This window comes from Ensifer sp. 1H6 (assembly GCF_001976035.1).
GTDB lineage: Bacteria > Pseudomonadota > Alphaproteobacteria > Rhizobiales > Rhizobiaceae > Ensifer > Ensifer canadensis.
This window is the reverse complement of the sequence record NZ_MOAI01000021.1, coordinates 1-115,343: the sequence shown is the minus strand read 5'-3', so window position 1 is coordinate 115,343 and position 115,343 is coordinate 1. Positions and strand designations below refer to the sequence as shown.

Genomic DNA, 115,343 nt, shown 5'->3' with positions numbered 1-115,343 from the left:
ACGCGCGAGTTCAACGGTGAATTGACCTCCGATGAGGCGGTCAAGGAACTCGTCGCCGCCGTCGCGGCTGCGAAGTAACGGGCGAGGCCCGGTCCGGGACGCGAGCAAGCGTCCCGGACACTCATTCTGACATGCAAGCGTCTTCGAAGCGTCGCGTCCATCGCGGACGCAGGGGAGCGGTTTGATACAAAGAACCTGCGCGGATGCCGATACCAGGGAGTTTCCCGACGGCAGAGCGCCAGAAGTGGTGAACGTTCATGGATAACCGCAGTCGACTGCAGGACCTGATACCGAAGCTGGTCCTTGCCCCGAGCTTCGTTATCGTCCTGATCTTTGTTTATGGCTTCATCGCCTATACCGGCTTCCTGTCGATGACGGACAGCAAGATGCTGCCGTCCTACAATTTCGTCGGTTTCAGCAATTATCAGAAGCTCTGGGCCCTGCCGCACTGGTGGCGGGCGGTGAGCAATCTGGCGATCTTCGCTTCGCTCTATATCGCCATCTGCTCGGTGCTGGGGCTTGGACTTGCGATCCTGCTCGACCAGAAGATCCGGGCGGAAGGCTTCCTACGGCCGATCTACCTCTATCCGATGGCGCTGTCGTTCATCGTGACCGGCACGGCCTGGAAGTGGTTCCTCGATCCCGGCATCGGGCTTGAAAACACCATGCACCTCTGGGGCTGGGAGAGCTTTTCGTTCAACTGGATCAAGGACCGCAACTACGCGATCTATTGCGTGGTGATCGCCGCCGTCTGGCAATCGACCGGCTTCATCATGGCGATGTTCCTTGCCGGTCTGCGCGGCGTCGACAACGAGATCATCAAGGCGGCGCAGATCGATGGCGCACCGACATCGACGATCTACCGGCGGATCATCATTCCCTTGATGCGGCCGGTCTTCCTCTCCGCCTTCGTCGTTCTCGCCCATCTGGCGATCAAGGCCTACGACCTGATCATCGCGCTCACCGGCGGCGGGCCGGGCCAGGCGACCGAATTGCCGGCGACTTTCATGTATTCCTACACCTTCACCCGCAACCAGATGGGCATCGGCGCCTCGTCGGCCATCATCATGCTGGTGATGATCTTCTCGATCATCGTTCCCTATCTCTACTCCGAAATCCGCGGAGGAAAACGCCCATGAGCGCCCCCAGCCCAGACAATGTCATCTCGCACAACCGCCTGACGCGTGCCCTGATCTACACGGTACTCATCGTCTTTGCGCTCTATTCGCTGCTGCCGCTCTATGTCATGCTGGTCAACTCGCTGAAACCGCTCGACGAGATCCGCCAGGGCGGCATGCTCAACCTACCGCAGACCCTGACACTGGAACCCTGGCTTTCGGCCTGGTCGACGGCGCAGATCGGAGTTCAGCCGACAGGCCTGAAGCCGTTCTTCATCAACTCGATCCTGATGGTGGTGCCGGCCGTCGCGATCTCGACGATGATCGGCGCGCTCAATGGCTACGTCCTGACCAAGTGGCGCTTTCCCGGTGCCAACATCTTCTTCGGCATGCTGCTCCTGTCGTGCTTCATCCCGTTCCAGATCGTGCTGATCCCGATGGCGCGCGTGCTTGGCATCATCGGCCTTGCCGGATCGATCTGGGGCCTGATCTTCGTCCACGTGATCTACGGCCTCGGCTTCACCACGCTCTATTTCCGCAACTACTACGAAGCCTTCCCGACGGAACTCGTGCGTGCGGCGCAGATCGATGGCGCCAGCTTCTTCCAGATCTTCTGGCGGATCCTGCTGCCGTCGTCCGGTCCGATCATCGTCGTCTCGGTCATCTGGCAGTTCACCAATATCTGGAACGACTTCCTGTTCGGGGCATCCTTCTCCGGCGCCTCTTCGACGCCGATGACGGTGGCGCTCAACAACCTCGTCAGCTCGTCGACCGGGGTCAAGGAATACAACGTTCATTTCGCGGGCGCGATCCTCGCCGCCCTGCCAACGCTCATCGTCTACATCGTGTCCGGCCGCTACTTCGTGCGCGGGCTGATGTCCGGCGCCGTGAAAGGATAAGCTCATGTCGTTCCTCAAAATCAGCAACCTGCGCAAATCCTACGGCTCGCTCGAGATCCTGAAGGACATCAATCTGGAGATCGACGAAGGCGGCTTCCTCGTGCTCGTCGGCCCGTCCGGCTGCGGCAAGTCCACCCTGCTCAACACCATTGCCGGGCTGGAGCCAATCACCTCGGGCGAGATCGCCATCAACGGCCGGTCGGTCGCCGATCTGCACCCGTCCAAGCGCGACATCGCCATGGTGTTCCAGTCCTACGCGCTCTATCCGAACATGACGGTTGCGGGCAACATCGCCTTCGGCATGGAAATCCGCGGCGTGCCGAAGGACGAACGCGAGAAGGCGATCAAGCAGGTCGCCGACATGCTGCAGATCGGCCATCTGCTCGATCGCAAGCCGAGCCAGCTTTCCGGCGGCCAGCGCCAGCGTGTCGCCATGGGCCGCGCCCTTGTGCGCAAGCCGCAGGTCTTTCTCTTCGACGAACCGCTGTCGAACCTGGACGCCAAGCTGCGCGTCGACATGCGCACCGAGATCAAGCGTCTCCACCACCGGATGAAGACAACCATCGTCTACGTCACCCACGACCAGATCGAGGCGATGACGCTGGCGACCAAGATCGCGGTATTGAAGGATGGCGTGCTGCAGCAATTCGGGACGCCGGCCGAAATCTACAACAATCCGGCCAACATGTTCGTCGCCGACTTCATGGGTTCGCCGGCCATGAACCTGCTGACGGCCCGGATCGAAAGGAACGGCGCCGATGTTGCCGTCACGCTCGCGCGCCCGAACGCCGAGCCGATGAAGCTCACCGTTCCGCATGCCAGCGGCGCACTCTCTACCTATGCCGGCAAGGACGTCGTCTTCGGCATCCGCCCGGAAGCACTGACCGACCCTGACGGTGCCGACCGCAATGCCAAGGCGATCGTCGAAGGCGAATGCCTGATCGAGGTGGTCGAGCCCGCCGGTTCGGACACCTTTGCGGTGACCCGCCTTGGCGGCAAGGAGGTCGTCGCCCGCCTGCGTGCCGATGCGCGCATCGCACCCGGCCAGACGTCGCAGCTCGCCTTCAATCTCGACAAGGCGGTGTTCTTCGATCCTCAGACGCAGCAACGGATCGCGTAACGGCCGATGGAGCAGCAGCCGGATATCGTCATCATCGGGTCGGGCATCGGCGGCTCCACCGTTGCGGCGGGGCTCGCCGGCTCCGGGGCGCGCATAGCCATACTCGAGCGCGGCGAGCGCCTGCCCGACACACCGGAAGCGCGCAGCTATAGTTCGATCTTCGTCAAGGGCCATTTCCGGCCCAAGGAGATGTGGCGCGAAGCCGACGGCACGGAGTTCAATCCGGGCAATTTCTATTTCGTTGGCGGCAATTCCAAACTCTTCGGTGCGGTGCTCTTGCGCTACCGTGCAGAGGATTTCACCGAGATGCAGCATCTTGGCGGCGTTTCGCCGGCATGGCCCTTTCTCTATGAAGAGCTGGAGCCGTGGTACGGCAAAGCCGAGCAACTGTTCGAGGTGCGTGGCGAATTGGGTCAGGACCCTACGGAGCCGTTCCACGCCTCGCCCTACCCTTATGGCCCGGTACCGGACGAGCCGGCAATTGCTCGCGCGCGCGCCGAGTTGAAGGCGCAGGGGCTCAATCCGGCGACGCTGCCGCTTGGCGTCGACATCGAGACGTGGCTGGCAGGCGGGCGCACGCCATGGGACGGGTTTCCCAACACCGGCAAGGGCAAGAAGGATGCCGAGACCGCATCGCTCGCCTCCGCGCTGAATGACCCCAACATCGAGCTGATCACCTCCGCGCATGTCGACACGCTGGAGAAAGGTCGGGGCGGCCGGATCGAGGCGGTCCATTACACCCATAGGGGCGAGAAGAAGCGCCTGTCGCCCAAGTTGGTGATCCTGTCGGCGGGCGCGATCAACTCGGCCGCCATCTTGCTGCGCTCCGGCGATGGCAAGGGGCTCGCCAACGCCTCCGGCCAGGTCGGCCGCAACTTCATGAACCACAATTGCAGCGCCATGCTGGCGATCAATCCGTTCAGGCGCAATGACAGCATCTACCAGAAGACGCTGATGCTGAACGATTATTACCTGACCGGCGGCAGGGACGGTTTGCCACTCGGCAATGTCCAGCTGCTCGGCAAGATCAACGGTGACATCCTCAAGGCCAATGCGCCGGTCTGGGCGCCGCGCTTCGCATTGGATTTCATGGCCGGTCATGCGGTCGACTGGTACATGATGACGGAGGACCTGCCGAACCCGGAAAGCCGCATCATGGTCGACGGCAAGGGCATCATCATGCAGTGGCGGCGCTCGAACATGGAGGCGCTTTCCGGGCTCGAAGCGAAGATGCGCGCCCACTTCAAAGCTGCAGGCTATCCGATCGTGCTCTCCCAGGCCTTCGACAAGCGCACGCCGTCGCACCAGTGCGGCACGATCCGGATGGGCACCGATCCCGGTCAGGCGCCGCTCGACGTTTATTGCCGCGCCTTCGATCATCCGAACCTCTTTGTCGTCGATGCCGGCTTCCTGCCAACGTCCGCTGCGGTCAACCCGGCGCTGACGGTGGCGGCACAGGCGCTGCGCGTTGCCGACCATATCGTTGCGAAGGAGCTGAGAGCATGACGACATCGACGCGTCCCGTGGCTGTTGTCACCGGTGGCCGGCGCGGAATCGGACTCGGCGTGGCCCGGGCACTGGCGCGCGACGGCTTCGACATAGCGCTGACGGGGCTCGGTGCGGCGGATCAAGCGACGCAAGCCACGCTCTCCGAGCTATCGGCGCAAGGCGGTCGCGCCATCTACCTCGAGGCCAATCTCGCCGATATCGGCGCGCATGCCGCCACCGTCGCCTGCATCCGCCAGGAACTGGGCCCGATCCGCTGCCTCGTCAACAACGCCGGCATCGCCTCCGTCGTGCGCGGCGACTTTCTCGACCTTCTGCCGGAGAATTTCGACACGATCGTCGCCACCAACTTGCGCGGCACAGTGTTCTTCACCCAGGCCGTGTTGCTCTCGATGCTCACCGAGCCGCCAGGTGCGGCGCCACGTTCAATCATCAACATCACATCGGTTTCCGCGACCATGAGTTCGCCCGAGCGGCTCGACTATTGCATGACCAAGGCCGGCCTTGCCGCCTTCAGCCAGGGGCTCGCCTTGCGGCTGGCCGACACAGGCATCTCCGTCTTCGAAATCCGGCCCGGGGTCATCCGGTCTGACATGACCGCTGGCGTCTCGGCGAAATACGACGCCCTGATCGACGGCGGACTGGTGCCGATGAAACGCTGGGGCGAGCCAGAAGACATCGGCAACATCGCCGCAGGGCTTGCCAGCGGCAAATTCGGCTTTGCGACCGGCTCAGTCATCCAGGCCGATGGCGGCCTGTCGATCGGTCGACTCTAGAAAATAGTGCAGGGCAGTCCGGGGCTCGCAACGGCGAGCAGGTTTCGAGTTTAACACGTCGGAAATTTGGAACGTTCCAAATGCCGTGCCGTGGAGGAAGACAGGCAATGACATACGACTATATCATCACCGGTGCCGGCCCTGCCGGCTGCGTTCTCGCCAACCGTCTCTCTGAGGATCCGTCGGTCCGCGTCCTGTTGCTGGAGGCGGGTGGCGGCGACTGGAACCCGCTGTTTCACATGCCGGCCGGTTTTGCCAAGATGACCAAGGGAGTTGCAAGTTGGGGCTGGGAGACCGTGCCACAGAAACACATGAAGGGCAGGGTGCTGCGCTACACCCAGGCCAAGGTCATCGGCGGCGGTTCGTCGATCAATGCCCAGCTCTACACCCGCGGCAATGCGGCCGACTATGACCTCTGGGCGTCCGAGGACGGCTGTGCCGGCTGGGACTATCGCAGCGTTCTTCCCTATTTCAAGCGCGCCGAAGACAACCAGCGCTTCGCCGACGACTATCATGCCTATGGCGGTCCGCTCGGCGTCTCGATGCCGGTTTCTACCTTGCCGATCTGCGATGCCTACATCCGCGCCGGCCAGGAACTCGGCATTCCCTACAATCACGATTTCAACGGCCGTCAGCAGGCCGGCGTCGGCTTCTACCAACTGACGCAGCGCAATCGCCGGCGTTCGAGCGCGTCGCTTGCCTATCTCTCACCGATCAAGGACCGCCGGAACCTTACCGTTCGCACCGGAACGCGCGTCGCCCGGATCGTGCTCGAGGGTACGCGCGCCGTCGGCGTCGAGGTGGTGACGGCGAAGGGAAGCGAGACGATCCGGGCGGAGCGGGAAGTTCTGGTCACGTCGGGCGCCATCGGTTCGCCGAAGCTGCTCCTTCAATCCGGTATCGGCCCGGCGGATCACCTGAAGTCGGTGGGCGTGCCGGTAAAGCACGACCTACCCGGCGTCGGTGGCAATCTGCAGGACCACCTCGATCTGTTCGTCATTTCCGAATGCACCGGCGATCACACCTACGACAACGTCGCGAAGCTGCACCGGACGCTCTGGGCCGGCCTGCAATACGTGCTTTTCCGCTCCGGCCCGGTGGCATCGAGCCTGTTTGAGACCGGCGGCTTCTGGTACGCCGACCCGGATGCCCGCTCGCCGGATATCCAGTTCCATCTCGGCCTCGGCTCCGGCATCGAGGCTGGCGTCGCGCGACTGAAGAACGCCGGCGTGACGCTCAATTCCGCCTATCTGCATCCGCGCTCACGCGGCACCGTCAGGCTTTCCGACGCTGATCCGGCCGCAGCGCCGCTGATCGATCCGAATTACTGGGAAGATCCGCACGACCGCAAGATGTCGATCGAGGGGCTGAAGATAGCCCGCGAGATCATGCAGCAGGCCGCCCTCAAGCCTTTCGTGCTGGCGGAACGTTTGCCGGGCAACACTGTCGTCTCCGACGAGCAGTTCTTCGACTATGGCTGCGCCAATGCCAAGACCGACCACCACCCGGTCGGCACCTGCAAGATGGGCACCGACGCCATGGCCGTGGTCGGACTCGATCTGAAAGTGCGTGGGCTGGAGGGCCTTCGCGTCTGCGACAGTTCGGTCATGCCGCGCGTTCCCTCTTGCAACACCAACGGGCCGACGATCATGATGGGCGAAAAGGGCGCCGACATCATTCGCGAGCGCCAGCCCTTGCCGCCGGAGATCTTCGCCCATGAACGAAACGATGCCCGGCCACGTGCCCGCGCCGATATCCGTTGAGGAAAACCATGATCCGCCACTGTGTCTTCATTCGCTTTCGTCCAGACGTTTCGGCGGATGAGAAAGCGTCGATCTTCGCCGAGATCGCGGCGCTAAAAAGCCGGCTTCCCGGCCTTCTCGCGACCTATGCCGGCGCCAATGTCAGCCCGGAAGTGGGCATGGACAAAGGGTATGCCGAGGGTTTCATCGTCGATTTCTCCGACGCAGCCGCGCGTGACGCCTATCTCGACGATCCGGAGCATCGGCAGACCGGTGCAAAGATCGTCGCGGCGGCGCAAGGCGGCATCGACGGCATTTTCGTCTACGATCTCGAAATCGCGGGCTGAAGACGATGGCGGCCTTCGAAGCGCGTCCCTTTCTCACCGCCCTTTTCGACGCGGCCGTCCGCGCCGCCGATCCCTATGAGGCGATCCGCGCGCATCTGCCGGAAAAGCCGAAGGGACGAACGATCGTTGTCGGCGCGGGCAAGGCCGCAAGCCAGATGGCCGCAGCTTTCGAAAAGCTGTGGGATCACCCGCTGACCGGCGCCGTCGTTGCGCGCCACGGGCCGATTGAACGCTGCGAGCGCATTCGCGTGTTGCAATCCGCCCATCCGGTGCCGGATGAGGCTGGCCTTCGGGCGTCGGAAGAGCTGCTGAAGCTGGTGGAAGGCCTGACCGCTGACGATCTGGTTGTCGCTCTGATTTCGGGTGGTGGATCGTCCTTGCTGCCGGCGCCGCCGGAGGGTTTGATGCTTGCCGACGAGATCGCCGTCAACCGGGCGCTGCTTGCCTCCGGCGCACCGATTTCCGCGATGAACGTCGTGCGCAAACATGTGTCGCGCATCAAGGGAGGCCGTCTTGCGGCGGCCGCTGGGCCGGCGCGTGTCGTCAGCCTCGTCGTTTCCGACGTTCCCGGCGACAACCCCGCTTTCGTTGCCTCGGGCCCGACAGTGCCTGACGGGTCGACGGTGGAGGAGGCGCTGGAGATCGTCGGCCGCTATCGCATGGCTCTTCCCGATGGCGTGGTGGCCCACTTGCGATCCGGTGCCGCGCGGGCACCTGATCCGTCCGAACCGGTTTTCCGTCGGCACGAATGCCACGTGATTGCGTCGGCGCGTGTCTCGCTGGAGGCTGCAGCAAGGACGGCGCAGGAATTGGGTGTAGAGGCGCGCATTCTTTCTGATGCGATTGAAGGCGAGGCGCGCGATATCGGCCGCATGCATGCGGCGCTGGCGCGTGAAGTCGCCCAGCGCAATCAACCTTTCGAAAAGCCGGTCGTGCTGCTTTCCGGCGGCGAAACGACTGTGACGATATCGGGCAAGGATTACGGCAAAGGCGGCCGCAACAGCGAGCTGTTGCTGTCGCTGGCGCTCGACATCGAGGGGCTCGACGGGATCGATGCCCTGGCGGCGGATACGGACGGCATCGACGGGTCTGAGGACAATGCCGGCGCCTTTGCCGATGGCGGCAGCGTCAGTCGCATGCGTACTGCCGGTGCTGATCCGCGGGCGCATCTGGCGCGCCACGATGCCTGGTCGCATTCTCAGTGAGTGGCGATCTTTTCGCGCCCGGTCCGACTGGAACCAATGTCAATGACTTCAGGGCGATGCTAATCCGTTAGCCGGATTCTCCGGCTCAAGGCAGAACAGAAAATCTGCGTGTCATGGTCGCGCCAAACGTTTCGGCGGCGACCATGATCTCTTGTTTTTACTTGGCGCGCTTCAAGGCATCGCCGAGGATCGAGACGATTTCGCCGAAGTGATTTTCGTCGGCGATCAGCGGCGGCGAGAAGGCGATGATGTCGCCGGTCACGCGGATCAGCAGCCCCTTTTCGAAGCAATCGACGAAGACCTCATAGGCGCGGGCGCCGACAGCACCCTCGCGTGACTGCAGCTCGATGCCGGCGATGAGGCCGATGGTGCGGATGTCGATGACATGCGGCAGGCCGTTCAGCGAATGCATGGCATCATGCCAGGCGTCCTGCAGCTCGGTGGCGCGGGTCATCAGGCCCTCATCGCGATAGATGTCGAGCGTGGCGATACCCGCGGCGCAGGCGGCCGGGTGGCCGGAATAGGTGTAGCCGTGGAAGAGCTCGATCTGGTTTTCCGGGCCGTGCATCAATGCGTCGTGCACCTTGCGGCTGGCAAAGACCGCGCCCATTGGGATGGCGCCGTTGGTGAGCCCCTTCGCCGCCGTCACCAGGTCCGGGGTGACGCCGAAGAAGTCGGTGGCGAACGCAGCGCCAAGGCGACCGAAGCCGGTGATGACTTCGTCGAAGATCAACAGGATGCCGTGTTTGTCGCAGATCGCGCGCAGCCGCTCGAGATAGCCCTTCGGCGGGATGAGCACGCCCGTCGAACCGGCAACCGGCTCGACGATGCAGGCGGCGATGGTTTCGGCGCCGTGTAGCGCCACCAGCCGTTCGAGATCGTCGGCAAGTTCGGCGCCGTGCTCGGGCTGGCCCTTGACGAAGGCATTCTTGGCAAGGTCGTGGGTGTGGCGCAGATGGTCGGAACCGGGAAGCTGCGGGAAGACGCGGCGGTTGTTGAGGATGCCGCCCACCGAAATGCCGCCGAAGCCGACGCCGTGGTAGCCGCGCTCGCGCCCGATCAGCCGCGTGCGAGTGCCCTGGCCGATCGCGCGCTGATAGGCGATGGCCATCTTCAGCGCCGTGTCAACCGATTCCGAGCCCGAGCCGGTGAAGAACACGCGGTCGAGCTTCTGGCCTTCCGGCCCCGGCGCGATTTCGGCAAGGCGTTCGGCAAAATCGAAGGCGATCGGGTGGCCCATCTGGAAGGAGGGGGCGAAATCCATCGTCGACAGCTGGCGTTCGACGGCTGACGCGATCTGGCGGCGGCCGTGGCCGGCGTTGACGCACCAGAGACCGGCGGTGCCGTCGAGGATCGTGCGGCCATCGGTGCTGGTGTAGTGCATGCCCTCGGCGGAGGCGAGCAAGCGCGGTGCCGCCTTGAACTGCCGGTTGGCGGTAAAGGGCATCCAGTAGCTGTCGAGTACGGGGGCGTTGGGTTTGGTGTGCTGGTTCATGGCATCCTCCTGAAGATCAGGGGATTGACGCCATGATTTGAATTGCCAAACAAGTCCTTTTCTGTTGTCATTCAAGCCATTGAATTTTATACAACGAGGTTTGCGAAATTGCGATATTTCGAACAACCTGAACACCGAGATGGACACCCATGAGCGTCGACATTGGAAACCGGCTTCGCCACCTCCGGCTGATGCACAATCTTTCGCAGCGCGAACTTGCCAAGCGAGCGGGCGTGACCAACTCGACGATCTCGCTGATCGAGTCGAATGCGTCCAATCCGTCGGTCGGCGCACTGAAGCGCATCCTCGACGGCATACCGATCGGACTTGCGGAGTTCTTTTCGTTCGAGCCTGAACGGCCGCGCAAGGCATTCTACGCCGCAGAGGAACTGGTCGAGATCGGCAAAGGGCCGATCTCCTATCGCCAGATCGGCGACAATCTCTTTGGCCGCAGCCTGCAGATCCTGAAGGAATGTTATCAGCCGGGCGCGGACACTGGAAAAGTGCCGCTGGTGCATGAAGGCGAGGAGGGCGGCATCGTGCTGTCGGGGCGCATTGAGGTCACCGTCGACGACGAGCGGCGGATTCTCGGGCCTGGGGATGCGTACTATTTCGAAAGCCGGCGACTGCACCGATTTCGTTGCGTCGGGCCGGTACCTTGCGAGGTGATCAGCGCCTGCACGCCGCCGACGTTTTGAAGGAAGGGAGCGGGCGCCCCTCATCCCGCTGCCGCGACCTTCTCCCCGCCTGCGGGGAGAAGGGATATGCCGCCAGCGCCTCATACTCTCTTTGCGAACAGGAGTAGAGAGGCAGCTGTTTGCGCGACCGTCCCCTCTCCCGCAAGCGGGGAGAGGGCTAGGGTGAGGGGCTACTTCCGAGTTACGAAAGCCGAGCGCAGGCGTCGGCGATGCGCATGAGCGCTTCCTTCAGTTCCGCTTCCGACGTCGCATAGGAGATGCGGAAGAACGGCGACAGGCCGAAGGCCGAGCCGGGGACAACGGCGACATGGGCGTCGTCGAGCAGGTAGGCGCAGAAGTCCGTGTCCGTCTCGATCGTCTTGCCCGAAGGCGTCACCTTGCCGAGCATGCCGGCGCAGCCGGAGAAGGTGTAGAAGGCGCCTTCCGGAACGCGGCAGTCGAGACCGTCGATGGCGTTGAGGCCGTTGACGACGAGATTGCGGCGGTGCTGGAAGCTGGCCGTGCGTTCCTTCAGGAAATCCTGCGGGCCGGTCAGGGCTGCCACCGAAGCGGCCTGGCTGACCGAAGACGGGCAGGAGGTCGCCTGGCTCTGGACGACAGCCATCGCCTTGATCAGCTCGCGCGGACCACCGGCATAGCCGATGCGCCAGCCGGTCATGGCATAGGCCTTGGAGACACCGTTGACCGTCAGGGTGCGGTCCTTGAGCCGAGGCTCCAGTTGGGCCGGGGTGACGAAGCGGAAGCCGTCATAGACGATGTGCTCGTACATGTCGTCGACCAGCAGCCACACATGCGGATGCCTCAAGAGCACGTCGAGCAGCGGCCGGTAGTCGTCAGCGCTGTAGGCGGCACCCGAAGGGTTGGAGGGTGAGTTGAGAAGCACCCAGCGCGTCTTCGGCGTGATCGCCGCTTCGAGCTTGTCGGCGGTGAGCCGGAAACCGGAGGCCGCGTCGCAGGGGATCAGCACCGGCTTGCCTTCGCAGATCTGGACGATATCCGAATAGGAGGTCCAGTACGGCGTCGGAATGACAACTTCGTCGCCGGCGTCGATCGTCGCCATCATGGCGTTGAACAGGATCTGCTTGGCGCCGGTGGCAATGGTGATCTCGTCCTGTTCGTAGGCGAGGCCGTTCTCGCGCTGGAACTTTTCACGGATCGCCTTCTTCAGTTCCGGCGTGCCGTCGAGTGCGGTGTATTTGGTTTCGCCGCGCTGGATCGCCTCGCAGGCGGCCTGCTTGACGTAGTCAGGCGTGTCGAAATCCGGCTCGCCTGCGCCGAGAATAATGACCGGCTTGCCCTCGCGCTTCATCGCTTGCGCGCGCGCGCCGATCTTGAGGATTTCGGATACTCCGATCGAAGAGATCCGCGAGGCGGGCTTGAAGCCCGCCTCCTTGACCGTTGCGTTGATGGTCATCGCTTGGTCCTACTCGATATCGAAGGAGACGCCCTGTGCCAGTGGCAGGGCCTTCGAGTAGTTCACCGTGTTGGTGGCGCGACGCATGTAGGCCTTCCACGAATCGGAGCCCGATTCGCGGCCGCCGCCGGTTTCCTTTTCACCGCCGAAGGCGCCGCCGATTTCCGCACCTGAGGTGCCGATGTTGACGTTGGCGATGCCGCAATCCGAGCCGTCGACGGCCAGGAACCGTTCGGATTCCTGCATGTCGCGGGTGAAGATCGACGAGGACAGGCCGGCTGCAACCGCATTGTGGTCGGCAACGACTGCGTCGAAGTCGCTGTACTTCATGACGTAGAGGATCGGCGCGAAGGTTTCTTCGAGGACCGGGCCTGCCTGCTCAGGCATTTCGACCAGGGCGGGCTTGGCGTAGTAGCCGTTGGCATAACCGAGCTCGACGCGTTCGCCGCCGGTGACGGCGCCGCCATGGGCCTTGGCTTCGTCGATTGCCTTCTGCATGCCGTCGAAAGCGGCCTTGTCGACCAGCGGGCCGACGAGTGCGGTGGTTTCCAGCGGATTGCCGACCGAGACCGAGCCATAGGCCTTCTTCAGGCGGGGAACGAGCTGGTCGTAGACGCTTTCATGCACGAACAGGCGGCGCATGGTCGTGCAGCGCTGGCCGGCGGTGCCCATGGCGCCGAAGGCGATGGCGCGCAGCGCCATGTCGAGATCGGCCGATGGGCAGACGATACCGGCATTGTTGCCGCCGAGTTCGAGGATGGCGCGGGCGAAGCGCTTGGCAAGACGCGGGCCGACGTCGCGGCCCATGCGGGTCGAGCCGGTGGCCGAGACCAACGGAACCTTCGGGTTGTCGACGAGGACTTCACCGACGGCGCGGTCGCCGATCAGAACCTGCGACAGGCCTTCCGGGGCGTCGCCGAAGCGGGCAAGCGCGCGTTCGAAGATAGCCTGCGATGCAAGCGCCGTGAGCGGGGTCTTTTCCGACGGCTTCCAGACGACGGAGTTGCCGCAGACGAGCGCCAGCGCCGTGTTCCACGACCAGACGGCGACCGGGAAGTTGAAGGCGGAGATGACGCCGACGACGCCGAGCGGATGCCAGGTTTCCATCATGCGGTGGCCGGGACGCTCCGTGGCGATCGTCAGACCGTAGAGCTGGCGGGAAAGGCCGACTGCGAAATCGCAGATGTCGATCATTTCCTGAACTTCGCCGAGGCCCTCGGAGGTGATCTTGCCGGCTTCGATCGAAACGAGGCGGCCGAGGTCGGCCTTGAAGGCGCGTAGCTCTTCGCCGAGCAGGCGGATCAATTCGCCGCGCTTCGGTGCCGGAACGAGGCGCCAGGCCTTGAAGGCTTCATGCGCCTTGTCGATCTTGGCGGCAGCCTCCGTGGCCGAAACCGTCTTCAGGCTGGCGATCTGTTCGCCCGTGACCGGGCTGAACGACGGCATGTCGCCGCCGGTGTAGAGTTCCTTGGCGACGCCCATCTTCTCGAGGAGGGCTGCTGCCTCCTTGGTGACGTCGATCTTCTTCGTTGCAATGTTCATCTGGTCTGACTCCCGTTTTCCTGCCCTGGCCTATCCGAAGCGCACGCTGCCGAGTTTCCCCGGCGAGGTGAGCGTCTTCAGGCCCGCGGCCATGTCCTTGAGTTTGTCGGTTGTATAAACGTCGTAGTAGGCCTGGTTGCGGCGGCCTATCGCATGTTCCGCGCTGAAACTGCCGTGATACTCCTCGACCGCCACGGCGAAAACCCATTCTCTCAAACGCTGCTCGAATGTCGGATCGCTGAGCAGCGCGCTGTCCTTCGGCACCACGAGATTGAAGTGTACACCACCATCGCCGATATGGCCGAAGTCGCAGACGGTGACATCAGGAAACCTCGTCGGCATTTCGGCCTTCATATGGTCGCAGAAGGCCATGATGTCACCCCTGCGGAAGGAGACGTCGAAGGCGATCAGCTTGCCCAGGTGTTTCACACCTTCCGAAAGTGCGTGGCGCAGCGCCCAGACCTCATGCGGCGGGCCGACGAACGCGTCGGCGAGCGGTGCCGTCTCCATCTCCCAGATCTCGGCCAGCACCGTTTCAAGCACGGCGTCGAGCGATTGCTCGCCTTCGCGTGGGGCCCAGGTGCGGCTGATTTCCGCGAGAATGACGTATTCAGGGACGTGTCCGCCCTGGAACGGGTTCTTCAGCGAAGGCACATGCGCGAACGCCGCCTTGACGGCGTTGCTCGACATGCCCTCGAAGGCCGAGAGGTAGGCGCCGAGCCGCTCTTCCATGGCGCGCAGCAGCGGCAGCACATGGGCGCCGCTTGCCGGCACCAGCAATGCGGTCGCCGTCTGCTGCGGCAGGCGCTCCAGATTGAGCACGCATTCCGTGATGATGCCGAAGGCGCCCGACGTGCCGACGAAGACCTGCTTCCAGTCGACGCCGGTGTTGTTCTTGCGCAGGTCGCATTGAAGATCGAGCACGGTGCCGTCTTCATCGGCGAGAACCACGGTGAGGCCCAGCGTGTTGCGGCGCACGTCGCCGTATTTCAGGAAACGCGAGCCGCCGGTGTTGGTGGCGATCATGCCGCCGATGCGCGGATCGGCGCCGAGATCGATCGGGAAAAACAGGCCATGTTCTTCCAGCCGGCGGTTGAGATCGGAAAGCCTGAACCCGGCATCGACGCGCACCGAACGATTGTCGAGATCGAGTTCGAACGCTTTGGTGAGGCGGTCGAGGCTGAGGATCGCTTCGTTGCCGGAACTATCAGGGGTCGAGCCCGAGACCAGTCCGGTATTGCCCGATTGCGGGATCAGGGCGATGCCATGACGCACGCAATAGGCAACGGTTGCCGAGGTTTCCACTGTTGTCGCCGGCCGCAGAACGACCGAAGCCCGGCCACGATCGTAGCGCGCGCCGGTCTCGTAGGCTTCCATGTCTTCAGCACGCGTGACCACACCCTTGTCGCCAAGGATGCCGGTCAGCGCGTCTATGTGTACCTGTTCAATCATCGTGAACGCATCATTCCGCAGCCATGGCTGCGGTCAAGGCCCGCAGGCAGCTTTCGATCGATGCCTCTTCGATGCCGGCATAGTGATCGAACTCGTTGAGCACTGTGGCGCCGAGGTCAATCTCGAAGCGCTTCTGGTTCGGGCTTGCGACAAAAGCCTGCTGCGCGCCGTCGCCGAGATTGGACTGGAAGATGCCTGCGGCGCTGACCGGCAGGAAGTCTTCGTAGACGATGGCGTCGAACTGCACGAGGCCGTCGGCGATCAGCGTGTTGATATCGCGGCGGTCGGAAATCCGGGTCTTCAAGCCCTTCTCGGTCAGTGAATAGCTGAAATAGCCAAGGCCGGCTTCGCGAATGCCTGCCCAGGTGTCGGGGAAGCTTTCGAAGGCTTTGGCAAGCGCGGCTTCATAGTCGCGGGCGTTGGAGCCGTCGGCTGCCGGGCGCACGATCTTGCGCGAGGCTTCCAGAAGCTCGTCGTAGAGCGCACGGCCCTTGGGAGTGAGCGCAATGCCGCGCTGCTCGATCTCGCCGAAGCGGGCGGTGTGCGAGCCGGCTTTCCAGTCGCCGCCGCCATCACGGAAGGAAACGGCCTCTTCCAGCGCCTTGAACGAGGTCTGGCGAAGCAGGATTGGGCATTTGCGGGTCGGCGGACCTTCGACGACGGCCTTCGGCGCGATGCCGAATTCGGGCATCAGCGCCTGGACCTGGTCGATATCCAGCGTGCGCGGCGTCAGGTGATTGATATGCGGGCCCTTGAACGACACGACGTCGGCGATCAGCCGGTGGGCGTCATGCAGGCGCTTGTACATGTCGGCGCTGACATTGGCCCTGTCGTGCCAGCGGAAGGTCTCCAGCACTTCGGAGACGAAACGCTCGGCGTCGGCCTTGTCGAGGCCGCCATCACGCTCGGCCTTTTCGGCGAGTTCGATGGCAACAGGCGTAAAGATCCGACGCTCGGCCAGGATCGCCTCGGATGCGGCGCGCAGACTCTCGTCCGCAATCAGGTCAAGGCGAAGAAGCGAGGTGAAGACACGGAAGGGATTGCGCTTCAGAGCGGTTTCGCCAACCGGGCGGAAGGCGGTCGAGTGCACCGGTACGCCGGCGGTCGAAAGATCGTAGTAGCCGACCGGGTACATGCCCATGACAGCAAAGACGCGACGCATCATCGAGAGTTCAGCAGGCGTGCCGAGACGGATTGCGCCGTGGCGCTCCTCGGAAATGCGATCAAGCGAATCCGTTGCATCGAGGCGCTCTTTCAGCGCCGGGTCGGCATTGAGCGTATCGTCGTTGACCTTGGCAACCAGTTCCATCAGCGTGCCGTAAGCAGGCACTTCCTCGCGGTACATGACCGACATGGCTGCGGAAAAGGCCGAACGGATATCATCGGCGGATACGAAACTATTCTCTTTCACTGGGGCTCGCCTCGCGCTATGGGTGAAGGACAAGGTCATTCTCATTTCGGATCATATCCAAAGGAAGCGGCCATTGATCGCGCTGCTTGTGACTATGTTGATGCGAGGCTGGAATGAAGTTAAGCCGCAGACTGGTTCCTGATGTTACGACGCTGCAGGCTTTCGAATGCGCGGCACGGCACGGCAGCTTCACGCAGGCAGCCGCCGAACTCAATCTGACCCAGAGTGCCGTCAGCCGTCAGATCAAGGATCTGGAGAACCAGCTCGGCGTTCTCCTGTTTGAGCGGGTGCGCCAGCGCGTCATTCTCTCCGAGGCCGGGCAGAAGTTCCTGCCCGAGGTTCGCCGCCTGCTCAACCAGACCGAAGAGCTGATGGTGCGGGCAATGGCCTCGGCGCGCGCGACTCGACATTGTCGATCGCGTCGCTGCCGACCTTCGGCAGCCGTTGGCTGGTGCCGCGCCTGCCGGATTTTCTTCGCCAGCACCCCGATACCGTGGTCAATATCGCGTCGCGGTCGGCACCCTTCGATTTCGACGAGCAGAACTTCGACATCGCCATCCACTACGGCCAGCCGGTTTGGGCGCATGCCACCTGCAGCTATCTCTGCAGCGAGATCATCGTGCCGGCGGCAAGCCCGACCCTGCTTGCGGCCAATCCGGTGGCGACGCTGGAGGATATCGTCGGCGGTCCGCTGCTGCACCTGGCGACGCGACCCAAACTCTGGGCGCAATGGTTCGAGGCCAACGGCATGGATGGAAGGGGTGCCTATCGCGGTAACCGCTTCGATCAGTTCTCGATGGTGATCGAGGCGGCCACGGCCGGTCTCGGTTTCGCCTTGCTGCCCCGCTATCTGATCGAACAGGAGCTGGCAGCGGGAACATTGCGCATCGTTCTCGACCGGCCGATGCAGACGGAGAACAGTTATTATCTCGCGGTTCCGGAAGGCAAACTCGAAAACCCGATCAGTCTCGCCTTCCGCGAATGGATCACTGAACAGGTCGGGTAGGTTTCCCATCCTCGAACATGTTTCGACCGATGGCCGGAACCTTCCTGACGCCGTCGGCGTTTCGCGACGGACTGCTACCCAGAGATGCGCCGGGAAGGGGCAAAATTGATACATAGATTTGAGGTTGCCATAGGCGAGCGCGGACTATTGCGTTTTCGCCCGATGAGAGTGTGCGCAATTCGTCCAAACTTGCGCCGCCGATCCTTGCAAGCTGTTGGCACCACGGCTAAAAAATGCCACTTTCATGCATCACGCGGCCTTGAAAACCAATGCGCCGCCGGCTTTGCTTTCTCTGATGCCCAGTTCAAGGGCGGCGCCAGTTTCCGCCAGTTTCCGGTTTGCCGGAAAATGACGGCGGATGGGAGGACACATGACCGTGTCTAGCAACGCGCCGGCCAAGCCTGGAACTTCAGGACCGCAGCCAACCCGGCAGAACAACGAGAGCCGGGCCGATCAACCCCGGTTGGATTCAGAACCAGCACCCATGCCCCTTCACAACACGCCGACCTCCTCTTCTCGCGAACCGGAAGCGAAACAGATCGATTACAACGATTCGATCCGCTCGACCTTTTTCTCGATGGAGGATCTGCGGCAAAGCGGCGAGACCCTTGCGCTCAAGGGCGCACCGTCCCTGCCGGGCTTCTTCCCGTTCGAATTCCGCCCGCGCCACCGCGAGAATGAAAACGAAATCCTGAGGGTGTATCGGGCAACAGCGGCTGATGTCGAAGCGGGGGCGTCGATCACGCCGGCCGCCGAATGGCTGCTCGACAACCACCACGTGGTCGAGGAAGCGATCCAGGAAGTCCGCCGCGACTTCCCGCGCAAGTTCTATCGCCAGCTGCCCACGCTGTCCGTCTCCGGAACAGTCATTCCGCGCACGATGGCGCTCGCCTGGCTCTATGTCGCCCATACGCACAGCACGGTCTCGCGGGAAAGCATTACCGCGATGGTCGAGGGCTTCCAGAAGCACGACACGTTCAAGATCGGCGAATTGTGGGCCTTGCCCTCGATCCTGCGCTTCGTTCTCATCGAGAACCTGCGGCGCATCGCCATCCGCGTCGAGCGTTCGCGCGGCATGCGGCGCAAGGCCAACGACATCGCCGACCAGATCATCCGTCACAACGACCCGGAAAAGTTGCGAGCGCTGCTGGCCGAATCCGAGGCGCTTGCGGCGGACAATACCTTCGTCGCCCAGCTGCTCTACCGCATGCGCGATGGCTCGCAGACCTCCGGCTCGGTGATCGCCTGGATCGAGGAACAGCTCGAGAAGCGCGGCAGCGACGTCGAGGACGCGCTGGTCGCCGAGCAGAACCGCCTGTCGTCAGGCAATGCGACGATGAGCAACATCATCCGCAGCCTGCGCGAGATCGACGATACCGACTGGGCCGTCTGGTTCGAAAGCGTCAGCAAGATCGATGCGGCGCTGCGCGATGGTTCCGATTACGCCGCGCTCGAATTCGGCTCGCGCAACAAATACCGCGATACGATCGAAAAGCTGGCGCGCCGCTCCGGCCACAGCGAATACGAAGTCACCCAGATCGCCATCGAGATGGTGAAGGAAGCGGAAGCGGTGGCTGCAGTCGAGCCGCAGCTTCATGAGCCGAACGTTGGCTCCTTCCTTGTCGGCAAGCAGCGCAAGGCGCTCGAGCAGAAGATCGGCTACCGGCCGTCGGTGCTGCAGAGCATCATTCGCCTCAGCCGCAAGCTCGACTGGTTTGCGATCGCCGGACCGAACATTCTCCTGACGATCCTGGCGATGGTCGCCGTCTATGCCTTCGTCAGCCCGATGGATATTCCGAACGGCGCGAAGCTGATCATGCTTCTGCTGTTTGCGCTGCCGGCGTCCGAAGGTGCGATGGGTCTGTTCAACACGCTCGTCACGCTGTTCGTCAAACCGTCGCGCCTGGTCGGCTATGAGTTCCTCGATGGCGTTCCGGAATATGCCCGCACGCTCGTCGTCGTGCCCTGCCTGATCTCCAAGCGCGACCATGTCGACGAACTCGTGCGCAATCTCGAGGTTCACTACCTCGCCAATCCGCGCGGCGAGATCTCTTTCGCGCTGCTCAGCGACTGGATCGACAGCAAGTTCGAGGAAACCCCGGCCGATACCGATGTTCTCGACTATGCCCGGCGCGAGGTTGCCGAGCTTTCGGCGCGTTATGCCTATGACGGCAGGACGCGTTTCTTCCTGCTGCACCGCCGCCGCCTCTTCAACGAGGCGGAAGGCGTATGGATGGGTTGGGAGCGCAAGCGCGGCAAGCTGCATGAGCTGAACATGCTGCTGCGCGGCGATCGCGACACCTCGTTCCTCCAGGGCGCCAATACCGTGCCGGAGAACGTTCAATATGTCATGACGCTCGACGCCGATACGCGCCTGATGCGCGACGCGGTGACGAAGCTCGTCGGCAAGATGTACCACCCGATCAACCGCCCGATCGTCGACCCGGAAACACAGAAGGTGATTGCCGGCTACAGCCTGCTACAGCCGCGCGTGACGCCGTCGCTGACGACTGGAAGCGAAGCCTCGGCCTTCCAGCGCATCTTCTCGGCCAATCGTGGCATCGACCCCTATGTCTTCACCGTTTCCGACGTCTACCAGGACATCGCTGGCGAAGGCAGCTTCACCGGCAAGGGCCTCTATCACGTCGATGCTTTCGAGGCCGCGCTCAAGGGGCGGATCGAGGAAAATGCCGTTCTCAGCCACGACCTGCTCGAAGGCTCGTTTGTGCGCTGCGCGCTGGTGACGGACGTCGAACTCGTCGAGGATTTCCCGACCCGCTACGAGGTAGAGATGTCGCGCCAGCATCGCTGGGCCCGCGGCGACTGGCAGCTGCTGCCCTATATCTTCAACCCGTCGAACGGCCTGTCGATGCTCGGCCGGTGGAAGATGTACGACAATTTGCGCCGTTCGCTGATCCCCTGCGCCTGGCTCGTCGCCTCTGTCATGGGCTGGTACTACATGCAGCCGACCGAGGCGCTGATCTGGCAGATCGTGCTGATCTTCAGCTTGTTCGTCGCCCCGACGCTGTCGCTGATCAATGGCCTCCTGCCGCGCCGCAACGACATCGTCGCCCGTGCCCACCTCCATGCTGTGCTGACCGAAGTTCGTGCCGCCAATGCCCAGGTCGCCCTTCGCATCGTCTTCATCGCCCATGGCGCGGCGATGATGGGCGACGCGATCGTGCGTTCGCTCTACCGCACCTTCGTCAGCCGCAAGCTGATGCTGGAATGGCGCACCGCTGCCCAGGTGCAAAGTGCCGGGCATGGAAGCATCGGTGATTATTACAAGGCGATGTGGATCGCACCGGCGCTGTCGGTTCTGTCGCTGGCGCTTGCGGCGATTTCCGATACCGGCCTGCCCTTCATCGGCATTCCCTTTGCCCTGCTCTGGGCGCTTTCTCCCGCTGTCGCGTGGTTCGTCAGCCAATCGGCCGAAACCGAGGACCAGCTGGTCGTTTCCGACGAGGCGATCGAGGAAATGCGCCTGATCGCGCGGCGCACCTGGCGCTATTTCGAGACCTTCGTGACCGCCGAGCAGAATTTTCTGCCGCCGGACAACTTCCAGGAAACGCCGCAGCCGGTGCTGGCCGAGCGCACCTCGCCGACCAATATCGGCGTCTACCTACTCTCGGTCATGTCGGCACGCGACTTCGGCTGGATCGGCTTCGAAGAAACGATCAACCGCCTGGAGCAGACGATTGCGACCATCGACCGGATGCCGAAATATCGCGGCCACCTGTTCAACTGGTACCGCACCAACACGCTCGAAACGATGGAGCCGCGCTACATCTCGTCGGTCGACAGCGGCAATCTTGCCGGCCACCTGATCGCCGTGTCGTCCATGTGTCGGGAATGGGCGGAAGCGCCGTCGGCGCATGTCCAGGGCAGCCTTGACGGCATTGGCGACGTCGTCGCCATTCTTGCCGAGGTGCTGAACGACCTGCCTGACGACCGCAAGACCGTTCGCCCGCTGCGCCGCCTGATCGAGGAGCGCATCGTCGGCTTCCAGAATGCTCTGGCTGCCGTCAAGCGCGAGCATGAATTCGCATCGATCCGCGTGATCAATCTCGCCGTTCTGGCGCGCGACATGCACAAGCTGACCGTCAACCTCGACCATGAGGTTCGCACGGCCCAGAGCAGCGAAGTGACGAAGTGGGCGAACGCGCTGGTCACCACCTGCGAAGCGCATATTGCCGACGGCGTGTTCGATCTTGGCGCCATCGAAGCGCTGCGCCAGCGCTTGGCGGTTTTAAAGGATCGTGCTCGCGACATCGCCTTCTCGATGGATTTCGGCTTCCTGTTCCGGCCCGAGCGTCGCCTGCTGTCAATCGGCTTCCGCGTCAACGCCAATGAGCTCGACGAGGCCTGCTACGATCTTCTGGCGTCCGAGGCCCGTCTGACCAGCCTGTTCGCGATCGCCAAGGGCGACCTGCCGACCGAGCACTGGTACAAGCTCGGCCGTCCGATCGTGCCGATCGGCGCGCGTGGCGCGCTGATCTCCTGGTCCGGTTCGATGTTCGAATATCTGATGCCGCCGCTGGTGATGCAGGAGCGGCAGGGCGGTATCCTCAACCAGACCAACAATCTGGTGGTCAAGGAGCAGATCAATCACGGCCGCCGTCTCGGCACGCCGTGGGGCATCTCCGAAGCGGCCTTCAATGCGCGCGACCACGAGCTGACCTACCAGTACACCAACTTCGGTGTGCCGACGCTTGGCCTCAAGCGTGGCCTCGGGCAGAACGCCGTCATCGCGCCCTACGCCTCCATTCTCGCCTGCATGTACGATCCGAAGGCGGCGCTCGCCAATCTCGGTCGACTGCGCGAAGTCGGGGCGCTCGGCGTTTACGGCTTCCACGATGCCGTCGACTTCACGCCGACGCGCGTGCCCGAGGGGCAGAAATGCGCCGTCGTGCGCAACTACTATGCCCACCACCATGGCATGTCGATCGCCGCTGTCGCCAACGTCGTATTCACCGGCAGGCTGCGCGAATGGTTCCACGCCGATCCGGTAATCGAGGCGGCCGAACTGCTGCTGCAGGAAAAGGCGCCGCGCGATATTCCGATCATGAACGCCAAGCGCGAGCCGGAATCGCTCGGCAAGGGCCAGGACGATCTGTTGCGTCCGGAGGTTCGGGTCATCGAAAACCCGCTCGCCCAGGACCGCGAAACCGTGTTCCTGTCCAACGGCCACTACGCCGTCATGCTGACGGCAACCGGTGCCGGTTATGCCCGCTGGAACGGCCAGTCGGTCACCCGCTGGAAGCCGGACCCGGTCGAGGACCGCACGGGCACCTTCATTTTCCTGCGCGACACGACGACGGGCGACTGGTGGTCGGCCACCGCCGAGCCCCGGCGCGCCGTCGGCGAAAAGCTCCTGACGCGGTTCGGTGACGACAAGGCCGAATTCGTCAAGACCGTCGGCGACCTCACCAGCGAAGTCGAGTGCATCGTTGCCACCGAGCACGATGCCGAAGGCCGCCGCGTCATCCTGCTCAACACCGGAACGCAGGACCGCTTCATCGAGGTGACGTCCTATGCCGAACCGGTGCTGTCGACCGACGAGGCCGACAGCGCGCATCCCGCCTTCTCCAAGATGTTCCTGCGCACGGAGATCAGCCGGCGCGGCGACGTCATCCATGTCAGCCGCAACAAGCGCAGCTCAGGCGATCCGGATATGGAAGTGGCGCATCTCGTCACCGATAATGCCGGCAGCGACCGTCCGACCGAGGCGGAGACCGACCGTCGCCGCTTCATCGGCCAGGGGCGCACCCTTGCCGAGGCCGCCGCCTTCGACACCGACGCGGTGCTTTCGGGAACCGATGGCTTTACGCTCGACCCGATCATGTCGCTTCGACGTGTCGTTCGGGTTCCGGCCGGCAAGAAGGTCAGCGTCGTCTTCTGGACGATCGCGGCCCCGAACCGCGAGGCCGTCGACCGCGCCATCGATCGCTACAGGCACACGGAAACCTTCAATCACGAGCTGATCCATGCCTGGACGCGCAGTCAGGTGCAGATGCGCCATGTCGGCGTCACCTCGCAGGAGGCCGCAAGCTTCCAGATGCTCGGACGCTACCTCGTCTACCCCGACATGCACCTGCGCGCCGATACCGCAACGGTTCAGGCGGGGCTCGCGTCGCAGTCAACGCTCTGGCCGCTGGCAATCTCGGGCGACTTCCCGATCTTCTGCCTGCGCATCAACGATGACGGTGACCTCGGCATCGCTCGTGAGGCCCTCAGGGCACAGGAATATCTGCGCGCGCGCGGCATTACCGCCGATCTGGTGATCATCAACGAGCGGGCCTCGTCCTATGCCCAGGACATGCAGCACGCGCTCGATTCGATGTGCGAGAACCTGAGGCTTCGCGGCCTCTCCGACGGTCCGCGCCAGCACATCTTCTCGGTGCGCCGCGACCTGATGGAGGCGGAGACCTGGTCGACGCTCTTGTCGGCTTCCCGCGCCGTCTTCCATGCCCGCAACGGCACGATCTCCGACCAGATCGCCCGCGCCAATTCGCTCTATTCGACGCCACCGGTGAAGGGCAGCGAAAGCAACTTCGCTCTGCTCGCCGCCCCGCAGCAGCCGGCCGACGCCGTCGATGCGGAGATTGTCGGCGACGGTCTCGATTTCTGGAACGGCTACGGCGGCTTTGCCGAAGGTGGGCGCGAATATGTCGTGCGCCTGCGCGGCGGCGAGGCGACACCGCAGCCGTGGATCAACGTCATCTCCAACGAGCAGTTCGGCTTCCACGTTTCGGCCGAAGGGGCCGCCTTCACCTGGAGCCGCAACTCGCGCGACTACCAGCTGACGCCGTGGGCCAACGATGTGGTCGTCAACCGGCCGGGCGAAGCGGTCTTCATCCGCGACATGGCGAGCGGCGCAGTGCTGACGCCATACGCTGCCCTGTCGCGCAGCCGGTCGGTCGTCTTCGAGACGCGCCACGGACTTGGCTATTCGACATTCCGCAGCACACAGGACGATCTCGATATCGAGGCAGCCCACACGGTGCACCGGACCTTGCCGGCCAAGCTGGTCCGCATCTCGATCCGCAACCGCTCCACGGCTGCCCGCCAGCTGAAGGTCTACGGCTTTGCCGAATGGGTGCTCGGCAACAACCGGGCCCGCATGGCGCCCTTCGTTCTGTCGACCTGGGACGAAGCCTCCGATGCGCTGGTTGCAACCAACCCCTACAGCATCGACTATGCCGGTCGTTCGGCCTTCTTTGCTGTCGATGGCGGTGAAGGTGTGAGCCATACGGCAAGCCGTCGCGAGTTCCTCGGGCGGGTCGGCGGCATTCTGGTGCCGCAGGCCGTTTTCGCTGGCGCCGAGCTTTCCGGCTCGATCGATGTGGATGGCGACGCCTGTGCGGCGTTGGCGACCGATCTGGTGATCGAGCCCGGTGCCGAAAAGCAGCTCACCTTCATCCTCGGCGACGCCGACAACGACGAGCAGATGCGCTCGGTTCTCGGCGAGTTGCGCCAGACTGCGTTCGACACCGTCATGGACGCCGCCAAGTCCTTCTGGACCGAGTTCACCGACATCGTGAAGGTGGAAACGCCGGATGCGGCCTTCAACACCATGATCAACAACTGGCTGCCCTATCAGAGCCTTGGTTGCCGGATCATGGCACGCTCGGCCTTCTACCAGGCGAGCGGCGCCTTCGGCTTCCGCGACCAGCTGCAGGATACGCTGGCGTTCCTGATCCATCGGCCGGAACTGGCACGGGCACAGATCCTCAACGCGGCCGCGCGGCAGTTCGTCGAGGGTGACGTGCAGCATTGGTGGCTGCCGGGCACCGGCGCCGGCGTGCGAACAATGATCTCGGACGATGTCGTCTGGCTTGCCCATGCCGTCACGCACTACTGCGAAGTGACGGGGAACGCCGACATTCTCGGTGAGAAGATCGCCTTCATCACCGGACCGGCGCTCGAGGAAGGGCAGCACGACAGCTTCTACAAGCCGGAGATCTCGGACGAGATCGCCGACGTCTACGAGCATTGCGCCCGCGCACTCGATCTCGCGATCAAGCGCAGCGGCGAAAATGGCCTGCCGCTCATTCTCGGCGGCGACTGGAACGACGGCATGAACCGCGTCGGCATTGCCGGCCGCGGCACCAGCGTCTGGCTCGGCTGGTTCCTGGCGGGCACGCTGCGCGGCTTCCTGCCCTTTGCCCGCGAGCGCAAGGACAAGGCGCGTGTCAGCCATTGGGAAGCGCATCTCGCCACCTTGAAAAAGGTGCTCGACGAAGCCGGCTGGGATGGTGACTACTATCGTCGCGGCTACTACGACGATGGCGCGCCGCTCGGATCGAGCGAAAGCGACGAATGCCGGATCGATTCGATCGGCCAGTCTTGGAGCGTGCTTTCAGGCGAGGGTGACGAGCAGCGATCGCAGAATGCGATGGATGCGGTCATGGCCGAACTCGTCGATCCGGATCGCCGCATTGTCCGGCTGTTCACGCCGCCGCTTGAAAGAACCAGGCAGGACCCGGGCTATATCAAGGCCTATCCGCCTGGCGTACGGGAGAACGGCGGCCAATATACCCATGCGGCGACCTGGGTGGCGCTGGCCTTTGCCGAGCAGGGAAGGGCCGAGGAAGCCTGGCGTGTCTTCCAGATGCTGAACCCTGTCTCGCATGCCCTCAGCCGCGAAGACGCGGACCACTATCGGGTCGAGCCCTATGTGGTCGCCGCCGATATCTATGGCGAAGGCGCGCTCGCCGGACGCGGCGGCTGGACCTGGTATACCGGGTCGGCCGGCTGGCTCTACCGCGCCGGCGTCGAGGGTATTCTCGGCATCCGCCGACATGGCGACAAGCTGGTCATCCGACCGGTGTTGCCGGAGGCCTGGGACGGCTACTCGGCGGAAGTGACGCTGAACGGCACGAAGCACAAGATTTCGGTCAAGCGCGATGCAAAAAGTCGCGAGCCGATCGTCAGCATCAATAATAGTGTCACAAAAAACGCGCATGAAGGCATTTTGCTGTAACTGCCGGTATTGAATGAACGTTGGAACCGGCTTTGCACCCGAACGGGCAAGGCCGGTTTTTTCTTGCTGATTTGCCGGCGGCACGAACCCTGACGGGCTCGTGCATCGATCGACGGCATCGAACGTGCGCTTGCCCCTGGGGCTAAGCGCATGTCCGGTGCCCGTTTCAACAGGGGTGGGGCAGGGGCGCCAGATCCCGGATACTAGACCGCATGCTGCAAAACACATTTGGGGGCGGCTCGAACCCGACGATATCCGCCCGCATGGTTCCCAAGGAGCGCGACACGCGCCTCGACGTGTTGAGGGCGCTCTGCCTTCTGACGATCTTCGTCAACCACGTGCCCGGGCAATATCTCGAATATCTGACCCACAAGAACTTCGGCTTCTCGGATTCGGCCGAGGCCTTCGTGCTCATCTCTGGCCTCTCCGTCGGGCTTGCCTATGGCGGCAAGTTCGTGTCCGGCGCATGCCTGGCGCTGACGCTCAAGATCTGGCGGCGGGCGCTGGCGCTCTACGTCGCCCATATCATGACCAGTATCGTCACACTGGCGATCTTTGCCGGCGGCGCCCTCTATTTCGGCCGGCAGGACCTGATCAGCGAGATAAACATCCGACCCTTCGTCGAGCAGACCGAGCAAGGCATCGTCGCGATGGTCCTGCTCGGGCACCAACTCGGCTATAACAACATCCTGTCGATGTATGCGGTGCTGTTCCTGATGCTGCCCGGCATCCTCTGGCTGAACGGCATCAGCAGCCGGCTGCTCCTCGTGTTTTCCGCGCTGCTCTGGCTTGTGGCCGGGGTGTTCAAGCTGGTGCCCTCCAACTTCCTCGACGAGGGCTACTGGTTTCTCAATCCGTGGTCCTGGCAGTTCCTCTTCGTCATCGGCATCGTCTCGATGACCGCGATCCGCCAGGGCGCAGTCCTGCCGCGCAGGCCGCTGCTGATCGCGTTCGCCGCGATCTATCTCGTCGTTTCGGCGCTGTGGGTTCTCTTCTCCTGGTGGAACATCGACCTGTCCTTCGGTCTTCCGGCGGTGCTGACCGGTTTCGACAAGACCTTCCTGTCACTGACGCGGCTAAGCCATGTTCTCGCGATCGCCTATCTCGTCGCCGTCATTCCCGCCGTCAATCGCCTCGCCCGGCTCGATGCCGACCACCCGCTGGCGATGGTCGGCCGCCATTCCCTGCCGATCTTCATTTTCGGCACTATCCTGGCGATGGTCGGTCAGGTGCTGTTGTTCGTGACCGGCCGGAACCCGATCGCCGGCACGCTCTTCGTGATCGTCGGCATCGGCCTGCACTTCGTTTACGGCTACTATCTGGAATGGTTGCGGGGCGTCGTCAGCGCGAAACCGATGCGAGCGACATGATGAAACGATAAGGACGACCAAGGGTTTGCATCAAGGCTCGGCCGCCGGTTCAAATGTGTAGGCAGCCGGCCGCGGAACTTGGGGGCCCCTACCCTCGAGTTCGATCGTCTTGCCATTGGCGCGCAGGACAGTAATTCCGCCTGCTTCGCAGGGCCCAGAGATACACGCGGTACCGATCATCGCCATCTACTGCATGTTTCCTTTAATCTTATTCGATTGAAGGACAAAAACTGCAGCCATTCAAAGGGCTACAGCGACCTTTGCGCGTCTAATAAAGACGCCCGGCGTAGGCCGACGTCACTCAGGGTGCGAAGTCCGGTCGACACGACCATGGCGTCCAGATGCCCCGCAGGAACGCGAACATGAACCTCTTGAAGATAGTCAGTTAGCCCGGCTATGACGATTTGGCCTGACGTGTGGAGCCGTCCGATGACGACATGATCCGCATTTTCGATGTCGATCTTCGGCATCTGTTCGTGCAGTTCCACGATAACCGCAACATCCCTGTTCCGAGCAGTCACGACGACCAGCGCATCGTTGCCTGCAAGCATTCGGATCTTGAAGTCTTCGTCTGTCCAGTTCGATGGGAGATGTAGGTTGTTGGAAGCGTCTGCGAGCTAGAACTGATGATAATCAGCCATGACCCGACCATCGAATAAAACGGTCAATCGTGACCTACCTTCCGAAGGATGTTCGCTGGCCTTCGCTACCGCCGAATTCGCTGGCCGTTCTGACCGAGAACCCATGACGCCAATGGCGGCTGCATGCAGTGCCGTCCAGCAAACGACGGCGCAGTACTTGAACGGGATTGCAAGAGCCAAGTCAATGCGAGCGGCATGAACGAAAAAAGCCCCGGAGGGTCCGGGGCCTTTTGCATTGCGTGATCTATAAGGCGTCGGCTCAGGCCGCCGTGTGGCTCATGCGGACGTCTTCGTCCGTCAGGATGCCGCTGGCGCGAAGCAGGGCGGCGAAGCGGCCGTTGCTCTGGCTGAGCTCGTTGAAGCCGCCCATCTCGACGATCCGACCTTGATCCATGAAGATCACCAGATCGGCCTCGCGCACCGTCGACAGGCGGTGGGCGATGATGAAGGTGGTGCGGTCCTTGCGAAGCGCATCGATCGCATCCTTCACCCGAGCCTCGGTCTCGACGTCGAGCGCGCTGGTCGCCTCGTCGAGCACCAGGATCGGTGCGTTCTTGAGGATGGCGCGGGCAATCGCAACGCGCTGGCGCTCGCCGCCAGACAGGCGGTTGCCGCGTTCGCCGACGACGGTGTCGTAGCCATTGTTGCGGCTTTCGATGAAGTCGCTGGCGGCAGCCGCTTCGGCGGCAGCCATCACTTCGTCGAGCGACGCGTCGTCGCGGCCAAGCCGGATGTTTTCGCAGATCGAGCGGTTCATCAGGCCGGCGTCCTGGAAGACGGTGGCGATCGAGCGGCGCAGCGACTTGCGCGTGACCTTGGCGATATGGACGCCGTCGATCAGGATCTGGCCGTCACGCGGTTCGTGAACGCGCTGCAGCAGGTTGACGAGCGTGGTCTTACCGGCGCCGGTCGGGCCGACGATCGCGATCGTCTGGCCGGCCTTGGCCGTGAAGGACACGTTGCGCACGCCCTGCGTGGTGTTGGCGAAGTCGAAGGACACGTCGCGGAATTCCACTTCGCCCTTGACCGCGCCCAGGTCCATCGCACCGGCCGGCTCTTCGCGTTCGCGCACCGAATCTTCGAGCTGGAAGAAGTCTTCAAGCTTGGCGCGGGCTTCGAAGATCTGCGTAACGAAAGCCTTCATCTGGTCGAGACGGCCGATCAGCAGGTTGGCAAAGCCGATGAAGGCGATGACTTCGCCGACGCCGAGTTCGCCGCGCTGGACGAGCACGGTGCCGATGACGAGGATCGTCATCATCGAGATGGTCGAAGCGACGCGGTTGAGCGCGCTTGCCAGCGCCCACCAGTCAAGCACGGGGAACTGGGCGGAGATCAGGCGTTCGGTGAACTTCTTGAGTTCGCGCGTTTCGGCTTCGATGCGGTTGTAGCTGTGAACGACCGAAACGTTGCTGATGGCGTCGGAAACGTGGGAGAAAACCGTGTGATAGTGGTTCTCGACCGAGGCCTGGCCTTCCTTGGTGCGGTTCATGACAGCCTTGCTGACCAGCACATAGGAGACACCGAGGACGACGAGCACCAGCGACAGGCGTACATCCATCGCAAACGCGGTCGGGATGAGCAGGACGAGCGCTACCGCCGTTGCCAGATGCTGGCGCATGAATTCGAGCCAGAGACCGAACAGCGTTTCACAGGCGCGAAGCAGCGTATGCAGCGCGTTCGACGTACCGCGCTGGCTGTGCCAGGAGAGCGGCATCGAGACGATGCGGCCGAAGGCTTCCGTCAGCAGCGTGGCGCGACGGCCATGGGCCAGCCGATCCGCTTCGCGGGCGACGAGGACGAAGGCGACGGTGTTGAACACACCCAGGCCTGCCCACATCAGCAGCATCGGCGTTACTGCGCCTTTGGAGGAAATGGCGTCGATGATGCGACCAAACAGGATCGGCTCCGCAATCGTGATGACGGCGAGCACGACGTTGGCGAGCACGATCGCCGAGACACGGAACTTGTGAACCGCAAGATACTGAAGCGCTCTTGCATACACTTGGAACAATGACACTGTCTCACCCCTTCCGGGTACCGGATTTTGCGCCGCACCAAACATTCGTGCGGCAAATGCGTCACGCCTCAACACCTCCGGCCGTCGGGCACGAGGCCGCGATTTGCCGGCCGCCAAGGCCGCTCTGGGACGGTCATTTGCGATATTTTAGGAAAAACAGGAGCTTGAGGCGGTTTTGATAGCGAAACTCCGTTCGCCCGTCGTTGGGCTTGGCGAGAGTATTCATAGTCTGCTATCTTTTCCGTCCAATTCCGATTTCTCGCGATTTTCGCACAAGACCGGGCGTGGTATGTCGAATTATCGCGGGTGCAACATGAATGGCCCCTGAACGGTTCATTCATGTCCGGTTTCCGGCCCTCGCACACGTGTTCTACCTGGAAGGTGATCCATGAATATCACGCTGCTTGTGCAATTTCTTGCGCTGATCGAAGAGATGAAGACGCGCGAAGAAATCGTACCGGAGTTCGAACGGTTGCTCGACCGCTGCGGCTTCGACTTCTACGGGGTCGTCAGGCAGCCGAAGCCTCACGAAAACCCGTTGAGGCTGCTGCTCGCCGGTCGCTGGCCGGAAGGCTGGCCGCAGATCTACATCCGCAAGAAGTTTGTCGTGATCGATCCGACCATCCGCTACCTCGGTCACGCCCAGCGCGGCTTCCGCTGGCGCGACACACTGTTTGCCTTCCGTTCCGACCCGCATCGCAAGCGCATGGAAAGCATGATGATCGAGGCCCGCAACCACGGCCTCTATGACGGTTACATCTTTCCGGTGCACGGCCGCCGCGGCCTGTTGGGCAATCTCACGGTCGGCGGCCGCGTCGTCGATTTGAGCCCTATTGAAATCAGCCTGTTCGACCAGATTGCCAAGCGTCTGTTCTGGAAACTGCTGGAACTGACCGATCCGGAGATTTCAGCCGAACTCGCATCGCGTGTCGAAGTGCAGATGACGCGGCGCGAAATGGAAGCGCTCAACTATCTCGCCGACGGCATGACCTCGAACGATATCAGCAAGGTGCTCGATATTTCCAGTCACACAGTCGATTGGTACATGAACGGCATCCAGGAGAAACTGAAGGGCAAGAACCGTCACCACGTCGTGGCGATCGCCTTCCGGCTGGGGCTCATTTCCTGATCCATTTCTCTCGGATTTCCGCTCGACTCTGAAATTGCGCTTCATTCCGCGACCCGCTAATACTTTACTTCGCGGGTGCAGCATTTCCCGCGTTTCAAGTCTTGAGGAGTCCGACTTGCCCATTTCGAAGATCCTTGTTGCCAACCGTTCCGAAATTGCAATCCGCGTGTTTCGCGCGGCCAATGAACTAGGTCTGAAAACGGTCGCGATATGGGCTGAAGAGGACAAACTGGCGCTGCACCGCTTCAAGGCGGACGAAAGTTATCAGGTCGGCCGCGGCCCGCATCTGTCGCGGGACCTCGGGCCGATCGAGAGTTACCTGTCGATCGAGGAAGTGATCCGCGTCGCCAAGCTTTCCGGCGCCGATGCCATTCATCCGGGCTACGGCCTGTTGTCGGAAAGCCCCGAATTCGCCGAGGCCTGCGCCGAGGCCGGCATCACCTTCATCGGCCCGAAGCCGGAAACCATGCGCCAGCTCGGCAACAAGGTTGCCGCCCGCAACCTGGCGATCTCGATCGGTGTACCGGTCGTGCCGGCGACGGAACCGCTTCCCGAAGACATGGCTGAAGTGGCGAAGATGGCCGAGGCGATCGGCTATCCGGTGATGCTGAAGGCTTCCTGGGGCGGCGGCGGGCGCGGCATGCGCGCGATCCGCGACCCGAAGGATCTCGCCCGCGAGGTGACGGAAGCCAAGCGCGAGGCCAAGGCCGCCTTCGGCAAGGACGAGGTCTACCTCGAAAAGCTGGTCGAGCGTGCCCGCCACGTCGAAAGCCAGGTTCTCGGCGATACCCACGGCAACGTCGTGCATCTGTTCGAGCGCGACTGCTCCATCCAGCGGCGCAACCAGAAGGTCGTCGAGCGCGCGCCGGCGCCTTACCTCAACGCCAGCCAGCGCGAAGAGCTTGCCGCCTATTCCAAGCGCATTGCCGAGGCGACTAACTACATCGGCGCCGGTACTGTCGAGTATCTGATGGATGCCGACAGCGGCAAATTCTACTTCATCGAAGTCAATCCGCGCATCCAGGTCGAGCACACGGTGACCGAGGTGGTCACCGGCATCGATATCGTCAAGGCGCAGATCCACATCCTCGACGGTTATGCCATCGGCACGCCGGAATCCGGCGTGCCGTCGCAGGAAAATATCCGCCTCAACGGCCACGCGCTGCAGTGCCGCATCACCACGGAAGATCCCGAGCAGAACTTCATTCCGGACTATGGCCGCATCACTGCCTATCGCGGCGCAACCGGCTTCGGCATCCGGCTCGATGGCGGCACCGCCTATTCGGGCGCGGTCATCACCCGCTACTACGATCCGCTGCTGGAAAAGGTGACGGCCTGGGCGCCGAACCCCGACGAGGCGATCCAGCGCATGATCCGCGCGCTGCGCGAATTCCGCATCCGCGGAGTGGCCACGAACCTGACCTTCCTCGAAGCGATCATTAGCCACTCGAAATTCCACGACAACACCTACACCACGCGCTTCATCGACACGACGCCGGAGCTTTTCCAGCAGGTGCGCCGCCAGGACCGCGCGACCAAGCTCCTGACCTATCTCGCCGACGTTACCGTCAACGGCCATCCGGAAGCCAAGGGCCGTCCGCGTCCGTCGGATGAGATCGCCGCCCCCGTCGTGCCGTTCATCGGCGGCGAGATCAAGCCGGGCACCAAGCAGATGCTCGACCAACTCGGCCCGAAGAAATTTGCCGAATGGGTCAGGGCGCAGCCGCAGGTGCTCGTCACCGACACGACCATGCGCGACGGCCATCAGTCGCTGCTCGCCACTCGCATGCGCACCTACGACATCGCCCGTGTCGCCGGCACCTATGCGCGGGCTCTGCCGAATCTGTTTTCGCTCGAATGCTGGGGTGGGGCGACCTTCGACGTCTCGATGCGCTTCCTCACCGAAGATCCATGGGACCGGCTGGCGCGCATCCGCGAGGATGCGCCGAACCTCTTGCTGCAGATGCTTCTGCGCGGCGCCAACGGCGTCGGCTACAAGAATTATCCTGACAACGTCGTCAAATACTTCGTCCGCCAGGCGGCAAGGGGCGGCATCGACGTCTTCCGCGTGTTCGACTGCCTCAACTGGGTCGACAACATGCGCGTCTCGATGGAGGCGATCGCCGAAGAGAACAAGATCTGCGAAGCGGCGATCTGCTATACCGGCGATATTCTCAATGCCGCCCGGCCGAAATACGATCTCAAGTACTACACCGCGCTTGCCGCCGAACTGGAAAAGGCCGGTGCACATATCATCGCGGTCAAGGATATGGCTGGCCTGTTGAAGCCGGCTGCAGCCCGCGTGCTGTTCAAGGCGCTGCGTGAGGCGACCGATCTGCCGATCCACTTCCACACCCACGACACGTCGGGCATTGCCGCCGCGACCGTTCTGGCTGCCGTCGATGCCGGCGTCGATGTCGTCGATGCGGCGATGGATTCGCTCTCCGGCAACACCTCGCAGCCCTGCCTCGGCTCGATCGTCGAAGCCTTGCGCGGCTCCGAACGGGACCCGGGCCTTGATCCGGAATGGATCCGCCGCATCTCGTTCTACTGGGAAGCGGTGCGCCATCAGTACGCCGCCTTCGAAAGCGATCTCAAGGGACCGGCATCGGAAGTCTATCTGCACGAAATGCCGGGCGGCCAGTTCACCAACCTCAAGGAGCAGGCCCGCTCGCTCGGTCTGGAAACCCGCTGGCACGAAGTGGCGCAGGCCTATGCCGACGCCAACCAGATGTTCGGCGACATCGTCAAGGTGACGCCGTCCTCGAAGGTCGTCGGCGACATGGCGCTGATGATGGTCAGCCAGGACCTGACCGTTGCCGACGTCGAGAACCCGGCCAAGGACATCGCCTTCCCGGAATCGGTTGTGTCGATGCTGAAGGGCGACCTCGGCCAGCCTCCGGGCGGCTGGCCGGAAGGCCTGCAGAAGAAGGCGCTGAAGGGCGAAAAGGCCTATGTGGTTCGCCCGGGCTCGCTGCTCGAAGCTGCCGATCTCGATGCCGAGCGCAAGACGATCGAAGAGAAGCTGGAACGCGAGGTCAACGACTACGAGTTCGCGTCCTATCTGATGTATCCCAAGGTCTTCACCGACTATGCGCTGGCGGCGGAGACTTATGGTCCCGTCAGCGTGCTGCCGACGCCGGCCTATTTCTACGGCATGGCGCCGGGCGAGGAGCTGTTCGCCGACCTTGAAAAAGGCAAGACGCTGGTCATTCTCAACCAGACCCAGGGCGAGATAGACGAGAAGGGCATGGTCAAGGTGTTCTTCGAACTCAACGGCCAGCCGCGCCCGATCAAGGTTCCCGATCGCAACCGCGGTGCTTCCAGCGCCATCCGCCGCAAGGCGGAGGCCGGCAACGCTACGCAGCTCGGCGCGCCGATGCCGGGCGTGATCTCGACGGTCGCGGTGCACGCGGGCCAGGCGGTCAAGGCGGGCGACGTGCTGCTGTCGATCGAAGCGATGAAGATGGAAACGGCCTTGCATGCGGAGAAGGACGGCACGATTGCCGAAGTTCTGGTGCGCGCCGGCGACCAGATCGATGCCAAGGACCTGCTGATCGTTTTCGGCGCCTGAGGTTTCGGGCAAGAATAAATAGAAACGGCCGGGCGTGAGTCCGGCCGTTTTCGTGAGAGGGGATAGGCCGCCATCCCTGTCGTCATCCTCGGGCTTGACCCGAGGATCCAGCCGCAAGCACGGCCCTCCGCCGCGCCTCAAGACGCCTTGGTACGCAGTTCTTGCCGGTGAGCTCCACCCTCTCCTCCGTCATCCTCGGGTCAAGCCCGAGGATGACGGAGGAGAGGGTGGAGAATGGCGAATGAGAGATAGTTCGCCCTCCACCGACCCTGGCCCGCTATCAGTCACCCGGGCGATCGGCCCCCAAACGTCGCTCAGATGTCGTAGCTGTGCGGCGCACTCAGCGAGGCGATGAACTTCTTGGTGCGTTCGCGCTCGGGCGTCGAGAAGATCGTCTTCGGCGCGCCGCTTTCGACGATGACGCCACCGTCGAGGAAGACCACCTTGTCGGCGACGCGCGAGGCTAACCTCAGGTCATGCGTCGCCATCACCATGGTCGTGCCTTCGCGGGCAAGCCGGCTCAGCACTTCGACGACTTCTTCTGCCAGCTCCGGATCGAGCGCCGAGGTCGGCTCGTCACAGAGAAGAACGCGTGGCGACGGCGCCAATGCGCGGGCGATCGCCACGCGTTGCTGCTGGCCGCCGGAAAGCGTGGCCGGCCAGGCATCGGCCTTATGGGCCATGCCGACCTTTTCAAGCAGCTCCATGGCGCGGGCGCGCGCCTTGTCGGCGGGCCATTTCAACACGGTGACAAGGCCTTCCATGACGTTGCCGAGTGCGGTCTGGTGCGGGAAAAGCTGAAAATTCTGGAACACCATCCCGGTCTGGCGGCGCAGGCGCTGGATCGCCTGCCAGCCGGTCTTGCGCCCGGGCTGAAAGTCCAGCGCCTCGTCGCCAAGTCGAATCGAGCCCGATGTCGGGATCTCCAGGAGATTGATGCAGCGCAGGAGCGTGCTCTTGCCGCCGCCGGAAGGGCCGACCAGCGCCGTAACCGTGCCTTCGGCCAGCGTCACGGAGATGTCCTTCAGCACGAGATTGTCGCCGAAGCGTTTTTCGATGTGGGAAAGCTCGATCATGTCCGGGCCTCCAGGAAGCCGCCATAGCGGGCGAACCGGCGCTCCAGCCGCACTTGCAGGGCTGACAGTACCGAACTCATGGCGAGATAGATCAGCGCTGCCTCAATATAGAGGATCAGCGGCTCGTAGGTGGTGGCGACGATGCGCTGGGCGGTCTGGAAAAGCTCTGGAACCGTGATCGCGGCGGCAAGCGAGGTATCCTTCACCAGCGAGATGAAGGTGTTCGACAGCGGCGGCACGGCGACGCGGGCTGCCTGCGGCAGGATCGTGCGACGCATCGCCTGGCTCCAGCTCATGCCGATGGAATAGGCCGCTTCCCATTGCCCGCGCGGCACCGAGGAGATCACCGCGCGAATGATCTCGGAGGTATAGGCCCCGACATTGAGCGTGAAGCCGATCAGCGCGGCCGGGAAGGCGTCGAGCAGGATACCCATGCTCGGCAGGCCGTAGAAGATCACGAAGAGCTGGACGAGCAGCGGCGTGCCGCGGATGACCCAGACATAGAACCGCGCGACGGCAACGACGGGCGCCGGCCCGAAGAGGCGGGCGATGGCCGTTGCCAGGCCAAGCGCCAGGCCGAGAATGAACGAAAGCAGCGTCAGCGGGATGGTGAACGTCAGCCCGGCCCAAAGCAGGGACGGCAGCGAATCCAGCATGAGTTGAAGCCAGGTGGGCAAGGGATGGGCCTTTCGAAAAAGCGCGATCCGCTCCGGAGGCCGGAACGGATCGCGATTCATACTGCATGATGCCTTAAATCGAAATTGGTTTGAGGCGGGGGCATGCAGCGAGCTTGAAGTGTTACCGCGTCCTTTGCGCGTCATGTCCGACGCGCGGCGCCGTAGCGAGCAAGGCCGGGGGAGAAGCTGCCGGCCTTAATGTCAGGCGGGTGTTACTTCGAGACGTCGGCGCCGAAGTACTTCTGCGAGATCGTCTCGTAGGTGCCGTCGGCCTTGATTTCGGCAAGCGCCTTGTTGACGGCTTCGAGAAGTTCCGGCTCGCCCTTGCGGATGATGATGCCGGAATAGTCGGCGTCGGCCTGTTCGGCGGCGATCTTCACGTTGGCATCAGGCTTCTGCTTCTTGAAGTCGAGGAAGGAAAGGCTGTCGTTGATGGTCGCATCGGCGCGGCCGGTCAGAACCAGCTGGATCGATTGGTCGAAGCCGTCGGTGCCGACCAGCTCGGCGCCGGAAGCCTGCGCAAGCTTGCCGAAGTTGCTCGTCAGCGACTGGGCGGACTTCTTGCCCTTGAGGTCGGCGAAGTCCTTGATTTCGGCGTCGTCGCCCTTGACGATCAGCACGGCCTTGGAGGCGATATAGGGCTCGGAGAAGTCGTACTTCTTCTTGCGCTCCTCGGTGATGCCGACCTGGTTGATCACCGCGTCGTAACGGTTGGCGTCGAGGCCGGCGATCAGGCCGTCCCACTTGCCTTCCAGGAACTCGGCCTTGACGCCCAGCTTCTTGGCCACTTCCTGGCCGATCTCGACGTCGAAGCCGACGAGCGCGCCAGATTTGTCGTGATAGGTGAAGGGCGCATAGGTGCCCTCTGTGCCGATCTTCAGCACGCCGGCGGACTTGATCTGGTCGAGGTTCTCACCGGCCATAGCGGGGACGAAGGCGGCAACCTGCAGGAGGGCGGCGGCGAAAAGCGTGGGGAGGAGTTTCATCGTGTCTTTCCATCTTTTTTGTGTTCCGGCCCGTCGTCCGGATTGAGGAGAGAATCTCATAAAAAAATCGCCGCTTGAGCGCATAAAACTCCAATTGCTGAGCGTTTTTGTGAAGATTTTTCCCCGGACCGGTAGAATTTTCATCCGAAACACGCGCCTGTCGGCAAATCTGGCCCTTTTCGATTTTGTCGCCGGATCGCGGTTGAAATCGCTTTCAAAATTCGCTATGCACATTTACATCGATTCATGCACGTTTATGCACGATTGGCCAAATGTCCACGGAACTCCTTCTTCGCGAACGAAAGACACTCATCCAGGAACGGCTGAAGGCCGACGGCCGGGTGCTGGCGGCCGACCTTGCCGCCGAGTTCCGGGTCTCCGAAGACACGATCCGGCGCGATCTGCGCGAGATGGCCGCGGCCGGCCTGTGCGAGCGGGTCTATGGTGGCGCGTTGCCGCTTGCGCCAAGCGCCCTGTCGCTCAGCCAGCGCGTGGCGATGGCGCCGGAGCGCAAGGCCGCGCTGGCGCGCGCCTCGGTCGGCTTCATAGCGCCCGGTAGCACGGTATTCCTCGACGCCGGCTCGGCCAATCTTGCTATCGCCCAGCTTATCGAGCCGGACCTGAAGGCGACCATCGTCACCAACACGCCGTTGATCGCCGCCGCCTTGATGGAGAAGCCGGGCATCGACCTCATTCTCGTCGGCGGCCCACTCAACCGCGCCGTTGGTGCTGCCGTCGGCGCGCGGGCGCAACGGGATATCGAACAGCTTCGGCCCGACCTTTGCATCCTCGGCACCTGCGGCGCCGATGCTGATGCCGGCCTGACGGCGATCTTTTTCGAGGACGCCGAGTTCAAGCGGCTGATCGCATCGCGCAGCCGCGCCCTGCTTGTCGCCGTTACCAACGACAAACTCGGCACGGCCGCATCCCACGCGGTTGTCGGCATCGACCAGGTGACGACGCTGGTGCTGGAGGCCGACGCGCCGGCGCACCACGTCGCCGCCTTCGAGGCATCTGGGACGACCGTGATCATGGCTGGAGGGAGCGAACGATGAGCATCGCGCATGTGGCTCTTTGGACCAGGGATCTGGAGGGGGTCGCGTCCTTCTGGTCGCGTTTCTTCGGCGCGAGCGTCGGAGACGCCTATGAGAGCCGGCGTCGTCCGGGGTTTCGCTCCCGCTTTCTGACCTTTGGCGATGGGCCGGCAATCGAAATCATGGAGGGGCCTTGGGTGGCTCCGGCCGAGCCCGAAGGCGTCGAGCGTACGGGGCTCGCGCATGTAGCCCTGTCGCTCGGCAGCGGAGCGGCGGTCGACGCGATGGCGGCCCGGGCCTCGGTTGAGGGCATTCTGGTATCGCAGGCGCGGTGGACGGGCGACGGCTTCTACGAGGCGGTGCTTCGCGACCCCGACGGCAATCTGATCGAAATTACCATTTGAGCCGGCGGCTTCCGGCATAGAGGCACAATCATGGACCAACGTTCCGCTCCCACCGCCGTTCGGCAGGGTTACATGACCCGCGACCGGCTTGCCGTGTCGCTGCTCTTCCTGATGAACGGCTTCGTCACCGGAAGCTGGGCACCGAAGATCCCCGAATTCAAGGATCGGCTGGGCATCAGCGAAAGCGTGCTCGGCCTGCTCATCCTGATGTTCGGCGTCGGCTCGCTGGTGCTGATGCCGATCGCCGGCGGCTTTATCGCCCGGGTCGGCTCGCAGAAGGTCGTCAAGGTCACCGCCATCCTGCTGTCGCCGCTGCTCCTGCTTCTGACGCTGCTGCCGAATGTCTGGGCCGCTGCCGTCGGCATGTTCCTGCTCGGCGGCTTCGTCGGCGCGATGGACGTGGCGATGAACGCCAATGCGGTCGAGGTCGAAAAATCGATGCGCCGCGCCATCATGTCCTCCTGCCACGCCTATTGGAGCCTCGGCGGCCTGATCGGTGCCGGCATTGGCGGCTTCCTGATGGCGCGCTTCGGCGTTCTGCCGCACGTCATCGTCGTGACCTTGCTCAGCCTGGCAGTGCTCGCGATCGCCTGGCCGATGATCCTGGCCGACAAGCCGCACCCCGCCGCCACCAAGGAAAAGCTGCGCCTGCCGATGACGCCGCTTCCCTGGCTGATCGGCATCATGGCGCTGTTTTCGATGGTGCCGGAAGGAACCGTGCTCGATTGGGGTGCGCTCTATCTGCGCAACGAACTCGGCGCTTCGGTCGAACTGTCCGGCTTCGGCTTTGCCGCCTTCTCTGCGACGATGGCGACGATGCGTTTTGCCGGAGACCATGTGCGTGATCGTTTCGGCGCCAAGCGGACGCTGCGCATCTGCACGGTCACAGCGCTTGTCGGCATGGTGCTGGCGGGCCTCGCGCCGAATGCCTACCTCGCCATCCTCGGTTTTGCGATTGCCGGGATCGGCATTTCCAACATGGTGCCGATCGCGTTTTCGGCCGCCGGCAACATGCCGGGCCTGCAGCCGGGTATCGGCCTCTCGGTCGCAACCTTCATGGGCTATTCCGGCATGCTGTTCGCACCGTCGCTGATCGGCTTCGTCGCCGAACATACAGGCTTTGCGATCATCTTCGCCTCGGTGCCGGTGCTGTTCATCGTCGTGCTGATGCTGTCGCACCATGCCGTTCATGCGGACCATGGAAAGGGCCATTGAGGTCGGGCGCCTGCCATCAAATCGCCGTCAGGGCATGATGTCGCCGTTGACAACGATGCTTTCCTCATCCACCTGATGGACGAAAAGCAGGAGCGGAACGGGAAAACCCATGCGGGTTTCCGTCTGCATCCCGCGCTGAAACGATGAGACCAGGTCACCGGCGTGACCTGGGGGACCAAGAGGCCTTCATGTCTGCCGCCTTTGATTTTGATCCGCAGCCCCGCCGCGCGTCCGTCGCCGTCGATGTCGGCGGAGTCATAGTCGGCGGCGGTGCGCCGGTGGTCGTCCAATCGATGACCAATACCGACACCGCCGATATCGACGGAACGGTGGCGCAGGTGGCGGCGCTTCACAAGGCCGGCTCGGAGCTGGTGCGCATTACCGTCGACCGCGACGAAAGTGCGGCTGCGGTGCCGAAGATCCGCGATCGGCTCGAGCGCCTCGGCCTCGACGTGCCGCTCGTCGGCGATTTCCACTATATCGGCCACAAGCTGCTTGCCGACCATCCGGCCTGCGCCGAGGCGCTGGCGAAGTACCGCATCAACCCGGGCAATGTCGGCTTCAAGGACAAGAAGGACAAGCAGTTCGCCGAGATCGTCGAGATGGCGATCCGCTACGACAAGCCGGTGCGCATCGGCGTCAACTGGGGCTCGCTCGATCAGGAACTGCTGACGCGGCTGATGGATGAGAACCAGGCGAACGGGTTTCCGCTGACGGCCCAGCAGGTGACGCGCGAGACGATCGTGCAGTCGGCGCTGCTTTCGGCCGAACTTGCCGAAGACATCGGCCTGCCGCGCAACCGCATCATTCTTTCGGCCAAGGTGTCGGGTGTTCAGGACCTGATCGCCGTCTATGCCATGCTGTCGACGCGCTCGGACCATGCGCTGCATCTCGGCCTCACCGAAGCCGGCATGGGCACCAAGGGCATCGTTGCCTCGTCGGCCTCGCTCGGCATTCTCATGCAGCAGGGCATCGGCGACACAATCCGTATTTCGCTGACGCCGGAGCCCGGCGGCGACCGCACCCGCGAGGTGCAGGTGGCGCAGGAACTGCTGCAGGTCATGGGCTTCCGCCAGTTCATTCCCGTCGTTGCCGCTTGTCCCGGATGCGGCCGCACGACGTCGACGGTGTTTCAGGAGCTCGCCCAGAAGATCCAGGACGACATCCGCCGCAACATGCCGGTCTGGCGCGAGAAATATCCGGGTGTCGAAGGCCTCAAGGTCGCGGTCATGGGCTGCATCGTCAACGGCCCCGGCGAAAGCAAACATGCCGATATCGGCATCTCGCTGCCCGGCACCGGCGAAACGCCGGCCGCACCCGTCTTCATCGACGGCCAGAAGGCGATGACGCTGCGCGGCCCCAACATTGCCGGCGATTTCGAGACGCTCGTTTCCGACTATATCGAAAAGCGTTACGGCCAGGGTCAGGCCGCGGCCGAATAGAGCGTTTCCGGTTTAAGCGGAATCACACAAGTGCTCTGTTTCTTTGTTTCTACGCATTTCCTGACGGAAAACCGCTTCACACTTTTCCTGGAAATGCTCTAGCTCAGAGCCGCGTCGTCAGCAGTTTCAATCCTGCGAAAGCGAAGAAGCCTGCCATCAGGCTCTCGATGATGCGTCGCGACTTGAGATAGCCGCGATGCACCGGCGGCAGCGAGAACACGATCGCAAAACCGCAGAAGGTCACGAGACCGAGCAGCATGCATCCGGCGATGAAGGCGGCGGTCACGGCCGTCGGCGCGCCGGCGGGCATGCCGAGCGAGACCAGCATGATCCAGGAGAAAATCGCCTTGGGATTGGTCAGGTGGATGCCGAGCCCCTTGAGATAGTGCTTCTTCAGCAACGCCTGTGGTTGGCCCGGCATCGCCTTTGGGGGCGCATGTCCGCGCATGGCGGCGCGTAGCGCGTTGTAGGCGAGCCAGAACAGGTAGCAGGCGCCGGCGATCTTCAGGACGATCAGCGCCTGTCCGTAAGCGCCGATGAGCGCAGAAAGGCCGGATGCCGTTAGCATCGCCCAGGTGTAGCTGCCGGACAGTACGCCGAAGGCGAGCGCCAGGCCCGCCTTGCGCCCCTGGCTGATCGAGGTGGTGATGATTGCAAGCACCGCCGGACCTGGCGATGCGGTCGCAATCATATAGGCCGTCCAGGCGACCGCGAGTTGCGAAAGGTATGGCGACAGGTCGAACATGGAGAGGGCTCCGGCGTGGATCGCCGGACCTTAGCGAATGTGTCTTTCGCGGCCAAGTGCCTGAGCCAAGTCTGAGAGCCCCCGTCTCGGGACCAGATCTCAGAGAATGTCGTCGAGCGCTTCGATCAGCCGGGCGCATTCGGCATCGGTGCCGATGGTGATGCGCAGGAAATCGGAGATCCTGGGCTTGGCGAAATGGCGCACGAGCACGGCACGCTCACGCAGCGCCTGCATCAGCGCGTCGCCGGAATGGCCGGGATGGCGGGCGAAGACGAAGTTTGCCTGCGATGGGAGGACCTCGAAACCGCGCTCGGCGAGTTGACCGGTGAGGCGTTCACGGGATGCCATGATTTTCTTGCGGGTCGTTTCGAACCAGGCTTCGTCTTCGATCGCAGCGGTCGCTCCTGCCTGGGCCGGGCGGCCAAGCGGATAGGAGTTGAAGCTGTCCTTCACCCGCTCCAGCGCCTCGATCAGCGGCCGCTGACCGATGGCGAAGCCGACGCGCAGGCCCGCGAGCGCACGCGACTTGGAGAAGGTCTGGACGACCAGCAGGTTTTCGTATTTCGGCACCAGCGCGATCGCCGACTGGCCGCCGAAGTCGATATAGGCCTCGTCGATGACAACTGGCTGATCCGGGTGGGCGGCAACGAGCCGCTCGATTTCGGCAAGCGGCAGGCCGATGCCGGTCGGCGCATTCGGGTTTGGCAGGATGATGGCGCCGCAGGACCTGTCGTAATCGGCTAGATCGATGCGGAATTGAGTGTCGAGCGGGACTTCGACGGCATCGATCGCAAACAGCCGGGCGTAGGTCGAATAGAAGCTGTAGGAGATGTCGGGATAGAGCAGCGGGGCGTCGTGCTTCAACAGCCCGGCAAAGATGTGGGCCAGGACCTCGTCCGAACCATTGCCGACGAAGACCTCGCCGGCGGTGACCCGGTGACGGGCCGCGATCGTTTCACGCAGGCGGAGCGCCAGGGGGTCGGGGTAGAGCCTGAGATCGCTGTTGGCCGCTGCGGTGATTGCGCTCAGAACCTTGTCCGAAGGGCCGTAGGGGCTCTCGTTGGTATTGAGCTTGACGAGGTTGGCGATGCGCGGCTGTTCGCCTGGCACATAGGGCTTGAGCGTCGAAACGATGGGCGACCAGTATTTGCTCACGATTCAATTCCTGCGATTGGCGATGAAGCGGGCGGTTTCGGCAAGGATCGACGAGCGCTCGCCATAGGGTTCGAGCAGCGCCTCTGCCTCCGCCACCAGTTGTTCCAGCCGGGTCTCGGCCCAGGCCTGTCCGTGGAGCGCGACGAGCGTGCCCTTGCCGCGTGCGGCATCCTTGCCGGTTGCCTTGCCCATGGTCTCGGCGTCGGCGGTGAGGTCAAGCAGGTCGTCGGCGAGCTGGAAGGCAAGGCCGATCTTTTCGCCGAAGCTGCGCAGACGGTGACGGTCGTTCGCGTCTGCTCCGGCGACGATCGCGCCCGCCTCGCAGGCAAAGCGCAGAAGCGCGCCTGTCTTCATCGCCTGAAGGGTGACGATGCCGGCTTCGTCGGGAGTGGATTTCTCCGCCGCAAGGTCGAGCGCCTGTCCACCGGCCATGCCGCCATGGCCGGCAGCACGCGCCAGCGCGAGGACAAGCGCCGCCTTCTGTGCGTCGGCAAGCGGCGTCTCCGGCGATGCGATGATGTCGAAGGCGAAGGTCAGCAGGCTGTCGCCGGCAAGGATCGCAGTCGCCTCGTCGAAAGCCTTGTGTACGGTCGGCTGGCCGCGCCGGATGTCGTCGTCGTCCATCGCCGGCAGGTCGTCATGGACCAGAGAGTAGCAGTGGACGCATTCGAGCGCCGCACCGACCCGCAGCGCTGCATCGAAGCGTCCGCCCAGCAGGCTGGCGCATTCGATCACCAGAAACGGGCGCAACCGCTTGCCGCCGTTGAGGACGCCGTGACGCATCGCGCCGAGCAGGTTTTCCGGGCGGCCGATCTCGTCGGGTTCGATGCTCAAACCCAGCAGGCGCCCCAGCAGCGTCTCGATCGCGAGCGCGTTGCGTTTCAGTTGGGTCTCGAAGGTCGGTGTTTCCTGTCTCATGAGCGCTCTTTGACATGCGCGAAAGGCGCTTTCAACGGGCTTTCGTGTCGCGGCAGTGCGCTTTGTCGAGGACAGACCTGTGAGTGCCTTGCCTTTTGCCAGAAAGCCCGTTCAACTTTGCCAGCCCATGCACTAAGAGAAACGGATGGACAGAGAGGTGGACAGTCAGGCCGTGGACATCGTTCCCGAGGCGCGTGAGGAGGGCGATATGCCCGCCAGTCGCTGGTCGTCCCTCCGTCGGACGTGGCGCCTGCATCGCCGTCGCATCATTTTCGTCGTTCTTGGCCTGTTGCTTCTGCCCTATGCGCTGATTGCGCTCTATCTCATCGACTTCATTCGCCCGGTTTCGACGCTGATGCTGCGCGACCTCGTGCTGCTGCGCGGCTATGACCGACAGTGGGTCGAGTTCGACAAGATAGCGCCGGTGCTGGTGCAATCGGTGATGATGTCGGAGGATGGCCAGTTCTGCATCCACGACGGCGTCGACTGGGGGCAGATGCGGGGCGTGGTTGAGGATGCGCTCGATGGGGAATCGACGCGCGGCGCCAGCACCATCCCGATGCAGACGGTGAAGAACCTCTTCCTCTGGAACGGCCGCTCCTTCGTGCGCAAGGCGATGGAACTGCCGCTCGCCATCGCCGCCGACTTCGTCTGGAGCAAACAGCGGATGATGGAGATCTACCTGAATGTCGCCGAATGGGGTGACGGTATCTACGGCATCGAGGCTGCCGCCCGCCACCATTTCGGCGTTTCCGCCGCCAAGCTTTCCAGGCGCCAGGCCGCTCTTCTCGCCGTGTCGCTGCCCAACCCGAAAGAGCGCAACGCCGGAAAACCGGGGCGCGGACTGAAACGCCTGGCATCACTGATCGAGCGCCGGGCCAGCCGATCGGGCGGATACATCACCTGCCTTTATGATTGAGATGACGCCTATTCATTGGTCCTGATGCTCGCCGTGGCCTACTGCATGTTTCCTTAAATCCTATTCGATTTAAGGATAAAAACATGCAGCAGTTCAAAGTGCTACAGCGACCTTTGCGCGTCTAATAAGACGCGCGGCGCTGTAATGGTTGCAGCAGGGTGCATAGGGAGATCCAATCTTGAACAAACTCGTCCTTTACGTCGGCAACAAGAACTATTCGTCCTGGTCGCTGCGACCGTGGCTGGCGCTCGAAGCCTCAGGCATTGCCTTCGAGGACGTGGTCATTCCCTTCGATTTTGCGGCCGGAAACCCGAAGCTGCGGGAAATCTCGCCGACCGGGCGTGTGCCGCTTCTCGAGCATGGCGACGTCAAGATCTGGGAGTCGCTGGCGATCATCGAATATGTCGCCGAACTGTTTCCGGATGCCGGGCTTTGGCCGGCAGACCAACAGGACCGGGCGCGGGCGCGCAGCTATGCCTGCGAAATGCTCTCCGGCTTTCGTGCCTTGCGCAGCGCCTGCCCGATGAACATTCGCCGGCAGAAACAGACGCTTGGGGTTTCGGGCGACGTGCGCGCCGATGTCGCCCGCATCGAGACGATCTGGGCCGACGCGCTCGCGCGCTCCGGCGGTCCGTTCCTTTTCGGGTCGTTCACGGCTGCGGATGCGATGTACGCGCCTGTGGTTAACCGCTTCGACGTCTACAATCTCGTTAGCGACCCCACGACGTTGGGATATATGGAGCGAGTAAAGGCGCATCCGGCATCCCGGAAATGGGAAGCGGCCGCACGAGCGGAACCGTGGATCGTTGCCGAGGAAGAAGTCTGATTCGACTTCCTTGCGAGGAGGAGTCGAAAAATTGCGCTCGGGGACTGGTCAAGCGGCAGTTCGCCATGTATAAGCGCGCCAAATTTCCGTGATTAACATCTGTTTTATACGGCCATTTCGGCTGCTGAACAGTGTTTTGCCCGATAAGTGGAGAATGAAATGGCTGTACCTAAAAGAAAAACGAGCCCGTCCAAGCGTGGCATGCGCCGTTCTGCTGACGCCCTCAAGACGCCGACCTACATCGAAGACAAGAACTCCGGTGAACTGCGTCGCCCGCACCACATCGACCTGAAGACCGGCATGTACCGTGGTCGTCAGGTTCTGACCCCGAAGGAAAGCGCATAAGCGCTGACATTGGCGGACCGAGTTAAAGGGCTGGCTTTGCCAGCCCTTTTCTTTTGCATGCCTGACATCTTCTCGACGGAGAGGTTGGTATTAAGTCGGCGTGGTGATCTCTGGCGTCACGTGGCGCATGTAGCGATCACTCATTGAAGAGGGAGCGCATTTGTTCATGCTTGCCGCCATTCCATTGCTGATCCTGCCCTTTGCCATCTACAACCTTGCCATGCTCGGCCTTTTCGGCGGCACGGCTGGCCTCGGTGCCGGCGTGATGTCGCTGTCCATGCTGTCCGGCGCGACATGGGCCATGAGCTTCGGCGATCTCCTGATCGTCGTGGCCTTGCTTCTGCTTTTCGTGGAAATTCTCAAGGCGACCCGCACCGGCACGCGGGCGCTGATGGACCATCTGTTGTCGATGGTGCTCTTCATCGCGTTCCTGGTCGAGTTCCTACTGGTCGCCCCGGCGGCCACACAAATCTTCTTCATCCTGATGACGATCAGCTTCATCGACGTCATCGCCGGCTTCTCCGTGTCGATGCGATCGGCCGGCCGGGACGTTTCAATCGGTCTTTGAAGCGGACTGAAGAAGAACGCTCACATCGCCGCGTGCCGATGAGGACCGCGGCGCCGTCGCGATACGCTCAGCCGAGATTGTCGAGCTTGGTCTGAAGGGCGCGCAATTGCTCCTTCAACTCGTCGATATCCTTGGCTTCCGCCTTCTTGGTCTCCTTGACCGGAGGCGAGGCGATGAACGGCGAAAACATCTGCATCGCCTGATGGAACATCTCTGTGTTGCGCCGAACCTGCTCCTCGACCAGTTGCAGCGGCGCCTGCAGGTTCTTGCCGAGCGGCGTGTCGCCGAAGGCCTTGTTGATCTGCTCCCGCATCTGCACCTGCTGCTCGGTGAAGGCCTGCATCGAGTGCTCGAGATAGCTCGGCACGACCATCTGCATCTGGTCGCCGTAGAAGGAAATCAGCTGGCGCAGGAACGAAATCGGCAGCAGCGTGTTGCCGGTCTTGGATTCCTGCTCGAAGATGATCTGCGTCAGAACCGAATGGGTAATGTCTTCGCCTGATTTGGCGTCCTGTACGGTAAACTCCTCGCCCTTCTTCACCATCACGGCCAGGTCGTCGAGCGTGACGTAGGTGCTGGTCCCGGTGTTGTAGAGCCGCCGGTTCGCATATTTCTTGATTACGATCTGGCCGTCGTTCTTCGCCATCAGGCTCTCCTCATTACCCGCGGTCCGTCTTTTTCTACTTTTCAGAGTATCCGCAAACGAATGCCGCTGACAATGTCTTTGTGCGATGCGGCGACGCAAGTGCGAAATCTCGCGGTCGGCAGGGGATGACGGTTTTGCGGCAGTGCATCAAGGCGTTTGACTTGCGCCCCGCGCTTTGCCAGTCTGCTGTCGTCACGCAAGAAAATCTGAGGAAACGTCCCCCATGAGCAATCCCTCCATCGTGATCGCCAGCGCGGCACGTACCGCCGTCGGATCCTTCAACGGTGCCTTCGGCAACACACCGGCCCACGAGCTTGGCGCCGCCGTCATCAAGGCGGTACTCGAACGCGCCGGCGTCGAGGCGAACGAGGTCGATGAAGTGATCCTCGGGCAGGTGCTGCAGGCAGGCGAAGGCCAGAACCCGGCGCGCCAGGCCGCGATGAAGGCGGGCATTCCGCCAGAAAAGACCGCCTGGGGCATGAACCAGCTTTGCGGCTCGGGCCTGCGCGCAGTCGCGCTCGGCATGCAGCAGATCGCATCCGGCGATGCAGAAATCATCATTGCCGGCGGCATGGAGTCGATGTCGATGGCACCGCATTGCTCGCACCTGCGTGGCGGCGTGAAGATGGGCGACTTCAAGATGATCGACACGATGATCAAGGATGGCCTGACGGACGCCTTCTACGGCTACCACATGGGTATCACCGCGGAGAATGTCGCCCGTCAGTGGCAGCTGACCCGCGAGGAGCAGGATCAGTTTGCGCTGGCGTCGCAGAATAAGGCCGAGGCCGCGCAGAAGGCGGGCCGCTTCGCTGACGAGATCGTTCCGTTCGTCGTCAAGGGCCGCAAGGGTGACGTCATCGTCGATCAGGACGAATATATCCGCCATGGCGCGACCATCGACCAGATGACCAAGCTGCGTCCGGCCTTCGACAAGGAGGGAACCGTGACCGCCGGCAACGCATCCGGCCTCAATGACGGTGCCGCCGCCACCCTGCTGATGACCGAGGCAGAGGCCGCCAAGCGCGGCATTCAGCCGCTCGCGCGCATCGTTTCCTGGGCCACGGCCGGCGTCGATCCGCAGGTGATGGGCACAGGCCCGATCCCGGCATCGCGCAAGGCGCTGGAGAAGGCCGGCTGGGCGATCGGTGATGTCGAACTCGTCGAAGCCAACGAGGCCTTCGCGGCACAGGCCTGCGCGGTCAACAAGGACCTCGGCTGGGATCCGTCGATCGTCAACGTCAATGGCGGCGCGATTGCGATCGGACATCCGATCGGCGCGTCCGGCGCCCGCGTTCTCAACACGCTGCTGTTCGAAATGAAGCGCCGCGGCGTTTCCAAGGGCCTTGTGACCTTGTGCATCGGTGGCGGCATGGGCGTCGCCATGTGCGTCGAGCGTCTCTGACCGGCCCGACCGCATGCGTCATGTCAGCGGGTTGATCTTTTCGGTCCTGTTTGTCGCTTCGTCGGCGAACCAGGGTCATGCGACATCTCCGCCGTTCGAACAGGCAAAAGTGGTCCAGTGCATGCTGGACCACACGACTGTCGATGACGAGACCGTTTTCAAGAACCTGATGATCGCTGCCCTCAACGACGACAGCGGCAGTGTCAAATCCTACGTCGTCCAGATGAGCAGTCTGTTGATGAACCTCGCGCTGACCAAGTGCGAGGTCGGAATGTCCATGCTCGCTGATCCGCAATTTCAGGCTGCGGCCAGGATCTACGGGCAGCATATGGGCGAAAAATTGATGAAGAAGGCCTTTGATAAACTGAATTAATCAAGTGGGAGGCGAGCATGAGCAGGGTAGCATTGGTTACGGGCGGGTCACGCGGCATTGGCGCCGCGATTTCCATCGCGCTGAAGAATGCAGGATACAAGGTTGCTGCCAACTACGCCGGCAATGACGAGAAGGCGCAGGCGTTCAAGGAGGAAACCGGCATCCCGGTCTACAAGTGGGATGTCTCCAACTATCAGTCCTGCGTCGACGGCATTGCCAAGGTCGAGGCCGACCTTGGGCCGATCGAAGTGCTTGTCAACAATGCCGGCATCACCCGTGATGCCATGTTCCACAAGATGACCCCGGAGCAATGGGGCGAGGTGATCGACACCAACCTGACCGGCCTGTTCAACATGACCCATCCGGTCTGGACCGGCATGCGGGACCGCAGCTTCGGGCGGGTGATCAACATTTCGTCGATCAACGGCCAGAAGGGCCAGATGGGGCAGGCGAACTACTCGGCCGCCAAGGCCGGTGATCTCGGCTTCACCAAGGCACTCTCCCAGGAAGGGGCTGCCAAAGGCATCACTGTCAATGCCATCTGCCCGGGCTACATCGGCACGGAGATGGTGCGGGCGATACCGGAAAAGGTTCTCAACGAGCGGATCATTCCGCAGATCCCGGTCGGTCGTCTGGGCGAGCCGGAGGAGATTGCCCGCTGCGTGGTTTTCCTCGCATCCGACGATGCCGGCTTCATCACGGGGTCGACGATCTCCGCCAATGGCGGACAGTTCTTCGTCTGATCCTGTTATCGCCCGCACTTTCGACGGCGCTCCGTTTGGGGCGCCGTTTCATTTTTATTGCCTGCTCGGTTCAAAGACAGAAGGTTAATGGCGCACCGGAATCTGTCCGCAAGTTGGAGAAAGCCGGTTTCTGGCCTGTTGTTTGCCGTGCGTCGACATACCATATGTTGTGGAGAACGAATGTGGAACGCAGTGATGTCTGTGATTCGTCGTCGATTCGTTCCGGCTTTGGTCGATGTGTTAACGCAGCGATTCCCATTCCCTGATTCCGGCGAATCAGCCTGATTCTTCGGTTAAAATTTCCTAAACTTTCCAGAGTCTTGGATTCCGAATCCTTTGCCACCTTTAATGCTTCGGCAACCCAGATTAACGCTCGGGGTGCACGGCGCACGCGCTGCCAGAGACGTGATTCAGCATGTGGTGCAATATTGGCAGTTGCAATCTATATGTAGCCGTGAACATACAGTGAATCGAGTGGAGTCAGCGATTCGTCGCCGATTCGTTCCGTGGCTGTTCCGAACCTTAATTTCGCACGTCCAGATATGGTGGTGCGGGCAGGCGCTGGTTTGCCGGGAAATGGTTTTAGTTGCCGGCGCCCCTTGCGTTTGCCGCGGTGCGTGGGCATGTGTTTGCCGCCGGCGCGTAAAGGCGCCTCTTATGTTCTTGAATGCCCGGGATCGATGACGTGTCCGTTCACCCCATGATCCTGAGCGGCCGCGGCGTCACCGCGGTGCTCGGGCCAACCAATACCGGCAAGACGCATTATGCGATCGAGCGCATGATCGCGCACGATAGCGGCGTCATCGGGCTGCCGCTGCGGCTGCTCGCGCGCGAGGTCTATACGCGTGTTGTCGAAAAGGTCGGCCATCACAACGTTGCGCTGATCACCGGCGAGGAAAAGATCACCCCACATCGCGCCCGCTACTCGGTCTGCACGGTCGAGGCGATGCCGCGCGAAACGACGGCGTCCTTCGTGGCGATCGACGAAGTGCAGCTCGCCGGCGATCTCGAGCGTGGTCACATCTTCACCGACCGGCTGCTCTATCTGCGCGGCCGCGGCGAGACGCTGCTGCTCGGGGCCGCGACGATGCGGCCGATCCTCGAACAATTGTTGCCGGGCATCACCGTCGTCGAACGCCCGCGCATGTCGCAGCTGCTCTATGCCGGGTCGAAGAAAATCACCCGCCTGCCGCATCGCTCGGCCATCGTCGCCTTTTCGGCAGACGAAGTCTATGCGATTGCCGAGCTGATCCGCCGTCAGCGCGGCGGCGCTGCCGTCGTGCTCGGGGCGCTGTCGCCGCGCACGCGCAATGCCCAGGTCGCGCTCTATCAGGAAGGCGACGTCGAGTTTCTGGTGGCGACCGATGCGATCGGCATGGGATTGAACCTCGACGTCGACCATGTCGCCTTCGCACAGGACCGCAAGTTCGACGGCTACCAGTTCCGCAACCTCAATCCGGCCGAACTGGCGCAGATCGCCGGGCGTGCCGGGCGGCACCTGCGCGATGGCACGTTCGGCGTCACCGGCCGGGTCGATCCGTTCGACAACGAGCTGGTGCATCGCATCGAGTCACATGAATTCGATCCGCTCAAGGTGCTGCAATGGCGCTCCAAGGCGTTTGACTATGCGTCGCTTGCCGCGTTGAAGCGAAGCCTGGATGCCGCCCCGACAATTCCGGGGCTTGCGCGCGCTCTACCTGCGGTGGATCAGCAGGCGTTCGAACATTTGTCGCGCTATCCCGAAGTGGCCGATCTGGCGACGACGCCGGACCGGGTCGAAAAATTGTGGGAAGCCTGTGCATTGCCGGATTATCGCCGCATTACACCGGCTCAACACGCCGATCTGATCTCCACGATCTACGCCGATCTTGTCCGACGTGGCGCCGTGAACGAAGATTTCATGGCCGAGCAAGTCCGTCGGGCGGATTATACCGATGGTGAGATCGACACACTTTCGGCGCGAATCGCGCAGATCAGAACCTGGACCTATGTGTCGAACCGGCCCGGATGGCTTGCCGATCCGACACACTGGCAAGAAAAGACGCGGGAAATTGAAGATCGATTGTCCGACGCACTACATGAACGGTTGACGAAACGCTTTGTTGATCGCAGGACATCTGTGCTCATGAAGCGCCTGAGAGAGAATGCTATGCTGGAAGCTGAAATCAGTGTGAATGGTGACGTCTTCGTTGAAGGCCATCACGTAGGACAACTAACCGGTTTCCGGTTTACGCTGGCGACCGGCGGAGACGGACCGGATGCCAAGGCCGTGCAGGGTGCTGCGCAGAAGGCGCTGGCGCTCGAGTTCGAAGCGCGTGCGGCGCGTCTGCACGCCTCCGGCAATGGCGACCTTGCGCTATCGTCCGACGGACTGGTGCGTTGGCTCGGCGATCCCGTGGCTCGGCTTGCGGCCAGCGACCATGTCATGCGTCCGCGCGTCATCCTGCTTGCCGACGAGCAGCTGCAGGCCAATGCGCGCGAGCATGTCGTCGCCCGCATCGAGCGTTTCGTGAACCATCATATCGGCACGGTGCTGAAACCGCTTGACGATATCTCGCGCGCCGAGGATCTCGAAGGCCTCGCCAAGGGGCTGGCATTCCAGCTCGTCGAAAATCTCGGCGTGCTGTTCCGCCGCGACGTCGCCGAAGAGGTGAAGTCGCTCGACCAGGACGGTCGCGCCTCGATCCGCAAGTATGGCGTCCGCTTCGGCGCCTATCACATCTTCCTGCCCGCGCTGTTGAAGCCGGCTCCGGCCGAGCTCATTACGCTGCTCTGGGCGCTGAAGAACGATGGCCTCGACAAGGCTGGCTATGGCGATCTGATCCCGATGCTGGCCGCTGGCCGCACCTCGGTCGTTACCGATCCCTCGTTTGAGCGGACGTTCTACAAGCTCGCGGGCTTCCGTTTCCTCGGCAAGCGTGCCGTTCGCATCGACATCCTCGAGCGTCTGGCGGATCTCATCCGTCCGCTGCTGCAGTGGAAGCCGGGTGCGCAGCCGCGTCCCGAAGGCGCCTATGACGGCCGTCGCTTCACCGCGACGACCTCCATGCTCTCCATTCTCGGCGCAACGCCTGACGATATGGAAGAAATTCTCAAGGGGCTTGGCTACCGCGCCGATAGCGTGAAGGCCGAGGATGCCGCAGCGTTCCTGGCAAGCCAGGGCGTGGCGCCTGCAGCCCCGGCCGAGGCGTCCACGGAAGCTGCCGCCGACCACGACGATGCGGATGCAAGCGGTGAAGGCGAACCGGCGGCTGAAACCGAGGCACCTGCCTCCGTCGAGCCGGCGACTGCCGAAGGCGAAGCTGCCGCTCCCCAGGCAACCGCGGAAGAGGGTGCCGAGGCTGCCGAAGCCAAGCCGGTTCTCCTCTGGCGTCCGGGCACCCGCCAGGACAATCAGCGCCAGGGTGGCCGTCACCAGGGCGATCAGCGCCGTGGCGGTCCGCGCCAGGGGCAAGGCCAAGGCCAGGGCGAGGGACGCGAAGGCGGCCGCAAGGCCGGCGCACCGGCCCGCGGCAAGCGGCACGACGGCAAGCCCGAGGGTGGCCAGCGGCAGGATCGCCATGATCGTCACGATCGCGGCGGCAAGCCGAACGCGGCCAAGTTCGAGGCGCGCCCGCCGCGCAAGGAGAAGCCGATCGATCCGGATTCGCCCTTTGCCAAGCTTGCCGCTCTCAAGGAGCAGATGAAGAAGTAGGAACGCCATGGAGAAACAGTCTGCGTCCAACCCGGCATCGCGCCAGCGTCTCGACAAATGGCTGTTCTTCACGCGCCTGTTGAAGTCCCGCTCGCTCGCCCAAAAGGCGATCGAGGCGGGGCACGTCACTGTCAATGACGAACGGGTCAAGCAGTCCTCCTTCCAGGTGAAGGCGGGCGATGTGCTCGCTGTGTCGCTCGAACGGCGCGACGTGATCGTGCGTGTGCTTCTGCCCGGCGAACGACGCTGCCCTTTCGATGAGGCGCGGCTGCTCTACGAGGACCTGACGCCGGCGGAGCCGCGGGAAAAGCTCTCGGCTTTTGACCTCGCGACGCGTGAGCCGGGGGCGGGGCGACCCACCAAGAAAGAGCGGCGCGAAACCGACCGGTTGAAGCCCGGTTTCAATCCGCTCGACGATTAGAAAACTCTGCCTTCAGCGCGGCGTTTTGCGCATTGAATATTCTTGCAAAGGGTCCATAAAGCCTTTACCTGACAACCCACGTTGAGTGCATCGGTCTTGCTTCGGCAGCTATGCGCGCCGGACATTCCTAGCATGCGCGGACATGAGCATCACCATTGATTGCGGTCCGCCATCAAACGTGAGCATTGGCTGGAGTACCTCATGACGTATGTCGTGACCGACAATTGCATTCGCTGCAAGTACATGGATTGCGTTGAAGTCTGCCCGGTGGACTGCTTCTACGAAGGCGAGAATTTTCTCGTCATTCATCCCGATGAATGCATCGATTGCGGCGTCTGCGAGCCGGAATGTCCTGCCGAGGCCATCAAGCCAGACACCGAGCCGGGCCTCGATATGTGGTTGAAAGTGAACGCTGATTTTGCCACCAAGTGGCCGAACGTCACCATCAAGCGCGACGCGATGCCGGAAGCCAAGGAAATGGACGGGGTCGAAGGCAAGTACGAGAAGTACTTCTCTGCCGAACCCGGCCAGGGCGACTGAGGCGCTCGGCCTCGGTCCGTGCGCCGAGGCTGGCGAGACGATAATGACCCCGGCGTCAAATCTGGGGAAAATCAGGCTCCGCCCTCGCATCTGCGAGAATGGCGGCTTGATGGCTGCCATGCAGCAAATTATTGATTTCCGCAGTTTTTTGTGATAGGGTCCTTCTACTGATCCACAGAGGGTGTTTTTGCGCGCCCGAAAACCTCACGAAAGCAAACGATCTCCACAGCGCGGTTTTTCCAGATACGCACCGTTGCGTCTCTCTATTGTGACCGCGTTTGATGGGATTGTTTGGGTTCCTTTGGACGGACCAGGATGGACCCACCCGGCGGTATCCCCGTCTATCCCGGGCCTCACTGACCCGGCCCCGGCCAAGAATGGCCGGGTGCGAAACAGGGAGTTTTTGAAACGAATGACGACCCAGCAGAAAAAATCTTCGACACGCCACGGCTTCAAGACCGGTGAATCGATTGTCTATCCGGCCCATGGCGTCGGACAGATCGTCGCTATCGAGGAGCAGGAAGTTGCCGGCATGAAGCTTGAGCTTTTTGTCATCGATTTCGAAAAGGACAAGATGCGCCTGAAGGTGCCGGTCGCCAAGGCCGTCAGCATCGGCATGCGCAAGCTCTCGGAGACCGATTTCGTCGATCGCGCGTTGAAGGTTGTGCAGGGCAAGGCTCGCGTCAAGCGGACCATGTGGTCGCGCCGCGCACAGGAATACGATGCCAAGATCAATTCCGGCGATCTGATCTCGATCGCAGAAGTCGTGCGCGACCTCTACCGCGCAGAAAACCAGCCGGAGCAGTCCTATTCCGAACGCCAGCTCTATGAAGCTGCCCTCGACCGCATGGCGCGCGAAATCGCGGCCGTGAACAAGATGTCCGAGACCGAGGCTGTTCGCCTGGTCGAAGCCAATCTTAACAAGGGTCCGAAGCGCGGCAAGGCGATCGAAGAAGACGACGCCCAGGACGAGGCAGCTTAAAGAGCGCCAGTCCCATACCATCACGACAAGACAAAGCCCGGCCATCGCGCCGGGCTTTTTCGTTTGCACCATTCCTGCTTGCAGCTTTTTCGTCGGGGCGAGGGAACTTTTCTCGCCGGCGCGCATTTATCAAAGCCGGCAGGGATGCGCCGCCTTCCTGCCGGGGCGATCTGGGTGCTCTGATCTTCTGTCAGAATTCAGCTTCGTAGTTTGGAAGTAGGGCGCTGCACCGGTTCTTCAAGCTTCGGTGTCGTCGCACCAGCCGCCGTCGGCGTCGGTCGGGTCCTTCCGTCCGGCCCTTGGACTTCACCCGTTAGCGGCGTCCAGGCGCCCGCCATGGAGCGATCGATGAGGACTCTCACAGCAGACAGGCGCATGATCAAGATTGCGATGGAGGCGCCTTATCTCGAGCGTGAAGAAGAACACGCCCTGGCCACGGCCTGGCGAAACGATCACGATCAGGACGCCCGCAACAAGATCGCCATGTCGCATATGCGGCTGGTCATTTCCATGGCGGCAAAATTCCGCAATTTCGGCCTGCCGATGGGCGATCTCGTTCAGGAGGGGCATATAGGCCTGCTCGAAGCCGCCGCGCGCTTCGAGCCCAGCCGTGAAGTGCGCTTCTCGACCTACGCGACCTGGTGGATCCGTGCCTCGATGCAGGACTACGTTCTGCGCAATTGGTCGATCGTTCGTGGCGGCACCAGTTCGGCGCAGAAGGCGCTGTTCTTCAATCTTCGCCGGCTGCGCGCGCGGCTTGCCCAAGGCGATCGTCAGCTCACATCGCAGGCTATGCATGAGGAAATTGCCGCCGCACTCGGGGTCAGCATTGCCGACGTCCAGACCATGGATGCCCGCCTTTCCGGCAGCGACACCTCGCTGCAGGCACCGGTCGGTGGGGCGGATTCCGATGGGGGAGAGCGCCTCGACTTTCTCGCAAGCGACGCGCCGCTGCCTGACGAACAGGTGAGCGACATGATCGACGGCGAGCGTGCCCGCATCTGGCTGCACGACGCCATGGGTGCGCTGACCGAGCGCGAGATGCGGATCATCCGCGCACGACGTCTGTCAGAGGAAGGCGCAACGCTGGAGGAGCTCGGGCTCGACCTCGGCATCTCCAAGGAGCGGGTCCGCCAGATCGAGACGCGGGCGCTTGAAAAGCTCAGGGCGGCGCTGGCAACCAAGGCTCCGGCGCTGACATCGGTCGTGCACTGAAGCATTTTCGGGAGACGTGCCTACAGCGCCGCGCGTCTTATTAGACGCGCTAAGGTCGCTGTAGCACTTTGAATTGCTGCATGTTTTTATCCTTAAATCGAATAGGATTTAAGGAAACATGCAGTGGGTGGCCATCCCGTCCATAGGACGGGTGAACACGTGATGACGCAGTTGCACGTTCGCGCCGGAAACCTCAACGCGTCAAACGCGCGTCGGGCACGGCAAGCGATTTCGCATCTTTGACACGAAGACATAAGACGGCGTCGGACTGAATGGTGCGGCGCCGTTGGCGTTTATTCGGAAATGATCTTCACCCGGTCGCCCGGCTTGATGGTCGAGGTCACCTGCATGGCGTTGATCAGCCGGAACAGATCGAGCTTGCGGTCGGTACCCATCATCCGGGCCGACAGCATGGCGATCGTCTCTCCGGGCTTGACCACGGCGACGCGGATGCGCAGCGGCTTCAGCGACTGTGCTTCGGCCGGCGTCATCTTGCGGAACGTTGCGCGCAGCTGGTTTGCCGTCGGCTCCAGCGCGCGCGACCCTTTTGGAACGGCAGTCAGGAAGCGGTAGATGCGGTTGTCGATGCGCACGACCGTGACGTCGAAGTCCCAGCGATCGGCAGACGCGCGGGCCGTTGCGGCCTCAAGACCGTTGACGCTGATCGGACGGATGGTATCGGGCTGCAGGCCGGTCACCCAGCCGCTGGCGATGTAATCCGTCAGGCTCTTGCGGGCCGTATCGGCGATGCCGTCGAAACGGATCGCCACGTCGCCGGGGCCGGTTGCCAGGACCGCTTCTGCCTTGTTGTCGATCTGGAAGCCGGTCGGCACGTCGAAACGAATGCCGAGCTGGCCATGCATGAAGGTCTGGCCGCGGACATAGCCTTCCTGCGGGCTGTCGCCATAGAGCAGGCCGTCGATGCCGGCGAGATAATAGTCGCGCCCGCGGTCGCCGCTGGTGCCCTCGGCGCCAAACGCGCGCGCGTGCCGGCGCGCGAGATCGACGCGCTGCGGGGCATTCGGGTGGCTCGATAGGAAGTCGAGGCTCTGGTCTGCTTCCGGATCGACCGCGGAGAAGCGGCTGTAGGCGGCCATGGAATCGAGGAAGCGTGCCGCCGCATAGGGGTCGTAACCGGCCTCGCCCAGCATGCGCACGCCGATGACGTCAGCCTGGAGCTCCTGGTTGCGGGAGAAGGCGGCCAGACGCAGCTTGCCGCGCGCCAGTGCCTGCTTGCCGGCGAGATCCGAGGACAGCACCTCGGAGACGACGCGGCTGGCGATGACTTCCGCCTCTTCGCGCTGCTGGCGCTCGATGCCATGGTTGGCGGTGACGTGCGCCATTTCATGCGACAGCACGGCCGCAACCTCGGACGCGTCATTGGCAAGCGCAAGCAGGCCGCGGGTGACATAGAGATAGCCGCCGGGCAGCGCAAAGGCGTTGATCGCCGGGGAATTGAGAATGGTGATGCGGTAGGACTGCTGCGGGTTTTCCGAGACGGCCGTCAGGGCGCCGGCGATGCGGGCGACCAGCCGCTCCGTCTTTGCGTCCTTGTACTCCCCGCCGTAGCTCGCGACGATGCGCGGGTGTTCGCGCGCGCCGAGCTGGGCACGGGGGTCGTTCTTCTGGACTTCGTCGACGATCTGCGGATTGGAGGACGGCGATACGGTCGGCTCGTAGGTCTGCTCGATCACCGACTGGCAGGCGGAAAGCAGCGTCGTCGCAAGCAATGCAACCACAGCACGTGTCCGGAGGCCTCCGCGCTTGGGCGGGAACCGGTCGTTTCTGACTGTATGACTTTCCATGCCTCAGCCCGTTTCCCGTCCAACGCCACCCCACAACAGGGACTCGGGCGGCGTTGAAAGTCTTACTTTTTCAGCCGGATACGTCCGATCCGGCAAGAGTATTCCAGCCCTGGTCTTGCTGTATCTGATTTCAGCGCCACCTGCCTAGTTTACCCCGGTAGAAATAGTTGCCCCGTGGTATCACGGCAACGGATACGCGAATATTCGTGACGCTCCGGCCGGACAATCCGCGCGTCGCATGGCGCGGCGGTCAAATTGTGGCGGAGTACCACGCGCGCTAGAGCATTTCCGGTTTAGACGACGTCGCGGAAACGCTCTATCTGCCTGTTTCCACGCATTTCCTGACGGAAAACCGCTTCGCACTTTTCCTGGAAATGCTCCAAGATTCCACGTCGCATCACGCGTTGCCGAGAAAGCGGTTGATGGACGCCATATCGCGCCGTTCGAGAAAGCGCTCGACCGGGTCATGGGCGATGATACGCCCCTGGTCCAGAAAAAGCACGCTATCGGCCAGCGCCCTCACGTCATCGGGATGGTGCGTGATCATCAGGATCGTGTTGTTTTCCTGATCATGCAGGTCCTGCAGCAGTGCCCGCATACCGGCCCTCATGCCGGGATCGAGAGCGGCAAAAGGCTCATCCAGCAGCAGCAGCGGGCGATGTCGCACCAAGGCGCGCGCCAACGCCACACGCTGTCGTTCGCCGCCGGACAGCGTCGGCGGCAGGCGCTTGCCGAAGCTGTCGAGCCCGACGCGGCCGAGGGCATCGTCTATCCGTGCGCGATCAGCGACCGACAGGCGAAGCGAGGGGCTGATGCCGAAGCCGACATTGGTCGCGACGTCGAGATGTGCAAACAGGTTGTTGTCCTGAAAGATCACGGAGACGGGTCGTTCTGCCGGCGCCTGTCCCGACATCGTCTTGCCGAGAATGCGAACCTCGCCCCGGTCCGGCTCCTCGAAACCGGCGATGACATGAAAGAGGGTCGACTTTCCCGACCCGGAGGCCCCGGCAACTGCGACGATGCCACCTGGCTGAATGGCGCAATCGAAGTGCAGTGCGGTGGTGTCGTAACGAACGTCGACGCCAACAAGTTCTACCGCCGCCTGGGAATTCATGCGTTTCGTCCTTCCGGCACTCGCCTGTCGCCGGCCGTGCCGAGCATGGTGAAGATCAGGCAGATGAGGCCGAGGAAGAGCGCCAGACCGGCTGCATCCGCGGTGCGATAGCTGCCCATCCGGCTGTAGAGCAGCCATGGAAGCGTGACCATGTCCTGCGAACCGAACAGCGCCACTGCACCAAGGTCGCCGAGCGACAGCGCCATGGCGAAGGAGAACGCCATCAGCAACGGTTTCCGGAGCGGCGGCAAGTCGATCCATCGCAGGCGATGGAAGCCGCGGATGCCGAGGCTTGCTGTCAGTCGGTCGGTGCGTGCGGCATGTGTTGCCATCGCCGGTGCCAGGATCCGGTGCACGAACGGCAGCGCATCAATGCGTTGATGGCGACGACGATGGCGGGGGCGAAACGGGCGACATCGCCGAAGGGGCGCAGGAGCAGAAACCATCCCGCACCGAGCACGACCGGCGGCACCAGCAGCACCAGCGACGTGCTGGCGGTGACAGTGCCCGCAAATGCCCTGGCCAAGGTCGGGGCGTGGCGACGCGCCACGACGATGCCGGCGGCGCGGATCATCGCGGCGGCCATGGTGACGCAAAAGAATGCCGAGAGGACGGCGATGACAATGCTGGTGACGAGAGCACGATGCACGGTCGGGTCGCCGGCAAGCTTCACCAGATCCGCACGCAGGCCGGAACCGACGACGGCGATCAGCGGTGCGCCGATGAAGAGCAGCGAGAACAGGATCCAGCCGGCGTCGGACGTCCGGGAGAGGCCGGTTCCTGCATCATAGCGTCTGGAGATTTTGCCCGCGGTTGCGCTTTGTGCAGGTTCGGTCGCGACACGCGTTAGAGCCAGGAGCAGGGCTCCGGTCATGACGATCTGTAGGGCGGACAGGGCGATCGCCCGCGGCGGGTCGAAATCGAAGCGCAGCGCCTGGTAGATCGCGACCTCGATGGTGCTGGCGGCAGGCCCGCCGCCGAGCGTCAGCACCAGCGTGAAGCTGGTGGCGCAGAGCATGAAGACGAGGCCGGCAGCACCTGGCAGCAATCCCCGAAGGACCGGCCACTCGACAAAGCGGAAGAGTGCGGCTGGCGGCATGCCGAGATTGGCGGCGGTTCTCCAGTATTCCGAAGGGATGCGCTCGAGCCCGGCGAGAAAGAGACGTGCGATAAGCGGCATGTTGAAGAAGACGTGGGCGAGCAGGATGCCGAAAAGGCCGTAGATGCTGATCGGCTGCTGCAGCCCGAGGCCGGCGAGGGCGGTGTTGAGCGCGCCCTGCCGGCCCCAGATCTCGATCAGCCCGAGCGCGCCGACAAGCACGGGCAGGCCGAGCGGCAGGGCCATCACCCGCAGAACCCAGACGCGGCCGGGAAAGCTCGGCCGGCGCGCAAGCGCCCGTGCGATCGGGATGGCAAGAACAACGGAAAGCAGCGTCGAAAGGCTCGCCTGCAGCAAGGTGAAGCGCGTTACCCGCCAGATATAGGCATCGAACAGCACGCTGTTGCCGAAGTCACCGCTCTGGAGCAAAAGGGCTGCAATCGCCAGGCCGACAAACAGCAGGATACCGCCGAGACTTAAAGTCCCGGCGGTCATCGTGATGCGATTTTCGGCAGGCGCGAACAAATGCGCCTCAGTTCTTGCTAATGGCGGCCAGCCATTCGTCGATCCAGGCCTTGCGGTTCGCCGCCACCTCTTCCGACGGCAGCAGGAAAGTCTTCTCCGGATTGACCAGCTTGCTAAAAGCCTCCGGCAGCGGCTCCTTGGTCGCCGCGACCGGCATCATCCAGTTGGTCGTCGGAATGATCGACTGGAACTCCGGGCCGGTCATGAAGGCGAGAAACTGCTTGGCAAGCTCCGGCTCCTTGGCGCTCTTGGTCATGCCGGCAACTTCGATCTGGATGTAGTGACCTTCCGAGAATTCGGCCGCCTGGTAGCGGTCGGTGTTTTCCGCCACCATGTGGTAGGCGGGCGACGTGGTGTAGGAAAGCACCATCGGCGCTTCGCCCTTGGTGAAGAGGCCATAGGCTTCCGACCAGCCCGGCGTTACGGTCAGTACCCTGTCCTTGAGCTTGGCCCAGGCGGCGCCGGCTTCGTCGCCATAGACGGCCTTGACCCAGAGAAGCAGACCGAGGCCCGGCGTCGAGGTGCGCGGATCCTCGATGACGATCTTCTGAGAGGCGTCGCCTTCGACCAGTTCCTTCAGGCTCTTCGGCGGCGTCTTCAAGGTCTGGGTGTCGTAGACGACGGCGAAATGGCCGTAGTCATAGGGAAGGAAGGTGTCGTCGGTGAAGTCGCCGGGTACCTTGACGTTGGCAGGCTCGATGCCGTGCGGCGCGAAGAAGCCGGTGGCCTTGGCCTCGGCGACGAGGTTTGTATCGAGGCCGAGCACGATGTCGGCCTTGGAGGCCGCGCCTTCGAGCTTGAGGCGGGTCAGAAGCTCGACGCCATCGGCGACGCCGACATAGGTGACCTTGCATTCGCAGGTCTTCTCGAAAGCTTCGGCGACCTTGGCACCCGGCCCCCATTCGGTGATGAAGCTTTCATAGGTGTAGACGGTCAGCGTCTTGTCGGCAGCAACGGCATTGGCCGCGAAGACAAGTCCTGCCGTCGCGGCAAGCGCTAGCCGGCTAAGAACCTTGAGTTGCGATGAATTGGACATGGCAGGCACCTCTCCCTAAAAATGATGTTGCATGGGAAAAGGGCGTATCGATCCGATCGCGTCTAATCCCTCCGCCGGTATGAGCCGGATCAGGTTCCGCGGGTTGGCGTTCAACGCCTCTCAGCCTTCGGCCGCCATGCGGTCGGAAGGCACCCCGTTAGAGCGGGTAGAGATTTACCGCCGAGCCGGTTTGATGGCAAGCGAAGTTTGAGGACGGCAAAAGCGCCCGCCCCGCATTTTCGCGCCGCGGCGCATGGGGTAAAATCGTCGGCAGAGTTTGCAGACGCCGAAGGAGCCTGCGATGACTGACATGCTCGTTCGCCTTTATGCACTGCCGGCACAAGCGAGATCACCGCTTGCTGACGGTATCGGCATTCACCGCGCAATGGCACCCGAACGAAGCTTGTTGTTCCCTGGATCGAGCAGACATTTGGCTCCGGCTGGGCGGGCGAGGCGGAGGCGGCCTTCAGATCGACGCCGACGTGCATGCACATCGCGGTGTTCGAGGACCGGATCGTCGGCTTTGCCTGCCACGATGTCACAGCGCTCGGTTTCTTCGGGCCGACGGGCGTCGACGAGGCCATGCGCGGACGGGGATCGGCGAGGCGCTCTTGCGCGTGAGCCTGACGGCGATGCGTGACGCAGGCTACGGTTACGCCATCATCGGCGGCGTCGGCCCGGCCGAATTCTACCGACGCACGGTCGGCGCCATCGAGATCCCCGATTCCAACCCCGGGATCTATGCGGAGATGCTGTTTCCCGATACCTTGCCCGAAGATCACTGACAACGAGGACGCAAAATCGCCGGATCGCGCCCTTGTTCGGTTTTCTTGCTTTTCCTTGCCCGTGCCTTTGCGCTATGGGCTTTGCCATGGCCCGATCCACCTTCACCATTCTGCTCGGCGGTGCACTGACCCCGACCGATCGCCTTGCGCGCCAGCTCGCAGGCAGCCGCTTCGTTGCGGCCGATGGCGGCATGCGGCATGCGCGGGTGCTATCCGTGACCCCCGACGTCTGGGTGGGCGATTTCGATTCGACCGAGGAGGCGCTGCTCGCGGAATTTGCCGATGTCCCGCGCGAGCCCTATCCCGCCGCCAAGGCTGCGACCGATGGCGAAATCGCTGTCGAGGCGGCGCTGTCGCGTGGCGCCGAAGCCTTGATCTTTGCCGGCGCGCTCGGAGGATCACGCAGCGACCATGCCTTCCTGCACCTGCTTCAGGCTGCTTCGCTGGCCGAACGTGGGTTGCCGGTGTTCATGACCTCGGGTGAGGAGGAGGCCTATCCGCTGCTTGCAGGCGAGATCGAAATCGATCTGCCGAAGGGCAGCCTATTCTCGATCCTCGGACTGACCGATCTCATCGGGCTTACGATCGTCAACGCGCGTTATCCGCTCACCGATTTCACGTTGCCGTTCGGGTCTTCGCGCACCGTTTCCAATGTCGCGGAGGGTCCCCTTCGCATTTCCCTCGACACCGGCCGGCGATCGTTCTCGCCCGCCCCTATGACCTTTCCGGAGCCTGAGCCTTGGCGCCTCCCATTCTGAAACTCGACGATATCTTCCTGACCTTCGGTGGCACGCCGCTTCTGGCCGGCGCCAACCTGCAGGTGGAGCCGGGGGATCGCATCTGCCTTGTCGGGCGCAACGGTTCCGGCAAATCGACGCTGATGAAGATCGCCGCCGGTCTTGCCGAAGCGCAATCGGGCGAGGTCTTCCGCCATCCGTCCTCGACCGTTCGCTACCTGCCCCAGGCACCGGATTTCGAAGGCTACGACACGGTGCAGGCCTATGCCGAGTCGGGCCTTGGCCCAAGCGACGACCCGTATCGCGTCGCTTACCTACTGCAGCACCTGGGTCTGACCGGCGAAGAAGACCCGGCACGCCTTTCCGGCGGCGAGGCGCGCCGCGCAGCGCTTGCCCGGGTGATGGCGCCGGAGCCGGATATCCTGCTGCTCGACGAGCCGACCAACCATCTCGATCTGCCGACGATCGAATGGCTCGAAGACGAGCTGACCCGCAGCCGTTCGGCCCTGGTGCTGATCTCGCACGACCGGCGCTTCCTCGAAAAGGTCTCGAACGCGACGGTCTGGCTCGATCGCGGCCAATCCCGCCGGCTCGACCGCGGCTTCGGCCATTTCGAGGCCTGGCGCGACGAGGTGCTGGAGGCGGAAGAGCTGGAGCAGCACAAGCTCGGCAAGGCGATCGAGCGCGAGGAGCATTGGCTGCGCTACGGCGTTACCGCCCGGCGCAAGCGCAACATGCGTCGTCTCGGCGAATTGCAGGACATGCGCTCGCGCCATCGCGGCCACAAGGGGCCGCAGGGCTCCGTTCAGGCGGCGGCTTCCGACGCCAAGGAATCGGGCAAGCTGGTGATCGAGGCGGAGAAGATCACCAAGGCTTACGGCGAGCGGACGATCGTTGCGCCGTTTTCCATTCGCGTGCACCGTGGCGACCGGATCGGCCTTGTCGGCCCGAACGGTGCCGGCAAGACGACGCTTTTGAAGATGCTGACCGGGCAGATCGAGCCGGATACCGGCACGGTGAAACTCGGCACCAATCTTGAGATGGCGACGCTCGACCAGAAGCGCGAGGATCTCAACCTCGACGATACGCTGGCCCACTACCTGACCGACGGCCGGGGCGAGTGCCTGATTGTCAACGGCGAGCAGCGCCATGTCACCGGCTACATGAAGGACTTCCTGTTCCAGCCGGAGCAGGCGCGCACCCCGATCCGCGAACTGTCGGGCGGTGAGCGCGCCCGGCTGATGCTGGCACGCATTCTCGCCCGCGCCACCAACCTGCTGATCCTCGACGAGCCGACCAACGATCTCGACATCGAGACGCTGGACTTGCTTCAGGAGGTCGTCGCCGGCTTTGCCGGAACCGTCATCCTCGTCAGCCACGACCGCGACTTCCTCGACCGCACCGTGAGCTCGACCATCGCGCCGGCCAATCCCGAAGCGCCTGACGGCCGCTGGATCGAATATGCCGGCGGCTACACCGACATGATGGCGCAGCGCAAGGGCGCGATCGAAGAGCGGCGCAAGACGGAGAAGGCGGAAAAGGCCAAGGTGGCCGATGCCGCTGCCCCCGCAGCCGAGGCACCGAAGGCCAAGGGCAAGCTCTCCTACAAGCAGAAGTTTGCACTCGAAAACCTGCCGAAGGAAATCGCCAAGGCGGAGGCGGAGGCAGCCAAGCGCGAGGAGCGGATGGCCGACCCCAACCTCTTTGCCAAGGACCCGAATACGTTTGCGAAACTGGCGAAGGAGCTGGAAAAGCTTCGCGGCGATCTCGCCCGCATGGAAGAGGAATGGCTGGAACTGGAGATGCTGCGCGAGGAGCTCGAGGGCTGAGCCTCGCCGCTCCCGCGTTGAAAGTTGGCAAGGGGTATGATAAGGAAAACTTATTATATCTCTCGTGAACGATCCTGATGCCGACAAAACTCGAATCCGAAACCATCGGCATGTTGCTGACCGATGTCTCCCGCCTTCTGCGTGGCGCTTTTGACCGCAAGGTCAACGCCATGGATCTCGGCATCACGCCCGGTGAAGCGCGCACGCTGATCCAGGTGGCGCTGACCGAGGGCATCAAGCAGGCGGAAATCGCCACGCGCATGGGCATCGAGCCGATGACGCTGTCGGCCTATCTCGACCGGCTGGAGGCGATGGAGCTGGTTGCCCGTCTGCCCGACCCGGCCGACCGCCGCGCCAAGAACGTCGTCATCACCGACAAGGCCGATCCGCTGCTCGCCGAGCTGATGGCGGGGCTGCGCGAGATGATGAATGCCTATACGGAAGGGCTCGACGAGGCGACGCGCGACATGCTCTGCGCCAACCTGCGTATCCTGCGCGAAAATTTGCGCGGCCTCGATCCGTGCGTCGCCGGCAAGGAGAAGGGTGCAAAGCCATGACGCGCCGCATGAGCGAACGGCGCACCAGCATCATCGGCGCCTTCCTTGTCGCGCTCGGCCCCGTTTCCATGGCGCTCTATACACCGGCAATGCCCGAACTGGTCCGCGCCTTCTCCTCCAGCGAGGCGGCGATCAAGATGACGCTGTCGCTCTACTTCGCAGGCTTCGCCTTCGCACAGCTGGTTTCGGGCACGCTCTCCGACGTCATCGGCCGCCGGCGCACGACGCTGATCTTCATGACCATCTACCTCGCCGGCAGCCTGATGGCAGCCTTTGCCCCATCGGTCGCGGTCCTGCTCGCCGGGCGCCTGGTGCAGGGCATCGGCGCCTCCGTCGGCATGACGGTTGCGCGCGCCATCGTGCGCGACCAGTTCACCGGCCTTCAGGCGGCGCGGATCATGAACATGATCGGCATGATGCTGGCCATCGGGCCGGCGGTGTCGCCGACGCTCGGCGGCCTGGCGCTTGGCCTCTTCGGCTGGCAGTCTATCTTCTTCCTGATGGTCGGCTTTGCGCTGATGGCCTGCGTTTGCGTGCAGTTCTTCATGGCCGAAACCGCGACGCCCGATCCGGCCAAGGGCCATCTGCGGCCGATCCTTGCCGCCTATCGCGAGCTTCTGACAGATACCCGCTTCGTCTCCTCGACCCTGGTGATTGCCGGCGCCGTCGGCGCGCTCTACGCCCAAGCGACGATGCTGCCCTTCGTCCTGATCGGCACGGTCGGGCTGACGCCGACCGAATTCGGCGTCGGCATGCTGATGCAATCCGGTTTCTTCTTCTCGGGCACGGTCACGGTGCGGCTGTTAATGCGGCGGTTCACGCCGCAGGCGCTGGTGCCGGTCGGTCTTTGTTTCATCGCGCTCGGCAGTGTGGCGCTCGCCTACACCATGCACGCGCTCGAACCGAGCTTCCTGGCGGTGATGGCGCCGGTCGGCGTCTACGCCTTCGGCATCGCCTTCGTCATGCCCTACATGATGACGGCGGCCATGGCGCCTTTCCCGCATATCGCCGGTACGGCGTCGGCGATGATGGGCTTCATCCAGATGGGCGCCGGCCTTCTCGGCGGCGCCTTGGCGGCCGTTGTCGGCGTGCCGGTGCTGGCGCTCGGCACGATCATTCCGAGCTTCGGCCTTCTCTGCGTGTTCAGCTATCTCTGGTATCGCCGCACCGTTCGCCTGACGCCATTGGCGGCGCCAGTCGATGGCACGCAGCCCCTGCCGGAAGCGGCTGAATAAGACGAAACGAAAAAAGCCTCCGCGACCGGGTCGCGGAGGCTTTTTCTTGTCAGGTGCTTGCCGCTTTTAACGGTTGCGTGCAGCCAGCGTGCGCAGGCGCAGCGCATTCAGCTTGATGAAGCCGGCAGCATCCTTCTGGTCGTAGGCGCCCTGGTCGTCTTCGAAGGTGACCAGCTTGTCGGAATAGAGCGACTTCGGGCTTTCGCGGCCGGTGACCATGACATTGCCCTTGTAGAGCTTCAGCGTCACTTCGCCTTCGACATGCTCCTGGCTCCTGTCGATCGCCGCCTGCAGCATCTCGCGCTCCGGCGAGAACCAGAAGCCGTAATAGATCAGCTCGGCGTAGCGCGGCATCAGCTCGTCCTTGAGGTGGGCGGCGCCACGGTCGAGCGTGATCGATTCGATCGCGCGGTGTGCCGACAGCAGGATGGTGCCGCCGGGGGTCTCGTAGACGCCGCGCGACTTCATGCCGACGAAGCGGTTTTCGACGAGGTCGAGCCGGCCGATGCCATTGTCGCGGCCGTAGTCGTTGAGCTTTGCCAGCAGGTTTGCCGGCGAAAGGCGCACGCCGTTGATCGAGACGGCGTCGCCGCGCTCGAAACCGACCTTGATGACGGTTGCCTTGTCGGGAGCCGCTTCCGGCGAGATCGTGCGCATGTGCACGTATTCCGGGGCTTCCTGCGACGGATCTTCCAGAACCTTGCCCTCGGAGGAGGAGTGCAAGAGGTTGGCGTCGACAGAGAAGGGAGCCTCGCCCTTCTTGTCCTTGGCGACCGGGATCTGGTGCTTCTCGGCGAATTCGAGCAGGTCGGTGCGGCTCTTGAACGACCAGTCGCGCCATGGAGCGATGATCTTGATGTCGGGGTTGAGCGCGTATGCCGACAGCTCGAAGCGAACCTGGTCGTTGCCCTTGCCGGTGGCGCCGTGGGCGATCGCGTCAGCGCCGGTCTTCTTGGCGATGTCGATCAGGTGTTTGGAAATCAGCGGACGCGCGATGGAGGTGCCGAGCAGGTAGACGCCCTCATAGACGGCGTTGGCGCGAAACATCGGGAAGACGAAATCGCGCACGAACTCTTCGCGCACATCCTCGATGTAGATTTCCTTGATGCCGAGCATCTCGGCCTTCTTGCGCGCCGGCTCCAGTTCTTCGCCCTGGCCGAGGTCTGCCGTAAACGTCACAACTTCGGCGCCGAGTTCGGTCTGCAGCCACTTCAGGATGATCGAGGTGTCGAGACCGCCCGAATAGGCGAGAACGACCTTTTTCACGTCTTTATGCGATGCCATGGTTTCCGTCCGTCTGGTCTTGGAAGAGGGCGGCGTGCCGCCTTGGAAATTCTGCGGCACTTTATCCGGAACACGCCTGGATACAAGCGGAAGAACGCTGCGACACCCAAATCCGCTGGCAAAAGCCGACGCTCCGGAATAGACGAGGTCACCGAGTGTTCCAGGAATCGCGCACATGGACTTCCTTCCCAGCCTGCCCACGCTGTTCGGCTTTGCTGCCGCCACGCTGCTGCTTGCGGCAACGCCGGGGCCGGACATGACGCTTTCGATCAGCCGCGCGCTGTCGCAAGGCAAGAAGGCCGCCCTATTCGTGGTGCTCGGGACGAGCTTCGGCATCGTCGTTCACACCCTACTGGTCGCCTTCGGCATCTCGGCGCTGATCACGGCCTCGCCTGCTGCGTTCATGGTGCTGAAGACCGGAGGTGCCGCCTATCTGCTCTGGCTTGCGGTTCAGGCGATCCGCCACGGATCGACGCTTTCGGTCAAGACCGTCGAAGGTTCCGGCGGTACGGCTCTTTCCAACGTCTCGTCGGGCTTCTGGGTAAACCTGCTCAACCCCAAGGTCATCATCTTTTTCATGACTTTCCTGCCGCAGTTCGTCAGCGCCAACGATGCATCGGTGACGGGCAAGCTTCTGTTCCTCGGCGCGATGTTCATCGTCATCGGCATGCCTGTAAACATGCTGGTGGTATTTACCGCCGACTGGCTGTCCTCCTGGCTGCAGCGCAACAAGGGGTTCATGCGGGCGCTCGACTACAGTTTTGCCGGCGTCTTCCCTGTCTTTGCGGTGAAGATCTTCATGACGACGCGCGATAGGGCGTCTTCGGAGGGTTTCGCCCCTCATCTGCCTGCCGGCATCTTCTCCCCGCATGTGGGGAGAAGAGCACGTGCTGCATCGTTCGGCGGCAACGGCGATCGCCGGAGCAGCATGGGGAGACGTGTGAAACGGTAGATGGCACTTCACGCCGTTTGCCGGAGAACGGCTGAGAGATTGCCACTTGTCTCTTCTCCCCGTCTTTACGGGGAGAAGATGCCGGCAGGCAGATGAGGGGCAAGCTCTGATCGCCCCGTAAGCGACGGGGTCAGCCGATCAGCAGCGCGTCGTCGTCGAGCGTCTGGCCGCGGATGCGGCGGAACATGGCGATGAGGTCCTCGACCTGCAATTCCTTGCGGCTGTCGCCGGCAACGTCGAGCACGATCTCGCCGCCATGCAGCATGACGGTGCGATGGCCATAGTCGAGCGCCTGGCGCATCGAGTGGGTAACCATCATCGTCGTCAGCCTACGCTCGGAAACGATCTTCTGGGTGAGGTTCATAACGAACTCGGCCATCCCGGGATCAAGGGCGGCGGTATGTTCGTCGAGCAGCAGCACTTCGGAGCCGGCAAGTGTCGCCATGACCAGCGAGACCGCCTGGCGCTGGCCGCCCGAAAGCAGGTCCATGCGGTCGCCCATGCGGTTTTCGAGGCCGAGATTAAGCTCGGCGATGCGCTCGCGGAAATGTTCGCGGCGCTTCGGCCCGAGCGCTGCCATCAGGCCACGCTTCTCGCCGCGCTTGGCGGCGAGCGCCAGGTTCTCTTCGATCGAAAGCGCACCGCAGCTACCGGTCAGCGGATCCTGAAACACGCGGGCGACAAGGCCGGCGCGAGCGGCGGTGCCCTTGCGGGTCACATCGGTCTTGCCGATCGTCACCTGGCCCGCACTCGGCAGCACGTCGCCGGCGAGAACGCCGAGCAACGTCGATTTGCCGGCGCCATTGGAGCCGATGACGGTGACGAAGGAGCCCTGCTCGATTGTGAGGTCGACGCCGTTCAGCGCCTGCTTCTGCAGCGGCGTTCCCTTGCCGAAGACGACCTGGATGTTCTTGACGCTGATCATGCCGCACCTCCGCGACGAAGTCGGGGAAGGATGAGGGCGAAGGTGACGAGCACGGCGGTCACGAAATTGAGATCGGAGGCCTGCAAGCCGAGCATGTCGGTCGACAGCGCCAGCTGGATGGCGATGCGATAGAGGATCGAGCCGAGCACGCAGCCGATCAGCGCGATCAGGATGCCGCGGGCGCCGAGCAGCGTCTCGCCGATAATGACGGCTGCAAGGCCGACGACGATGGTACCGACCCCGGAAGTGACGTCGGCAAAGCCGTTGGTCTGGGCAAAGAGCGCGCCGCCGAAGGCAACGAGCGCGTTCGAGATCGCCATACCGAGATAGATCTGCCGGTTGGTGTCGACCCCTTGCGCACGGGCCATGCGCGCATTGGCGCCGGTTGCCCGCATCGCAAGACCCGCATCGCTTTCGAGGAAGCGCCAGACGACGATGACGGCAACGAGCACCAGGATGCCGATGAACAGCGGGCGAACGTAGAAATCACGAAGCCCCAGGCCAAAGAACGGCGAGAGCATGGTGTCGGCGTTGATCAGCGCGACGTTGGGTTTGCCCATCACGCGCAGATTGACCGAGAACAGCGCGATCATCGTCAGGATCGAGGCCAGCAGATTGAGGATCTTGAAGCGCACGTTGAGCATCGCCGTGACGATGCCGGCGGCGGCACCCGCCACCATGGCGACACAGGCCGCGATCCACGGGTTGACGCCGGCGATGATCAGCACCGCGGTCACCGCGGCGCCGAGCGGGAACGAACCGTCGACCGTCAGGTCAGGGAAGTCGAGAACCCGGAATGCGAGAAAGACGCCGACGGCGACAAAGGCGTAGACCAGCCCCAGTTCGACGGCTCCCCAGAAAGCGATTTGACTCAAACCCCCGACCCTCTTTTTTTGCCGCGCGCCTTAAGCTTGTTCTATCAGCGCGGCGTCTCCGGTTGGCCATGACGTCCAGAGATCCGGCGTCGGCGCAGCTTCAAACTGTCAGAGCGCATCTTGCGTGCCCCGAGGGAAACGCCGTGCTCCAATAACGAACCGCCCTCGTATGGAACGAGGGCGGCCAAAACGCAATAAACTTGAACCTGAAAAGGCTCAAAGCCTTATTCGACAACGCGTGTAGCGCGCTTGACGACACTTTCCGGAAGGGTGACGCCCATCTTTTCAGCGGCCTTCTTGTTGATCACCAGGTCGGAACCGGCGGCAACCTTGACGGCGATATCACCCGGGTTTTCGCCCTTGAGGATGCGAACGACGATTTCGCCGGTCTGCTTGCCGACATCGTAGTAGTTGAAGCCGAGAGCCGCGAGCGAGCCGCGCGCGACCGAATCCGTGTCAGCGGTGAGGAGCGGCAACTTGGCTTCCTCAGCCACGGCGATCGCACCTTCGAGCGCGGAGATGATCGTGTTATCGGTCGGAACGTAGATCACGTCGGCGCGGCCGACGAGTGCGCGGGCCGCACCCTGGACTTCGGCCGACTTCGTTGCCGCGGATTCGACCACGGTCAGGCCGGCCTTTTCGGCTTCCGTCTTCAAGACTGCCAGAAGCGACACGGAGTTGGCTTCGCCGGAGTTGTAGAGGTAGCCGATCGACTTGGCGTTCGGCAGGATTTCCTTGATCAGCGCGACGTGCTCGGCGACCGGCGACATGTCGGAAAGACCGGTGACGTTGCCGCCCGGCTTGTCCATGTCCTTGACCAGTTGTGCGCCGATCGGGTCGGACACGGCGGTGAAGACCACCGGAATATCGCGCGTCGAGGAAACGACGGCCTGGGCCGACGGGGTCGAGATCGGAACGATGACATTAGGCGCTTCACCGGCGAACTGGCGGGCGATCTGTGCTGCGGTCGCCGGGTTGCCTTGGGCGGACTCGTAGAGGAACTTGAGGTTTTCGCCCTCCTTGTAGCCGGCTGCGGCCAGCGCGTCCTTCACACCGTCGCGTGCGGCATCGAGAGCCGGGTGTTCGACGATCGCGGTTACGGCGACGGTCACCTCATCGGCGCGTGCGGGCAGGGTAAATGCCACCGTGGCGGCAAGGGCGACGAGAAGTGAGCGCATGGGTGTCCTCCTAGATTGATTGCCCGCTTTCTTAGGAAACCGGTGACATGAAATCAATCGATAGGAACTGCATCACCCATCAAAGTTCTTCATCGATCACGACATGCCTGCGGTTGAGATGGTGCGGATCGACACAATCCGAGGGCGTTGCGATCGTCTTTGAGTCGTGAAAGGTGAAATGCGGGCGGAAAACCGCGCCGCACCCACCTGATGGCTCAGTCCTCGCCGTGATTGGCAATCATCATTGCTTCGAAGGCGAGCCGGTCGACCTTGCGCATGCGCTCGGATTCGGACTTCAGCTGGCCGCAGGCGGCCAGGATGTCGCGGCCGCGCGGCGTGCGGATCGGCGAGGCGTAGCCCGCCTGGTTGATGAAATCGGCGAATTTCTCGATCTGCTCCCACTCGGAACACTGGTAGTTGGTGCCCGGCCAAGGGTTGAACGGAATGAGGTTGATCTTCGCCGGCACGCCCTTCAAGAGCTTCACCAGTTCCTTGGCGTCCTCGAGGCTGTCGTTGACGTCCTTGAGCATCACATATTCGAAGGTGATGCGGCGCGCGTTCGACAGGCCCGGATAGGCGCGACAGGCATCCATCAGTTCCTTCAGCGGATATTTCTTGTTGATCGGCACTAGCATGTCGCGCAGGTCGTCGCGCACCGCATGCAGCGAGATCGCCAGCATGACACCGATCTCGTCGCCGGTCCTATAGATCTCGGGCACGATGCCGGAGGTCGAAAGCGTGATGCGGCGCTTGGAGAGCGACAGGCCCTCGCCGTCGGAGGCGATCAACAGGGCGGTCTTGACCTCCTCGAAATTGTAGAGCGGCTCGCCCATGCCCATCATGACGATGTTGGTGATCTTGCGGCCTTCCGCCGGCACGATCGCGCCCTGGGGCGTGTCGCGCTCCGGGAAGTCGCCGAGCCGGTCGCGCGCGAGCAGCAGCTGCGCCAGGATTTCCTCGGCCGTCAGGTTGCGCACCAGCTTCTGCGTGCCGGTGTGACAGAAGGAACAGGTGAGCGTGCAGCCGACCTGGCTGGAGATGCAGAGCGTGCCGCGGCCCTCTTCGGGGATGTAGACCGTTTCGATCTCGACCGGGCGGCCGGCGCCGCGGGCGGGAAAGCGCAGCAGCCACTTGCGGGTGCCGTCGCCCGAGGTCTGCTCCTCGACGATCTCCGGCCGGGCGATGGTGAAATGCTGCTTCAGCATCTCGCGCATGTCCTTCGAGACGTTCAGCATCTCGTCGAAGTCGGAAACACCGCGCACGTAGAGCCAGTGCCAGAGCTGGCTGACGCGCATCTTCACCTGACGCTCGGGAATACCTTTTTCGACCAGGGCCTTGGCCATGTCCTCGCGCAACAGCCCGATCAGCGAAGGCTTCTCGGCCTGCGGTGCGATGCGCGCCTGCGGTGCCTTGACGGTATCCACCCGGTTCAAGATTTCAGTGGCTGCCATGCTCTGGTGTCCTGTCGTACAGAAAACGCCCGTCCGGAGAAGGGTCCGGAGATTGTCCTGATGCTCGAATTGAAATCGGTCGAGCCTTCAAGCGCGGCCAATAGGGCGCGGGGGCTCTTAATTTGCCGGGGCTGTAGCATTGTTTTGCTCAAGAGTCACGCGCAGGCGTCAATCCTGAATGCAAAAAGGCCGGCGTCAGGCGCCGGCCTTGTGTTCTGCCAAAGTGGCGAGAGCCTACTTGCAGGCTTCGATCTGCTTCAGTGCAGCCGAGATGCCCGACAGCGAATAGGCGTAGGTGGTCGTGGTGCCCTTGCGCGACTTGGCGTTGACCGACATCGCCTTGCCGGTCTTCATCGCGGCAACGAGCGCCGGCTCTTCAGCGGCGTTCTCGACCCAGGCAGAGTTGCCCTTGGTGAACATCACGAAGGTGCGGCCGTCGATGACGACGTTGACCTTCGAGTTCTCCTGCAGCGGGTAGCCCATCATGGCCTGCGGCTCGTAGCTGATGTTCTGGCCGGGGCGCTGGGAAACGAGGAAGAAGATGTCGCCGTGGTCGACGCCGGCCGGGCTCTTTTCCTTCGGAACCGACAGGACATAGCAGACCTTGCCGCCGCCGGAATTGTAGGAATAGGCGCCCCAGGCGTTGAACTGCTGGATGCGCGTCGGAGACTGGGCGGCAGCCATGCTGGCGGTTGCCAGAACGAGTGCGATTGCGGTTGCGATCTTTCTTACAAACATGAGGTCCTGCCGCTTTTCTTGCTTTTCGATCACCCGAAACAGGTCAGACGGGCGACGCGTAGTCATGATTTCAATTGTTGTGACTTAATTCAGGTTACCAAACCGTCAACGAGGGCCAAAATCCGCTGGTTTCAGCCCCGAAACGAAGCATTTGTCGCCTTCGCTCCAGCATCCGCAGATCTGCCGTCCGTCAATTTTTTGGAGCGCTCTTCCGGCGTCGAGTGTTCGGCGCCTCGAACAGCTCTTCCGGATCGTTTCCTGCCCCATGCCATTCCAAACAACGCGCGTCTCAACCAAGACGTTTCGATGCGTGTCGTTCCAAAATGTCTATGCCACAAAGAATTGGGCAAGAGTTTGACTTTTGGGCAGGAATACGGCGGACACACGGACGGACCGCATTTTCCGCGGTCATTCCTCGGGATTGTCGGCCAGCGTCTCGTCGGCCTTGAGGTAGTGGGCTTCCTTGATTTGCCCGCTGATGGCGGCAAAGGCGGCAGTCAGAACCGCGACATCATCGGAAAATCCGACGACGGCGAGCACATCGGGAAGGAAGTCGAGCGGCAGCACGAAATAGGCCAGTGCCGCCAGCAGGATGCCGCGCGTGCGCGTCGGCGTCTTCGGGTCGATCGCGCAATAATAGGCAGCCACGAGTTCCCGGCTGAACGGTATCTGCCGGGCGGCGCGGCGAAAGGTCGGCCAGAAGCGTCGCTTGACGCGCTTTTCCCTGCGCTCCTGTTCGGATTCTTCGCCGGGCAGGAGAATTTCACCAATCTTTACGTCGTCCATCGCCTCGCTTCCGATGTTGCAACGCTCAACAATATGGGAAGTGCCAGATCCATTTCAAAATCTATTTCAAATGGTCGGGCATGCGGCCGGCCGCAGCCTTGTCCATTCTGGCAGCCAGCTTGAAGTCCAGTTCGGTGAGGCCGCTGGCGTCGTGCGTCGTGAGCGTCACGTCGACGCGGTTGTAGACGTTGAACCATTCCGGGTGATGATCGAGCTTTTCGGCAACGATCGCCATCTCCGTCATGAAGCCGAAAGCCTCGACGAAATTCTTGAAGCGAAAAGCTTTCCAGATGGAGGCGCCGTCTTCGGCGCGCACCCACCCTTCCATCTTGTGCAAATGCTCGGCGATTGCCGCCTCGTCGAGTTTCTCCGGCCTCATCCGTTCCTCCCTTTCACCGCGTCTGTTCCAAGGCTGTGCCGCCGCGTATAAGTCGGCTGGCCTCTTATCTCCTTGAAATGGATAGCATGAAACCGGTCCGAATTCTTTTTGTTTGTCTCGGCAATATCTGCCGGTCACCTCTGGCTGAAGGCGTGCTGCGCGAGCTCGCGGCGCAAAAGGGTCTGGCGTCACAGATTTCTGTCGATTCTGCCGGTACGGGTGGGTGGCATATCGGCGATCCACCGGACCGCCGGTCGATCGAGGCGGCGCGCCGGCACGGCATCGACATTTCCGGCCTTCGCGGGCGCAAGGTTTCAAAGGCCGACTTTGCGGCGTTCGACCTGATCCTCGGCATGGATGGGGAGAACGTCAAGACGCTTCGCCAGCTCGCGCCGGCGGGGCTTGAAGACAGGATCGATCTGTTTCTGAGCTACGCTTCGGGGCGGGACCAGGACGTTCCTGATCCCTATTATGACGGTCCCGAAGCGTTCAAACGCCTTTACCAGATGTTGGAGGCCGGATGCTCGTCGTTGCTGGAAAGGCTGGAAGAGCGGACTTCGTGAAGCGGAAACACCTCTTCGGTGAGGTAGGGGCCGCCGCCGACGGAATCGCGCGACGACAAAAGCACGAAACGTGAGACGGTGAAGGGTGAGGCCATGAAGTTGCCGCGTCCGGAGAGATATTCGACCACATCCTCGACGCGGCTGGAGCGCAGCCTTGCAAGCGTGACATGCGGCGTGAACTTGCGCGGGTCGGCCGGCAGCCGCAGCCTCTGGCAGATGCGCTCGATTTCGGCCTGCAGCGCGTACATTTCCGGGTGATTGCTGACCCCAGCCCAGACCGAGTGTGGCTTCTTCGAGCCGAAGGCGCCGGTGCCGGTCAGTTGCAGCTGGAATTCCGGTCTTTCGATCCGGTCAAGCTTGTCGATGATCTCGTCTGCGGTGCGCCAGTCGACGTCACCAATGAAGCGCAAGGTGATGTGGTAGTTCTCCACATCGATCCAGCGAGCTCCGGGAAGACCTCCGCGCAGCAATGAAAGACTCATCGCAACATTGCGCGGAATTTCGAGGGCGGTGAATAGTCTCGGCATGGCGAGCTCCCCGAATCTCTTGCAGATGTCTCAGCGAATCACGCATCGAGTCTGCAGGCAACTACTATTTGACGCTTGCGAATATTAACACTCTCTTAACTGTGGATGATTTGTTCACTCCGCCTTTGACAATGTTGCAATGAAACGTTCGACCACGGGCAGCGCCTTATCGACCATCGTGCCGACGCCGTTGCCGTTCGGGTGCATGCCGTCCTCAAGCTTGAGTGCTGCGTCGGTGACAACGCCGTCGAGGAAGAAGGGGTAGAGCTGCAGCCCGTATTTCTCTGCGAGTTCCGGATAGATCGGATTGAACCGGGCGGCATAGTCAGCACCCATGTTCGGCGGCGCCATCATGCCGGCGAGCAGCACGGCGATGCCGCGCTCCTTCAATCGTGAAATCATCGCCTCGATGTTCTTGCGGGTTTCTTCCGGCGGAATGCCGCGCAACGCGTCGTTGGCGCCAAGCTCCAGGATGACACCCTTGGTGCCGTCGGGTATCGACCAGTCGATGCGCGCAAGGCCGCCTGAGCTGGTGTCGCCAGAAACGCCGGCGTTCGCCACCGTGACATCGAGGCCCTTTTGCTTCAACGCCTTTTCAAGCCGGGCCGGGAAGGCATCCTCGGGAGGCAGCTGATAACCCGCCATCAGGCTGTCGCCGAAGCCGACGAGGCTGATCGTTTCGGCCCGTGCTGCCGCCGATAACGCAATTGTCATTGCGAGCCCCAAGAAAAACCGTTGAAATCCTTTTAATGCCATGGGTCTGTTCCTAAATCGCGGGTGCTGTTTTCTTATTCCCTTTCCGTTTCATATAGGATTGTTTCGCTTGGCCAGTACCATCATCGAGCTCAAAAATGCCGACCTCACCCTCGGCGAAGCCGCGGCCTCGGTGCATGTGCTGAAAGGCATGAGCCTGACAATCGACGCCGGCGAGTCCGTCGGCATCGTCGGGCCTTCCGGTTCGGGCAAGTCGACGCTGCTGATGGTGCTGGCTGGCCTTGAACGGCTGGACCGCGGCGAAATCATTATCGACGGCACGCCGCTGCACCGGCTGAACGAGGACAGGGTCGCCGACTTCCGCGGGCGCAACATCGGCATCGTCTTCCAATCCTTCCACCTCATCCCCAACATGACAGCCCTCGAAAACGTTGCCGTGCCGCTCGAACTCGCCAATGTTCCCGGCGCCTTCGAGATCGCGCGCAAGGAGCTTGTGGCCGTCGGCCTCGGCGAGCGCTTGAGCCACTATCCCGGCCAGCTTTCCGGCGGCGAGCAGCAGCGCGTGGCGATCGCCCGTGCACTCGCGCCGTCGCCGAAGCTGCTGATCGCCGATGAGCCGACCGGCAATCTCGATGACGAGACGGGCCGCAGATCGCCGATCTGCTTTTCGCCGAACAGCGTGACCGGGGCATGACACTGGTGCTGGTCACCCATGACGCAGCGCTCGCGGCCCGTTGCTCGCGGCAGGTGCGGGTGCGCTCCGGCGAGATCATTTCCAGTGGCGCGTTCGAACCGGTCGTCGAAACGCAGCGCCAGGAAGCGGCATCCGCATGAGCGAGGCCCTCGCGATCCGACTGCGCCCACTGCTCGCCCTGCGGCTGGCGTTGCGCGAAATGCGCGGCGGCCTCAAGGGGTTCTATATCTTCCTCGCCTGCATCGCGCTTGGCACGGCGGCGATCGCCGGCGTCAACTCGCTGTCGCAATCGATCACCGCGACGATCGCGTCCCAGGGGCGCGAGCTGCTTGCCGGCGACATCCGCTTCGAGCTCAACAACCGGGTGGCAACGACAGAGGAGCGCGCGTTCCTCGACGGGCTCGGACCCGTCTCGGTTTCAGCGGGCCTTCGCTCCATGGCGCGTTTGCCCGATGGATCGAACCAGGCACTCGTCGAGTTGAAAGCCGTCGATGCAGCCTATCCGCTCTATGGCAAGCTGGAAAGCCAACCGGATCAGCCGCTTGGCAGTCTGCTGGCGCGGCAGGGCGACGTGTTCGGTGCGGTGGCCGCACCGCTGTTGCTTGATCGCCTCGGCATTTCCGTCGGTGATGAAATCCTGCTGGGCAATGCCCGCATCAAGATTTCAGGCAAGATCGTGCGCGAGCCGGATGCGCTCTCCGACGGATTCGGCTTCGCACCGCGCCTGATGGTTTCGGATGAAACGCTCAACGCATCGGGTCTCGTGCAGACGGGAAGTCTTGTCGAACACGGCTACAAGGTGAAGGTGAGCGATCCGACCCGGGTCGACGCGGTCCGCGGCGACGCCGAGACGCGCTTTCCGTCGGCCGGCTGGTCGATCCGCACCAGCTCCAACGCGGCCCCGTCGTTGACCGCCAATATCACCCGTTTTTCGCAGTTCCTGACGCTTGTCGGGTTGACGGCCCTGATCGTCGGCGGCGTTGGTGTCGCCAATGCCGTGCGCGCCTATCTCGACCAGAAGCGCAGCGTCATAGCCACCTTCAAGTGCCTAGGTGCGCCTGCCTCGCTGGTGGCGATGATCTATCTGTCGCAGATCCTCCTGATCGCTCTGATCGGCATCGCCATAGGGCTTGTTCTCGGTGCGCTCATTCCCTTCGTCGCCGCACAGTTTCTTGCCGATCTGCTACCGATTTCGACGGAGTTCAGGCTCTATCCCGGTGCGCTCGGCATCGCCGCCCTGTTCGGCGTGTTGACGGCGCTTGCGTTCGCCATCCTTCCGCTCGGCCGCGCACGCGGCATCCCGGCGACAGCGCTCTTTCGCCAGCAGGGCTTCGACCCCTCGGGCTTTCCCGCATGGCCCTATCTGGTCGGCGCGTTCGCCTGCCTGGGCGCGCTTGCAGGACTTGCCATCTGGACCGCCTATGACCGCTACATCTCGCTCGTGTTCCTCGGCGCGATCGCCTTCGCCTTCATCGTTCTGCGTCTCGTCTCGCTGCTGATCTCATGGCTTGCGCGCCGTAGCCCGCGCGTCAACTCGCCGTCGTTACGGCTGGCGATCGGCAACATCCATCGACCGGGCGCGCTCACGCCTTCGGTGGTGCTGTCGCTCGGCCTCGGTCTTGCGCTTCTCGTCACGCTTGCGTTGATCGACGGCAATCTTCGGCGCGAACTGACCGGCAGCATGGCCGAGCGGGCGCCCAATTTCTTCTTCGTCGATATCCAGGGAAGCGAAATCGAGGGGTTCCGCGCGCTGCTCAACGGATCGATGCCTGATGGCAAGGTCATCGAAGTGCCTATGCTGCGCGGCCGTATCGTCGCCTTCAACGGCGAGGACGTGAACAGTCGCAACGTCCCGCCGAGTGGCCAGTGGGTGCTGCGCGGCGACCGCGGCATCACCTATGCCAAGAACAAGCCGGAGAATTCGACGCTTGCAGAAGGCAGCTGGTGGGCGCCCGACCATAGCGGCGAGCCGCTGGTGTCGTTTTCGGCGGAAGAGGCGCGCGAGCTCGGATTGAAGATCGGCGACATGGTGACGGTCAACGTGCTTGGCCGCAACATCACCGCCAAGATCGCCAACTTCCGCAATGTCGAATGGGAATCGCTGTCGATCAACTTCGTGATGGTATTCTCGCCCAACACCTTTGCCGGCGCTCCGCATGCGTGGCTCGCAACGGTGATCGATCCCGGCGCGACGCCGGAGGAGGAGGCGACGGTGCTGAAAGCCGTGACCAACGCCTATCCGACGATCACCAGCGTGCGGGTAAAGGATGCTCTCGACATTGTGAACGCGCTTCTCGGGCAGCTGGCAACGGCGATCCGTGCTGCCGCCGCCGTCGCGCTCGTCGCCTCCGTCCTGGTGCTGGCCGGCGCGCTTGCTGCCGGCAATCGGGCGCGCATCCACGATGCGGTGGTGCTGAAGACGCTGGGCGCCACGCGCGCCACGCTGATCCGTGCCTTCAGCTACGAATACATCATCCTTGGCCTTGCAACCGCGGTCTTTGCGCTGTTTGCGGGCGGCGTCTCCGCCTGGTACGTCGTCAGCCGGATCATGAAGCTGCCGTCGAGTTTCCTGCCGGATGTTGCGGTTGCCACGGTCGTCATTGCGCTGGTGATGACTGTTGGCATCGGGCTTGCCGGCACCTGGCGTGTGCTGGGTCAGAAGGCGGCGCCGGTCCTGCGGGAGCTCTGAGCGGACGGAGTTAACCGTAAATCCCTGTCATACAAGGCCATAAACGCCCAGGCTGTGCCGAATCACGGGTCTGAAGGTCTTGTACGCAAGGGCTTTCGGCATCATATTTATCCACAGGCATGCTGGAGCCCCGCAGCGGCGCCTGGGCATGGGATGATGGCCGATCGGTCAGGTCATCCGCCCGACACCGTAAGTTCAACCGGGGCTTAAATGAGGAAACAATGGCTGATCTGAGAAACTACCAAACCCGAATGTCGCCCGCCGGCGCTCAGGCGGGTGCCGTGATCGACGAAGGCCTTCGCACCTACATGCTGAAGGTCTACAACTTGATGGCCCTCGGCCTGGCGATCACCGGCCTGGCAGCTTACGGAACATTCGCGCTTGCCGTCTCCAATCCGGCATTCGCCCAACTTCTCTATGCGTCGCCCCTGAGATGGGTCGTCATGCTCGCTCCGCTGGGTCTCGTGTTCTTCATGAGCTTCCGCATCAATAGCATGAGCGTTTCTGCCGCGCAGATGACGTTCTGGGTCTATGCGGCCCTGATGGGCGTTTCGCTGTCGTCGATCTTCATGGTCTTTACCGGCCAGAGCATCGTGCAGACGTTCTTCGTGACCGCCGCCTCGTTTGGTGCACTGTCGCTCTACGGCTACACCACGAAGAAGGACCTGTCCGGCATGGGCTCGTTCCTGATCATGGGTCTGTTCGGCGTCATCATCGCGTCGATCGTCAACATCTTCCTCGGCTCTTCGGCACTCGGCTTCGCAATCTCCGTGATCGGCGTGCTGATCTTCGCAGGCCTCACCGCCTACGACACGCAGAAGATCAAGGAAATGTACTACGATGCCGACGACAGCACCGTTGCTGGCCGCAAGGCGATCATGGGCGCGCTGACGCTCTACCTCGACTTCATCAACCTGTTCATGTTCATGCTGCAGTTCATGGGCAACCGGAACAACTAAGCCTGAAGAGATTGACGGAAAAGGCGGCTTCGGCCGCCTTTTTTGTTGCCCGGAAAAGGGCTTGATCCACGGGTGCGATCCATGTGACTGAATGAAAAAATCCAACCGTCAAGATCCTTCCATGTCCCTGACCCTGCGCGACGCCACCGTCTCCGATCTGCCCACCATTGCCGAGATCTATCGCGAATCCGTTCTGAACGGCGTGGCGACCTATGAGGTCGCGCCTCCGTCGCAGGCGGAAATGGCAGCGCGCTTCTCCACCATCGTCGGCCATGGTTATCCCTACATCGTCGCGATCGACGCGGCGGGCATGATCATCGGCTACGCCTATGCCTCGGCCTTCCGCACGCGGACGGCCTATCGCTTCCTGGTCGAGGATTCGATCTACCTGGCGCCTTCGGCACGGGGGAAGGGGGCAGGAAGGATGCTGCTCGCCGAGCTTGTTCGCCGCTGCACGGCGCTTGGATTTCGCCAGATGGTGGCGGTCATCGGCGGTGCCCATCCCGCATCGATCGCGGTCCATCAATCATTGGGTTTCGAACATCATGGGCTGATGAAGGCGACCGGCTTCAAGCATGGACGGTGGCTCGATACCGCGATCATGCAGCTTGCGCTGGGCGATCGAGCGACGAGCGATCCGCCCGAGGGCGTCTACCCGGATACGCTTTATCAAGCCTGAGGGCAGATGTCAGCGAAGCCAGAGCCGGCATGTGGGCCTGACTCTCCGATCGTTCCGATGTGGCGTCTCAGGTTTCGACCAGCTTGAGCGCCTTGTCGAAAACCTTCAGGACCTGTCCGAGCTCGTGCCCGCGCTTCAGAATCGTGCCGTGGACGTTGAGCACGCTAAAGGCACCTTGCTTGGCCGCCAGCTTCGGGTTTTTTTCGATGCGGAAGAGAGGCATCTCGCCCGCGCGCTTGAAAACGGAGAAGACGGCGCGGTCCTTCAGGTGGTCAATGGCGTAGTCGCGCCATTCGCCTTCGCCGACCATGCGGCCGTAGACCCACAGGATCTGGTCGAGTTCTCGGCGGTGAAAGGTGATGGGAGGAGCATTCCGGGCGTTCTTGTATTCCGAGAGATCGACGACCACTTCAGAAGTGGTCTGGCGCTGATGTCGCGCCTCGCCTCGCGGCAGATCCGGCTCATCGGTCATCGGCAATCCGGCCTTCTGTTGTGACAGAACGATAACAGTTTGCCTGACACGAGCCGAAAAGCAAGCCGGAACCGGCCGGAGCCGCTGGGTGCAGATGGCATTTCTTGCCTCTGCCCCATTTCAGTCAAATCGCCGCCCCAATTCACCGCAAAACTCGCGGGCGCTGACGGACAGAGTCGTTGCCACCGTATGTCCGGTCAGATCGTCATGCTGCGTGACCTTCAAAGAACGCAGTCATGGCCGGTTCGGTCCGGTAACTTCGAACCCTCAGCCCCAGCCCCTCGATGCTGCCGGGCCGAACCACCCCTTACAGCGCCGCGCGTCAAGTATGACGCGCAAAGGACGCTGTAATGGTTCAGGCATGCCGCCTATTTTCCCTAAATCGATTCCGACTTAAAGCGTCCTGCAGCCGCTCACAGTTTGCCCTGCGGGCCGGCGAGCACGGCAGTCGCGCCGATGATCGCGCCCGGGGTTTCAGCATCTTTCATCGACTGCAACAGCACCGCGCAGCCGCTTTTGCCACGCTGCTCCGTCAGGACGGTTGCAGGCAGGGTGAAGGTCGCAGGCTTGCCATCCCACATGCCAATGGTCTGGATATCGCGCACTGCGTGCCAGTAGGCGATCTTCTTGCCGCTGTTTTCGCCTTTCTCGACATTGACGATCTTCGCCCGGTCGAAATAGACGACGACGACATTTGCCTTGCCGTCACCCGCGCCGACCTTGATCGAAATCTCCTCGCCGTTGATCTTCGCATCAACCGGAACGGCAAGCCCCTTGCCGGCGGTCTTCATGGCGTCGAGCCGGGATTTGATCGCCTGCAGATTGGCGCCGTTGACGTGGTCGCGACCGTTGAGGATCGCCTGCGGTGTGTAGACGCCATTTCGACCCAGCATGCGGGCATAGGCATATTGCCGGTCTGTGTTCTCTGTCGAGGCGAGCGTGTCTTTCCAACCGAGATAGTTCCAGTAGTCGACGTGATAGGACAGCGCCACCACGTCGCCGTCATCGACCAGCTTCTTCAAGGCGGCATCGGCTGGAGGGCAGGAGGAACAGCCCTGGCTGGTGAAGAGTTCGACGACGCCTTTGATAACCTTGCCATCCTCAGCCATAGCCGGAACCGACGCTGCAGCAAAAAGCCCGAAAGCCATTGCAACGGGGCGAAGGAAATATCTGTCTGCGAATGTCATGGCGTCACTTCATTGGCGGCCGACAGGCCTACTTCACGGGGAAGTCCATTACATACGACGCCGATGCTTCAACGGGAAGTCACGTTGGAGTGAGGATATGGGCAGGCAACCTATAGGAAACGTGAAAAGGCCGGGACACCTTGCGGTATCCCGGCCTTTCAATGTTTCAAGCAACCAGAGCGATCAGGCGGCGAGGTCGCGCAGAACCGTCTGCAGGATGCCGCCATTGTTGACGTAGGTGACTTCATCGAGCGTATCGATGCGGCAAACGAGCGGAACGTCCTTCACGCTGCCGTCGCCATAGGTGATCTTGGCGACGCGCTTTTCGCGCGGCTGAACGTTGGCGAGATTGTCGATCGTGACGATCTCGTCGCCCTTCAAGGCCAGCGATTCCCAAGTCGTTCCCTGTTCGAAGACGAACGGGATGACGCCCATGCCGACCAGGTTCGAGCGGTGGATACGCTCGAAGGACTGGGCGATCACGGCCTTGACGCCGAGCAGGTTGGTGCCCTTTGCAGCCCAGTCGCGCGACGAGCCATTGCCGTATTCGACGCCGGCGAAGATGACGAGCGGAACGCCCTCTTCCTTGTACTGCATGGCCGCATCGTAGATCGACATCTCTTCCTTCGACGGATAGTGGATGGTGTAGCCACCTTCCTTGCCGTTCGGGCCGAGCATGTGGTTGCGGATGCGGATGTTGGCAAAGGTGCCGCGCATCATCACCTCATGGTTGCCGCGACGCGTACCGTACTGGTTGAAGTCGGCGACGCCGACGCCATGGTCGATGAGGTACGAACCGGCCGGCGAAGCCGCCTTGATCGAACCGGCCGGCGAGATGTGGTCGGTGGTGATCTTGTCGCCGAACAGGCCGAGAACGCGAGCACCCTTGATATCGGAGATGCCCAAGCCGGACTTGCCCATGCCAACGAAGTAGGGCGGGTTCTGCACGTAGGTCGAACCATCGTCCCAGGCGTAGGTCTGGCCCGGAGGAACCTGAACGGCCTGCCAGTTTTCGTCGCCCTTGAACACGTCGGCGTACTTGGTCGCGTAGAGTTCGCGGGTCACGTACTTGAAGATGAACTCCTGGATTTCCTTGGAGGTCGGCCAGATGTCCTTGAGGAAGACCGGGTTGCCGTCCCGATCTTCGCCGAGCGGCTCGTTGGTCAGGTCCTTCTGAACCGTTCCGGCGAGTGCATAGGCGACGACGAGCGGCGGCGAGGCGAGGTAGTTGGCCTGAACGTCCGGCGAAATACGGCCTTCGAAGTTGCGGTTGCCGGAGAGAACGCCGGCGGCAATCAGGCCCTTGTCGTTGATCGTCTTGGAGATCGGGGCCGGCAGCGGACCGGAGTTGCCGATGCAGGTGGTGCAGCCGAAGCCGACGAGGTTGAAGCCAAGCGCGTCGAGGTCCTTCTGCAGGCCCGACTTGGCGAGGTATTCGCCGACGACCTGCGATCCCGGTGCAAGCGAGGTCTTGACCCACGGCTTGGACTTCAGGCCCTTGGCAACGGCGTTGCGGGCGAGAAGGCCGGCGGCGATCAGAACCGACGGGTTGGACGTGTTGGTGCACGACGTGATCGCAGCGATGGCAACGTCGCCATGGCCGAGATCGAAGTCGGTGCCTTCGACAGCGTAGCGGTTCGAAAGCTGGCCCGGCTTCTTGTAGTCGCCTTCGAGGGCGGTTGCGAAACCGGATGCAATGCTTTCCAGCGGGATGCGGCCTTCCGGACGCTTCGGACCGGCCATGGCCGGAACAACGTCGCCGAGGTCGAGTTCGAGCGTGTCGGTGAACACCAGCTCGGAGCCGTCACCATCGCGCCACATCCCTTGAGCCTTGGAGTAGGCTTCGACCAGCGAAATGCGCTGTTCTTCGCGGCCGGACATGGTGAGGTAGTTGATGGTTTCGCTGTCGACCGGGAAGAAGCCGCAGGTGGCGCCGTATTCCGGACCCATGTTGCCGATGGTGGCGCGGTCGGCGAGCGTCATGTTGTCGAGGCCGGGGCCGAAGAATTCGACGAACTTCGAAACAACACCCTTCTTGCGCAGCATCTGCACGACCATCAGCACGAGGTCGGTCGCCGTCACGCCTTCCTTGAGCTTGCCCGTGAGCTTGAAGCCGATGACCTCGGGCAGCAGCATGGAGACCGGCTGGCCGAGCATCGCGGCTTCAGCCTCGATGCCGCCGACGCCCCAGCCGAGAACGCCGAGGCCGTTGATCATCGTCGTGTGGCTGTCGGTGCCGACGCAGGTGTCCGGGTAGGCCGTGATTTCGCCGTCTTCTTCACGGGTCCAGACAGTCTGGCCCAGATATTCCAGATTGACCTGGTGACAGATACCGGTGCCGGGCGGCACGACGCGGAAGTTCTTGAACGCCTGCTGGCCCCACTTCAGGAAGCGGTAACGCTCGCCGTTGCGCTGGTATTCCAGCTCGACGTTGCGGGCAAAGGCGTTCGGAGTGCCGAATTCGTCGACGATAACCGAGTGGTCGATGACGAGGTCGACGGGCACCAGCGGGTTGATCTTTTCCGGATCGCCACCAAGCGACACCATGGCGTCGCGCATGGCAGCGAGGTCGACAACGGCGGGAACGCCGGTGAAGTCCTGCATCAGAACGCGGGCCGGGCGGTAGGCGATTTCGTTTTCGGCGGTGCCCTTGTCGTTCAGCCAGGCTGCGACGTTCTCGATGTCCTTCTTGGTGACGGAGCGGCCGTCTTCGTTGCGCAGCAGGTTTTCGAGCAGCACCTTCATCGAGTAGGGGAGCTTCGAAACGCCGGCAAGACCGTTCGCCTCAGCCTTGGGCAGGCTGTAATAGACGTAGTCGACACCGTTGACGGTGAGCGTGGAGCGACAATTGAAACTGTCTAGGGACTTGGACACTGGATAATACCCCGTTCCGTCTGATCGCCAAAAACTGACGTACGAACGCCCGAGCGCAATGAAGCGCGAATTGGGATGCGGGTGCGGCCATTTCCGCTGTCCGTACGTGGAAATTCATTCCATGTTCGGCGCTAGGATGAAATTCACGCCGACCGCTGGCGTGTTGGCCGCCTTATAGATAATTTCTCCAAATCGTGCCAGACCAACCAAGGTCCAATCGGGACTTTTTTTTGCCCTGCGGCAAAGAGTGTAAAGGGAAACTGAAAATTCATGCGCCTGCTGGCTGAAGGTCTGAGTGCGAGGCGAGGCGAGGATCTGATTTTTAACGATATTTCCTTTGCTCTTAGTGCCGGCGAAGCCCTTGTGGTGACGGGTCCGAACGGGTCGGGAAAATCGACTTTGCTGCGTGTTCTGGCCGGTCTTCTCATGGCTGAAAAGGGCAGTCTCAAACTTGAGAATGGCCCTCCTGAAATGCGCCATCCGTCAGAGCTCAGCCACTATCTCGGCCACCGAAATGCGATGAAACGCGAGCTGACCGTCGCGGAAAATCTTTCCTTCTGGAAAAACTTCATGGGTGATTCGCCCGGTGGCTCGGGCAGGGACCTGGTCGAAGCGGTGGAAGCCGTCGGCCTTCCTGGGATCGCGCACCTACCCTTCGGCTATCTTTCGGCCGGCCAGCAGAGGCGCATGGCGATGGCCAAGCTGCTTGTCGCCCACCGTCCGATCTGGATCCTCGACGAGCCGACGGCGGCGCTCGACGCCGGTGCCGACAGGCTTTTTGCCGGATTGGTCAACGCGCATCTGGATCAGGGCGGCATCGTCGTTGCGGCCACGCATCAGCCGCTCGGGCTCGAGCGCACTGGGGAATTGCGGATGACCGGCTTTGCCGGCGTCGGCGGAGGCATGTGGCATGACGCGTAATCTGGCGATCGCGGGCAAAGAGATGAAAGGGGCGTGCAGGTGATCGCGCTCTTCCTCCGCGACCTCAAGCTTTCCATCCGCGCCGGCGGCGGCGCGATGATCGGCGTTTTGTTCTTCATGACGGTCGTCGCCGTCATCCCCTTCGGTGTCGGCCCTGACCTTAATCTTCTCGCGCGGATCGGGCCTGCCATCCTGTGGATCGGGGCGCTGCTCGCGTCGCTGCTCGGTCTCGACCGGCTGTTCCAGGCGGAGCGCGAAGACGGGTCGCTCGATCTGATGCTGATGCAGGAAACGCCGCTGCTCGCCACCGTGTTCGTCAAATGCGCGGCCCACTGGGCCGCCACCGGCCTGCCGCTGGTGATCGCTGCACCGCTGCTCGGCCTGTTCATGAACATGGACGAGCTTGCAATCGGCGCCACCATGCTGACGCTGCTTGTCGGAACGCCGGCGATCACCTTCATCGGTGCCGTCGGTGCGGCCGTTGCCGTGTCGCTGCCGCGCGGTGGTCTGCTGGTGTCGATCCTGGTGCTGCCGCTTGCCATTCCGGTGCTGATCTTCGGCGTCAGCGCCGTCTATGCGGCGATCGAGGACCCGGCCCCGTTTCTGCCGCCCTTGATGATATTGATGGCAATCACCCTGTTTTTTGCCGTCATCGGGCCGGTTGCCGCCGCCGCGGCGCTTCGCCATGCGTCCGACTGACGCGGATGGTGCGGGAAACCGATAAACTGTTTGCGGTTTTCCGTCTGTCTCCCGCTCTAACCTGTTAAAATCGATGACGTTTATGATCGTTGGGTTGATGCGACAGAAGAACCATCGTGATCTCGTGATTGACGGGGATCAATTGCAGCAAAGGGCCTTAGGCGTTAAAGAGCCATCATGAGCGAAAACAGCCTTGCTATCCGCAAATTCAGCGATCTCGCCAACCCGACGCGGTTTCTGGCGCTGGCCGATCGCGTCCTGCCGTGGTTTGCGGCGCTGACGGCGCTTTTCTTCGTCCTCGGCCTCTGGCTGTCGTTCACGACGGAAGGCGACTATCAGCAAGGCGAGACGGTGCGCATCATGTATGTGCATGTGCCGGCCGCCTGGCTGTCGATGATGTGTTACTCGGTGATGGCGCTCGCTGCCATTGGCACGCTCGTCTGGCGGCATCCGCTGGCCGACGTGTCGTCGCGGGCCGCAGCGCCGATCGGCGCCTGTTTCACCTTCCTGGCGCTCGTCACCGGCTCGCTGTGGGGCAAACCGATGTGGGGCGCCTGGTGGGTTTGGGATGCACGACTGACGTCGGTCTTCGTGCTGTTTCTGATGTATCTCGGGCTGATGGCGCTCAACCGCGCCATCGACGACCCGGCGCGTTCGTCGCGCGTCTCGGCCGTGCTGGTGCTGGTCGGCTTCGTCAACATTCCGATCATCAAGTTTTCGGTCGAATGGTGGAACACGCTGCATCAGTCGGCGAGCGTACTCAGGCTTGATGGCCCGACGATCGACCCGGAGTTTCTCCGCCCGCTCGTCGTCATGGCCATCGCCTTCACGCTTCTGTTCTTCACGCTGCACATCGCCGCCATGCGCAACGAGATCTGGCGCCGGCGTGTGACGTCGCTTCGCCGTCTGGCGGCCCGAAGTGCCGGCCGGGAGGTCTGATCCAAATGATGAGCCACGCTGCCTATGTTTTTGCCAGCTACGGGATCGCGACGCTGACCGTCGTCGGCCTCTGTCTCTGGGTGATCGCCGACGGGCGCGCGCGCCAGCGTGAGCTGCGCGAACTCGAAGCGGCTGGGGTACGCCGGCGTTCGGCGGAAGCAGCAACCGGAGAGCCGCGATGACAAGCACCCCCGCACCCGGTAGCGAGGAGCGCAAGCCCGGAGCCCTGCGTGTCGGCCTTGCGCTGCTGCCGCTGGCGATCTTCGCGGCGCTTGCCGCCATCTTCTGGAGCCAGCTCAATTCCGGCAAGGATGTCAGCGAAATCCCCTCGGCGCTGATCGGCACCAAGGCGCCGATGCTCGACATGTCGCCGCTCGAAGGCGCGACCCGGGACGGCCAGCCGATGCCGGCGCTGACCGACGCTGCCATCAAGGGCAAGCTGACGCTGGTCAATGTCTGGGCTTCCTGGTGTGTGCCGTGCCGGCAGGAGCATCCGTTCATTCTCGAACTGTCGAAGGACGAGCGTCTGACGGTCGTCGGCATCAACTACAAGGACCAGAACGAAAACGCCCTCCGGTTCCTGGGCGAACTCGGCAATCCCTTTGCAGCCGTCGGTGTTGATCCGCGCGGCAAGGCGGCGATCGACTGGGGCGTCTACGGTATTCCCGAATCCTATCTCGTCGGCGCCGACGGCACGATCCTTTACAAGCGCGTCGGTCCGTTCGACGAGAAGAGCGTGAAGGAAGGGCTGATGCCGGCGATCGAGAAGGCTGCCGCTGGTTCTTGAGCGGTTCAGGCCAAGTCCGCAATTGACCTCGTAACGTTTCGTGCAACGGCTACGATTCGCGCCTCATCCTGTGCTCGTCACAGGGATCCAGCCACGGTGCGTCCGCACCGTGAATGACCATGGGCTGCTTAATTTTCCAAGAAAGTTCGCCTTGCAGTCAGGGCGGAGTCTCGCGCGCCGCCGACGCGGCGCTGCTGGATCCCTGTGACAAGCACAGGGATGAAGGAGGTTGATTGTTCGCCTCCAGCCAACTTTCCGGGGGCGGGGATGAGCGAACCGCCGCCTTAAATCGCCGCCTGCCACTCGCGAATTGCATCCAGCGGCCAGACCAGCATCAGCACATTGAGGGTGAGGTTGTCGCGGATCAGCCAGCCGGTGAAGAGTTCGAAGCCGATGGCGATCAAAACGGTCAGCCAGACGGGCATGCGGGCGGCAAACAGGAAGCCGGCGACCATGGCCAGCGTGTCCATCGTCGAATTGAGGATGCTGTCGCCGAAATAGTCGAGCGAGATCGTCGCCGAGCGGTAGCGGTCGATCACCATTGGGGTGTTTTCGGCGATCTCCCAGGCGGATTCGATGACCATCGCCAGGAACAGCTTGGCGGTCAGTGGCTTGCCGCGCAGAAGCAGGTGGCCGAGGCCATAGAACAGGAAGCCGTGGATGATGTGCGACGGCGTGTACCAGTCAGCAATGTGCTGGGAATTGCCGCTCGATTTGACGACGGGTTCGAAGATTTTGACGTAGCCGCAGTCGCAGATCCAGATGCGACCCATCAGATGCTGGGTGATGACCTGGATCGCGAGAACGCCGACACAGGCCACGAACCAGAGCAGCGCCCGCCGGTTCTGACTGTCATTGCCGTCGATGGCTGTGCTCACTTGGCGCTATCCTGATCCAGCGAATGCTTCATGATCAACGGCATTTGCGCCAGTGTAAACAGGATGGTGATGGGCATCGTGCCCCAGACCTTGAACGCCACCCAGAAATCGGTGGAGAACGAACGCCAGATGACCTCGTTGAGTACGGCCAGCACCAGGAAGAAAATGCCCCACCGCACCGTCAGCTTGCGCCAGCCGTCTTCATCGAGCTTGAAGGCGGAGTGGAAGACGTAGCCGAGCAACGACTTGCCGAAGAGAAGCCCGCCGAGCAGGATCGTGCCGAACAGCGTGTTGACGATCGTCGGTTTCATCTTGATGAAGGTATCGTTCTGCAGCCAGAGGGTCAGCGCGCCGAAGACGAAGACGACGATGCCGGAGATCAGTGGCATCATAGGCAGCGTGCGCGTCAGCATCCAGGAGACCACGAGCGCAATCGCGGTGGCGGCCATGAACAGGCCGGTCGCGATGAAGATCGGGCCGCCGAGTTCGGAGAGCGTCGGGAAATGTCCGGCCAGCCACTCGCCGCGGGAATTGGCGAAGAAGAAGACCATCAGGGGTCCGAGCTCCAGCACCAGCTTCAACAGCGGGCTGACTTCCTTCTGCGGCTTGGTAGCCTCGATCGTCGACATTTCGGGATCCTGTTTTTGCATGTGCCTGCCGCTCATAACACCAGCTTTGCGGCAAAACCATATCAAGGCAGCCGGCTTGCGCAAACGCCACCGGACATTTCCGTAAATCGGAACCGATTTACGGGCAAATCATGCTGCCGATCAAAGATTGCCTCTTATGGCGCATTGCCTCGAACAAGACGTGGCGGACATCCGCCGTCACGCGGCGACGCCCGCGATCGCCTCGGCGAAATCCTTGGCCTCGAATGGTTCGAGATCGTCGATGCCTTCGCCGACGCCGATGAAATAGACCGGCAGCTTGTGCTTGGCGGAGATGGCGACGAGAATGCCGCCGCGGGCCGTGCCGTCGAGCTTGGTCATGATCAGCCCGCTGACGCCGGCGACGTTGCGGAAGATCTCCACCTGCTGCAGCGCGTTCTGGCCGGTGGTGGCGTCAAGCGTCTGCAGCACCGTGTGCGGTGCGTCCGGGTCGAGCTTGCCGAGCACGCGCACGATCTTTTCCAGTTCGGCCATCAGCTCGGCCTTGTTCTGCAGCCGACCCGCGGTGTCGATGATCAGCACGTCGGCCTTCTTTTCGCGCGCCTGCTGGAAGGCCTCATAAGCAAGGCCGGCGGCATCGGCGCCGAGCTTCGATGAAACGATGTCGGACTTGGTGCGATCGGCCCAGATCTTCAGCTGCTCGATGGCGGCGGCGCGGAAGGTGTCGCCGGCGGCGAGCATCACCTTGAGGCCGGCGCCCGACAACTTGGCCGCGAGCTTGCCGATCGTCGTGGTCTTGCCCGTGCCGTTGACGCCGACGACCAGGATGACATGCGGCTTGTGGCTGAGGTCGAGTTCCAGCGGCTTGGCGACGGGCGAAAGCACCTTGGTGATTTCGCCGGCCATGATCCGCGACACGTCCTCGCCGGACACGTCCTTGCCGTAGCGCTCGGAGGCGAGCGTATCGGTGATGCGCATGGCAGTCTCGACGCCGAGATCGGCCTGGATCAGCAGATCCTCCAGGTCCTGCAGCGTCGCCTCGTCGAGCTTGCGCTTGGTAAAGAGGCTGGCGATCTGGCCGGTCAGTTGCGACGAGGTGCGGGCAAGCCCGCGGCGCAGGCGCTGATACCAGGTAAGCTTGGGCTGTGGCGCGGCAACGGGCTCTTCCTGCGCGCGCTCGGCAGCGCTGGCAAAACCCTTCGGCAGGCTGGCGGCAATAACAGCTTCGGGGGCAGGTGCTTCGGGCAGCGGCGTTCCGAGGACCGGCTCCTCGGGGACCGCTGCCTCTGAAACTGGCGCCTCGAAAACACTGTCGTCTTGTTCGACGACATCCTCGACAGGTGCCGCATCTGCAGCCAGTTCATCGCTCGCATCGTCGCCGATCGGCTGATCTTCGACGGCTGCGATTTCCTCCTGCTCGGCCAGATCCTCTGGCTCGACAGGCGGCTCTTCCGGTGCTGTTTCCTGAAGCGCGGCGTAGGCCTCAAGCGCCTCTTGCGTTGTGGGCGACAGTTCTCCCTGTTCTGCCGCTGCATCCACGGGCACGACCGCGTCTTCGCTGACAGAGGTATTCTCGTCGTTGCGCGCCTCGTCCGATGCCGGTCCGCCCGCGGTCTCGATCTCGGCCGGCAGGATCGGGTCCTCGACGGCAAGCGGCAGGGCTTCGATATCAGACAGCGGCTCAAGCAGTTCTTCAGAGGCTTCTTCGGCCGCGGACTGCTCGGCAACGGGCTCGTCGATTTCTACGTCGACCGGGGCGATCGCCTCGGGGATAACGGGCTCCGGCGCCGGCGGCACTTCGGCCGGTACCGCTGCTGCGACGTCCGCTTCCGGCGCGGCATCCTGCGGCTTGGTTTCCTCGACAGTGCCCTTGCCGAAGGAGAAGATCTTCTTGATGAAACCGATTGCCATTCAGGGATTCCGCATGAGTCAGGCCGCAGCCATCTGTTTTACCTGCATCGTCAGATGCTTGCCATTGTGGCCGGTGATCGTGACCGGCACAAGCGCACGGGGTTTGAGGCCGGCGGCGTCGACGAGCGTGAAGTTTTCGGTGTGAGCGAGGCCGTTGTTTTCGACCAGCAGCGTCTGCGCGCTGCCGACCATGCCTTCGAGATGGCGGGCATAAAGGGCCGCGCCCGTCGCGCGAAGGCGGGCGGCGCGATCCTTGACCAGCGCCCGGTCAAGCTGCGGCATACGCGCTGCCGGCGTGCCGGGACGGGGGCTATAGGGAAAGACGTGCAGATGGGCGATGCCGCAATCCTTGGCAAGCCGCACGGCATTTTCAAACATCTCTTCGGTTTCCGTCGGGAAGCCGGCGATCATGTCGGCGCCGAGACTGATATCGGGGCGCAAGCGCCGGACCTTGTCCGTGAAGGCGAGGGCGTCGGCGCTCGAATGGCGACGTTTCATGCGCTTCAGGATCATGTCGTCGCCATGCTGCAGCGACAGATGCAGATGCGGCATGAAGCGCGCTTCGTCGGCAATCAAATCGAACAGATGGCCGTCGGCCTCGATGCCGTCGATCGAGGAAAGGCGCAGGCGGCGGATATCCGGCACCTGTTTGAGAAGCGTCTTTGCCAACAGTCCCAGCGTCGGGGTTCCCGGCAGATCGGCGCCGTAGCTCGTCGCATCGACGCCGGTGAGCACGATCTCGCTGTAGCCGCCCTCGACGAGCCTGCGTGCCTGGTCGACCACCGCACCCATCGGTACCGAGCGGGAATTGCCGCGTCCATAAGGGATGATGCAGAAGGTACAGCGGTGATCGCAGCCGTTCTGCACCTGGATGAAGGCGCGTACGTGACCGTCGATATGCTTGACCATCTGTGGTGCTGTGGCCCGCACGCTCATGATGTCGTTGACGCGCAGCTTTTCTTCCGCCGAGACGCCGAAATCGGGCAGCGATCGGTAGGAGGCGCTTTTCAGCTTCTCCTCGTTGCCGAGCACGGCGTCGACCTCGGCCATACCGGCGAAGGTTTCCTTCTCCGTCTGGGCGGCGCAGCCGGTGACAATGATGCGGGCATGCGGGTTGTCGCGGCGGGCGCGGCGGATCGCCTGGCGCGCCTGGCGCACGGCCTCGCCGGTCACCGCACAGGTGTTGACGAGGATGGCGTTGTTCAACCCCGCCTTTTCGGCTTCCGCCCGCATCACTTCGGATTCGTAGGTATTGAGACGGCAGCCGAAGGTTATGACCTCGACGCCGCTCAAAGCGCCCGGGCCTCGGCGGTTCCCGGTTGGGTTTCATCGCGCTGCCAGGCGCCGGTCGCAGGGTCGACGGTTCCCGACCATTCCCATTCGGCCGGGCCGGTCATGACGACATGGTCGTCCGCTTCACGCCACTCGATCGACAGTGGGCCACCGGGCACGTTGACGATCACCCTGCGGTCGGTGCGGTCGGTCCGGGCGGCGCTGACGGCCGCAGCACAGGCAGCAGAACCGCAGGCAAGCGTCAGGCCGGCCCCGCGTTCCCAGGTTCTGAGGTCCAGTTCATTTCGCGAAAGCACGCGCGCAATCGAGATGTTGGCCCGCTCCGGGAACATCGGGTGGTTTTCGAGCAGCGGCCCGAAGCGTTCGAGGTCATAGGACCAGACGTCGTTGTCGACCCAGAAGATCGCGTGCGGATTGCCCATCGAGGCAACCGACGGCGAATGCAGCACGGGATTGTCGATCGGGCCGATCTGCAGCTCGATCCGGCGCGTGTCGTGAAACTCTTCCGACAGCGGGATTTCGTCCCAGCCGAAGCGCGGGCTTCCCATGTCGACGGAGATCGTGCCGTCGTCGTGCTCCTTGGCTTCGAGCAGGCCAGCAACCGTATGGAAGAGAAAGGCCTTCTTACCGGTTTCGGCGGCAAGCGCCTGGACGACGCAGCGCGTGCCGTTACCGCAGGCCTGGGCCATCGAGCCGTCGGAATTGACGATATCGATCCACGCGTCGGTGCCGGCGGCCTTCGGATCGTGGATCGCCATGATCTGGTCGAAGGCGGTGGCCGGATCGGCGTTGAGCGATATGGCAGCCTGCGGCGTCACGCGGTCGCGGCGGCCGCGCATGTCGACGACCAGGATCTTGTTTCCAAGCCCGTTCATTCTGGCAAATTGCACGTTGTCGACCATGTCGCGATTGTCCAAACCAGCCTCGCCAAGCGGAGGCACCCTTCATTTGGGCTGTATATGGCGGAAAAGCCCGGAAATTACCAGTGCCGGCTTCCCAGTGCCGGCTTCATTGGCGCGTCGACGACGAAGGCGGCACATCGAAGATTTCGCCCGGGCGCATGGCCCTGAAGCGCGTGCGGGCAATCTCGGCCTCGTCAAGCGCCTGTTCGAGCGCCTTGACCGGTGCATCGACGCCTTCATCGGTCAAGCGGAAGGTTCCCCAGTGGTGCCCAGCCACGTGGTCGGCGGCGCAGTCGATCATGCCCTGCACCGCCTCTTCCGGGTTCTGGTGATGATCCTGCATGAACCAGCGCGGCTCGTAGGCGCCGAAGGGCAGGTTGGCGAGGCGGAAGCCGCCATGTTTTTCGCGGGCGGCGCGATAGTTGATGCCGCCGTGAAAGCCGGTGTCGCCGACGTGGTAAATCTTGCCAACAGGGGTTTCGATGACGAAGGCCGCCCAGAGCGCCATGCGGCGATCGCCGGAGCCGCGCGCCGACCAGTGATGGCAGGGCTCGGCATGGATCACCAGTTCGTCTTCAAGGTCCAGCCGGTCGCCCCAGTCGAGAACGGATATGGTCGCGTCCGGCACGGCGCGGCGGATGATTGTGTCGTTGCCGAGCGGCGTGACGATCAGCGGACTGTGCTCTTCGTTGAGGGCTGCCAGCGTATCGAGATCGAGATGGTCGTAGTGGTTGTGGGTGACGAGCACGAGGTCGATCGGCGGCAGATCGTCCATCTCGATGCCTGGCGCATTGCGCCGTGCTGGGCCGACGAAGGAAAACGGGCTCACCCTGTGTGCCCAGACCGGGTCGGTCAGTATGTTGAAGCCATGCACCTGGATCAAAAGGCTCGCGTGGCCGATCATCGTCACCCGCAGGCGGTCGGCCTCGATGCTCAGCTCCGGCTTTGCCTGCTGAAACGGGCTTGGATAATGCGTCGGCCACCTCACCTTGCCTCGACCGAGCTGCCAGCGCAGAAGGTCGCCCATGCCCCGCGGCTGCCGGCCATTGGGGTTGAAGAACCGCGTTCCGTCGAAGTGGTCGGAGGCGGGCCCCCGATAATAAGGATTGACCTTCGGCATCGTCGCTTTCCGGCGATTGTTTGGTGGCGGTGTCTGAAAAAGATAGGCGCTTGCGATGCGTCGTGACAGGGTGAGGGGACAAGGTTTAAGAAATTCTTGAAAATAGCAACTTGATTGCTATCGTGCCTCATGCTGGTTCGCTTCGACAAACAGGAACGTCTGTACAAGGCCATCAAACTGGTCCGGCCGATCCATCTCAATGTGCATCGTTCGATCGAGCACATGCTGGAAGGTTCGGGCATATCCGTCGCCGAAAGGGCGGTGCTCGAGCTTCTCTGCGTGGAGCCATTGACAGTGCCGGAGGCGGCGCGGCGGTTGTCGATGAAACGGCAGTTCGTGCTGCGCGTCGTCGTCGGACTGCTGGAAAAGGGACTTCTGGAAAAGCAACCCAACCCGGAACATCGACGCGCCTATTTCTGTGCGCCGAGCGTTGTCGGTCGCGACCTGTTCGAGGCCATCCACCGGCGCGAACTCGAATTGCTGCACGCGGTTCTGGGCGATATCAACCAGACCGAAGTGGTTGCGGCACTCAGGGTCATGACCCGCGTCGCGACGGCGTTCGATGAGCTGGCACGTGAACTTGGCGCAGCGGATGACAAGGAAGGCTCTTGACCGCCGGGATTGGTGCTGTGAGCGTCGCGGCGCAGTCCGTGCCTGAAATCCCTGCTGCCGGATTTGCCGGCCGTTCTTGACTTTTCGGCCGCTTTCCTGTTTATCGCGGCAAATTCCTTCGCAAGTTGATGACTTCGAAGCCACCGACCAGGCCCCGTAAAGGTATAAAGAGAGCCCGGAGGTCAACATCCGACAGCGCGTTGCGCCCTCGGGTGGTTTTTGGCTTTGCGCCTTGTTTTTCAGGCGAAGGAACCCACGTTTCCGGCTAGTCTCCATGCCACCGGAAACCAGAAGGAAGTGAGAATGTTCGAGAGCCTCCAGGACCGCCTTGGTTCCATATTGAATGGACTGACCGGCCGCGGCGCATTGTCGGAAGCAGATGTTTCCGCGGCGCTTCGCGAGGTTCGCCGTGCGTTGCTCGAAGCCGATGTCGCCCTCGACGTCGTGCGCTCCTTTACTGAAAAGGTTCGCGAGAAGGCCGTTGGCGCCGAGATCCTGAAATCGATCAAGCCCGGGCAGATGGTCGTCAAGCTCGTCCATGACGAGCTGGTCGAGATGCTGGGCTCCGAGGGCGTCACTATCGACCTCAATGCGCCGGCACCGGTCGTCATCATGATGGTCGGTCTGCAGGGCTCGGGCAAGACGACGACCACCGGCAAGATCGCCAGCCGGATGAAGACGCGGGACAAAAAGAAGGTCCTGATGGCTTCGCTCGACACCCGTCGTCCGGCCGCCCAGGAGCAGCTTCGCCAGCTCGGCGTTCAGGCCGGCGTCGATACGCTGCCAATCATCGCCGGCCAGTCGCCGACCGATATCGCCGCGCGCGCCGTGCAGGCCGCCAAGCTCGGCGGCCACGACATCGTCATCCTCGACACCGCCGGCCGTACGCATATCGACGAGCCGCTGATGATCGAGATGGCGGAAATCAAGCGGAAGTCCAATCCGCATGAGATCCTGCTGGTCGCCGATGCGCTGACCGGTCAGGATGCCGTCAACCTCGCCCGCAACTTCGACGAACGCGTCGGCATCACCGGCCTCGTGCTCACCCGTATGGACGGCGACGGCCGCGGCGGTGCAGCACTTTCGATGCGCGCCGTTACCGGCAAGCCGATCAAGCTCATCGGCGTCGGCGAAAAGATGGGCGAACTCGAAGAGTTCCATCCGCGCCGCGTTGCCGACCGTATCCTCGGCATGGGCGACATCATCTCGCTGGTCGAAAAGGCTGCCGAGAACATCGACGCCGAAAAGGCGGCCGCAATGGCCGCCAAGATGGCCAAGGGCAAGTTCGACCTGAACGACCTCGCCGACCAATTGCGTCAGATGCAGAAGATGGGCGGCATGGGCGGTATCATGGGCCTGATGCCCGGCATGGCCGGCATGAAGGACAAGATGGCCTCGGCCGGTCTCGACGACAAGCTGTTCGGACGCCAGATCGCCATCATCTCCTCGATGACCAGGGCCGAGCGCGCCAACCCGGACATGCTGAAGCATTCCCGCAAGAAGCGCATCGCCGCCGGTTCCGGCACCGATGCTGCCGACATCAACAAGCTTCTGAAGATGCACCGCCAGATGGCGGACATGATGAAGATGATGGGCGGCAAGGGCAAAGGCGGCATGATGAAGCAGATGATGGGCGGCCTTGCCAGCAAGATGGGCCTCGGCGGCCTTGGTGGCGGCGGCATGCCCGATCTGTCGAGCCTCGACCCCAAGCAGCTCGAAGCGTTGCAGAAGCAGGCGGAAGCAGCCGGCCTCAAGCCCGGCGGCATGCCGGGCCTTGGCGGCGGCGGCCTGCCCGGTCTCGGCGGCGCCAAGCTTCCGGGCCTTGGCGGTTTCCCCGGCCTTCCGGGCCTACCCAAGAAGAAGTGAGGATCGGTGAGAGATGATTGATCCCGAAATCAAAAAGGAATTGGCGGGTTACCGGCAGTCGATCGACAACATCGATGCCGCGCTCGTCCACATGCTGGCCGAACGGTTCCGCTGCACCCAGGCGGTCGGCGTTCTCAAGGCCAAGCACAATCTGCCGCCGGCCGATGCGGCGCGCGAAGAATACCAGATCGAACGTCTTCGCCACCTGGCGAAGGATGCCAATCTGGATCCGGATTTCGCCGAGAAGTTCCTGAACTTCATCATCAAGGAAGTCATCCGGCATCATGAAGCCATCGCCGCCGATCGCACGCATTCCGCGGGCACCGTCGGCACCACCCATTCCGCTTGAACGAAGCGGTCAAGAAAGCCTGCAAGGAGTTACTCAAATGGCACTGAAAATTCGTCTCGCCCGTGGCGGTTCCAAGAAGCGTCCTTACTACCAGATCGTCGTTGCCGACGCCCGCAGCCCGCGTGACGGCCGCTTCCTCGAGAAGATCGGTTCCTGGAACCCGATGCTCGGCAAGGACGACGAAAAGCGCGTCGAGCTGAACGCCGAGCGCATCAGCCACTGGATCGCCCAGGGCGCCCAGCCGACCGACCGCGTCATGCGCTTCCTCGACCAGGCCGGTATCGCTCAGCGTCCGGCTCGCAGCAACCCGAACAAGGGTCTGCCGGGCAAGAAGGCTCAGGAGCGCGCTGCTGAAGCCAAGCAGAAGGCCGAAGACGCCGCTGCTGCCGCTGCCGAAGGTGCCGCGGAATAATATCCGGCAAACGGATGAAGGAGACGGGCGGCATTTCCATGCCGCCCGTTTTCCGTTATGTGCACCCTGAAATCCCCAAACGGATACGGATGATGAGCAAACTCGAAAACCCGGTTCTGATGGCGACTGTCGGCGCGGCGCAAGGTTTGCGCGGCGAGGTCAGGGTCAAGTCTTTCACCGACGACCCGACGGCACTCGGCGATTATGGCCATCTCCATAGCGCCGATGGGCGCGTGTTCGAGGTGCTGGAAATCCGCGAGGCCAAGAACGTGGTCGTCGTCCGCTTTCGCGGCGTCAACGACCGCACGGCCGCCGAGGCGCTGAATGGCCTCGAACTGTTCGTCGATCGCGACAATCTGCCCGACGACGATCTCGACGAAGACGAATTCTTCTATGCCGACCTCGAGGGCCTCGAGGCCATCGACGGCAGCGGCAAGAGCTACGGCACCGTGACGGGCGTGTTCGATTTCGGCGCGGGCGACCTGCTGGAGCTCAAGGGGCCGGGCAAGCGCCCCGTGCTCATTCCCTTTACTGAATGGTCCGTTCTGGAGATCGATTTGGAAGGCGGCAAGCTGCTGGTCGATCCGCTGGCCGCCGGCCTCATCGACGACAAGGACGAGCCCGGCAGCCCGTTTTCGGCCAAGCGCAAGTGAGCGCCAAGGCAATGTCCTTCCGCGCAACGGTTCTCACGCTCTATCCCGAAATGTTTCCCGGCCATCTCGGCGCCTCGCTCTCCGGCCGGGCGCTGGAGCGCGGCCAATGGTCGATCGATGCCGTGCAGATCCGTGACTTTGCGGAGGACAAGCACCGGACCGTCGACGATACGCCGGCCGGCGGCGGCGCCGGCATGGTGCTGAGGCCCGACGTCCTCGCCCGTGCGATCGACGCGGTGTCGCAGGACGATCATCGCCCGCGGCTGCTGATGAGCCCGCGCGGTAGGCCCTTGACGCAGAAGCGCGTGCGCGAACTTGCCGACGGTCCCGGCGTGGTCATCGTCTGCGGGCGGTTCGAAGGTGTCGACCAGCGCGTCATCGACGGGCGCGCGCTCGAGGAAGTGTCGATCGGCGACTATATCCTCTCGGGCGGCGAGCCGGCAGCGCTGACGCTGCTCGATGCCGTCGTGCGCATCCTGCCCGGGGTGATGGGCAACGAGCTGTCGGGCGTTCACGAAAGCTTCGAAGGCGGGTTGCTGGAGCATCCGCACTATACCCGTCCGCAGGTCTTCGAGGGCAGGGAGATCCCGGCCGTGCTGACCTCGGGCAATCACGGCGCCATCGCCAAGTGGCGCGAGGCGGAAGCCCGTCGGCTGACCGAGGCGCGTCGGCCGGACCTGCTTCCTCAACCCGTGAAGAAGTAATAGGCGGCGAGCAGCAAGCCGACCGCGACGACCAAGGCGCGGATCACCGCCTGCGGCACGCGCCGTGCCGCCCAGACGCCGAGATAACCGCCGAGGGCGGCACCGGGAACCATGATCGCCGCATGCAGCCACGACACGACCCCGCCGGCGGCGAAGACCACGATGGCGATGGTGGCGATGACGATCGAGATGAAGTTCTTCAGCGCATTCAGGCGGTGATAGCCGCCACCGGTGGCAAGTCCCAACACCGCCAGCATCATGATGCCCATGCCGGCGCCGAAGAAGCCGCCATAGATCGAGGTTGCGAACTGGCTGACGACACCGGCCGGGCTGATCGCATGCTCGTCGATGCGGGCCTTGGGCTTCAGGAGCGGCCCGGCGGCGAAGATCGCCGTCGCGGCGATCAGCAGCCAGGGGACGAGCGCACGAAACGAGGCGTTCGACAGGGAGATCAGCAACACCGCGCCGGCAAGTCCGCCGACCGCCGAAATGACGCCAAGCAGGATCGCCTGGCGGCGGTCCGCGCGGATCTCCTTGGCATAGGCAAGGGTCGAGGTGATATAGCCGGGAAGCTGGATGATCGACGACGTGGCATTGGCGACAATCGGCGGCAACCCGCCAAGGGTCATGGCGCCGAAGGTGAGGAAGGTTCCGCCACCGGCAATCGCATTGACCACGCCCGACAGGAAACCGGCGACGAAAAGCAGAAGTACTTCGAAGAAATGCATGGTCTCCCCCATCGCCCCCAGCTCGGCATAGCCCGCGGGCTTTGCAGCCGCAAGCCCGCGATTGAATGCATTTCAATGCGCGTTATTTCGAAATCTCTGATAGAATTCGCGCCGAACGCCTCCATGGCCCGGAAAATATGGCTTGCGGGGATGACAAGCGGGTTTTCTTCGTGTAAGTGCCGCCCCGGTTCGGGTTGTTTGCCCGTCGACCACCAACAAAGAATGGTGAATCCGCTCCTGCCGGGGTCCGGCAACATCTGAAGGTACGTCCGACAGGTCGATCGAGAGCGCTCTGGCTGTTTCAGAAGAACTTGAAAGGTTAACCCGATGAACATCATCCAGCAGCTGGAAGCCGAACAGGCCGCCAAGATTGCCGCCAAGCGCACGCTCCCCGATTTCTCCGCAGGCGACACGCTGCGCGTCAACGTCCGCGTTGTCGAAGGCACGCGTACCCGCGTTCAGGCCTATGAAGGCGTTTGCATCGCTCGTTCGGGCGGCGGCATCAACGAAAGCTTCACCGTTCGCAAGATCTCCTACGGCGAAGGCGTTGAGCGCGTATTCCCGGTTTACTCGCCGCTCGTCGAGAGCGTTGAAGTGGTTCGCCGCGGTAAGGTCCGTCGCGCCAAGCTCTACTACCTGCGCGATCGTCGCGGCAAGTCGGCTCGTATCGTTGAAAACACCGGTACGCGCGCCCGCAAGCTGAACGACGCCGAGCGCCAGGCCGTTGTCGAGGAAAAGGCACGGATCGAAGCTGAAAAGATCGCAGCAGCTCAGGCTCTTGCAGCCGAAAAGGCAGCAGCCGAAGCCGCAGAAGCCAAGGCAGCAGCAGAAGCCGCCGAAGCCAAGGCAGCTGAAGCCGCAGCGGAATAAGATTTCAATCCTTTGGGATTGTAGGGAAGGCGGCCTCGGGCCGCCTTTCTTTTTTGGTACTATGCGCTTGTCTTTTCTTAGCAATCCGTGACATTTTTCGCTGCCACACTTTTCGGGAGCTCTTCCAATGACAATCCGTCGCCATGTGCTTGCGGGCATCGCAGCCGCACTTGCCGTTCCATTTGCTTTTTCTGCACCGGCTTTCGCCAGCGACCTGCCGGATCTCGGTGGCAAGACGGTTGTCGTCGTCACGGAAAATGCCTACCCGCCGCTGCAGTTCGTCGATCCGAAGACCGGTGAGGCGATCGGCTGGGAATATGATGCGATGAACGAGATCGCCAAGCGTCTGAACTTCAAGGTCGAGTACCAGAACACCAGCTGGGACGCGATGATCCAGGCTGTTCACGACGGCCAGTACCAGATCGGCATGACCGGCATTACCATCAAGGACGACCGCAAGGAGAAGGTCGACTTCTCCGATCCGTACATGCGCTCGCAGCAGTTCATGCTGGTGCGCGGCGACGAGAACCGCTTCAACGACGGCAAGAGCTTCGGCGCCTTCGCCGACGGTCTGGTCGGCGCACAGCCGGGCACCTCGCCGTTCTACACCGCCGTCTACGAAATGCTCGATGGCAACGAGCAGAACCCGCGCATCAAGCTGTTCGAAACCTTCGGTGCCACCGTGCAGGCGCTCAAGGCCGGCGACGTCGACGTCGTCCTGACCGACAGCGTTGCCGCCAAGGGGTATGTCGATTCGTCCGAAGGCAAGCTGAAGGTCGTCGGCGGCCCGCTCGGCACCGAGGATTTCGGCTTCATCTATCCCAAGGGTTCGGACCTGGTCGGCCCGGTGAACGCCGCGATCAAGGCGCTGAAGGAAGATGGAACCTTCGACGCCTTGGATAAGAAGTGGTTCCTCGACTACAAGATGGGCGGCTGATCGCAGGCCATGGCCTCCCCACAATCGACTGATAAGTCCGGAAAGGGCGACTATCCCTGGTGGCTGGTCGCCCTTCTGGTGATTGCCGTGGCGCTCGCCGCTGTTATCGTCACCAATGACATCTACACCGAAGTCTTCAACGTCGTCCTCAAGGGCATTGGCGTCACCATTTTCGTGACCCTGATGGGCTTCGTGCTGGCGACGACGCTCGGTCTCGGCATTGCGCTGATGGCGCTGTCGGAGCACGCGGCACTTCGCCAGATCGCACGCTTCTACACCGAGGTCATCCGCGGCGTGCCGATCCTCGTCCTGTTGTTCTACATCGCCTTCGTCGCGCGCCGACGCTCGTCACGGTCGCCAACTTCATCACCGCGCCGCTGATATCGGCCGGCTGGATGGAGCCGGTGGTGGTGCGCGACATCTCGCTGATGTGGCGGGCGATCATGGCGCTGATGATCGGCTATTCCGCCTTCATCGCCGAAGTCTTTCGGGCCGGCATCCTCTCGGTCGACAAGGGTCAGGTCGAGGCAGCCAAGGCGCTGGGCCTGACGCGCTACCAGCGGTTTCGCCTGGTGATCTTCCCGCAGGCGATCCGCGTGATCCTGCCGCCGCTCGGCAACGACTTCGTCGCCATGGTCAAGGACTCCTCGCTGGTCTCGGTGCTCGGCGTCGCCGACATCACCCAGATGGGCAAGGTCTACGCCTCCGGTTCCTTTCGCTTCTTCGAGACCTATTCGATCGTTGCCTATGTCTATCTCGTCCTGACCATTGGCCTGTCGCTGGGCTTGCGGGGGATCGAGCGGCGGTTGCGGCGCGCCGAGCAGCGTTGAGGCTGCTTCCACCGATTGCCGAAGTGTCAAAAAAATTGATATGTACGGCCTCATGGAATCCAAGTTCGGATGTCGAGAGCAAAAAATCGTCGTGCTGCAGGACCACAAGCGTCTGCCGGCACGCTTTTTTGCGCGCGTATCCGGGGCGCTGACAAGCCTCCTATCCTGATCCCTTGATCAGTGTTTCCGGCTGCCTTGCTGCCGGCTTTTCCCTTACTTCTGAAAATTCGATGGATATATCGCCATGAGCGCACCGCGTACTCTCTATGACAAGATCTGGGACGACCATCTGGTCAACAGCCAGGACGATGGCACCTGTCTTCTCTACATCGATCGTCATCTCGTTCATGAGGTGACGAGCCCGCAGGCTTTCGAGGGCCTGCGCATGGCTGGCCGCAAGGTCCGCGCTCCGGAAAAGACGCTCGCCGTCGTCGACCACAACGTGCCGACCTCACCTGATCGCCATCTCGGCATCAAGAACGAGGAGAGCCGCATCCAGGTCGAGGCGCTCGCCACGAACGCAGCCGAGTTCGGTGTCGAATACTACTCGGAAAACGACAAGCGCCAGGGCATCGTGCACATCGTCGGCCCGGAGCAGGGCTTCACGCTGCCGGGCATGACCATCGTTTGCGGCGACAGCCACACCTCGACGCATGGTGCCTTCGGCGCGCTGGCGCATGGCATCGGCACGTCGGAAGTCGAGCACGTGCTTGCGACCCAGACGCTGATCCAGCAGAAGGCCAAGAACATGCTGGTGCGCGTCGACGGCCAGCTGCCGCCAGGTGTGACCGCCAAGGACATCATCCTTGCCATCATCGGTGAGATCGGTACCGCCGGTGGCACCGGACACGTCATCGAGTTTGCCGGCGAAGCGATCCGCTCGCTGTCGATGGAAGGCCGCATGACCATCTGCAACATGACGATCGAAGGCGGTGCCCGCGCCGGCCTGATCGCGCCCGACGAAACGACCTTCGAATACATCAAGGACAAGCCGCGCGCGCCGAAGGGCAAGGCCTGGGAAATGGCGCTTGACTATTGGAAGACGCTGCACACCGACGAAGGCGCGCATTACGATCGCGTCGTCGTGCTCGACGCTGCCGATCTGCCGCCGATCGTCTCCTGGGGTTCGTCGCCTGAGGACGTCATCTCGGTTCAGGGCATCGTCCCGAACCCGGACGAGATCCCGGAAGAAAACAAGCGCACCTCCAAGTGGCGCGCGCTTGACTACATGGGCCTGAAGCCCGGCACCAAGATCACTGACATCGCCATCGACCGCGTCTTCATCGGCTCGTGCACCAACGGCCGCATCGAGGATCTGCGCGCCGTTGCCGCTGTCGTCGAAGGCCGCAAGGTTGCGCCGACCGTTTCGGCGATGATTGTTCCGGGCTCCGGCCTCGTCAAGGAGCAGGCGGAAGCCGAAGGCCTCGACAAGATCTTCCGGGAAGCGGGCTTCGACTGGCGCGAGCCGGGCTGCTCGATGTGCCTGGCGATGAACGACGACCGGCTGAAGCCGGGCGAGCGCTGTGCCTCGACCTCCAACCGTAACTTCGAAGGCCGCCAGGGCTTCAAGGGACGCACACATCTGGTATCGCCGGCAATGGCGGCGGCCGCAGCGGTCGCCGGACATTTCGTCGACATTCGTGAGTGGAAGTAAGCTGGCGCGAGTGGAAATAAGCCGGTTCCTGAGCTTTCCGGCGTTGATGGCCGCCCTTCGGGGCGGCCTTTTTTGTGGTTCACTCCTACAGCGTCTTTGCGCGTCAGATATGAGGCGCAAAGGACGCTGTAGCGCATTAAACCTGCTGCATAATTTCCTCCTTAAATCGATTCCGATTTAAGGAATTATGCAGTACGGGGACAAAACGTCGAAGCGATGCCAGAATGGACCTGACGGAGTAGATCGTACTTCGCTGCGAAGGAGGACGTGATGGCCGGGGATCGCGGGGCGAAAACATACCGCCTGATGCTGTTGCGCCATGCCAAGTCCGCATGGCCGGACGGCGTGCCGGATCACGACCGGCCGCTCGGCGAGCGCGGCCGCAAGGCGGCGCCACTGATCGGCGCAGATATGAAGCGCAAAGGGCTGATCCCGGGGCTCGCGATCGTTTCCACTGCGCGACGTGCGCGGGAAACCTGGGCGCTGGTTCGGGATAACCTGCCGCCGCCAATCCCCACCCGTGAGACGCGCGACATCTACGAAGTTGGGGCACCCGCCATTCTGGCGACCATTCGCGCCGTTGACCCTGATATCCGTAACCTGCTTGTCGTTGGCCACAATCCGGGCATGGAGGAACTTGCGCATCTGCTGGCCGGATCGGGCAGGCAGGAGGCGCTCGCGCGCATGCGGGAGAAGTTTCCGACAGCGGCGCTTGCCGTACTCGCGTTCGACGGCTCCAGTTGGGAGGACCTGGCATCGGGCCGGTGCCGTCTCATCGATTTCGTCACGCCGCGCCAACTCGCCTGAGGCCGCGCCGGCTTGCCTGATTGGATCAGATCTTGTGTTTTGCCAGCCTGCGCACAAGGGCGGACGGAAGGCGCTTTGCCAAGACCTTGGCCGCCGGTTGCAGCCGCGCCATGACAAGCTCGCGCAGCAGCCAGCCGCGCCAGGAGAACGCGAAAGCATAGTCGCTGACGGCAACCAGCCCGTCGGCGTGCTGCATCTTGTAGCCATCCGCTGGCGCCAGCAGGTCGAAGACACGGCTGCCGCGATCGGCGGCGGCCGCGAATGTCCGGTGGATCAGCAGCCGCCCGAGGCCCTCGCGGTCATAGCCAGGGTCGGTTGCCAGCACGTGTCCGAAGGTGTGGCCCTTGCAATCGAAGGACAGATCGACGCCGATCGGCCGCCCATCGCAGGCGATCGTCGAGGCGCAGAGGCCGGCGCCGGGATCGCCGGCCAGGTCCTCGAAGAACGCTTGGAAGCGGCTGTCCATGACGGTCGGCGACAGGATCGCGTTTTCGAGCAGCCAGTTCTTCTTGATGGTGATGGCAGCGGCTGCGGCCGTTGCGGCTGTTGACCCCGGCTCCGGCTCGGTAAAGGTGATGTCGCCGTGCTCTCGCAGCCTTCGCAGCCGGCGCCGATAGTTCGAGCGCTCGCGTGCGGAATAGGCGATGCCGGGGCCATCGGCTGTCACCCGCCGTGACAGGCTTGCGAAAGGCGCCTGCACGTCGCCAGGCAAGGAGGCGCCGCTTGGGATCACCGATCCGCATAGGGCAGCATCCGCTCTTACCCGCCGTGCTTCGAAGAGATCGGCGCCGAGCGATGCGACGGCGTTCCAGCCGGCTTCGAGCAAGGCGTGTCTGTTCTCGCCGGCCTCGACGAGCACGTCGCCGAATTGGGTCACCGGCGCTCCCATGAAACCAAGCACATCAAAACCAAGCTTGCGCCGGCGCACCAGTGGCCAGAGGGTGACGAGACGCCCGTCGATACGACCGATGAGGATGCAGAGCTGCGTCTTTGGATCGAGATAGTGCCGCGCCCAGTGTCGCAGGAAGATATGACGCTGGAACACCTGCTGAGGCTCCGCCGTCCGCTCGAACAGGTCGTCCCATTCCTTGTGCAGGGCCTCGAAGCCTTCGAGACTTGTGACGCAACTGATTTGGAGATTGTCGCCCAAAAGCTGAGAGCTCGGAGTTATCTCAACTGCGTCGGCGATCGGCGACGTCGCTCGGCCGGGCATGGCTCAGCCGCTTCGGAAGTGATTGACGAGCCGCCGCGTTCCTCTGATCGGGAAACGGGCAAGATAGGCAACCATGAGGGCGGGGTGGAGAGCGGCGAACGGGGCATCGTTCTCGACCAGATGCCGGATCGCGAGAACCGGCATCGGCGAGCGCAGTGGTCGGAAGTCCGGGTTCCACAGGCCGCGATCCTCGGAGCCTGCATGCATCATGCCGATCATCCGGGCGCGGGCGAGTGAATAGAACCGATGCCGCCGCTGGATGCGCTTCAACATCGCGATCCCATCCGCATCGGCGCAGTCAGGAAAGCCAACGATCACCGTGCGGAAATGCTTCATCGCGGGTTTGCAGGGGATGGCTTCGAGTTCGCCGAATGCGCCACGGATGAGCGCAAAGACCGTGTCTTCGTCCTCGGCGCGCGCGTCAGAAATCGCCAACCGGACGGTATCGATCTTGGCGGCCTGGCGGGTAAAGGGGCAGACAGCGCCGGTTCGTCCGAGATCGGAATGGCCGGCCATCAGATAGGATTCGACCCAGTCGAGCAGCTGCGCAATGTCGGAACCTTGCGAGACGCCGTCCGCGCTATCACGAACCTCTTTTATCCCGAAGAACCGTCCGTCGGTCGCCGGTATCGCTTTGGCCGTCTTGGTCAGCATCGGCAGCACTCGTCCTGCAAATCTCGCTTGAGGCTACATAGACACCAGAGCTTGCGGAAGTGTTGATGGTTGTGGCCGGTGAGGTTTCTCGCGTGATCTATGCTTTCCGAATTCTTCTTTCGATCGCCGGTCATGCCTCATATTGCAGCGTCGACATTAGACAACTTTGACGACGGTGCCGCGACGCAGATGCGGGATCAGCCGGCGCATGGCGGCAAGGCTTATGGCGACGCAGCCCTCGGTCGGCTCGTATCCGGGGCGGATGAGGTGAAAGAATATTGCCGACCCGGCATAACGGCGCCGGCTGGTCAGGTTCCAGTCCATCACCAGGCAGATGTCGTAGAGCCTGTCCGTGCGCATCATGTCCTCGTGGCTCGGCGCGAAGGGCGCATTGGCTGGACGGTTGTAGCGGGCATGACTGGGAGCGTCGCACCAGAGCATGCCGTTACGCGTGGCCCGCATCGGCAGCGGCGTCGGCGGCAGCAGGATGCGGTCGCGCCTGACATAGCCGCCGATGAGTTTCATCGCGGCGCGCGGCGTGGCACCGTCGCCCTCGCGCTTGCGGCTGGTAATGCCGCTGCGGCCGATGGCCGCTTGCTCCGTGCGGCCATCGAAGGTAACCAGTGCACGCCTGCGATCAAGCGGGGCAGGCCGGACGGTGATGACGGATTTGACTGGCCTTCTTCCCGACGTTTTCTTGCGCATCTCTCTCACAGATTTTTGAATTGTCCGTGATTTGGCGGGCACCATAAGCACGGTTGCATATATAACGAGGTTCCAAAACCGGTTCGCTTGCCAACACGGGCATTTGAGCTAGTTTGAAACCGGAAGCAAACAGGAATTGTCCCATGGCGACCCGTACCATTCTTCTTGTCGACGACGACAATGACCTGCGCGAAACGTTGGTCGAACAGCTTTCGCTGTACGAGGAGTTCGATCTTCTTCAGGAAGCGACTGCCGGCAAGGGGATACAGGCGGCGCGCGCCCAGCAGGTCGATCTGCTGATCATGGATGTCGGTCTGCCCGACATGGACGGGCGCGAGGCGGTCAAGCTCTTGCGCAAGGGCGGCTTCAAGGCGCCGATCATCATGCTCACCGGTCATGACACGGATTCGGATACGATCCTCGGTCTGGAAGCCGGCGCGAACGACTATGTCACCAAGCCGTTCCGCTTCGCCGTCCTCCTCGCCCGTATCCGCGCGCAGCTGCGCCAGCACGAACAGAGCGAAGATGCGACCTTCAGTGTCGGTCCCTACACGTTCAAGCCGAGCCAGAAGCTGCTGACGCTCGAAAACGGCCAGAAGATCCGGCTGACCGAAAAGGAAGCGGCGATCATCCGCTATCTCTATCGCGCCGACCAGAAGGTGGTGACGCGCGACGTGCTGCTCGAAGAAGTCTGGGGTTACAATTCCGGCGTGACGACGCATACGCTCGAAACACATGTCTATCGGCTCCGCCAGAAAATCGAGCGAGACCCTTCCAATGCCGAGATTTTGGTGACAGAGAACGGCGGCTACAAGATCGTTCCGTGAGGCGGCGACGTCCGATGATTTCTCCGCACGTCAGCTGCTTCGGACTATTTGCATCGATTGCTATGCTCTTGGGTTTCGAACCCCGGAGCATCGTGATTCAGGGAGGTTAGCCGTTTGGCGCTCAACGACGACATCGTTCTTCTGTCCAATGTGCCGCTTTTTGCCGATATCAGCGAGGACAAGCTGAGGCTGATTGCCTTTGGCGCCGAACGTCGACGCGTGTTCAAAGGGCAGGAGCTGTTTCGCGAGGGCGCTCCGGCCGATTGCGCCTTTGCCATTGCCAGCGGCAGCCTCTCGCTTTCGAAAGCCAATGCCGACGGCGCGATGGAGGATGTCACCACCGTCGGCCGCGGCGCGCTTCTCTCGGAACTGGCGCTGATCTCGATGGTGGAACGCAAGTTTACCGCGACCGCGGACGAAGACAGCGAAGTGATCCGCATCAATCGCCCGCTGTTCCGGCGCATGCTGGAAGAATACCCGGAAGTTGCCGCCCTCGTGGAGGCGCGCATCCGCGAGAACCTGCAGGCGATGATCCGCCGCGCAGGCGCACTGGCCGGCCGTTTCGCCTGACGCACTCCCGATAGACGGTCGCACGCCAGGCGTTTTCACCTACCATTTGTACTTGAGCGTGCCGAGCACGGTGCGGCCCTGGCCGAAGTAGCAGTAACCGTCGGTGCAGACTTCTTCGCGCCGGTCGCCAATGTTGGTTGCGCTGACGGCCAGCGACAATCCGTTCAGATCGGGATTTTTCACGCCGAAATCATAGGCGATCGACGCGTCGAAGTAGACGGCGCCGCCGTTTTCCGCCGTATTGTCGTCGGAGGTGAAGGACTTGGAGGTGGCGCGGATACCGCCGCCAAGGCTGAGACCGGCGAGCTGCGTATCGTCTGGCACGAGGTAGTTCACCCAGAGGGATGCGATGTTGCGCGGCTTGGTCGAGGGCACGTTGCCGATCAGTGCGGGATTGACGTTCCCGGTGATCTCGGCGTCGTTGTAGGTGTAGGCGGCGATCAGGCTGAAGCCATTGTCGAATTCGCGTCGCGCCTCGACCTCGAAGCCCTTGGTGGTCACCTCGCCCGAAGATTTGTAGTAGTAGCCGACGGGCAGCGACGCGTCCGCGACATATTGCGGCGCCCCGGTTTCGACGATCCGGTAGACGGCGGCGCTCAGCGAATAGGCCTCGCCTTCCGGCTGGTATTTGATGCCCAGTTCGATCTGCTCGCCCGTCGTCGGATCCAAAACCGTACCATCTGCCGAGAGCTGCGTGCTCGGCACGAAGGACGTGCCGTAGCTGGCGTAGGGCGCAATATCGTTGTCGAAGAGGTAGAGCAGGCCCACCTGGCCGGTGACTTCACCGTCGTCCTTGCGGTCGACTGCACCGGTGTTCTTGTTGGTGCTCGTCTGGTCCACCCAGTCGTGGCGCAGGCCGGCGACGGCGCGCCAGTTGCCGAATTCCGCCTGGTCCTCAGCATAGATGCCGGTCTGGCGCAGATCGCGGCCACTGAAGCTGGTGAGCGCGGGCGTCGGGCCGGTGATGCCGAAGGTCGGATTGTCGAGGTCGAAGCGATAGGCCGGATCGCTGGCGCCAAAGCCGAGCCCGAAGTCTGACGTGATCCAGGTATAGTCGAGGCCGGTCAGCAGTGTGTGCGAGATGGCGCCGGTATCGAAGGTCGCCAGCAACTGGTTGTCGATCTGGTAGGCGCGCTGATTGTCGGTAATCGCGACCGGCGACCGCTCGTAGACATTGCCAGTTGCCGTGCCGAACTCGAGATAGCAGGCGTCCAAATCCATGTCGCTGACGCGGGCGTGCTGACGGAAGATCAGGCCATTGTCGAATTCGTGCTCGAGCTTGAAGCCAGCCTGATACTGCCGCACCTTCTGGTGATCGTATTCCGGATCGCTGTAGCGCAGCAGCTTGCCGCCATATTCGAACACCCGCGGGCTGGCATCGCTCTCGCCCTTCTGTCCGAGGCCGTAGACGGTCAGCGACGTTGCCTCGTCCGGCTTCCAGGTGAAGGAGGGCTGCAGCAGGTAGCGGTCGTCGGCAACGTCGTAGCTGGTTTCGCCGTTCCGCAGCAGACCGACGATACGATAGAGAAAGTCGCCTTCGGCGGTCGCCGGGCCGCCGAAATCGAAGGCCGTCTGGGCGCGGCCGATCGTGCCGTATTGAACTTCGACCTCGCGGTGCGTGTCGTCCTGCGGCATCTTGGAAATGCGGTTGACGATGCCGCCGACACCGGCGGCGCCGTACAGCACCGACACCGGTCCCTTGATGATCTCGATGCGGTCGAGACCGTAGATCTCGGTCGGGAAGGTGCCGTAGTTCATATAGGGCTGGCGCAGGCCGTCGCGGAAGTCGCCGGTTGTGGTCGTCTCGAAGCCGCGAATGTAGATCTGGTCGAAGCGCGGGTCGAAGCCGAAGGCGCCGGTGGTAACACCGGCGGCATAGCGGGTTGCCTGGATCATGTCCTGGGCGCCACGCTCCTCCAGTTCCTTGCGGGTGACGACGGAGACCGAGCGCGGGGTCTCGACCAGTGGCGTGTCGGTCTTCAGCGCCGTGATATTGCGCGACGGTGCGATGGTATCATTGTCCTCGGCGATGCTGGTGGCCGCCTGTGCGGCCGAAACCTCGATCTTCTGCAGCCGCGTCGTCTTCTCACTCGTGGCCGTCTGCGCGGTGGCGGAATTTGATAGCAGTCCGATCGTGATCGCGAGTAGTGCCGTTGTTGCCGAAAGGGAACGAAGCGAGGTGCGAACGGGTCTGTTCGGAAAAATCTTGCGCATGATCTGGCCCCTTTTGCGGGCGCACGAAAGCCCTCCGGACTGGCCCGGAGCGAAGCACCCGAAAATCAATGGAAACGACGGCTGCTTAGCCGCCGGAGGCGGTGTCCCCGCCGCTCGCAAAAAGGGATAATCGCTTCGAAAAACAGGATCAAGAAAAATATGAGATTTTTACTCATCTTTTCTTGATGCAGCTGATCGTGCTACAGCGCCGCGCGTCTTATTAGACGCGCGGCGCTGTAGCACTTTGAATGCTGC

94 protein-coding genes, 8 pseudogenes and 1 riboswitch (1 of these 103 running past the window's edge) are annotated in these 115,343 nt (G+C 62.6%); of the genes and pseudogenes, 60 read left to right on the top strand and 42 right to left on the bottom strand.

The window, feature by feature from the left end; translation table 11 throughout:
- The 9 genes and pseudogenes from BKP54_RS23090 to BKP54_RS23050 all read left to right on the top strand — a co-directional run.
- Positions 1-78, top strand: the 3' end of a protein-coding gene (locus BKP54_RS23090; protein WP_025425259.1) for an ABC transporter substrate-binding protein. Its footprint begins 1,167 nt before the window's first position; the window shows 78 of its 1,245 coding nt (coding positions 1,168-1,245); its start codon lies off the left edge, out of view; the stop codon is at positions 76-78.
- 179 nt (positions 79-257) lie between these two features.
- Positions 258-1,139 (top strand): sugar ABC transporter permease, encoded by an 882-nt coding sequence (locus BKP54_RS23085; protein ID WP_025425258.1) that lies wholly within the window; start codon positions 258-260, stop codon positions 1,137-1,139.
- Positions 1,136-2,017: a carbohydrate ABC transporter permease gene (locus tag BKP54_RS23080; protein ID WP_025425257.1), complete on the top strand. Its 882-nt coding sequence runs from the start codon at positions 1,136-1,138 to the stop codon at positions 2,015-2,017. The genes BKP54_RS23085 and BKP54_RS23080 overlap by 4 nt, the downstream gene beginning before the upstream one ends.
- A 4-nt stretch (positions 2,018-2,021) precedes the next feature.
- The gene (gene ugpC, locus BKP54_RS23075) at positions 2,022-3,137 is read left to right on the top strand and encodes a sn-glycerol-3-phosphate ABC transporter ATP-binding protein UgpC (protein WP_025425256.1); all 1,116 of its coding nucleotides are present in this window, start codon (positions 2,022-2,024) and stop codon (positions 3,135-3,137) included.
- A gap of 6 nt (positions 3,138-3,143) precedes the next feature.
- Complete coding sequence (locus BKP54_RS23070; protein WP_025425255.1) at positions 3,144-4,643, top strand: GMC family oxidoreductase; 1,500 nt, start codon at positions 3,144-3,146, stop codon at positions 4,641-4,643.
- Positions 4,640-5,419 carry a 3-ketoacyl-ACP reductase gene (locus tag BKP54_RS23065; protein WP_025425254.1) on the top strand — a complete coding sequence of 260 codons (780 nt, stop codon included), beginning with the start codon at positions 4,640-4,642 and terminating at the stop codon, positions 5,417-5,419. The genes BKP54_RS23070 and BKP54_RS23065 overlap by 4 nt, the downstream gene beginning before the upstream one ends.
- 107 nt (positions 5,420-5,526) lie before the next feature.
- Entirely contained in the window at positions 5,527-7,182 is a 1,656-nt protein-coding gene (locus BKP54_RS23060) for a GMC family oxidoreductase N-terminal domain-containing protein (protein ID WP_025425253.1), read from the top strand.
- Positions 7,183-7,190: 8 nt separating this feature from the next.
- Positions 7,191-7,508 (top strand): Dabb family protein, encoded by a 318-nt coding sequence (locus BKP54_RS23055; protein ID WP_025425252.1) that lies wholly within the window; start codon positions 7,191-7,193, stop codon positions 7,506-7,508.
- A 5-nt stretch (positions 7,509-7,513) separates the two neighbouring features.
- Positions 7,514-8,784, top strand: a pseudogene (locus tag BKP54_RS23050) (glycerate kinase).
- An 86-nt stretch (positions 8,785-8,870) separates the two neighbouring features.
- Here BKP54_RS23050 and BKP54_RS23045 read toward each other — a convergent pair.
- Complete coding sequence (locus tag BKP54_RS23045; protein ID WP_025425250.1) at positions 8,871-10,208, bottom strand: aspartate aminotransferase family protein; 1,338 nt, start codon at positions 10,206-10,208, stop codon at positions 8,871-8,873.
- A gap of 149 nt (positions 10,209-10,357) precedes the next feature.
- Here BKP54_RS23045 and BKP54_RS23040 point away from each other — a divergent pair, with 149 nt between their 5' ends.
- Positions 10,358-10,906: a cupin domain-containing protein gene (locus BKP54_RS23040; protein WP_057226470.1), complete on the top strand. Its 549-nt coding sequence runs from the start codon at positions 10,358-10,360 to the stop codon at positions 10,904-10,906.
- A 181-nt stretch (positions 10,907-11,087) separates the two neighbouring features.
- On the opposite strand, the gene BKP54_RS23035 is transcribed toward BKP54_RS23040, so the two are convergent.
- From BKP54_RS23035 to BKP54_RS23020, 4 genes are read right to left on the bottom strand one after another with little or no spacing between them, the layout of a single operon-like run.
- On the bottom strand, positions 11,088-12,320 hold the full coding sequence (locus tag BKP54_RS23035) for a pyridoxal phosphate-dependent aminotransferase (protein ID WP_057210881.1): 1,233 nt from the start codon (positions 12,318-12,320) through the stop codon (positions 11,088-11,090).
- 9 nt (positions 12,321-12,329) lie between these two features.
- Complete coding sequence (locus BKP54_RS23030) at positions 12,330-13,862, bottom strand: aldehyde dehydrogenase family protein (protein WP_025425247.1); 1,533 nt, start codon at positions 13,860-13,862, stop codon at positions 12,330-12,332.
- 30 nt (positions 13,863-13,892) lie between these two features.
- Positions 13,893-15,314 carry an FAD-binding oxidoreductase gene (locus BKP54_RS23025; protein WP_025425246.1) on the bottom strand — a complete coding sequence of 474 codons (1,422 nt, stop codon included), beginning with the start codon at positions 15,312-15,314 and terminating at the stop codon, positions 13,893-13,895.
- 10 nt (positions 15,315-15,324) lie between these two features.
- Positions 15,325-16,725: a VOC family protein gene (locus tag BKP54_RS23020; RefSeq protein WP_025425245.1), complete on the bottom strand. Its 1,401-nt coding sequence runs from the start codon at positions 16,723-16,725 to the stop codon at positions 15,325-15,327.
- Positions 16,726-16,838: 113 nt separating this feature from the next.
- On the opposite strand from BKP54_RS23020, the pseudogene BKP54_RS23015 reads away from it, so the two are divergent.
- From BKP54_RS23015 to opgC, 3 genes and pseudogenes are all read left to right on the top strand, one after another.
- Positions 16,839-17,731, top strand: a pseudogene (locus BKP54_RS23015) (LysR family transcriptional regulator).
- Between the two features lie 370 nt (positions 17,732-18,101).
- Positions 18,102-26,717 carry a cyclic beta-(1,2)-glucan synthase gene (gene ndvB, locus BKP54_RS23010; RefSeq protein WP_057210880.1) on the top strand — a complete coding sequence of 2,872 codons (8,616 nt, stop codon included), beginning with the start codon at positions 18,102-18,104 and terminating at the stop codon, positions 26,715-26,717.
- A gap of 212 nt (positions 26,718-26,929) precedes the next feature.
- A complete protein-coding gene (gene opgC / locus BKP54_RS23005) occupies positions 26,930-28,087 on the top strand; it encodes an OpgC domain-containing protein (protein WP_084815014.1) in 1,158 nt (385 codons plus the stop codon).
- Positions 28,088-28,335: 248 nt separating this feature from the next.
- On the opposite strand, the gene BKP54_RS23000 is transcribed toward opgC, so the two are convergent.
- Both BKP54_RS23000 and BKP54_RS22995 read right to left on the bottom strand, forming a co-directional pair.
- Positions 28,336-28,638: a hypothetical protein gene (locus BKP54_RS23000; protein WP_025425241.1), complete on the bottom strand. Its 303-nt coding sequence runs from the start codon at positions 28,636-28,638 to the stop codon at positions 28,336-28,338.
- Between the two features lie 349 nt (positions 28,639-28,987).
- Positions 28,988-30,745 carry a glucan ABC transporter ATP-binding protein/ permease gene (locus tag BKP54_RS22995; protein WP_025425240.1) on the bottom strand — a complete coding sequence of 586 codons (1,758 nt, stop codon included), beginning with the start codon at positions 30,743-30,745 and terminating at the stop codon, positions 28,988-28,990.
- A gap of 388 nt (positions 30,746-31,133) precedes the next feature.
- On the opposite strand from BKP54_RS22995, the gene BKP54_RS22990 reads away from it, so the two are divergent.
- Together BKP54_RS22990 and pyc are read left to right on the top strand one after the other, a co-directional pair.
- On the top strand, positions 31,134-31,874 hold the full coding sequence (locus BKP54_RS22990; RefSeq protein ID WP_057210879.1) for an autoinducer binding domain-containing protein: 741 nt from the start codon (positions 31,134-31,136) through the stop codon (positions 31,872-31,874).
- Positions 31,875-31,989: 115 nt separating this feature from the next.
- A complete protein-coding gene (gene pyc, locus BKP54_RS22985; RefSeq protein WP_025425238.1) occupies positions 31,990-35,448 on the top strand; it encodes a pyruvate carboxylase in 3,459 nt (1,152 codons plus the stop codon).
- 314 nt (positions 35,449-35,762) lie between these two features.
- Here the strand turns inward: pyc and BKP54_RS22980 are convergent, their stop codons facing one another.
- The 3 genes from BKP54_RS22980 to BKP54_RS22970 form a co-directional block, all read right to left on the bottom strand.
- Complete coding sequence (locus BKP54_RS22980) at positions 35,763-36,524, bottom strand: amino acid ABC transporter ATP-binding protein (RefSeq protein WP_025425237.1); 762 nt, start codon at positions 36,522-36,524, stop codon at positions 35,763-35,765.
- On the bottom strand, positions 36,521-37,201 hold the full coding sequence (locus BKP54_RS22975) for an amino acid ABC transporter permease (protein WP_025425236.1): 681 nt from the start codon (positions 37,199-37,201) through the stop codon (positions 36,521-36,523). Before BKP54_RS22975 ends, BKP54_RS22980 begins: the two co-directional genes overlap by 4 nt.
- Positions 37,202-37,413: 212 nt before the next feature.
- On the bottom strand, positions 37,414-38,187 hold the full coding sequence (locus tag BKP54_RS22970; protein ID WP_025425235.1) for an amino acid ABC transporter substrate-binding protein: 774 nt from the start codon (positions 38,185-38,187) through the stop codon (positions 37,414-37,416).
- Between the two features lie 272 nt (positions 38,188-38,459).
- On the opposite strand from BKP54_RS22970, the gene BKP54_RS22965 reads away from it, so the two are divergent.
- From BKP54_RS22965 to ispG, 4 genes are all read left to right on the top strand, one after another.
- Complete coding sequence (locus BKP54_RS22965; RefSeq protein ID WP_057210877.1) at positions 38,460-39,242, top strand: DeoR/GlpR family DNA-binding transcription regulator; 783 nt, start codon at positions 38,460-38,462, stop codon at positions 39,240-39,242.
- Positions 39,239-39,625, top strand: a complete 387-nt coding sequence (locus BKP54_RS22960) for a glyoxalase/bleomycin resistance/extradiol dioxygenase family protein (RefSeq protein WP_025425233.1) — start codon at positions 39,239-39,241, stop codon at positions 39,623-39,625. Before BKP54_RS22965 ends, BKP54_RS22960 begins: the two co-directional genes overlap by 4 nt.
- A 30-nt stretch (positions 39,626-39,655) precedes the next feature.
- Positions 39,656-40,840 carry an MFS transporter gene (locus BKP54_RS22955; protein ID WP_025425232.1) on the top strand — a complete coding sequence of 395 codons (1,185 nt, stop codon included), beginning with the start codon at positions 39,656-39,658 and terminating at the stop codon, positions 40,838-40,840.
- Between the two features lie 188 nt (positions 40,841-41,028).
- The gene (gene ispG / locus BKP54_RS22950; RefSeq protein ID WP_025425231.1) at positions 41,029-42,282 is read left to right on the top strand and encodes a flavodoxin-dependent (E)-4-hydroxy-3-methylbut-2-enyl-diphosphate synthase; all 1,254 of its coding nucleotides are present in this window, start codon (positions 41,029-41,031) and stop codon (positions 42,280-42,282) included.
- A 103-nt stretch (positions 42,283-42,385) separates the two neighbouring features.
- Here ispG and BKP54_RS22945 read toward each other — a convergent pair whose 3' ends face one another.
- The 3 genes from BKP54_RS22945 to BKP54_RS22935 all read right to left on the bottom strand — a co-directional run bounded on the left by BKP54_RS22945 (position 42,386) and on the right by BKP54_RS22935 (position 45,100).
- Positions 42,386-43,027 (bottom strand): LysE family translocator, encoded by a 642-nt coding sequence (locus tag BKP54_RS22945; RefSeq protein ID WP_025425230.1) that lies wholly within the window; start codon positions 43,025-43,027, stop codon positions 42,386-42,388.
- Between the two features lie 99 nt (positions 43,028-43,126).
- Entirely contained in the window at positions 43,127-44,182 is a 1,056-nt protein-coding gene (hisC, locus tag BKP54_RS22940; protein WP_025425229.1) for a histidinol-phosphate transaminase, read from the bottom strand.
- Between the two features lie 3 nt (positions 44,183-44,185).
- Positions 44,186-45,100: a polyprenyl synthetase family protein gene (locus BKP54_RS22935; protein WP_025425228.1), complete on the bottom strand. Its 915-nt coding sequence runs from the start codon at positions 45,098-45,100 to the stop codon at positions 44,186-44,188.
- Positions 45,101-45,272: 172 nt separating this feature from the next.
- Between BKP54_RS22935 and mtgA the strand changes: the two genes are divergently transcribed.
- The 4 genes from mtgA to BKP54_RS22915 all read left to right on the top strand — a co-directional run bounded on the left by mtgA (position 45,273) and on the right by BKP54_RS22915 (position 47,758).
- Positions 45,273-46,019, top strand: a complete 747-nt coding sequence (gene mtgA / locus BKP54_RS22930) for a monofunctional biosynthetic peptidoglycan transglycosylase (RefSeq protein WP_025425227.1) — start codon at positions 45,273-45,275, stop codon at positions 46,017-46,019.
- A 178-nt stretch (positions 46,020-46,197) separates the two neighbouring features.
- Complete coding sequence (locus BKP54_RS22925; RefSeq protein ID WP_025425226.1) at positions 46,198-46,845, top strand: glutathione S-transferase family protein; 648 nt, start codon at positions 46,198-46,200, stop codon at positions 46,843-46,845.
- Between the two features lie 159 nt (positions 46,846-47,004).
- Positions 47,005-47,190: a 50S ribosomal protein L32 gene (rpmF, locus tag BKP54_RS22920; RefSeq protein WP_025425225.1), complete on the top strand. Its 186-nt coding sequence runs from the start codon at positions 47,005-47,007 to the stop codon at positions 47,188-47,190.
- A gap of 166 nt (positions 47,191-47,356) precedes the next feature.
- A complete protein-coding gene (locus tag BKP54_RS22915; RefSeq protein WP_025425224.1) occupies positions 47,357-47,758 on the top strand; it encodes a hypothetical protein in 402 nt (133 codons plus the stop codon).
- Between the two features lie 67 nt (positions 47,759-47,825).
- On the opposite strand, the gene phaR is transcribed toward BKP54_RS22915, so the two are convergent.
- Positions 47,826-48,404, bottom strand: a complete 579-nt coding sequence (phaR, locus tag BKP54_RS22910) for a polyhydroxyalkanoate synthesis repressor PhaR (RefSeq protein ID WP_025425223.1) — start codon at positions 48,402-48,404, stop codon at positions 47,826-47,828.
- 223 nt (positions 48,405-48,627) lie between these two features.
- Here phaR and BKP54_RS22905 point away from each other — a divergent pair, with 223 nt between their 5' ends.
- The 8 genes from BKP54_RS22905 (at position 48,628) to BKP54_RS22870 (ending at position 57,777) form a co-directional block, all read left to right on the top strand.
- On the top strand, positions 48,628-49,809 hold the full coding sequence (locus BKP54_RS22905; RefSeq protein WP_025425222.1) for an acetyl-CoA C-acetyltransferase: 1,182 nt from the start codon (positions 48,628-48,630) through the stop codon (positions 49,807-49,809).
- Positions 49,810-49,822: 13 nt separating this feature from the next.
- Entirely contained in the window at positions 49,823-50,182 is a 360-nt protein-coding gene (locus BKP54_RS22900; RefSeq protein WP_025425221.1) for a hypothetical protein, read from the top strand.
- 17 nt (positions 50,183-50,199) lie between these two features.
- The gene (locus BKP54_RS22895) at positions 50,200-50,925 is read left to right on the top strand and encodes a beta-ketoacyl-ACP reductase (protein WP_084815013.1); all 726 of its coding nucleotides are present in this window, start codon (positions 50,200-50,202) and stop codon (positions 50,923-50,925) included.
- Between the two features lie 685 nt (positions 50,926-51,610).
- A complete protein-coding gene (locus BKP54_RS22890) occupies positions 51,611-54,619 on the top strand; it encodes a DEAD/DEAH box helicase (RefSeq protein ID WP_057221816.1) in 3,009 nt (1,002 codons plus the stop codon).
- Between the two features lie 7 nt (positions 54,620-54,626).
- Positions 54,627-55,040, top strand: a complete 414-nt coding sequence (locus BKP54_RS22885; RefSeq protein WP_084815012.1) for an RNA-binding S4 domain-containing protein — start codon at positions 54,627-54,629, stop codon at positions 55,038-55,040.
- Between the two features lie 201 nt (positions 55,041-55,241).
- Positions 55,242-55,580 carry a ferredoxin FdxA gene (gene fdxA / locus BKP54_RS22880; RefSeq protein WP_025425217.1) on the top strand — a complete coding sequence of 113 codons (339 nt, stop codon included), beginning with the start codon at positions 55,242-55,244 and terminating at the stop codon, positions 55,578-55,580.
- Positions 55,581-55,992: 412 nt separating this feature from the next.
- On the top strand, positions 55,993-56,562 hold the full coding sequence (locus BKP54_RS22875; protein ID WP_025425216.1) for a CarD family transcriptional regulator: 570 nt from the start codon (positions 55,993-55,995) through the stop codon (positions 56,560-56,562).
- Between the two features lie 348 nt (positions 56,563-56,910).
- Positions 56,911-57,777 (top strand): RNA polymerase factor sigma-32, encoded by an 867-nt coding sequence (locus BKP54_RS22870; RefSeq protein ID WP_025425215.1) that lies wholly within the window; start codon positions 56,911-56,913, stop codon positions 57,775-57,777.
- A gap of 293 nt (positions 57,778-58,070) precedes the next feature.
- On the opposite strand, the gene BKP54_RS22865 is transcribed toward BKP54_RS22870, so the two are convergent.
- The 4 genes and pseudogenes from BKP54_RS22865 to thiB all read right to left on the bottom strand — a co-directional run bounded on the left by BKP54_RS22865 (position 58,071) and on the right by thiB (position 63,356).
- Complete coding sequence (locus tag BKP54_RS22865; protein WP_025425214.1) at positions 58,071-59,582, bottom strand: M48 family metalloprotease; 1,512 nt, start codon at positions 59,580-59,582, stop codon at positions 58,071-58,073.
- Between the two features lie 397 nt (positions 59,583-59,979).
- A complete protein-coding gene (locus BKP54_RS22860) occupies positions 59,980-60,696 on the bottom strand; it encodes an ATP-binding cassette domain-containing protein (protein ID WP_025425213.1) in 717 nt (238 codons plus the stop codon).
- Positions 60,693-62,296 (bottom strand): annotated as a pseudogene (gene thiP / locus BKP54_RS22855) (thiamine/thiamine pyrophosphate ABC transporter permease ThiP). The gene BKP54_RS22860 and the pseudogene thiP overlap by 4 nt, the downstream one beginning before the upstream one ends.
- A 31-nt stretch (positions 62,297-62,327) precedes the next feature.
- The gene (gene thiB, locus BKP54_RS22850) at positions 62,328-63,356 is read right to left on the bottom strand and encodes a thiamine ABC transporter substrate binding subunit (RefSeq protein ID WP_025425211.1); all 1,029 of its coding nucleotides are present in this window, start codon (positions 63,354-63,356) and stop codon (positions 62,328-62,330) included.
- 49 nt (positions 63,357-63,405) lie between these two features.
- A riboswitch (TPP riboswitch) is annotated at positions 63,406-63,523 on the bottom strand.
- A 134-nt stretch (positions 63,524-63,657) separates the two neighbouring features.
- Between thiB and BKP54_RS22845 the strand changes: the two are divergent.
- The 5 genes and pseudogenes from BKP54_RS22845 (at position 63,658) to BKP54_RS22825 (ending at position 68,499) form a co-directional block, all read left to right on the top strand.
- A pseudogene (locus tag BKP54_RS22845) lies at positions 63,658-64,141 on the top strand (GNAT family N-acetyltransferase).
- A gap of 86 nt (positions 64,142-64,227) precedes the next feature.
- Positions 64,228-64,877 (top strand): annotated as a pseudogene (locus BKP54_RS22840) (thiamine diphosphokinase).
- A 3-nt stretch (positions 64,878-64,880) separates the two neighbouring features.
- Complete coding sequence (locus BKP54_RS22835; protein WP_084815011.1) at positions 64,881-66,707, top strand: ABC-F family ATP-binding cassette domain-containing protein; 1,827 nt, start codon at positions 64,881-64,883, stop codon at positions 66,705-66,707.
- A gap of 77 nt (positions 66,708-66,784) precedes the next feature.
- Complete coding sequence (locus BKP54_RS22830; RefSeq protein ID WP_025425208.1) at positions 66,785-67,264, top strand: MarR family transcriptional regulator; 480 nt, start codon at positions 66,785-66,787, stop codon at positions 67,262-67,264.
- Positions 67,261-68,499 (top strand): multidrug effflux MFS transporter, encoded by a 1,239-nt coding sequence (locus tag BKP54_RS22825; protein ID WP_025425207.1) that lies wholly within the window; start codon positions 67,261-67,263, stop codon positions 68,497-68,499. Before BKP54_RS22830 ends, BKP54_RS22825 begins: the two co-directional genes overlap by 4 nt.
- Positions 68,500-68,565: 66 nt before the next feature.
- On the opposite strand, the gene BKP54_RS22820 is transcribed toward BKP54_RS22825, so the two are convergent.
- Positions 68,566-69,783: an argininosuccinate synthase gene (locus BKP54_RS22820; protein ID WP_025425206.1), complete on the bottom strand. Its 1,218-nt coding sequence runs from the start codon at positions 69,781-69,783 to the stop codon at positions 68,566-68,568.
- Between the two features lie 175 nt (positions 69,784-69,958).
- Between BKP54_RS22820 and BKP54_RS22815 the strand changes: the two are divergent.
- Positions 69,959-70,588 (top strand): annotated as a pseudogene (locus BKP54_RS22815) (LysE family translocator); the annotation flags it as partial.
- 277 nt (positions 70,589-70,865) lie between these two features.
- Here the strand turns inward: BKP54_RS22815 and BKP54_RS22810 are convergent.
- The 7 genes from BKP54_RS22810 to BKP54_RS22780 form a co-directional block, all read right to left on the bottom strand.
- Positions 70,866-71,660 (bottom strand): ABC transporter ATP-binding protein, encoded by a 795-nt coding sequence (locus BKP54_RS22810; RefSeq protein WP_025425204.1) that lies wholly within the window; start codon positions 71,658-71,660, stop codon positions 70,866-70,868.
- Complete coding sequence (locus BKP54_RS22805) at positions 71,657-72,535, bottom strand: ABC transporter permease (RefSeq protein WP_025425203.1); 879 nt, start codon at positions 72,533-72,535, stop codon at positions 71,657-71,659. The genes BKP54_RS22810 and BKP54_RS22805 overlap by 4 nt, the downstream gene beginning before the upstream one ends.
- Before the next feature lie 224 nt (positions 72,536-72,759).
- On the bottom strand, positions 72,760-73,713 hold the full coding sequence (locus BKP54_RS22800; RefSeq protein ID WP_025425202.1) for an ABC transporter substrate-binding protein: 954 nt from the start codon (positions 73,711-73,713) through the stop codon (positions 72,760-72,762).
- Between the two features lie 215 nt (positions 73,714-73,928).
- Positions 73,929-75,164, bottom strand: a complete 1,236-nt coding sequence (gene rlmN, locus BKP54_RS22795) for a 23S rRNA (adenine(2503)-C(2))-methyltransferase RlmN (RefSeq protein ID WP_025425201.1) — start codon at positions 75,162-75,164, stop codon at positions 73,929-73,931.
- 234 nt (positions 75,165-75,398) lie between these two features.
- Positions 75,399-75,902 carry an invasion associated locus B family protein gene (locus BKP54_RS22790; protein WP_025425200.1) on the bottom strand — a complete coding sequence of 168 codons (504 nt, stop codon included), beginning with the start codon at positions 75,900-75,902 and terminating at the stop codon, positions 75,399-75,401.
- Positions 75,903-76,310: 408 nt separating this feature from the next.
- Positions 76,311-76,688: a YkvA family protein gene (locus BKP54_RS22785; RefSeq protein WP_025425199.1), complete on the bottom strand. Its 378-nt coding sequence runs from the start codon at positions 76,686-76,688 to the stop codon at positions 76,311-76,313.
- A 61-nt stretch (positions 76,689-76,749) separates the two neighbouring features.
- Positions 76,750-77,067, bottom strand: coding sequence for a 4a-hydroxytetrahydrobiopterin dehydratase (locus BKP54_RS22780; protein WP_025425198.1), 318 nt, complete (start codon positions 77,065-77,067; stop codon positions 76,750-76,752).
- A gap of 86 nt (positions 77,068-77,153) precedes the next feature.
- Here BKP54_RS22780 and BKP54_RS22775 point away from each other — a divergent pair, with 86 nt between their 5' ends.
- Positions 77,154-77,630 (top strand): low molecular weight protein-tyrosine-phosphatase, encoded by a 477-nt coding sequence (locus tag BKP54_RS22775; protein ID WP_025425197.1) that lies wholly within the window; start codon positions 77,154-77,156, stop codon positions 77,628-77,630.
- On the opposite strand, the gene thpR is transcribed toward BKP54_RS22775, so the two are convergent.
- Together thpR and BKP54_RS22765 are read right to left on the bottom strand one after the other, a co-directional pair.
- Complete coding sequence (gene thpR / locus BKP54_RS22770; RefSeq protein WP_025425196.1) at positions 77,567-78,157, bottom strand: RNA 2',3'-cyclic phosphodiesterase; 591 nt, start codon at positions 78,155-78,157, stop codon at positions 77,567-77,569. The genes BKP54_RS22775 and thpR overlap by 64 nt on opposite strands.
- A gap of 114 nt (positions 78,158-78,271) precedes the next feature.
- On the bottom strand, positions 78,272-78,913 hold the full coding sequence (locus tag BKP54_RS22765; protein WP_025425195.1) for an arylesterase: 642 nt from the start codon (positions 78,911-78,913) through the stop codon (positions 78,272-78,274).
- A gap of 67 nt (positions 78,914-78,980) precedes the next feature.
- Between BKP54_RS22765 and BKP54_RS22760 the strand changes: the two are divergent.
- From BKP54_RS22760 to BKP54_RS22745, 4 genes and pseudogenes are all read left to right on the top strand, one after another.
- Positions 78,981-79,705 (top strand): annotated as a pseudogene (locus BKP54_RS22760) (ABC transporter ATP-binding protein).
- A complete protein-coding gene (locus tag BKP54_RS22755) occupies positions 79,702-82,254 on the top strand; it encodes an ABC transporter permease (RefSeq protein ID WP_025425193.1) in 2,553 nt (850 codons plus the stop codon). Before BKP54_RS22760 ends, BKP54_RS22755 begins: the two are co-directional and overlap by 4 nt.
- A 221-nt stretch (positions 82,255-82,475) precedes the next feature.
- Positions 82,476-83,213 (top strand): Bax inhibitor-1/YccA family protein, encoded by a 738-nt coding sequence (locus tag BKP54_RS22750; protein ID WP_025425192.1) that lies wholly within the window; start codon positions 82,476-82,478, stop codon positions 83,211-83,213.
- Positions 83,214-83,334: 121 nt separating this feature from the next.
- Positions 83,335-83,892: a GNAT family N-acetyltransferase gene (locus BKP54_RS22745; protein ID WP_025425191.1), complete on the top strand. Its 558-nt coding sequence runs from the start codon at positions 83,335-83,337 to the stop codon at positions 83,890-83,892.
- Between the two features lie 67 nt (positions 83,893-83,959).
- Here the strand turns inward: BKP54_RS22745 and BKP54_RS22740 are convergent, their stop codons facing one another.
- From BKP54_RS22740 to acnA, 3 genes are all read right to left on the bottom strand, one after another.
- Entirely contained in the window at positions 83,960-84,364 is a 405-nt protein-coding gene (locus BKP54_RS22740; protein ID WP_038576579.1) for a DUF2794 domain-containing protein, read from the bottom strand.
- Between the two features lie 413 nt (positions 84,365-84,777).
- Positions 84,778-85,551: a thioredoxin family protein gene (locus tag BKP54_RS22735; RefSeq protein ID WP_025425189.1), complete on the bottom strand. Its 774-nt coding sequence runs from the start codon at positions 85,549-85,551 to the stop codon at positions 84,778-84,780.
- Positions 85,552-85,734: 183 nt separating this feature from the next.
- Complete coding sequence (gene acnA / locus BKP54_RS22730; protein WP_025425188.1) at positions 85,735-88,425, bottom strand: aconitate hydratase AcnA; 2,691 nt, start codon at positions 88,423-88,425, stop codon at positions 85,735-85,737.
- Positions 88,426-88,695: 270 nt separating this feature from the next.
- On the opposite strand from acnA, the gene ccmA reads away from it, so the two are divergent.
- The 5 genes from ccmA (at position 88,696) to BKP54_RS22705 (ending at position 91,771) form a co-directional block, all read left to right on the top strand.
- Positions 88,696-89,346 carry a heme ABC exporter ATP-binding protein CcmA gene (ccmA, locus tag BKP54_RS22725; protein WP_025425187.1) on the top strand — a complete coding sequence of 217 codons (651 nt, stop codon included), beginning with the start codon at positions 88,696-88,698 and terminating at the stop codon, positions 89,344-89,346.
- A gap of 39 nt (positions 89,347-89,385) precedes the next feature.
- Positions 89,386-90,045: a heme exporter protein CcmB gene (gene ccmB / locus BKP54_RS22720; RefSeq protein WP_025425186.1), complete on the top strand. Its 660-nt coding sequence runs from the start codon at positions 89,386-89,388 to the stop codon at positions 90,043-90,045.
- A 177-nt stretch (positions 90,046-90,222) separates the two neighbouring features.
- Positions 90,223-90,984 carry a heme ABC transporter permease gene (locus BKP54_RS22715; protein WP_084815009.1) on the top strand — a complete coding sequence of 254 codons (762 nt, stop codon included), beginning with the start codon at positions 90,223-90,225 and terminating at the stop codon, positions 90,982-90,984.
- Positions 90,985-90,989: 5 nt separating this feature from the next.
- Positions 90,990-91,166, top strand: a complete 177-nt coding sequence (gene ccmD / locus BKP54_RS22710) for a heme exporter protein CcmD (protein WP_171520373.1) — start codon at positions 90,990-90,992, stop codon at positions 91,164-91,166.
- Positions 91,163-91,771, top strand: a complete 609-nt coding sequence (locus tag BKP54_RS22705) for a DsbE family thiol:disulfide interchange protein (protein ID WP_057210868.1) — start codon at positions 91,163-91,165, stop codon at positions 91,769-91,771. The genes ccmD and BKP54_RS22705 overlap by 4 nt, the downstream gene beginning before the upstream one ends.
- Positions 91,772-92,055: 284 nt before the next feature.
- On the opposite strand, the gene BKP54_RS22700 is transcribed toward BKP54_RS22705, so the two are convergent.
- The 6 genes from BKP54_RS22700 to BKP54_RS22675 form a co-directional block, all read right to left on the bottom strand.
- Positions 92,056-92,649, bottom strand: a complete 594-nt coding sequence (locus BKP54_RS22700) for a DUF2585 domain-containing protein (RefSeq protein ID WP_025425183.1) — start codon at positions 92,647-92,649, stop codon at positions 92,056-92,058.
- Positions 92,646-93,278 carry a septation protein A gene (locus BKP54_RS22695; protein ID WP_025425182.1) on the bottom strand — a complete coding sequence of 211 codons (633 nt, stop codon included), beginning with the start codon at positions 93,276-93,278 and terminating at the stop codon, positions 92,646-92,648. Before BKP54_RS22695 ends, BKP54_RS22700 begins: the two co-directional genes overlap by 4 nt.
- 198 nt (positions 93,279-93,476) lie before the next feature.
- Positions 93,477-95,168 (bottom strand): signal recognition particle-docking protein FtsY, encoded by a 1,692-nt coding sequence (gene ftsY / locus BKP54_RS22690; protein ID WP_025425181.1) that lies wholly within the window; start codon positions 95,166-95,168, stop codon positions 93,477-93,479.
- 18 nt (positions 95,169-95,186) lie between these two features.
- A complete protein-coding gene (mtaB, locus tag BKP54_RS22685; protein WP_025425180.1) occupies positions 95,187-96,461 on the bottom strand; it encodes a tRNA (N(6)-L-threonylcarbamoyladenosine(37)-C(2))-methylthiotransferase MtaB in 1,275 nt (424 codons plus the stop codon).
- Entirely contained in the window at positions 96,458-97,363 is a 906-nt protein-coding gene (dapF, locus tag BKP54_RS22680; RefSeq protein WP_171520372.1) for a diaminopimelate epimerase, read from the bottom strand. Before dapF ends, mtaB begins: the two co-directional genes overlap by 4 nt.
- A gap of 106 nt (positions 97,364-97,469) precedes the next feature.
- Positions 97,470-98,483, bottom strand: coding sequence for an MBL fold metallo-hydrolase (locus BKP54_RS22675; RefSeq protein ID WP_057210863.1), 1,014 nt, complete (start codon positions 98,481-98,483; stop codon positions 97,470-97,472).
- A gap of 129 nt (positions 98,484-98,612) precedes the next feature.
- On the opposite strand from BKP54_RS22675, the gene BKP54_RS22670 reads away from it, so the two are divergent.
- From BKP54_RS22670 to trmD, 6 genes are all read left to right on the top strand, one after another.
- Positions 98,613-99,095 (top strand): MarR family transcriptional regulator, encoded by a 483-nt coding sequence (locus tag BKP54_RS22670; protein ID WP_025425177.1) that lies wholly within the window; start codon positions 98,613-98,615, stop codon positions 99,093-99,095.
- Positions 99,096-99,398: 303 nt separating this feature from the next.
- Positions 99,399-100,961, top strand: a complete 1,563-nt coding sequence (ffh, locus tag BKP54_RS22665) for a signal recognition particle protein (RefSeq protein WP_025425176.1) — start codon at positions 99,399-99,401, stop codon at positions 100,959-100,961.
- 13 nt (positions 100,962-100,974) lie between these two features.
- Positions 100,975-101,310 (top strand): chorismate mutase, encoded by a 336-nt coding sequence (locus BKP54_RS22660; protein WP_025425175.1) that lies wholly within the window; start codon positions 100,975-100,977, stop codon positions 101,308-101,310.
- A 37-nt stretch (positions 101,311-101,347) separates the two neighbouring features.
- Positions 101,348-101,722: a 30S ribosomal protein S16 gene (gene rpsP / locus BKP54_RS22655; RefSeq protein ID WP_025425174.1), complete on the top strand. Its 375-nt coding sequence runs from the start codon at positions 101,348-101,350 to the stop codon at positions 101,720-101,722.
- Between the two features lie 92 nt (positions 101,723-101,814).
- Positions 101,815-102,375, top strand: a complete 561-nt coding sequence (gene rimM, locus BKP54_RS22650) for a ribosome maturation factor RimM (RefSeq protein WP_025425173.1) — start codon at positions 101,815-101,817, stop codon at positions 102,373-102,375.
- Positions 102,376-102,386: 11 nt separating this feature from the next.
- Positions 102,387-103,079, top strand: coding sequence for a tRNA (guanosine(37)-N1)-methyltransferase TrmD (trmD, locus tag BKP54_RS22645; RefSeq protein WP_025425172.1), 693 nt, complete (start codon positions 102,387-102,389; stop codon positions 103,077-103,079).
- On the opposite strand, the gene BKP54_RS22640 is transcribed toward trmD, so the two are convergent.
- Positions 103,061-103,807, bottom strand: a complete 747-nt coding sequence (locus BKP54_RS22640; protein WP_025425171.1) for a sulfite exporter TauE/SafE family protein — start codon at positions 103,805-103,807, stop codon at positions 103,061-103,063. The two genes, trmD and BKP54_RS22640, sit on opposite strands and share 19 nt — an antisense overlap.
- A 327-nt stretch (positions 103,808-104,134) precedes the next feature.
- Here BKP54_RS22640 and rplS point away from each other — a divergent pair, with 327 nt between their 5' ends.
- The 5 genes and pseudogenes from rplS (at position 104,135) to BKP54_RS22615 (ending at position 108,905) form a co-directional block, all read left to right on the top strand.
- Positions 104,135-104,677, top strand: coding sequence for a 50S ribosomal protein L19 (gene rplS / locus BKP54_RS22635; RefSeq protein ID WP_025425170.1), 543 nt, complete (start codon positions 104,135-104,137; stop codon positions 104,675-104,677).
- Between the two features lie 127 nt (positions 104,678-104,804).
- Positions 104,805-105,614: a transporter substrate-binding domain-containing protein gene (locus tag BKP54_RS22630; RefSeq protein ID WP_025425169.1), complete on the top strand. Its 810-nt coding sequence runs from the start codon at positions 104,805-104,807 to the stop codon at positions 105,612-105,614.
- A 9-nt stretch (positions 105,615-105,623) separates the two neighbouring features.
- Positions 105,624-106,444: pseudogene (locus BKP54_RS22625) on the top strand (amino acid ABC transporter permease).
- 244 nt (positions 106,445-106,688) lie between these two features.
- On the top strand, positions 106,689-108,098 hold the full coding sequence (gene leuC / locus BKP54_RS22620) for a 3-isopropylmalate dehydratase large subunit (protein WP_025425167.1): 1,410 nt from the start codon (positions 106,689-106,691) through the stop codon (positions 108,096-108,098).
- Between the two features lie 270 nt (positions 108,099-108,368).
- Entirely contained in the window at positions 108,369-108,905 is a 537-nt protein-coding gene (locus BKP54_RS22615) for a histidine phosphatase family protein (protein ID WP_025425166.1), read from the top strand.
- A gap of 25 nt (positions 108,906-108,930) precedes the next feature.
- Here BKP54_RS22615 and BKP54_RS22610 read toward each other — a convergent pair whose 3' ends face one another.
- From BKP54_RS22610 to BKP54_RS22600, 3 genes are all read right to left on the bottom strand, one after another.
- Positions 108,931-110,055 carry a GNAT family N-acetyltransferase gene (locus BKP54_RS22610; protein ID WP_025425165.1) on the bottom strand — a complete coding sequence of 375 codons (1,125 nt, stop codon included), beginning with the start codon at positions 110,053-110,055 and terminating at the stop codon, positions 108,931-108,933.
- A 66-nt stretch (positions 110,056-110,121) separates the two neighbouring features.
- Positions 110,122-110,772, bottom strand: a complete 651-nt coding sequence (locus BKP54_RS22605; RefSeq protein WP_128090482.1) for a DUF6875 domain-containing protein — start codon at positions 110,770-110,772, stop codon at positions 110,122-110,124.
- Positions 110,773-110,928: 156 nt separating this feature from the next.
- On the bottom strand, positions 110,929-111,477 hold the full coding sequence (locus BKP54_RS22600) for a L,D-transpeptidase family protein (protein WP_025425163.1): 549 nt from the start codon (positions 111,475-111,477) through the stop codon (positions 110,929-110,931).
- Between the two features lie 143 nt (positions 111,478-111,620).
- On the opposite strand from BKP54_RS22600, the gene BKP54_RS22595 reads away from it, so the two are divergent.
- Positions 111,621-112,304 (top strand): response regulator transcription factor, encoded by a 684-nt coding sequence (locus tag BKP54_RS22595; RefSeq protein ID WP_025425162.1) that lies wholly within the window; start codon positions 111,621-111,623, stop codon positions 112,302-112,304.
- A 114-nt stretch (positions 112,305-112,418) separates the two neighbouring features.
- The gene (locus tag BKP54_RS22590) at positions 112,419-112,874 is read left to right on the top strand and encodes a cyclic nucleotide-binding domain-containing protein (protein WP_025425161.1); all 456 of its coding nucleotides are present in this window, start codon (positions 112,419-112,421) and stop codon (positions 112,872-112,874) included.
- A 39-nt stretch (positions 112,875-112,913) separates the two neighbouring features.
- Here the strand turns inward: BKP54_RS22590 and BKP54_RS22585 are convergent, their stop codons facing one another.
- On the bottom strand, positions 112,914-115,088 hold the full coding sequence (locus BKP54_RS22585; protein WP_084815008.1) for a TonB-dependent siderophore receptor: 2,175 nt from the start codon (positions 115,086-115,088) through the stop codon (positions 112,914-112,916).
- Positions 115,089-115,343: the final 255 nt, after the last annotated feature.

What these genes read in the sequence shown, in the direction of transcription:
- trmD (WP_025425172.1), top strand. Translation starts at nt 102,387, where the DNA reads ATGTCCTTCCGCGCAACGGTTCTCACGCTCTATCCCGAAATGTTTCCC.
- BKP54_RS22895 (WP_084815013.1), top strand. Translation starts at nt 50,200, where the DNA reads ATGAGCAGGGTAGCATTGGTTACGGGCGGGTCACGCGGCATTGGCGCC.
- phaR (WP_025425223.1), bottom strand. Translation starts at nt 48,404, where the DNA reads ATGGCGAAGAACGACGGCCAGATCGTAATCAAGAAATATGCGAACCGG.
- BKP54_RS22780 (WP_025425198.1), bottom strand. Translation starts at nt 77,067, where the DNA reads ATGAGGCCGGAGAAACTCGACGAGGCGGCAATCGCCGAGCATTTGCAC.
- ndvB (WP_057210880.1), top strand. Translation starts at nt 18,102, where the DNA reads ATGACCGTGTCTAGCAACGCGCCGGCCAAGCCTGGAACTTCAGGACCG.
- ftsY (WP_025425181.1), bottom strand. Translation starts at nt 95,168, where the DNA reads ATGGCAATCGGTTTCATCAAGAAGATCTTCTCCTTCGGCAAGGGCACT.
- opgC (WP_084815014.1), top strand. Translation starts at nt 26,930, where the DNA reads ATGCTGCAAAACACATTTGGGGGCGGCTCGAACCCGACGATATCCGCC.
- BKP54_RS22775 (WP_025425197.1), top strand. Translation starts at nt 77,154, where the DNA reads ATGAAACCGGTCCGAATTCTTTTTGTTTGTCTCGGCAATATCTGCCGG.
- BKP54_RS22970 (WP_025425235.1), bottom strand. Translation starts at nt 38,187, where the DNA reads ATGAAACTCCTCCCCACGCTTTTCGCCGCCGCCCTCCTGCAGGTTGCC.
- BKP54_RS22955 (WP_025425232.1), top strand. Translation starts at nt 39,656, where the DNA reads ATGGACCAACGTTCCGCTCCCACCGCCGTTCGGCAGGGTTACATGACC.
- BKP54_RS22830 (WP_025425208.1), top strand. Translation starts at nt 66,785, where the DNA reads ATGCCGACAAAACTCGAATCCGAAACCATCGGCATGTTGCTGACCGAT.
- rpmF (WP_025425225.1), top strand. Translation starts at nt 47,005, where the DNA reads ATGGCTGTACCTAAAAGAAAAACGAGCCCGTCCAAGCGTGGCATGCGC.
- BKP54_RS22660 (WP_025425175.1), top strand. Translation starts at nt 100,975, where the DNA reads ATGATTGATCCCGAAATCAAAAAGGAATTGGCGGGTTACCGGCAGTCG.
- BKP54_RS22865 (WP_025425214.1), bottom strand. Translation starts at nt 59,582, where the DNA reads ATGGAAAGTCATACAGTCAGAAACGACCGGTTCCCGCCCAAGCGCGGA.
- BKP54_RS22715 (WP_084815009.1), top strand. Translation starts at nt 90,223, where the DNA reads ATGAGCGAAAACAGCCTTGCTATCCGCAAATTCAGCGATCTCGCCAAC.
- BKP54_RS22945 (WP_025425230.1), bottom strand. Translation starts at nt 43,027, where the DNA reads ATGTTCGACCTGTCGCCATACCTTTCGCAACTCGCGGTCGCCTGGACG.
- BKP54_RS22915 (WP_025425224.1), top strand. Translation starts at nt 47,357, where the DNA reads ATGCTTGCCGCCATTCCATTGCTGATCCTGCCCTTTGCCATCTACAAC.
- BKP54_RS22615 (WP_025425166.1), top strand. Translation starts at nt 108,369, where the DNA reads ATGGCCGGGGATCGCGGGGCGAAAACATACCGCCTGATGCTGTTGCGC.
- BKP54_RS22820 (WP_025425206.1), bottom strand. Translation starts at nt 69,783, where the DNA reads ATGGCATCGCATAAAGACGTGAAAAAGGTCGTTCTCGCCTATTCGGGC.
- rlmN (WP_025425201.1), bottom strand. Translation starts at nt 75,164, where the DNA reads ATGGCAGCCACTGAAATCTTGAACCGGGTGGATACCGTCAAGGCACCG.
- BKP54_RS22675 (WP_057210863.1), bottom strand. Translation starts at nt 98,483, where the DNA reads ATGCCGAAGGTCAATCCTTATTATCGGGGGCCCGCCTCCGACCACTTC.
- ccmA (WP_025425187.1), top strand. Translation starts at nt 88,696, where the DNA reads ATGCGCCTGCTGGCTGAAGGTCTGAGTGCGAGGCGAGGCGAGGATCTG.
- rplS (WP_025425170.1), top strand. Translation starts at nt 104,135, where the DNA reads ATGAACATCATCCAGCAGCTGGAAGCCGAACAGGCCGCCAAGATTGCC.
- BKP54_RS22790 (WP_025425200.1), bottom strand. Translation starts at nt 75,902, where the DNA reads ATGTTTGTAAGAAAGATCGCAACCGCAATCGCACTCGTTCTGGCAACC.
- ugpC (WP_025425256.1), top strand. Translation starts at nt 2,022, where the DNA reads ATGTCGTTCCTCAAAATCAGCAACCTGCGCAAATCCTACGGCTCGCTC.
- BKP54_RS22965 (WP_057210877.1), top strand. Translation starts at nt 38,460, where the DNA reads ATGTCCACGGAACTCCTTCTTCGCGAACGAAAGACACTCATCCAGGAA.
- BKP54_RS22735 (WP_025425189.1), bottom strand. Translation starts at nt 85,551, where the DNA reads ATGACATTCGCAGACAGATATTTCCTTCGCCCCGTTGCAATGGCTTTC.
- ispG (WP_025425231.1), top strand. Translation starts at nt 41,029, where the DNA reads ATGTCTGCCGCCTTTGATTTTGATCCGCAGCCCCGCCGCGCGTCCGTC.
- BKP54_RS22860 (WP_025425213.1), bottom strand. Translation starts at nt 60,696, where the DNA reads ATGAATTCCCAGGCGGCGGTAGAACTTGTTGGCGTCGACGTTCGTTAC.
- BKP54_RS22750 (WP_025425192.1), top strand. Translation starts at nt 82,476, where the DNA reads ATGGCTGATCTGAGAAACTACCAAACCCGAATGTCGCCCGCCGGCGCT.
- BKP54_RS22695 (WP_025425182.1), bottom strand. Translation starts at nt 93,278, where the DNA reads ATGTCGACGATCGAGGCTACCAAGCCGCAGAAGGAAGTCAGCCCGCTG.
- BKP54_RS22705 (WP_057210868.1), top strand. Translation starts at nt 91,163, where the DNA reads ATGACAAGCACCCCCGCACCCGGTAGCGAGGAGCGCAAGCCCGGAGCC.
- BKP54_RS22870 (WP_025425215.1), top strand. Translation starts at nt 56,911, where the DNA reads ATGAGGACTCTCACAGCAGACAGGCGCATGATCAAGATTGCGATGGAG.
- BKP54_RS22605 (WP_128090482.1), bottom strand. Translation starts at nt 110,772, where the DNA reads ATGCTGACCAAGACGGCCAAAGCGATACCGGCGACCGACGGACGGTTC.
- BKP54_RS22900 (WP_025425221.1), top strand. Translation starts at nt 49,823, where the DNA reads ATGCGTCATGTCAGCGGGTTGATCTTTTCGGTCCTGTTTGTCGCTTCG.
- ccmD (WP_171520373.1), top strand. Translation starts at nt 90,990, where the DNA reads ATGATGAGCCACGCTGCCTATGTTTTTGCCAGCTACGGGATCGCGACG.
- BKP54_RS23030 (WP_025425247.1), bottom strand. Translation starts at nt 13,862, where the DNA reads ATGAACATTGCAACGAAGAAGATCGACGTCACCAAGGAGGCAGCAGCC.
- BKP54_RS22875 (WP_025425216.1), top strand. Translation starts at nt 55,993, where the DNA reads ATGACGACCCAGCAGAAAAAATCTTCGACACGCCACGGCTTCAAGACC.
- fdxA (WP_025425217.1), top strand. Translation starts at nt 55,242, where the DNA reads ATGACGTATGTCGTGACCGACAATTGCATTCGCTGCAAGTACATGGAT.
- BKP54_RS22745 (WP_025425191.1), top strand. Translation starts at nt 83,335, where the DNA reads ATGTCCCTGACCCTGCGCGACGCCACCGTCTCCGATCTGCCCACCATT.
- BKP54_RS22810 (WP_025425204.1), bottom strand. Translation starts at nt 71,660, where the DNA reads ATGATCAGCGTCAAGAACATCCAGGTCGTCTTCGGCAAGGGAACGCCG.
- BKP54_RS22885 (WP_084815012.1), top strand. Translation starts at nt 54,627, where the DNA reads ATGGAGAAACAGTCTGCGTCCAACCCGGCATCGCGCCAGCGTCTCGAC.
- BKP54_RS23080 (WP_025425257.1), top strand. Translation starts at nt 1,136, where the DNA reads ATGAGCGCCCCCAGCCCAGACAATGTCATCTCGCACAACCGCCTGACG.
- BKP54_RS23000 (WP_025425241.1), bottom strand. Translation starts at nt 28,638, where the DNA reads ATGCTTGCAGGCAACGATGCGCTGGTCGTCGTGACTGCTCGGAACAGG.
- BKP54_RS22800 (WP_025425202.1), bottom strand. Translation starts at nt 73,713, where the DNA reads ATGCGCTCACTTCTCGTCGCCCTTGCCGCCACGGTGGCATTTACCCTG.
- ffh (WP_025425176.1), top strand. Translation starts at nt 99,399, where the DNA reads ATGTTCGAGAGCCTCCAGGACCGCCTTGGTTCCATATTGAATGGACTG.
- BKP54_RS22595 (WP_025425162.1), top strand. Translation starts at nt 111,621, where the DNA reads ATGGCGACCCGTACCATTCTTCTTGTCGACGACGACAATGACCTGCGC.
- dapF (WP_171520372.1), bottom strand. Translation starts at nt 97,363, where the DNA reads ATGGTCGACAACGTGCAATTTGCCAGAATGAACGGGCTTGGAAACAAG.
- thiB (WP_025425211.1), bottom strand. Translation starts at nt 63,356, where the DNA reads ATGTCCAATTCATCGCAACTCAAGGTTCTTAGCCGGCTAGCGCTTGCC.
- BKP54_RS22825 (WP_025425207.1), top strand. Translation starts at nt 67,261, where the DNA reads ATGACGCGCCGCATGAGCGAACGGCGCACCAGCATCATCGGCGCCTTC.
- BKP54_RS23060 (WP_025425253.1), top strand. Translation starts at nt 5,527, where the DNA reads ATGACATACGACTATATCATCACCGGTGCCGGCCCTGCCGGCTGCGTT.
- BKP54_RS22670 (WP_025425177.1), top strand. Translation starts at nt 98,613, where the DNA reads ATGCTGGTTCGCTTCGACAAACAGGAACGTCTGTACAAGGCCATCAAA.
- BKP54_RS23085 (WP_025425258.1), top strand. Translation starts at nt 258, where the DNA reads ATGGATAACCGCAGTCGACTGCAGGACCTGATACCGAAGCTGGTCCTT.
- BKP54_RS23025 (WP_025425246.1), bottom strand. Translation starts at nt 15,314, where the DNA reads ATGATTGAACAGGTACACATAGACGCGCTGACCGGCATCCTTGGCGAC.
- rimM (WP_025425173.1), top strand. Translation starts at nt 101,815, where the DNA reads ATGAGCAAACTCGAAAACCCGGTTCTGATGGCGACTGTCGGCGCGGCG.
- BKP54_RS22765 (WP_025425195.1), bottom strand. Translation starts at nt 78,913, where the DNA reads ATGGCATTAAAAGGATTTCAACGGTTTTTCTTGGGGCTCGCAATGACA.
- leuC (WP_025425167.1), top strand. Translation starts at nt 106,689, where the DNA reads ATGAGCGCACCGCGTACTCTCTATGACAAGATCTGGGACGACCATCTG.
- BKP54_RS22600 (WP_025425163.1), bottom strand. Translation starts at nt 111,477, where the DNA reads ATGCGCAAGAAAACGTCGGGAAGAAGGCCAGTCAAATCCGTCATCACC.
- BKP54_RS22630 (WP_025425169.1), top strand. Translation starts at nt 104,805, where the DNA reads ATGACAATCCGTCGCCATGTGCTTGCGGGCATCGCAGCCGCACTTGCC.
- BKP54_RS23070 (WP_025425255.1), top strand. Translation starts at nt 3,144, where the DNA reads ATGGAGCAGCAGCCGGATATCGTCATCATCGGGTCGGGCATCGGCGGC.
- BKP54_RS22755 (WP_025425193.1), top strand. Translation starts at nt 79,702, where the DNA reads ATGAGCGAGGCCCTCGCGATCCGACTGCGCCCACTGCTCGCCCTGCGG.
- BKP54_RS22990 (WP_057210879.1), top strand. Translation starts at nt 31,134, where the DNA reads ATGAATATCACGCTGCTTGTGCAATTTCTTGCGCTGATCGAAGAGATG.
- BKP54_RS23040 (WP_057226470.1), top strand. Translation starts at nt 10,358, where the DNA reads ATGAGCGTCGACATTGGAAACCGGCTTCGCCACCTCCGGCTGATGCAC.
- BKP54_RS23035 (WP_057210881.1), bottom strand. Translation starts at nt 12,320, where the DNA reads ATGACCATCAACGCAACGGTCAAGGAGGCGGGCTTCAAGCCCGCCTCG.
- BKP54_RS23045 (WP_025425250.1), bottom strand. Translation starts at nt 10,208, where the DNA reads ATGAACCAGCACACCAAACCCAACGCCCCCGTACTCGACAGCTACTGG.
- BKP54_RS22740 (WP_038576579.1), bottom strand. Translation starts at nt 84,364, where the DNA reads ATGACCGATGAGCCGGATCTGCCGCGAGGCGAGGCGCGACATCAGCGC.
- BKP54_RS23055 (WP_025425252.1), top strand. Translation starts at nt 7,191, where the DNA reads ATGATCCGCCACTGTGTCTTCATTCGCTTTCGTCCAGACGTTTCGGCG.
- BKP54_RS22935 (WP_025425228.1), bottom strand. Translation starts at nt 45,100, where the DNA reads ATGAGACAGGAAACACCGACCTTCGAGACCCAACTGAAACGCAACGCG.
- BKP54_RS22960 (WP_025425233.1), top strand. Translation starts at nt 39,239, where the DNA reads ATGAGCATCGCGCATGTGGCTCTTTGGACCAGGGATCTGGAGGGGGTC.
- BKP54_RS22905 (WP_025425222.1), top strand. Translation starts at nt 48,628, where the DNA reads ATGAGCAATCCCTCCATCGTGATCGCCAGCGCGGCACGTACCGCCGTC.
- BKP54_RS23065 (WP_025425254.1), top strand. Translation starts at nt 4,640, where the DNA reads ATGACGACATCGACGCGTCCCGTGGCTGTTGTCACCGGTGGCCGGCGC.
- thpR (WP_025425196.1), bottom strand. Translation starts at nt 78,157, where the DNA reads ATGCCGAGACTATTCACCGCCCTCGAAATTCCGCGCAATGTTGCGATG.
- BKP54_RS22980 (WP_025425237.1), bottom strand. Translation starts at nt 36,524, where the DNA reads ATGATCGAGCTTTCCCACATCGAAAAACGCTTCGGCGACAATCTCGTG.
- rpsP (WP_025425174.1), top strand. Translation starts at nt 101,348, where the DNA reads ATGGCACTGAAAATTCGTCTCGCCCGTGGCGGTTCCAAGAAGCGTCCT.
- BKP54_RS22585 (WP_084815008.1), bottom strand. Translation starts at nt 115,088, where the DNA reads ATGCGCAAGATTTTTCCGAACAGACCCGTTCGCACCTCGCTTCGTTCC.
- BKP54_RS22640 (WP_025425171.1), bottom strand. Translation starts at nt 103,807, where the DNA reads ATGCATTTCTTCGAAGTACTTCTGCTTTTCGTCGCCGGTTTCCTGTCG.
- BKP54_RS22785 (WP_025425199.1), bottom strand. Translation starts at nt 76,688, where the DNA reads ATGGACGACGTAAAGATTGGTGAAATTCTCCTGCCCGGCGAAGAATCC.